Origin of the sequence: Gottfriedia sp. NPDC056225 (assembly GCF_042267765.1) — a bacterium.
Taxonomy (GTDB): Bacteria; Bacillota; Bacilli; order Bacillales; family Bacillaceae_G; genus Gottfriedia.
Window position 1 is genome coordinate 1 of sequence record NZ_JBHJTJ010000004.1, and the last position, 115343, is coordinate 115343.

The window sequence follows — 115343 nt, forward strand, 5'->3', positions numbered from 1 at the left end:
GTTCTTAAATAGTTTTCTTTCAGTAATTTGGCAATTATTATACCTAAAAAAATAATGGTATATGCTTCTTTTATCCATAAATAAAAAGTTCTCATGGTCAATGATCCATTGAATACTGATGGAATCAAATAACAAAACTCATAAGCAACAAGAAGCCATATTATTTTATTAAATTCTATTTTTGTACGTCTAAAATTAATCAAATAATACAGTATAGCCAACACTTTAAATACTTCAAATAAAAAATTAAGTAATGACCGATATTCAAAGTTAACAAATTGTGTTGTACAAAAAGGGAAAAGTAAGAAAAAGTATTTAATGTCTTGCTTGTTTAACAAAAATCTATCACTTCGTTCTAATTTTCTCATATATTTTGACCATTAAGCATATTGATGTATTTGATAATTTCTTGTTCATTTCCACTTGTACCTTTAGACAATTCATTAACAAACTTTCTTTGCAAATCAATTTTTTGATTCAACTCGATTATTCCTTTTGAAATCCCTTCTGGAGTAATTTCAACTATCATACCGTTTTTCCCATCTGTAACTTGATCCTTTACTGTCGTATAATTGGTAACAACGATAGGTTTGTATAATATTTTTGCCTCATCTAATACGATGGATTTACCTTCATATCTTGATGTTTGGACAAATATATCGCAGTTCTTTATATACGGATATGGATTCTCTCGTAGTCCCAACAATTCTACTCTTTTTTCTAATCCATTACGATGGATTTGGGATATTAACTCTGCTTTTTCTCCACCGTCTCCAATGATATACCACGTAAACTCCAATCCGGAATCCTGTAAGATTTTTGCGGCATCTATAGCAATATCAAAACCTTTCTGTGAATTAAGACGACCTATCGAGAGAAGTTTTATAATGTTAGATTTGTATTCTATTGGAAAATACTCATCTGCCATTTTATTAATTAGAGTCGGTGATGAAATATTTTCTATTTTGTATACACTTTCGGACAATTTAGGAAATTTATTTATAAAACTTTGAACACACATTTCTGAAATTGTTGCTACTATATCTGCTTTTGAATAATATTCATTATCAAATTCAGAATTATAGGTTAGTTTTTCATATTCATTATGCACCCATAAAATCTTTTTCTTTGCTTTAACCTTATCTATTACAAAATAATTTGAATAACCATCAATGTATGACATTGCAACATCATACTCAACATCTATTTCACGAATAAACCTTTTCCATTGGAGCCATAGTATCTGATGATTATTTAATTTATTGTATTTCCTATTCATAAATGGCAAAGTAATATATCTAAATATCTTACCCGTAATCCCTCTAAAACAAAGTGATTCCCTAAACAACTTACTTGTCGGGGAGTTATTCATACATGCAATGTCATAAGGTACCTCCAAAATATTATAAACTGAAGGTATTTGATTTAAAAACATACCTTGCTTTGAACAGACAAGTAAATCAACTTCTATTTTTGAATCATACTTTTCTAGAACTTGTAAAAAAGAGACTAAACTTTTTTGGGCACCACCGCTGCATAAATCACTTATTACAATTAGAACTTTCATTATCTCACCCATACTATATTCTTATTATTGTTTAAACACTATCAATCATTTCATAATAATTGTTAACTACTTTTTGATTGCCATATTCGTGTTTTTCAAGGTAATACTTAATTGAGTTTCCTAATTCTTCATCTTCTATTAGTCTATAAATTCCATCAGATATATCTTTCGGGGTCATTTCTACAATTATCCCTTCACTACCGTCCTTAATTTGATCATATACAGTCGGATAGTTGGTACACAATATTGGCTTCTCAAGAATCTTAGCCTCATCAATAACAACTGATTTCCCTTCAAATCTAGAAGTCTGTGCAAATATATCGCAATTCAATATATAAGGATACGGGTTATCTCTCATTCCTAAAAGAACGAAGTCTTCTTGCATATTTTTTTCATTAATACTCTTTTTTAGCAGACTCTCCAATTCACCATTTCCTATTACATACCACCTAAACTTTATTCCTTGTTTCTTCATTATATAAGCTGCTTCTAAAGCTAAATCGAAACCTTTTTGCTCATTTAATCGTCCAATTGACAAAATATTAATATATTGATAGTCAAACTCAGATGGTATGAACTCATGAGCCCGTTTCTTTAAAACAATAGATGAAGTAAGATTAGGGAGACATAAAAATTTATCTTTATACTGAGGAAATTCTTCTTTTAAAATGTCAACACATAAATCGGAAATTGAAATAATCTTATCCATTTTCCCAAAATATATTTCATCATATCTTTTAGGATGCTGTGCAGACCGGTAATCATTATGTACCCAAGTAATTTTTTTCTCAGCTTGTATCTTTTCTGCAGTATAAAACATGATGTCTCCAGAACAATATGCAATAGCTACATCATAATTTCCTTCTAATTTGGGTACGAATCTCTTATAAAATTTATGCCACCTAAAAGCCTTAAATGCAGTTAGTGGATGAGCAGCTATTTTAGATATTAAAGAAGCAGTTAATTTAAATAAATATAAACCAATCCCTTTTATATCCAAGATGGAACTAATACTTTTTTTTCCATAAAGCTTTTCAAGAATAACGGGTGTTTCAAGTATGTTTACATGAGAGGGAACCTGATTTAAAAACATCCCACTCCTATCGAATAGCATTAAATCAACTTGATATTTTTGGGGATCAATCTCGTTTAAAAAATTAACCAGACTTCTTTCTGCCCCTCCATTATATAAGTTATAGATTGATAAAATTATTTTTTTCATATTTTCCCCTATATTAATAATTACTTTTAATTTCTATATTTCAAACGAACTTTTATCATACAGTAAATCTTCAAAAGCATTTTTTAAAATAGGCTGTGCTATTTCGAAATCAAGCTCTGGACTATCATTTATACAAACCATTTTATATTTCTGATTTTTTATTACATTTTCAACATTCCTTGTATATTCAAAAGTAGATAATGACATACTATCATAGTCTAATAATTTCGCTGTTTTGATTGATCGTGGATGAAATGTCCCTTTAGCTAAATTCCAATATCTGACTAACCACTGATTAACATCCGTGTCATTTCTAAATTTGTTTAAACATGTCTTCTCCAATATTTCACCTTCTTCATTCCACACTTCTTTAAATAATCTTTTGGTGTAAGAATAAGGAATATGAAAGTCATAAAATCCTGCAAATCTATTCCAAGGTAATGATAAAATATTTCTATAATTGTATACACCATATTTTGGAGAAAGCCACTTTAAAGGTTGTTTACCAAAAACTTGAAACAACTTGAAATGTTTATTAATATATGCATCATTAACAAAGGGTACTACAAATTTGCTTTTATGGTTAAGCGTTCTATTATTTAATATTGCTGAATCGCACGGCAATCCTTTTCTGAAAAAATCTTCTTTCTTCATTAAATTAATAATAAACATATCGTCATTAAAATATACAAATTGTTCGGATAAGTTTTTAATTCTATGGATATTAAGTTCAATCGTATGCGAACTAAATGTTGGGAGATATTCAGAAGGTATATAATCTTTATGATTAACAACTACAAGTTTTGGGTTATTAGTATTTAGCCACTCAGGTAAATGTCCCCAAGAGATAAAATAAATTTTATTAACCCAAGGAGTAAATTTTTCTACTCCCCTAAACCAATAACGAAGTAAATCCCAATCTCTAAAACGTGCAGAATTAAAATCTTGAGGATTATCTGAATAATTATTTCTTTCTTTTTGCCATAATATATCATTTCCATCAACCCAAGGAATTACAAAATCTATTTTTTGTTCCATTACTTTTCCCTCACAAAAATAAACTATTACATTACAGTCTATTGTAAATTATTTTTAATAGATTTAAATGTCTTTCTAATGAATAATCACTCTTTACGATTTCATAACTATTTAATCCATATGTTTGTAATTTTTCAGGATTTATTAATAGTTCGATTATAGCCTTTGCAAACCCAACAGTATCTCCCGGTTCCAATGTATAGCCGTTCTTTTCAAATTGAACTAACTTAGGAATCCCCCCAACATTAGTACTGACGATTGGCATACCATAACCCATCGCATCGAGAATAGACATAGGCATTCCTTCATTGTAGGAAGGTAAGAAAAAAATATCACTCTGTTTCAGTAACCTATCTTTATCTTCACCACGAACCCACCCAGGGAATAAAACATTCTTCTCAACTCCATACTTCTGCAATAACTCATTAATCAGTTCAACATCACCGGTACCGCCAAGTATAAATTTAACATCGGGTATTTGTTTTACAACCTTTTCAATCACAGCTGGAATATCATAGCAACCTTTACGTTTACCAATCTCCCCCAAAAATAATACTTGTTTATTTGGTTCTATATTAATTTTAGCCTCAATAGTTTCATCGTAGATGACGCTATAATTCTCTACAACACTAATAACTTCCTCTGAAACAATAAGTTTCAGCCTTTCTTTCCACTCATCCGATAATGCAATCAGTATCGAACACTTATTGTAAACCTTTTTAATTAGCTCTTTTTTCTTATCAGAAGCATTAAGATAAAACGGCTCGAACTCTGCACCGTGAATGTGATTAATAATCGGTTTCCTAGCCCAATATGCCATATAAATAAAAGGCATTTTCCGATAAAAACTAGCTCCAAAAGAAGAATGAATATGAATAAAATCAGGTTTGTTCAATAATAAGACCTTTATAAAATGAAGATATCCACATATTCCTTTAAAAAACTTCGTTAACTTCCCACCATCTTTGTAGGATTCTACGTACATCAAATTAAATTCTTTCTCTATTAATGAGCCATGATAACCATTAACTACAGCAGCTATTCCACCCTTAACCATCGAATTTGGAACAACCATACATATCTTTTTTTTATTTGAAGTCATCATTTCCCCCTAACCATCACATGCCAAATGAATTTTGTGTTTGTATACATGTATCTTTTTAAGAGTCTTTTTGGCTCTTGAATTAGTCTGTAAAACCACTCCAAGTTATTCTTCTGCATCCAATTTGGTGCCCGATTTATATTCCCAGCGAAATAATCAAAACCAGCTCCTACACCAATCATTAACCCATCAAGTTTACCTAAATGATCCGCCATCCATCTTTCTTGTTTAGGGGCACCAAGACCTATCCAAATAAAGTCTGGTTTAGTCTCGTTTATTTGTTTAATAATTAACATATCTTCATCATCCGTTAACGGTCTAAAAGGCGGGCTATACATTCCAGCAATTTGAATATCATGATTTTTCTTTAAAAGCTCTGTGTATACTTTCTTAAGAGTCTCTTCTGTGGAGCCATAAAAAAAATGGCGAAAACCCGCCTCTTCAGATCGTTCAAACAATTCTTCCATTAAATTAGGACCAGTCGTTCTAGACATATCCTTGTAGCCACGTTTTTTTCCAACTGTAGATAATGGACCACCATCAGGAATTGCCATTAACCCACCATTCTGAATATTACAATATTCTGCATCCTCAAAAGAACTAATAGTTGTATGAACATTAGAAACACAGATATAATCACCAGCTAAAAGGTTGCCAGATTCACTTTTTACATTTGTCTTCAGATACCTTAAAAGCCATTCCATATTGATTGCTGCTATATTTACACCTAATATATTACAAGAAGGGATTTTACTCTTATCTACTTTCCTAACAAATACTTCTTGAACCTTTACTTCACTCATGCTCATCCGTGTTTCTTCCACCTTTGACTAAAAAAATTTAAAATATTTTTTACTTCCACATATTTAGAAAGACTCGAAATAAATATGAAAAAAGAAACTTTCGTACCTTTTTCTTCATTTTAGAATCCATATATTCAATAAGTTCTGGAGTGTCCTAATACAGACTAAAGATTTCCTAATAACTTGCTAATAATCGTCCAACTATCTTTTTTCTATTTAATCAAACATCTTCTTTATACGATCTTCATTTTCAACTTTTTTCATATCATTAGTAACCATAATCTCTACTAGCTGCTCAAAAGAAGTTTTAGTCGGGTTCCACCCTAATAACGTTCTAGCTTTTGTAGGATCTCCTAATAATTGGTCAACTTCTGCTGGACGGAAAAATTTCGGATCAACTTCAACAATTACGTCGCCAGTTGCTTTATTGATACCTATTTCGTTAATTCCCGCCCCTTGCCACTCAACCTCGATTCCCGCATTTTTAAATGCTAATGTCGCAAATTCACGAACCGAATGCATTTCACCCGTAGCGATAACAAAATCTTCCGGTTTATCATGTTGAAGAATTAACCACATACATTCTACATAGTCCTTTGCGTAACCCCAATCACGTAAAGAATCTAAGTTACCTAACATTAACTTATCTTGTTTTCCTTGAGCAATACGTGCTGCTGCAAGCGAAATTTTCCGTGTTACGAATGTTTCACCACGACGCTCTGATTCGTGGTTAAATAAAATCCCATTAACGGCGAACATATTGTATGATTCACGGTAGTTTTTTGTAATCCAGAAACCATAGATTTTCGCTACTCCATAAGGTGAACGTGGATAAAAGGGTGTTGTTTCTTTTTGTGGTACCTCTTGTACTTTTCCATATAATTCAGAAGTAGAAGCTTGATATATTCTAGTAGATTCTGTTAAACCTAACATTCTAACTGCCTCTAAAATACGAAGTGTTCCAACCGCATCAACGTCTGCAGTGTACTCAGGTACATCAAATGAAACACGCACGTGTGATTGTGCAGCTAAGTTATAGATTTCATCTGGACGAATTTCGCTAATTAAACGAATTACATTTGATGTATCAGTTACGTCACCATAATGTAAGTTAAAGTTTTCATCAGTCATAAATGCATACTTTTCATCATTAAATAACTCTTCTAAACGCTCTTGGTTATAAGAGGAACTGCGACGGATAATTCCGTGTACTTCATACCCTTTTTCTAATAAAAATTCTGCTAAATAAGAACCATCTTGTCCAGTTACACCAGTTACTAAAGCTTTTTTCTTCATTGACATTTTTTCTATTCTCCTCGTTCACTTACTTCGTTAATTGAAATTGTGCTAAAAATGCTTCATATGCCTTAACTAATCCTTCATCTAATGAGGTTTTTGCCGTCCACCCTAAAGAATTAATTTTTGTTATATCGACTAATTTACGTGGTGTGCCGTCTGGTTTTGTTGTATCAAATACAATTTCCCCTTTAAAGTCCACTACCTTTTTAATTTTCGACGCCAGTTCACCAATTGAAATATCTTTTCCTACTCCAACGTTTACAATTTCATTTCCTTCATAATTATTCATTAGGAAAATACAAGCATCAGCTAAATCATCTGAATATAAGAATTCACGCAAAGGCGTACCTGTTCCCCATACTGTTACAGTTGGATCATTGCTTTCTTTTGCTTCATGAAATTTACGTAATAACGCTGGTAATACATGTGATGTATGCAGATCAAAATTATCATTCGGTCCGTACATATTTGTAGGCATCGCTGAAATATACTTTGTACCATATTGACGATTATATGATTCACACATTTTAATCCCTGCAATTTTTGCAACCGCATAGGCATCATTTGTTGGCTCTAATTCACCAGTTAATAGATACTCTTCCTTTAATGGCTGAGGTGCCATTTTCGGATATATACAAGTACTACCTAAGAATAATAGTTTTTTAACATCATTTTTATATGCCGCATCAATAACACTAGTTTGAATTAAAATATTGTCACGAATAAAATCTGCTGGGTATTCATTATTTGCAACAATTCCTCCAACTTTAGCAGCAGCTAGGAAAACATATTCAATTTTTTCTTCAGCGAAAAAATCTTCAACAGCTTTAAAATCACGTAAATCTAGCTCTTTACTTGTTCGATAAACTAGATTCGTATAGCCTTCTTCTTGTAATTTACGCAAAATAGCCGAACCTACTAACCCACGATGTCCTGCTATATATATTTTCGAATCTTTTTTCACTTTTCTCTCCCCTTATTAAAACGCGTTCTTAGAACCTAACAATACTCCAACTGTTTTTATAATGATCTGAATATCATAAATAATTGAACGATTAATTATATAGGTTAAATCCAATTGGACCATTTCATCAAAGCCAACACTATTTCGAGCACTAACCTGCCAAAGACCTGTACATCCCGGCGTAACTAGTAATCTCTGTTTATCGTAATCTGTGTATTCCGCTACTTCCCTTGGAAGTGGTGGTCTTGGCCCAACAAGTGACATGTCACCTAATAATACATTAAAGAACTGCGGTAGCTCGTCAATCGATGTTTTTCGAATAAACTTTCCAATCCACGTAATCCTTGGATCATCCTTCATTTTAAACATCGCCCCTGAAACTTCGTTATGTTGTAAAAGTTCTTTTAATCGCTCTTCTGCATCAGTTACCATTGAACGGAATTTGTACATCTTAAACTCTTTTCCATTTTTACCGACTCTAGCTTGATAAAAGAAAACCGGACCTTTTGGATCTTCTAATTTAATAATAATTGCTACTACAATAAAGACTGGTAATAATACTAAAAGACCCAAAAAAGCGCCTAATAAATCTATTAAGCGCTTAGTAAATAAATAAATCCTATTTTTTTCAACAGTTTCCTTCGATAAGAGTGGTCGCGAAGCATATTCTGATTGTTCAAATCTCATTGCTTTCAATCTGATCATCCATCCTTATTTAATATTTACTGTTAACATGTCATGTAAATACTCCAATAAATCATCTCTTAAATCTTCATGTTTTAAAGCAAACTCAATCGTCGTTTTAATAAACCCTAACTTTTCCCCAACGTCATGACGTTTTCCTTCGAAATCATATGCAAACACACGTTGAATTGAATTTAATTTTTGAATCGCATCCGTTAATTGAATTTCTCCACCTGCACCAATATTTTGTTCTTCTAAAAACTTAAAAATTTCAGGTGTAAAAACATAACGACCCATAATTGCTAAATTAGATGGAGCTGTACCAAGTGCTGGTTTTTCAACAAAGTTCTTTACTTCGTATCTTCTACCTTCTTGCATAATCGGTTCAACAATACCATATCGGTTTGTTTCTTCTTCCGGTACAGTTTGTACACCAATTACTGAAGAATATGTATTATCGTATTGATCAATTAACTGCTTTAAGCCCGGTGTTTCAGCTTCAACTATGTCATCACCAAGTAGTACCGCAAATGGTTCGTTACCGATAAAATTACGTGCGCACCATACTGCATGTCCTAATCCTTTTGGTTCTTTTTGTCGTATGTAATGAATGTCAATATTAGAAGGAGCTTTTACTTGTTCTAAAAGTGCAAATTTTTCTTTTTCTAATAAATTGTGTTCAAGCTCAAATGAAAAATCAAAATGATCTTCAATTGCACGTTTACCTTTACCTGTTACAATAATGATGTCTTCAATCCCTGATGCAATTGCTTCTTCAACGATATATTGGATTGTTGGCTTGTCTACGATTGGTAGCATTTCTTTCGGCATTGCCTTTGTTGCAGGTAAAAAACGTGTTCCTAATCCCGCAGCTGGTATAATTGCTTTTCTTACTTTCTTCATTTACTTAGTCCCTCCATCGCTTTCTTTCCCCAAAATAATAAAGTTTCTACTTCTATATTCATGTGAATAAATACACAAAAAGAAACTCTATTTTCCTTTATAAAAATATAATTTAGGGCATCCAACCCCACCTCACACTATACCTCTGACGACTGGCGTCTAAGCAGATAATTTTTTAAACTCTTATTTCCCTTGCTCTAATGCGTTTAGCCTGTTAAGTTTGAGTTCTTTCAAGAGGTCTATTTACATTTAGATTTACGGAAATCTAAGCCATTTTCATCTACCACAATATAGTCGAGTACCTCCATTAGTAACGGTAAGGAGATATCACCAATCGTTTATTAAATCCCTAGTAAACGACTAAAAATATTATGTTTTAATTTGAGAGGTTGTTCTGGATAAAGAATACTTCCATTTACAATTGCTTGAGCATTTTCTCTAAATAGGAATTCAGATTCTACTCCATATTTTTCTCGAATGATCTCATAAGCATCTATTAACTCAAAATTCCGAATTTTTGTATTGTGAGCATCTGATGCAATAGTATGTACCCAATTCGCCTCGATACATTTAAAGGTAAACTTCTGAATTTTTTTACCGAACTTACCTGTTATTGATGAAGCCGTTATTTGAGTTAATATACCTTTTTGGACATAGTCATAAAGGATATCAGGTTCGTTAATAAGAACTTTATTTCTTTCAGGATGTACAAGAATTGGTGTAATCCGATTTGCTTGCATTTCGTAAAATAACCTATTTGTGAAGTGCGGAATATGAGATGACGGAAGCTCGCATAGTAAATAGCGTCTTCCATCATTAATTGAAACAATTTGATTCAATTCAAAGTCTTGAATTAATTCCCCATATAGCCTTACTTCTTGTCCGGGTAAAATCGTTAAAGGTAGATCATGTTGTTTTAACACATGATTTAGCTCTTCTACTTTTTCTAATATCTTTTTTCTGTCTGTATTGTAACGTCCATTCTGATGATGAGGTGATGCAACTATTGTATGAATACCATTGTCCACGGCAGCTCGAGCCATATTAATACTGTCTTCCATAGTAATCGGACCGTCATCTAGGCCAGGTAAAATATGACAGTGAAGATCAATCATTTTTCGTTACCATAATAATCGTAATAACCGTCTTTATCCTGTTCCGCTCGATTTAATACCACACCTAGAATATTTGTGTTCACAAGTGTTAATAATTCTTTTGCTTTTTTAATTTTTTCTTTTGCCGTGTACCCTCTACGTACAACTAAAATAGTCCCATCACAAACTTGCGAAATGATTTGAGCATCAGTAACCGCTAATAAAGGAGGCGCATCAAAAAGAATTACGTCATATTGCTCATTCATTTGTGCAATCAAATTCTTCATTTTCTCTGAAGATAATAATTCCGATGGATTTGGTGGAATCGGTCCAGAAGTTAAAATTGATAGATTCTCAATTTGAGATTTTTGTATAAAATCTTTTAATGGCTTATCTTGTGCAATAGCAGTTGTTAATCCTTTAAAATTCTCCAACCTAAAATCAGAATGCAATTGCGGTTTACGTAAGTCCGCATCAATTAAAAGAACCTTTTTCCCTTGCTGAGCATAAGTCACAGCTAAATTAGCAATTGTCGTTGTTTTACCTTCAGATGGTTCAGATGATGTTACTAAGATTGACCTTATTTTTTTATCAATTGACGAAAATTGAATATTTGTACGAACCGTTCGATATTGTTCTGCAAATGGAGATTTAGGGTTTGTTAATGTAATAAGAAATCTTTTTAATGTTTCTTTAGCAGTCTTTTTAGACATGTTACGCACCCTTTCTCAGTTTAAATTTTTTAAGTTTAGGTGTAACATTTCCCTTTGAAACTTCAGAAATCACACCTAAAATCGGTAATTCTAATAACTCTTCAAGTTGTTTTTCTGTTTTTACTGTGTTATCTAAAAACTCAAGTAAGAACGCAATACCAACAGAAAGTATCAATCCAACGACAAAGCCAATCGCAACATTTAATTTCTTGTTAGGTTTAATTGGACTCGGATTGTCGCCTAACTCTGCTTTAGCTAAAACAGTTACATTGTTTACGCTCATAATTTTTTTAATTTTATCTTGGAACACACTTGCAATCGTATTCGTAATCGCTTGCGCTTGAGCTGGATCAGTATCTTGTACAGAAACAGTGAAGACTTGTGAGTTCGTTTCACTTGCAACAGTAATTTTATTAGTCAATTCTGCGGCCGAATAATTTAAGTTTAGTTGTTTAATAACTTCATCTAAAATGGCCTGACTCTTAATAATGACGTTGTATGTATTAATCAATTGAACATTTGTTTGCACCTGATTATTTTGATAAATCGAAGAATCCTTTGTTTCCTTTTGATTGACTAACAGTTGAGTTGATGATTGATAAATAGGTGTTAAAAATAAATAACTAACGACCCCCGCAACTAATGCCGCTAAAACTGTAATACTGATAATCATCGTAAGACGTTTTTTAATAACGCCGAATAATTCCTGTAAACTAATTGTTTCCTCCATCTTTTTACCTCCATTGAAAATGCTTTTACATTAATATTACTTTTCTATTATTACAATAATTTTTCATTCACAAAATTCAACCATGTCAGAAATTATATCACTACTAACCTATTTTTATAATAAAAACATTTATTTTTTATACATCTTTTAGATAAATCACAACCAGAAACCTACAGCTTATTAGTACAAAATACCTATTAATTCTACATTTATCTTTTAATTTTTTTAAAATTCGACAAAATAAAACCAAGAGGTATAACTGATTTTTTTATTAAATCACTTAATAATTATGTAATAAAATGAATTTATTTCTTAATTTATCCATATTAACTAATAATTGAATTAAATTAACATTTGTAACATTATTGTAACAAAAAGACCATAAATTCCCCTGTTCATCACGAAAAATGGAGAGATCCATTGAAATTTATATTTATTAGCCAGGTTTCTTTTACTCCCTCAGCAATACACAACAAAAATGTTACACATATTTTTTATTAAACCATATAAGTTACAAAGTCACTACTTACAATTTAATGATTATTTTCTGACAAACTTGTAAGTATTTACCTGTATCAGTTTCTTCTTCAATATCTTTTGCTGATGAATACACCGTCTGGATCATACTTCTGCGCAACAAAAACACTAATTTCACATGACAAAAGCACATTCTTAAACAAACTTACAAAAAAGTATAGCACATTTTATAAATTCTGTTATATAATAACTAATAACATAATACACTGTATTAATACAGAATCCAAAAAAAATATTTTAAAGGAGTGTTTGTTGATGAGTAGAGAAGAAAGAAAAAACATGATTCATTTTTTAGAATTAATGAAAGGTCTTTCTAAGGCTGAGCTTGTTTTTATGACGGATGCTGATCTTGAGCATATTTATAATTCCACTTACACATATTTGATACATCATTCCGAATAAATTGGCATTATACAATTAATCTCGATATCAAGAGACCTAAAAAGACTTAAATTTACTATAATCTAATTTAGGTCTTTTGATTATTGGGAAAATTCATTTCTTTTTATGGAAATCATTTACTAAGTATTCATAAAATCGTATTATTATTCGAATACTCTCCTGCTTTATTCGTATTTACCTGCTATTCCTATCTATAAGAGCCTGCTTTAACCCAAATTTAATGTTAAATTTTACTAAATTTCATATATTTTTATAGTATTTGGTTTAGGTTGGGAAAATTTTTTTAGCTAGTCAAAACACTCTAAACCCTTACTACATAAGGATTTTTTTAATGTTTTGATTAATACAAAATAAATAACACAACTTTTTTAAGTATATTTTCACTTAAAAAAATTGATATATTCATTTATTCGCCTGAATCTGTCAATATTTGTAATCTTTACTAGTAAAAAAAGAGGTAATTTTAGTCTAATTACCTGTAATTTATCATCAGATCTGTAATAGTTCTTTTTTAGATTTTAGTCTTATTTGAGGCGATTTAACCGTTTCTGTACTACTCTCTGTATCATTCAGAAAGAAGCACAATTCTTCACAATTAAGCCTCTCAACACAAAATCCCATGCATGCGCATGGGACTTTTTAATGTCATCCAAAACTAAGCGTTTCAAAACGGTAACCTTTTCCCTTAATCGTTTTAATATATTTAGGATAATTAGGGAATTCTTCAATCTTATTTCGTAAACTATGAATATAAATATCGATCAATCTTCTGTTTTTATAGACGCAAATTACGTCCATTAGCTCCTCTCTTGTTACGATGAAGTCAGCTTTTTTTACTAAAAATAGTAAAATTGCGTATTCTCTACCGTTTAATTCGATCCTCATTTTGTTTTTATAAACCTCTTCTCTATTTAAATAGAGAGAAATATCTCCAAAATGTAAAACTGTTTCTCGAATATCTTCCTTTTTTTCACTACAAATTCTGCGCATAACAGCTTTTATTCTTGCTGATAAGTCTCTTGGATGAATCGGATATTTTACATAATGATCCGCTCCAGCTTCAATACAGATTGCTGCTTCGTATGAATCGTAAGTTTCAACTAATAAGATAATCGGTATTTCTGTTATTCGTCTTATTCTCATTATTATTGGAATGAACTCGTCCAATACATTGCTTTTCATTAGAACTATGCACCCTTTTAAGAAGCCAAGGTGAATTTCTTCATTAAACTCTTCATATGGAAATGTGCTTATTTTCACCAAACCGAATTGATTACTTTGTTGAAGCACATTTTCAATCTCATTTTGATCTTGGATGATGACAATTTGCTCCACCGTATATCTCTCCCATTTTTACTGTGTATACGGTCATTTTAATAGGTTATTAACAAAAAAGGGGGACTTTCACTATACCTTTACAAATTCTTTACGTGGGGTTAAAAGCAGGTTAATCTTTGTGGGATATTGTAATACATATAATAGAAGAAACTAGTCAAAAACCTCAGATTCAACTGAGAACTTTAGCAACTATTTGAGTTGTAAATCATACTGAATTAGGTACATCTACTAACGTTTCTCCCCCAAATTTATATAAAAAAGAAGCTACGATTCATGTTTGAATCGTAGCTTCTTTTAATTAAATCTCAACTATCGTCTTCCTATTAACAATCCGATCCTTCAACTCTTCACAAAGCTCAATAACTCTCGGAGTTTTCTCATCATACTTCATATTCAACACATGATACAGCGTAATATCACGACATTTTAAGAAAGCAGGAATACGGCTATACCATACTTCGTCTAAAATATATTCTGTTTCGTACCCTTTTCTGAAAATCTCTAGCTGTCTTTTTGCAAAGCTAGATTTTTCCTCGAATGATGCTTTGCTTCCCCAAGCTGTGTAGTACAAGACGATTGCGATATCTGAAATAAAGTAATTATATTGTAGGTCATCGAAATCAAAGACTGTTATTTCACCTTTATCATTTACGAAGAAATTATGAAGATGTAGATCACTATGAATTAGTCCATAAGAATCCTTTTTTCTTTCATAGCTTTGAATTTCTTCGATTAGTTCTTTCGTATATACGCCAAGCTCTTCGTCTGCTACCATTTCATTTAAATAAGCTTCTTCATCCCAATGCTCTCGATTGGTGACAGGGTAATCAACTGTTAACGCGTGTAGCTTGCCGATTGTTTTACCCCATGTATACATTAGATCGTCATTCCATACAGCTGGGTTTGTTCGATCAACTAATTGACCGTCTGCCCACTCAAACATTGAAGCGAAGAAGCTTGTGCCATCGCTTGCATTTTGAACTTCTACCAGATTACCGTTTAGTGAAGTTAAAGAACCTGCTGCATTAGCACCGTTTTCTCTAGCATATTTTAAAAATTTCAGCTCTGCTTCAATTTCTTCTTTTGAGCGATGAGATGAGTGCGTTAATCGTAATATGCGATCCGTACCATCTGCTAGTTTGCCTTTAAAAAGATAATTCTCGAATTCTCCAACTGGTTTTGCTTCTACTGTTATGCCAAATTGTGACGCGGCATTTTTTAAAATTTCTTTCGTAAAAACTCTTTCAACAGCTTGTTCCATCTTTTAATCCCCCGAAACATAAAATGAATAACTAATTACTTATTTCTCATTTATCCAGGAATTTCCTGCAACTATTTTACTAAATATTTTTATTCATTCAAGTTTCGGAATTCATTTGGAGTCATGCCGACGATTTTTTTAAACACTTTTCGAAAGTATTTATCGTCTTGATAACCGATTTTACCTGCTATTTCATAGATTTTTAAATTCGGAAATTTTAGTAATTCTTTCGCTTTTTCGATTCGAATTGAAACAATATAATCCGAGATGTTTACACCATATATTTGTTTAAATTTACGAGATATATATTCACGGCTTAAGTAAAATTTCTCTGAAAACTCTTGAAGTGAAATCTCCTCAGCATAGTTTTGTTGGATATAATTTGCGATTGCTTCTATGCTATTAAGCTCTTGATTAGTCTGGTTTTTCTCTTGAATAATTGATTGTACTCTTTCCCTTTGTGTAGCTACATATTCACCTACTTCAAAATGTCCTTTCGCATTCCAAAATAATTCGATATTCACTCCCTCGATCGTTTGAAGTGAAAGCTTATTAATCCAGTGGTTAAAGAATATTAAAAACTCTTGATGCAATGAAAGTAATTGAGCAAACGGAAGATACTTTTGCTGGGTAATTCGTTTACTAAAAAGTTGAATGACTTCGTCGTAAATATAAATATCCTGCTTCTCTACCATTTGTTCAAATAAGTTAACAATTTCAACTAGATTAATCGGATTATATTCTTTTACATCTGTATAAGAATATACCGGTAAATCTCTCTTTTCTAAAATATTCATATGCTGTAGAACATTCACTACCTCTTCGTATCCAAATGGAATTGATTCGACTTCGAGCTTTCTACTAATTGCAAAGTGAAACGGGAACGGCACTACTGTTGATAAAATTTTAGCGATATGCTGAATATTGTCAGTTACTTCATCTCCCCAATAAAGTAAGCAGATTTCCTTTGATCCTTGTAAGTTTTGAAATGCAATTCCATCATTATGTTTTTGAAGTACTTCATTCACAATATTTAAAAGGGCAAAGTAACATAAATCTTCAGGCCAAATATCCCGGAAAGTTTCTAAATTTCGTAGTTTTAGTAAAGAAACATGCAAAGTTTTACCTTCTTCATATCCTAGTTGTATTAAGAAGTTTCGATTAAATTCTTTCCCTAAAATTGCATTCGTCAATTCCTTATCTCTGTAAACAGGTAAGACTTCCTGAAGCATACGAAAATCATTTAATGCTTCAATTCTTTCCTTTTCTTGTTCATTCCAATCTGATACTACTTTTAATAATGTTTCATTTAAGATATCTGGATCGATTGGTTTTAGTAAATAATCCGACGCACCAAACTGGATCGCTTCTCTCATATAATGATAGTCATCATATCCTGTTACTACAATTACTTTGCTTTTAATATTTTCTGTGTGAAGCCATTTTAGTAAACCTCGACCGTCTAACTCTGGCATCATTAAGTCGGTAAAAATAATGGTAGGTTGCTCTTTTTTAATTATTTCTTGAGCGATTGCTCCGTTTTCTGCTTCTAATATTTCTGTAACGCCAATTACATCCCAATTTGCAAGAAGTTTTACTCCTTCTCTTACGTGCTTTTCATCATCTATTAGTAGAACCTTCATGATTAATTTCCCCTTTAGCCATTTCAATCGGTATGATGATTGTTACAACAAAGTTTTCATACTTCACACTTTCTATTTTTAATTGTGCCTTTTTACCGTAATAAAATTGAATACGATCAGAAATATTTTTTAAACCGATACTTTCAGTAGTGTGTAAGCCATCGTCTGATAGCGACGCAGTGATTTTTTCTACTTCCTCTTTTGTTGCTCCTTCACCATTATCAGCTATTATAATTTTCAAGCTAAAATCTGGTTGTTTATGAACTGAAATATTTAATACACCAAGTATTTGCTTTTTTTCAAAGCCATGTTTAAAGAAATTTTCCACAATCGGCTGTAAAATCATTTTTGGCATTTTTACTTTGTTTAACCCTTCGTCCACTTCCAGGTTATAGACAAACTTGCCGTCATAGCGCTCATTTTGCAGCGATAAATAATCTTTTATATGATTTAATTCATCTTTAAGCGTTACAAAATCTTCATTATTCTTCATGCTATATCTCATGATTTTTGAAAGTGACATAATTAATCGATACACTTTAATCCCGTCATTTTTTAATGATAGTGTTCCGATTGATTGCAGGGCATTGTATAAAAAGTGCGGATTCACTTGCGACTGAAGTACTTTTAATTGATTCGTTTTGTTCTCGATTTGAAGCTTATACTCTTTTATATACAGATCGTTTAACGTATCGACCATTGAAGTAAAATGCTTCCCTAGTTGACCGAACTCATCATTCCCTAAACTATCGAATGAAACAGCTAGTTCACCTTTCTCAATTCGCTGCATATCTCGAATTAAGATGCGGATTGGTCTTGTAAATCTGAAGGAAACGATGATTGTTAAAATGATGACTAATAACACGGAAATGGCCCCTAAAGTAACTGTAATTTTCAGCAATTGAGTTGAATTATAATAAAGATTTTTATAAGGAATGCTTTTAATGACTGTCCATCGTTGATGATTGCTCATCATTTTGTCATACACATATACCCCACTAAAATCTTTATCCCTCCATTCAAAACTAGTTTCATCTGATTTTTCTGAGCTAATTTTCTTATACCATTTCGTGTCTAGCTTTTTCCCAATTAACTTCTTCTCAGATGAGTAAAGAACAACATTCCCATCACCTACAACGTAAAGATGTTCCTCTCCCTTTTTATAAATACGATCAAAAATTTCTTTAATTCTACTTAGCTCAATATCAATTGAAAGAAAACCTAACCATTGGTCAGAAGTAACATTGTTTAAAAAATAATGAAGTGAAACAACTTGCTTAGGTGGCGCGATTCGAAAATCAGATAAATTATTATAGTTTTGTGTCGGATGAGTAGGTTGAATATAGTATGAACCTCTCGTAAAACTTAAATTTCGATACGCGGGCATTTGATTGAAATTATTCATTTTCCCCCGACTACTCACTTTTGCATTGTATACAGTGTAATCATCCTTACCCTTTGTAAAATACAAATTCAGTTGCACGATTTCTCTTCTCGAAAAATATAGACCTAATAAACTACGTTGAATTTCAGTTGAATTTTGTTCAATATAAGTAGTAGCCCCGTTTTCTAAAACAGACAAAAAAGGTCTGTTACTGTAAATCGACAATGGAATACCGTAAATCTCATTGAAATAATTCAATAAATCATTCCCACTACGCTTCAGCAAATCATGATTTGTATCTACAAATTCCTTCGTAACCGTGTTTTTCGTATAAAAATAATTCGCTATAATCGATAATCCAAACGGAATGATCGTAGCGATTAATAATAATATAATAAGCTTACTTCTAATACTATTTTTCATGATAACATCCTTTGCGGAAACGTTTGCACTCTTTACTATTTAGTTTATCAGAAAGTTAAAAAATTAAATATAAAAACAGGAATAAAAACAGCGATAGTCAGACGACCACCGCTGTTTTTTGTTAAATAGAGTCATTCCACAAAACTCTTCTAAACTTTTCATCTATATGTTTAATCTGTTCTTCCATTTTTTGCTGATTTACTAAGTTGTGATACGCCGGATCAATAACTGCTACTATGCGTAATTTTAAATAATCTCTTATTGCAGTACCAGGATTTAACCCATTTATATATAGAAATTTCGGAATTACTAAAACAGATAACATCGTTTGATCTTGAATCGTCAGCAATTGTGCATTCATTCCTTTATGAAACACGCCTATTTTCATTCCCGAATGATAAAAATTCCGTATGACTGCATCTCTTTCATTCATCAAATTAGAAAAGTTTTGGTAAAGATCAGGATAGCTTGCTCTTAAATCATTTAAAAATACTTCAGAAGCAGATCCAGCTAAGATGATGTTTTGAAAGAAAATCGATACAAACTCATCTACGAATTCTGCATTTTCAACTGGATTTCCAATATCCGTTACGTTCTCTATGTAAGTGATGTAACGAGAAACTACTGCCTCAATCACTTCATCTTTGTTTGAAAAGTACTGATATAATTTCCCTCGGCTAATGCCCATCACCTTAGCAATTCCGTCCATTGTAAGTGATTTAAAGCCATTTTTTACAACTTCATCATTAATTTTACTAACCATCTGTGCTCGGCGTTCATTCTCTGATAACATTCATTTTCACCTCGTTTAACGATAGGTTAAGTATATCACAATGAACATACAGAGCAAAATGAACACTTTTAATTGATTTTGTTCATTTTGTATAATACAATACATTTGAATAGTAACATTATTGGAGGTATCTTTTATGACGAAAACTGTTTTAGTAACAGGCGGTACAGGTTTTGTAGGTGGATGGGCTATTCTTAAACTTTTAAAACAAGGATATAAAGTAAGAACAACAATAAGAAGCAAAGACAAAGAACAAGTCGTTATAAATACAATTTCAAACTATATCAAGGATACTGACCAATTATCCTTTTGCATAGCAGATTTGACAAATGACGAAGGCTGGAATGAAGCTGTTGAAGGCGTCGATTATGTATTCCATATCGCATCTCCATTAAGCATTGGCAATACTGACGACTTGGATTCCTATGTAGTTCCAGCCAGAGATGGAACGCTCCGTGTCCTTCGTGCATCTGTAAAATCTGGCGTTAAACGAGTCATCATGACCTCTTCACTAGCTGCAGCTACACCAGATATATCTAACCAAGATCAACAAGTTAATGAAACACTTTGGACAGATCCAAACGATAAAAATATAAATGCATATCGCGTCTCAAAAGTAATCGCTGAAAAAGCCGCTTGGGATTTCATGCGTGAACAAAACAGTGCAACCGAATTAACAACTATTCTTCCTGGGGCAATATTTGGTCCAATTCTTTCAGCTAATGTGCCAAGTTCAATTGAAGTGATTCAAAGAATAATCAAAGGAAATGGACCTGGTAACCCGAAAATTGGATTTGAGATTGTCGATGTACGTGATTTAGTTGACCTGCATATCCTAGCGATGACCGAGCCTAGTGCTGCTGGGGAAAGATATATTGCTAGTAGTGGCTATTTGTTGATGAACAATATTGCTAAGTTATTGAAGCATGAATTAGGTGAGGTTGGAAAAAACATCTCGACTAGAAGTATTCCAGATTTCGTGTTAAAAAGTGCTGCGAAGGTAAATCCTGCTTTTCGTGCATTGGTTCCTATGCTGGGCAGGAAGTTTCGCTATACTTCAGAGAAAGCTCGTGTTCAACTTGGGTGGAAGCCGCTGCCGGTTGAGGAGACTGTTTTGGATAGTGCTCGGAAGTTGATGGAGTTTAGGGTATTGTGATTTTGTGGTTGGAGCAGGCATGTGAGTTGGTGCATGTCTGTTTATTTGTGTTTGTGGAGTGAGAGAAGGGTTCGGGTGATTTGTGCATAAAGTTGGTAGTTTTCGTTCATATTGTTGGGAGTTCTGTGCATAAGTGCGGAGAATTGTTCATAAAGCGTTGAGTTTTGTGCATAAGCTGTATGCTCCTACATTGAGAGGCCATTACGCGTTGGAATACTACCCCGTTTGAGCCAAAAAATACGAACACAATATGTACTTTGTTGATAAAGTTGTGAACTTCGTTGATATAATGCCTATTTTTGTTGATATATTGCTCGTTTTTGTTGATAAATGCCCTATTTTTATTGATATATCGCTACGCTCCACTTTTCATACACCATTTTTGCTTAATGATCGCCAAAATCACGACTCAATCATTGCAAAGCTGGCTCTCCCCACCCGTTCATCCCCCAAAAATATAAAAAACCCACAAGGAAATTCCTTGTGGGCTATCGAGGTATTTTAGGGAAGCCTCAATTTATTATTTTTTTAATTTCATCCAAGAATCTTCAAGAGATTTTAACATTTCTTGAGAAGATTTTTGTTTTCCAACGTAAGCTTGCATTGCTGCACCAAACTCGTTAGTAGCTCCGTCTGGATATTTGAACCAGTTCCAAGATAATGTTTTGCCTTCGTTTGAGTATTTTAATAGATCGTCAGCGATAGGTCCTAAGTTTTTACCTTGAATTGTTTTTAAAGCTGGGATGAATTTGAATTTCTCAACAATGTATTTTTTACCAGTGTCAGAAGTAACCATCCATTCTAGGAATTTTTTAGCTGCTTCTTTGTTTTTAGAGTTTTTGTTAACTACCCAGTTATTTGGTACACCCATTGGTAATTTGTCCATTGCTTCTTTGTCATCGTTGATTGGAATTGGTAATACGCCTAAGTTCATGTTCGGAGTAATTCCATCAAGCATACCTTGGATCCAGTTACCTTGTTGGATCATAGCAGCTTTACCTTGAGCAAAGTTTGTAACTTGAGTGTTGTAATCAGTTGTTAAAGGATTTTTGTTACCGTATTTAACTGTTAGATCAAATAGTTTCATAAACTCTTTGAATTTTTCGTTGTCTTGAATTTTTACTTTACCTGAATTCACATCCGCCATGAATTTATCTGGATCTTGTTGTTGAGCAAAAGGAATATTTAATAAATGAATTCCTAGAATCCACCACTCACCGTAACCGATTGAGAAAGGAGTGATGCCTGCTTTTTTAAGCTTTTCAGCTGCTGCAGTTAATTCGCTTAAAGTTTTTGGTGGCTCAGTAATACCAGCTTTTGCGAATAAGTCTTTATTGTAAATAAAGCCATAACCTTCAGTATTCATAGGCATACCATAAAGTTTGCCATCGATTGTCATTGGTTTTTCAGTACCTGGATATAAATCTTTTACCCATGATTGGTCAGAAAGATCTTCTAATTTATCTTTCCATGTAACTGCTTCTTGGAATCCACCATTGTTGAAGATATCAGGCTCGTTACCTGAAGCAAATTGTGCTTTTAATGCAGCACCGTAGTCAGCACCGCCACCAACAGTTTGAATTTTAACTGTTACGTTTGGATTTTCTTTATGATAATCCTTCGCCATTTGTTCTAAATCTTTTGCAATCTCAGCTTTAAACTGGAATACGTTTAATGTTACTTTTTTATCCTTTGAATCATTTGAACCTTTGTCTGAAGATCCTCCAGAACATGCAGAGAATAACATCACTGAAGTTGTTAATGCTGCTGCAACCTTTAGCATCTTTTTCATCCTAAAAACCCCCGTCTCAATATTCTTTATTTTGAATACGCTTTCATTATACATTTAAAAATTCTTAACTAAGGATAGCCTATATTGACATGATGGGTGGAATATATTGATAGCTTCCACCCAATCACGTTATTTAATTGAACCGCTCGTAATTCCTTTAATGATATGTTTCTGTGCTGCAAAGTAGAAAAGTAGTAATGGAGTGATCCCTAAAACAAGTCCAGATAATGCTAAGTTCCATTGTTTTGTATATGCTCCAAAGAAATAGAATGTAGCAAGCGGAATCGTTCTTAACTCCATATCTCGTAAAACAAGTGATGGTAATAAGAAGTCATTCCAAATCCATAACGTATTTAAAATCACAATTGTAACCGTAATTGGTTTTAATAGAGGAAACACAACTCTCCAGAAAACCATCGCCGGTGAACATCCATCAATAATTGCCGCTTCTTCTAACTCAATCGGAATCGTTTTAATAAATCCATGATAAAGGAAGATTGATAAAGCTGAACCAAAGCCTAAATACATGATTATTAATCCCCAGTGACTATTCATTAAATGAAGAGTACTTCCAACCTTCACTAATGGAATCATAATTGATTGGAACGGAATAACCATTGTTGCTACAAAGATAAAGAAAATGACATTTGAAATCTTACTTTTCGAACGAACTAATTTATAAGCTGCCATCGAACAGAAAAAGACGATTACAACATTACTAATAACTGTCACGATTAAAGAATTCATCAGCGCTTTCCAAAAATCCATTACTTCAATTGCTTGTTTATAGTTTGTAAAATCTAAGCTTTTTGGAAGCGAAGATGTATTTTGCAAAATATCAGCAAATGATTTAAACGAGTTTCCTAATACATAATAGAAAGGAACTAAGAAGATGAGAGCAAGTATGATTGCCGCTACTTCTAATATAAAAGTTAGGCTAGTATATCGTTCTTTTAGCATTATGCCTCAACCTCCTTCTTCTTCGTAAGGTAAACTTGAATCACCGAAATTAACGCAACGACTACGAAGAATACAATCGCTTTCGCTTCACCTAATCCATAACGGTTATTAACAAAAGCCTCAGTGTAAATATTTAATGCCAACATTTCCGTAGACTTAAACGGTCCACCATTTGTTAACGAAAGGTTTGTATCAAACACTTTAAACGACCATGAAATAGTTAAAAATAAACAAACTGTTACAGCTGGTGCTACCATTGGAATAACAATTTTACGTAACACCTGGAATTTATTCGCACCATCAATTTGAGCTGCTTCAATTAATTCCTGTGGCACACCTTGCAGTGCCGCTACATAAATAACCATTATGTAACCTGCACCTTGCCAAACCGCCACGATTACAATCGCCCAAAACGCACCCTTTTCTTCTCCTAAAAGTGCTCTTTGTAAAAAGTCTGAATGTAATAACTGTCCAACCGAAATTAAACCTTTATTAAAAATGAACTGCCAAATGAATCCTAATAATAAACCACCAATCAAGTTTGGTAGGAAAAATATCGTTCTTAAAATATTTCTTGTTTTCAAGGCTTGAGTTACAATCAACGCTAAACTAAAACCAATGACATTGGTCAAAATCACCGCGAAGAATGTATATTTACCAGTTAAAAGAAATGAATGAATAAAATCTTTGTCCTGTGTAAAAATGTATTTATAATTTTCAAGTCCGACCCACTTCGCAGAATCCGCTACCCCATCCCACTCAGTAAACGAATAGAAAAACCCTATTAAAAATGGCGTTAACACGATCGCTGCAAATACAATACCTACTGGTCCTACAAACGTAAGATAATTTGAAAAATCTCTTAATTTTTTAGATGACTTCTTTGTCTTGGCATCTGATAAATTTGAATCAATCACTTTTTTCGTTTCAATCATCTGTAACACCTCCACTATCATCATAAAATACCTCTCCACTTGTGAAAACGTATTCATTTGAACAGTAGGGTGGAATATATTGACTAGATTGTTCTGATGAATGGTATTTGGTGAAAATCATGATTAATTATCGGCTTCTTCGTATGACAATATTGGACAAAAGGAGGTTATCCAAATGAACCTTATTAAATTTTTCTTTATAAATTTAATGCTATACAGCGTTATATTCCGAACTGCTACTTACTCAAACAGATATATCAGCAAACCATATACTCTTATAGATTTAGTAACGCTAATCATTAGTTTAGTAATATATTATATAGTTTTTACTTCCTTCAATAAGGTAAAAAAAGCTATAAAAACTAGTCGCTATGAAGTTTTAATTAATCTTTATATTAGTTATTCTTACTGCTGCAATTACTACAGGTGCTTTAACTGGGGACATGAAGTTTTAATCTTTCAAACAAGGAGTCGATAACCATCGGCTCCTTGTTTTTAATTAAAGGTTTATTAAAAAAACTGTGGAATTAAATTATTAGCGCTGATAAATTTTGGAGGAATTTATGATTTCGAAAAAGAGCATTTATGTATATTTGCTATACTCATTTTCATTTGCAATATCGTATTTTTTAATTAGAGTCTTCCTATTTCATGCCGAAACTAACTCAGCATTAGCCGGTTCTATTGGTGGCGGTTTTGTAGGGTTTTTAGTGTCTATTATACTGGCTAAACCGATTGAAAAATGATTTTCTGGCTAATCCGGAGATTGAGTTTGAGCGTAAAACATTCAAAAAAAGGGAGAAAATATGAAAGGTTTATTCAACAAAAAATGGCTACTAATTAGTTTCATCGGATTGGTGCTCCTCGCAAGCATCATCTGGTATGCGGTCGTCCCAATTCGTTTCGAACAGGTGTTACCAACTAACAAAACCATCGAGGAAATAGATTTTATGGAGTACATTGATGGAATGAACATGAGTTCTTACAACAACAAGTTCAAACAAAAAAATGAGATTAAATCGATCATCGACGTATTAAAAAAAACAAACTATCGAAGAGTGATTTGGCATAAAAAAACCGATCTCACCGATAAGTATCTTGATTTTGCTCTATTATACAAAAAAGAGTATCACATATTCGGCTTAAGCGAAAAAGGGTACCTCACCGTTGATGAAAAGACGTACAAAGTAACTAAACAGCCTCAAGAACTCTTTCACGAACTACTAAAAATCATGGCAATAAAAAAAGAATAAACAAATATCAGAGTACGAAAATATAAAATTTATAAAAAGAATTTACGGTTATACACTGGAGTGATTAAGGAATATGTACATTTTAAAAATTGCGATTCTACTAGGCATAGCTTCTATAGGTATATTTTCCGAGTGGCTTTTGAGAAGAAAACTTGACGTTAATGGAAAGATGTTTACATATTCAACTGTAAATAACTTTCATAAAATGGTAAATCGTCTCCTTTTACTTTTCAGCTTTATAATCTCTCTCTTAGTCGATTTTAAAGAGATTAAATTCATATCTTTCATTAATGTATGGTTCTTTTATTTAATTATCCAAACTTTTTTTCAAACATACATGCAATGGAAATATCAAAAGGGAAAGAAGGAATACATAATAAGCTTAGCGTTTTTTCCATGCATTTTAATAACTTTTATATCACTAAAACTGTTATTAAACTAATTCGTTCCATTCGTTCCATATCCAATTGGGAGCTACTTTCTGGTATTTTGATGGTATAAGAATGACCAATGGAAGAAGACTATAAAATCGAAAGCATTATTTTTCGATTTGCTCTAGTCGATCAATATGGAAAGGATGATTAAAAAATGGACATAGATGTTCCTAATGATGATGACATTGAAATGCAAGAAAAAGTGGAACTAAGCGGTAGTCTTGATAAAGTAACGGAACATCAAGTTTGGGGCGCACAAGGCTTCATGGATATTCCAACTCCAGGTAAGGATTATAGAAGAAGATATTTGGGTAATCGATATCAATGATTTGATGTATGCTTTATTTCATCTGGGCTACTTCGGTGGTCCTTTTTTTATTGAATTAAGTGGTCGGTGCTATTTAAAATTAACAGAGACTAAAAAAGAATCCCCCATAGAGATTCAGAATCACTAAATTCTCTTACTGATAAGATTATTGTAGATTTTGAAAAAGAAAGTTAAACCTCATTAAAGGGTTTCCATAATTAGACGACAAAAAACCGCCTTTTTCAAGACGGTTCATCTCCACTCTATAAGTATCCCTTACTCTTTCGGATTTCCACCAAATCGATTCTCTCCCTCTTCACTATCCAAACAGAAGAAAACCAAAAGAATTATCGTACCAATAAACGGAATCAAACAAAGTAACAGCCACCAACCGCTCTTACCAGAATCATGTAATCTACGTGCTCCTACCGCTAAGTTTGGTAACAGAGTTAAAAGACCATAAATTCCAGTTAAAACATTATCTATACCGGCAATGCTCTGTAAAATTGAAAGTATAATAGTGATAATGGCACTAAACAGGATGAACATCCAATATTCGGTTCTTCTAGCTCTTCCATTGAATACTGCGTAATTCTTTAATACTTTTAAATACCATTCCAAGAAAGATCCCTCCTAAGAAGTAAATATGGTACATTTAAGTCTATTCCTGGCATGCCTTTAACATTATTAATTTTTAATAATTGGACAATCTATTTTGAATTAACACAAAAAACCACCTAAATATTAGGCGGTAAGTAGTAGCTTTAGATTAACTCGGAGCTTGTGTTAAATGGCTTTAGGAACACTTTATACAAATAATGCAAAATTTGTTGAGGAATTCTAAAAAATATTACTGTATAATTACCTCGTAACTAAGCATTTTTGGAGAGATTTATTTTGAAGCCAATTTTCATTAAATTTTTACTGTTAATATTTTCACTTATGTTTATTTTTAGGTTTACTTTTTTTCCAGTCGCTTCTTTAGGAATAGGTGTTTCTAAAGGTGGATTAAATTTAATTCCATTAATCAACCTGTTTAATGCGTTTGGTTTTAAACAATTTATCGTTAATGTTTTTGGAAATATCCTGTTATTTGTGCCATTTGGGTTTATTTTAACGACCATCAAGCGCTCAAAAAAAGTGATAATAGTTGGCTTATTTTTATCGGTAAGTATAGAAGTTGTCCAATATCTTATGTCCTTTAGATGGTCAGATATAGATGATGTTATATTAAATTCTTTAGGAACATACATCGGGTATAAGATTGCGATGATCCTTGGAACAGAAATCAAGAAACAACGTTCGAATACATAATTGAAAGAACCTGCATCCTTTATTTGATACAGGTTTTTTTGTTATTCTTTGTACTCAAAACTTCTTGTTGGAACTGGTCCAAATCGATTTTCATGGTCTTCACTTTTAAAACAAGCCATTATTAATAAAATGATTTGTCCGATAATCGGAATTAAACTAATTAAATACCACCAACCACTTCTACCTATATCGTGTAATCTGCGAACCCCGACTGCTATTAATGGTATTAAAGTTAGCAAACCGTATATTCCTGCAAACATTTCATTAGTATTTGCAAAGTCGTCTACTAACGTAAATAAAAAAGTAATAATTGCATTAATCAACATGAACATCCAGTATTCAGTTCGGCTCGCTCGACCATGAAACCCTATGTAGTTCTTTAACACTTTTATATACCAATGCACAACTTATCTCTCCTAAGAACAAAAGTAGTGTATATTTCTTTTTATTATTCCCTGAAAAAAATCAAATCACGTATTTTATTTAAAAAATATGTAGTTTATTAATGAAAATTGAAAAATACCAACAAGTTTAAGCGATTTATCAACGTGATCTGGAATATATCAACGAGCTTGAGCAATATATCAACGAACTTTAGCGATTTATCAACGGAGTTCACAGGTTTATCAATATTGTTCACTTAGTGTTCGCCTTTCAGCTACTTTCTGCATAAAAACCAAAAAAAGGAGAAGTCCAAAACCTCGGACTCCCCCCATAAAACTTATTTATTCACATGTGTCAACGTAGCACCATAAGGAGTTACATCGAAAAAGTCTCCGTAACCAACAACAGTTCCACTTCCGTTAGCAATGACTGATTTTCTAGATTTCCATGTATCTCTCCATTGTTGGTTTACGTCTGCAGCGCGGCGGTTGACGATAATGTTCATTTTTTTCGTTTCAATTTGTTCTTTTGTTAGATTTTTTGTATCTATTTTTTTAAAGTCATCAAGGATTAGGTTTTTCGTTTTATCTGATATTGCACCACTTTGTACGAAGATATCAAACATTAGTGCGTATCCTCTTTTTGTCCATAATCCGAATGTTTGGTAATACTTTTCAGCTTGGTCAAAATACCATTTTGAAGCGTTAATTTGTTCATCGATACATTCTTTACTTGTTCCAAGGTTTTTAAAATATGTCTTCCAAGGCTCTACAACTTGGTATTTATCTTTAGGATCCGTAATTGAATCTCCCCAAGCTACTTGTTCTTTTGTCGTTTTATTCATGATGACATCTTTAAACGTATTATAAGAATCCGTATCTCCATTAAACGCTTTTAAAACGACGTCATTATGATTGTTAAACATATTTTTCATAATTGGTTGTATAGTGTTTGTTCCGAAATTTTCTTGAAGTGCACCAAATGATAAACCTTGTCCATCAAAATTACCGCTCGTTGTACCAAAAGCATCGGCTTCAGATGATGATGTTTCATACCAAGAAGTGATTCCTAGTGCCATCTTTTTAACCGATTCGCTTGCTGGAAGCTTTACTGGGCTAATCGTTTGAGTAGCTGGCTTCTTTGGAGCAACTTTCGCTTTTACTGGAATATATAATTTTTGACCAATTCTAATTGAATTTGATTTTAATTTATTTTGTTTTTTAAGTTCCGTAACGGTTGTTTTATATGATTTTGAAATTTTATAAAGCGTGTCCCCTTTTTTTACTTTATAAGTAACAGAAGCAGCATTCGCTGGCCCGACTACAGTTCCTAAAGAAAACACGATCGCAGTTGATAAAATTACATTTTTAATTGATTTTTTCATGTTAGATTACTCTCCCTTACTATTAATCTATTTATCTAGGTTAAACTCAGGATTTCATTTATTTGATTTATGCAGCTCGACAATTACTATATCAAAATAATTGTATATATTCATCGTACAAATTCTTCCATTCCAAAATCAACCAAAAAATAAAGACAAATCTTATTCGGAAATTATTCCAAAATAAGATTTGTCTTTGATTTATTATTTCTTTAACTTATCCCAACTATCCTGAATCGATTGCAGTAATTGTTTTGCATTTTTTTGTCCGCCAACATAAGCTTGCATAGAAGCACCAAATTCATTTGTTGCTCCGTCTGGATACTTAAACCAGTTCCATGAAAGTACTTTTCCATCTGATGAGTACTTTTGAATATCATCAGCTATTGGTCCTAAGCCTTTTCCTTGAATTGATTTAATTGCAGGGATGAATTTAAACTTTTCAACGATATATTTTTTCCCTGTATCAGAAGTAACCATCCAGTTTAAAAACTTCTTAGCTTCTTCTTTGTTTTTTGAATTTTTATTAACTACCCAGTTATTTGGTACGCCGACTGGGATTTTGTCCATTGCGTCTTGATCATCATTAATTGGCATTGGTAAAAGTCCAAGTTTCATATTAGGAGTAATGCCATCAATCATCCCTTGTGTCCAGTTACCTTGTTGCATCATTGCTATTTTTCCAGAAGCAAAGTTTGTCACTTGTGTATTATAATCTGTTGTTAATGGATTTTTATTTCCATATTTAATCGTTAAATCAAATAATTTGATAAACTCCTTAAACTTATCATTATCAGGAATTTTTGCTTTGCCCGAATTTAAGTCAGCGATAAATTTATCTGGATCAGGCTGCTGTGCAAATGGAATATTTAATAAATGTATACCTAAAATCCACCACTCACCATAACCAACAGAAAATGGTGTGATTCCAGCGTCTTTTAGCTTTTTAGCTGTCGCTTCTAACTCAGTTAACGTTTTCGGTAATTGGGTAATTCCTGCTTTATCAAATAAATCTTTGTTATAAATGAAGCCATATCCTTCAGTATTCATCGGCATACCTAATAATTTTCCGTCAACAGTCATCGGTTTTTCTGTTTCTGGATATAAATCTGGCACCCAAGATTGATCAGATAAATCCTCGAGTTTGTCCTTCCAAGTAATGGCTTCTTGGTAACCACCGTTATTGAAAATATCCGGTTCGTTTCCTGATGCAAATTGAGCTTTTAACGCTGCTCCATAATCGGCACCTCCACCTACTGTTTGAACTTTTACAGTTACATTTTTATTTTCTTTCTGATACTCATTCGCTAAAGCTTCAAGATCTTTAGCAATCTCAGCTTTAAACTGAAATATATTTAATGTTACTTTTTCGCCTGCTCCTGACTTTTTCTCTTCTTTTTTATTACTATTACATCCTGAAAATAACAACATACTCGTTGATAAAACAGCAATTGATTTAAATAATTTATTTTTCATTTTATCCTCCTACTTTATTGAACCACTAGTGATTCCTCTAATAATTTGTTTTTGTGCCGCAAAGAAGAAGATCAATAATGGCAAAATACCTAAAACTAGTCCAGCAAGTGCTAAATTCCATTGTTTCGTATATGCGCCAAAGAAATAAAATGTAGCGAGTGGTATCGTGCGTAGCTCTTCATCTCGCAACACAAGTGATGGTAGCAAGAAATCATTCCATATCCATAAAGTATTTAAAATAACAATTGTGACGGTAATTGGTTTTAGTAAAGGGAATACAACCTTCCAAAAAACCATAAACGGAGTACAGCCATCAATAATTGCCGCTTCTTCTAGTTCAATTGGAATACCTTTTATAAAACCGTGATAAAGGAAAATAGAAAGTGCAGATCCAAATGCTAAATACATAACAACAAGTCCATAATGACTATTCATTAAATGAAATATAGACCCAACTTTTACAAGTGGAATCATGATTGATTGGAATGGAATGACCATTGTTGCTACAAAAATGAAGAAAATAATCGTAGAAATTTTATGTCTTGTACGAACGAGTTTATAAGCTGCCATCGAACAAAATAAAACAATCACGACATTACTAGCAACCGTAACAATTAATGAATTTAAAAGTGCTCTCCAAAAGTCCATAACGACAATGGCTTGAGAGTAATTCGTGAAATCCAAAGATTTTGGGAGTGAAGATGTGTTTTGTAAAATATCTGCAAATGATTTAAACGAATTTCCTAATACATAGTAAAAAGGAATTAGAAAAAGAATCGCTAAAATAATTCCAAATAACTCAAGCAAAAATGATAATCCAGTATATCGCTCGTTTTCCACTAAGCTTCAACCTCCCTCTTCTTAGTGATATACACTTGGAGAATTGAAATAGCTGCAACAACAATGAAGAAAATAATTGCCTTTGCTTCTCCTAATCCGTAACGATTATTTACAAATGCTTCTGTGTAAATATTTAGCGCTAGCATTTCTGTTGATTTAAATGGTCCACCACCAGTAAGTGATAAATTTTGATCAAATACTTTAAATGACCATGAAATAGTTAAAAATAAACAAACCGTTACAGCCGGTGCTACCATCGGAATAATGATTTTTCTTAATGTTGTAAAACGATCCGCACCGTCCACTTGAGCCGCTTCAATCAATTCCTGAGGTACGCCTTGGAGCGCTGCCACATAGATAATCATGATATAGCCCGCACCTTGCCAAATTGCTACGATAATAATTGCCCAAAAAGCCCCATTTGCAGTGCCTAACATTGATTGCATCAAAGAATCCATGCCTAACGCTGCCCCTAATGAAGTTAGACCTTTATTAAAAATAAATTGCCATATAAAACCGAGTAGCAACCCACCGATTAAATTAGGTAAGAAAAAAATCGTTCGAAGTATATTTCTTGTTTTAAGCCCCTTTGTAACTAACAGCGCTAAGCCAAAACCAATCAAATTTGTTAAAATAACGGTGAAAAGCGTATACTTTGCAGTAATAATAAAAGACTGCTTAAAATCCGAATCTTGCGTAAATATGTACTTATAATTATCAAAACCAACATAATGAATATTTCCAACTACTCCATTCCAATTCGTAAAAGAATAATACAAGCCCATCAAAAATGGAGTTAGTACTAACGCTGCAAAAACAAGAAAAGCTGGCCCAACAAACACGATAAAACTTCCAGTATTTCGCCGTTTTTTCCGATTGGAAACCTTAAAATCAGTAGCATCATCTACTACCGATTCAATTTCATTGTTCATTGTCTTATCAAACTTTGACAACTATGTACCTCCCTTCAACTAAAAAAAAGCAACTCCACTTTATTATTTAAAAGTGGAGTTGCTTTTATTCAAGAAGCACTCTTCATATGAGAACTGCGTTGTTCCTTTTGATAATTAACAATAATAATCCCTGAAGTGACCATCATTAACCCAATAAATACAAGATACGATAAAACTTCATTAAGCATGATTGATGATAAAATCACCCCAAAAACAGGCACTAAAAATAAATACATCGATACTTTCCCAACTTGATTATATTTCATGACATTATTCCAAAGTATAAATCCTACAGCTGATAACAACGATAAATAAACTAACATACCAAACGTTCTTAAATCAAATTGGAACGGGAAAAAACCTGCCGTAAATCCCCCGATTAATAACAAACCAACAGAACCAATCATCATCTGATACGCTGTTAAATAAGCAACATCCACTTTCTTTGCAGCTTCCTTAGCAAGCACATTGCCATACCCACCAAAAGCCATCGCAAACAATAACAAAATCTCGCCAATCCCTAAATGTAAAGAAAGAGTCCCTTTCGTTAAATTAACAATAATAACCCCAATGAACCCAACCGCTACACCAACAATCTTACGCAAATTTAACCGATCATTCTTATACATAAAATGCGCAGCCAAAAGCTGAAAAAACGAAGTAGTCCCAGCAATAATCGAACCCTGAACCCCCGTCGAAAAACTCAACCCTATATAAAACAGCACATACTGTAAAAAAGTCTGAAACATCCCTACTTTTCCCACAACAAAAAAAGTATCTCGCCTAAAAGCTAACTTTCTTCCTATTAAAGTAAAAATGACCAAAATCAACAAAGAAGCCAAAAAGAAACGATAACCAGCAAAAATCATCTGCTTCCAAATCTCATTCTTCCCAATATGCAAATGCGCATAACTCAACTTAATAAACGGAAATGCACTCCCCCACAAAAAAGTCGTAACAACCGCCGACCCAATCACTCCCAAAGGATGCGTAAAAAATCTCTTAGCTGACATTGCTTCCCTCCATATGCCTTTTCTCTCTATAAATACAGTCTATTCTATCATTTATTTGGGGATTCTATCTATTTGTTTTTTAGTTTTGAGGGTGTGGATAGGGTGGATTGGGGTTTTGTTAATGGAATTGGGCATTCTTTCGACGAATAAAGGTGTATATCAACGGAGGAAAGCACTATATCAACAAAAAAGGCAATATATCAACAAAAAAAAGCGTATATCAACAAAAAACTGTACTTTATCACCAAAGTTCACAGCTTTATCAATAAAAGACACAATCTGTTCGCATTTTACAATTTAATCATCAAATTGAAATAGGTATTTTGAGCTTTTATTAAGTCCAATTCTGGCCAAATTAAGCGACTTTAACAAATACGATGCACTCGATCCTGAGGACAGCTGCAAAAAATCTCTACATTCACAATTCGTAATAAAATGGCTAATTAGATAGCCGTAATCATAGATAGCTTGAATGTGCGCATCTTTTGATTGATGGGAACACTTACAATGCCAACTACCATGTCCTCGCTTCATAATATTAACGGTACAATTCGGGCAAAACACGCCTTTAATAATCTCATTTTTATTAATATTATATTTTTCTAACACATCAAAATTTAATGTAGTATGGTTTTTTAATATAGTCTTTGTAATTCTTCTTAATTGATTTGGTGAAATTATATGATTAGTTTTGATTTCATTAAGCTTTTGAATTTTTAAAGGTAGTTGTTCTTTGTGAAATACATTTTCAAGGACTTGAGAGTTGCGAAGAGTGGTTTTTATTACAGATGAAGAATTGCTGATGATGATAAATGAGTAGATAGGAGGGATTGCTTGTTTATGTTTATCAAAGAATGCCCTCAGTTGCACCTGGTGACGATCAACTTGTAAAATCGGATTAGGAAAACTTTCTTCATTCTCCCCAATAACTCTAATAAATTGATTAAAGTCTCTCTCAAACATAAGATTTCCCAACATGTTTTTAACCTCTAATATAAGTAGATATTTGCTTGTAATTATTAAAGTATCAATCTGAAAGAAATGATTGTCCTCATTTTTCACTCTAATATTATGGAGGATATTATATTCCTTTTTTGGAAGTAAGTCTAAATAATAATCAATCTTCTTCTCCCCGTTATATCCTGCTTTGAACTTCATAAAATCACTTTCAATTATTGGACGCATTGAATGCTCTTTTGGCAATCTCCGCAAAAGCGCCTCCAATTTTAATAACATCGTAGGGATTTTTCTTTCTTTAACTATCAAAAATGGCCACTCCTTTTCTTATTACTATTAATACTACCTATTATCTAACGAAATGAAGCATATAACTGTCTGGATATGTGACCATTTTATGTATATCAACAAAACTCTGACTATATCAATAAAAATCAGTACTATATCAACAAAACCCCCCCATATATCAACAAAAATCACAGCTTTATCAATAAAAGACACAATCTGTTCGCCCCGCCACCTCACACCCCAAATCAAAAACATTAAAATTTTTTTAATCCAATAAGCAAATTTTTTCATCACAATTAAACTAATGTGTTAATATATAGTTAATAAGAATAATTTTAAATAAGTAAATAAACAACTTAGAGATTAAATAAATAGTAAGTCTTATAAAATGTACGCTGCTGTCCTAGGACGGCAGCTTTCGTCGTTTTATAAGGGTAGTGAATTTGATTATTTTTCTCAATTGATAATATGAAAGGGGTATTTATTATGGAGGCAAGTCCAAAAGTTTCAACGATTCATACTACATATGAGGCCGAGCATGTAGAGTCTTCAACGTTTCTTTCAAAGCATGGTGAGTTAATTGCTGCTTTAGTTTCTGGTGCTTTAATTCTAGTTGCTTCATTCGGAACAAAAGAACATTCGATGATGTCGATTATATTATATGTTTTAGCTTTTTGTATTGGTGGGTACGCGAAAGCTAAGGAAGGTATTGAGGATACGATTGCTGAAAAGGAATTAAACGTAGAAATGTTAATGATCATTGCTGCTGTTGGTTCGGCTGCAATTGGTTATTGGACTGAGGGTGCCGTTCTGATTTTCATTTTTGCTTTAAGTGGCGCGCTTGAGACTTATACGTTAAATAAGACAAATAAAGAGATTTCTTCTTTGTTGTCGCTTCAGCCGCAAACGGCGATTCGTTTAGTTGGTGATGTTGAAGAAGTTGTTAGCATTAAAAGTTTAAGTATTGGTGATTCGATTTTAATTAAAGCCGGGGAGCGTATTCCTGCTGATGGTCAGATTATTAAAGGTGAAACTTTAGTTGATGAATCAGCTCTTACTGGTGAATCGATTCCGGTCGTTAAAAATTTAAAGGATGAAGTTTTTGCAGGAACAATTAATATTAAGGGTACGCTTGTGGTTGAGATTACTAAGCATAGTGATGAGACTCTTTTCCAAAAAATCATTAATCTTGTTCAAACAGCTCAAAGTGAACAAACACCTTCTCAACAATTTATTGAGAGATTCGAAGGGGTTTATGTTAAAGGTGTATTAATTGTCGTACTGTTTATGATGTTTTTACCGCATTTTGCATTGGATTGGTCATGGACGACAACTTTTTATCGAGCGATGATTTTACTAGTTGTTGCTTCTCCTTGTGCACTTGTAGCATCTATTACACCGGCTGTATTATCGGCAATTTCAAATGGAGCAAAATCTGGAATTCTCGTTAAGGGTGGTATTCATTTAGAGCGTTTAGCTGTTTTAAAAGCAATTGCGTTCGATAAGACTGGTACTTTAACTATTGGTAAACCTGAAGTGACAGGGTTTGAAAAAGTAGAAAATTTAGATCGAACTGAGTTATTATCAATCGTTGCTTCTATTGAAAGATTTTCAACTCATCCATTAGCTGCTGCTATTGTTGATTATGTGACGAAAGAAGGAATCACTGTTTCATCATCTTTCGAACAAATTGATGACCATCCTGGTTTCGGCGTTTCTGCGATTTTAAATGGTACGGAATACAAAGTTGGTAAAAAAGAATTCGTTACGATGACACAAAATCCATTACTACATTTTGAACAACAGTGGGAACAAGAAGGAAAAACAATTGTTTATGTTGGTACTGAGGATCAAGTCGTTGCGATTTTCTCATTAAAAGATTTAGTTCGTAATGAGTCAAAACAAGCTTTATCTACTTTAAATAAACTAGGTGTTCAAACAGTCATGATTACAGGTGACTCTGAACAAACGGCAAAAGCGATTGCTGCAGAAAGTGAAATTAATGAATACTTCGCATCTTGTCTACCGGATGAAAAAGTATCGATTGTTAAAAAGCTAAAAGACAACTATGGCCAGGTAGCAATGGTTGGTGACGGAATAAATGATGCGCCTGCTCTTGCGACTGCTAATGTTGGTATTGCAATGGGTGGCGGAACTGGGGTAGCTTTAGAAACTGCTGATGTAGTTTTAATGAAAAACGACTTAACAAAAATTTCAAAAGCGATCACTTTATCAAAACGTATGAACAAAATTGTAAAGCAAAATATTATCTTTTCGCTTACAGTAATCGCATTTCTAATTTGCTCGAATTTCCTACAAATCATTGATCTACCTTATGGAGTAATCGGTCATGAAGGTAGTACAATTTTAGTTATCCTTAACTCATTAAGATTATTAAGAGATTAAAAAAAACGCATCGTACTCATACTGTACGATGCGTTTTTTTGACTGAATTGACGGTAATGAGCAATGCAAGCAGGCAAAGTCCGCATTTTTCTTCAGTCTAAATATTAATGATAATCATTATGTCCGTTTGCAGATCCACTTGTTTTGTTCTTTGGATGAGAGCTACTTTTTTGCTTCTTATTAGATTTATCATTATGATTTTTCTTATTGTTACTCATACTTATTTCCCTCCCTCTATTGAAGTCCTTTTTAGTTTACCTGTTTAAAAAAAGACTACTCATGGAAGAAAACGCCATTATTATAGAAGAAACTATTTCGGATCTTGCTGTTTAGGGTCAATTAATTTAGGTTTAGGTTTGAGCTTGCCATATTGTCGCTCTTTGATTAAAGCATTTAATTCACCGCCAATTATGACAACCATCGCCGATATGAAAAACCAAATCATTAAAACGATAATTCCACCTAAACTTCCATAATGACTTGTGAAATTGCCGAAATTGTCTACATAAAAGGCAAAGCCAAACGAAGAAATAATCCATCCTAAAGTTGCAAAAAGTGATCCAAAGAAAACTTTTTTAATGTGGACAACCTTACTCGGTCCAATTGAATATAAAACAGTAAATACAATTAACAAGATCACAAAACTTAGTGTCCAACGAATGATGCTCCAAGTATAAAGGAAATCATTTGATATACCTAAAAATTCAAATACAAATTTAGCAATAACTTTTCCAAATACCGGTATCAATAACGCAAACACGATTACAAAAATCATAATAATTGTTAAAATAATCGAAACCCCTCTTGTAACAAAGTAATTTCGTTTATCTTCTACATTATAAGCATCATTTAGTGCTCGAATGATTGCATTAATACCATTAGACGACGCCCAAAGTGTTGCGATTACCCCTACTGATAAAACGCCACCATGTGATTGGCCAATTATTAGTTGTAAATTACTTTTGATAATTGCCATTGCATCTGGTGGAGCGTATTGACTTAAGAAAGACATAATTTCATCAGTAGTGAGTGGTAAAAAGGTAATAACCTGTGTTAGAACAATTAGAAATGGAAAAAGAGATAGCATTAAATAATATGCTAGCTCTGCTGAACGAGATGTTATTTCGTCTTCCATACACTTTTTCGTTAAGTCCCAACCAAATGCTACAATAGAATTTTTTTTGTTAATCAAATTGACACCTTCAATTGTTATTCTTTAGATGTATTACCTGCCAATAAAATTGATTCAACTTTTTCTTGTACTTCATCTGCATTTTCTTCAGTAATATCTTCAATACCTTCAAGAGAAGCTTCTAACTGCTCATCTGTTTCAGAAGATTCGTTCTCGTGAGTTACCTCATGAGAAGTCGCTGAAATTTGCGATTTACCTTCTTCTAGATCGATTGAATCTTCAATTTTTGCTTCAACAGCCTCAACAGCCTTCTCAGAAACCTTTGAAGATCCTTTGTCGAACTTATTTAATGTAGAATCTTTAATTTCGATCCATTTATCTTTTACAAGCTGAACATTGCCTTCTAATTTTTCAACTGAGCTTTGAACAACCCTCAATTGATTTCTTACAGCACCTTTTACGATTTCTGGATCTTCTTTAATTTGATTTAATTTGTTTGTAACGCTTCTTCCCTTACGTGAGATTTTCTCACGATTTTCCTTGTTAAGTAGGGAAACTCCTGCACCAATTGCGACTCCGACTAGAATATTGCGTAAAGCTTTGTTACGTTTTGACATTCTACATCCTCCTCTAAACTGTTAATTGGTGTTGCTTTAAAATATGTTGAAGTAAATGTGAACATCCTTCAGTTACGATGTCAAATACTTCATTAAAATTACCCGTATAATATGGATCAGGCACTTCCTTCCACATTGATGCTGGAACATAATCTGAAAGTAGTGAAATCTCTCCTATACAATTATTTCTTGCTAAATTCATTAAATCCTCTTTATTCTGTGCATCCATAGCAACAATATAACTAAAATATTTAAAGTCATTATCTGTCACTTTTCGAGCTTTCATACCCTCGCAATTTATACCCTTTTCGCTTAATAATCCCTGTGTTCCCTTATGAGGAGGGTGACCTAAATGCCAATCCCCAGTACCCGCTGAGTCTATCATAAATTGTTTTTCTAACCCTTTTTCTGTCACTAAATGACGAAAAACAGCCTCAGCCATTGGCGAACGACAAATGTTACCTAAACAGACAAATAATACTTGTATCATCTCGATGTCTCCTTCAAATTATTTACACTTCTACCAAAAATTAGCTGTTTGTTCCGTATTCATTCTACCACGGTATATTTTAAAATGAAAAGCAAGCTATTATGAATAATTTATGGACAGTATAAATAAGATAAAAGTTATAATGCTTATTTTTTACATATTAGCTATGTTTACACTTACTTTTTAAAAATAATTTTAATTACAGCGTAAAAAATTTAATTTTTACAGATAAATTAATTGTATTTTTAAACCACCTTGACTATATTTAGTAGAGACAACTAAATGTACGCTGATCCACAAGGGGAGCCAATTGGCTGAGAGTGAATAGAATAGCTATTCTTACCCTTCGAACCTGTTAGTTAATACTAACGTAGGGATGTGGCACGATGAAAAGCAACACTGGGATCATCATGCTACCCGTGTTGCTTTTTTATGTACTTCAACTCGAAATCCCAAACTGTGGAAACGACTCTCATTAAAAAAGTGTTTCACTACATAAGTTGTCCACGAATAAAGGGGGAAATATAAATGAAGACATCAAAGATTCAATTAATGGCAGAAATAGCGATGTGTGCAGCACTTGCAATCGTATTCGACTTCTTACCACTATTTACAGCACCTCAAGGAGGATCCGTATCACTAACAATGATTCCAGTTTTCCTAATCGCTTTCCGTTGGGGATTAAAACAAGGCTTAATTACTGGACTATTACTAGCAATTCTACAACTAATCACAAAACCTTATTACGTACATCCAATACAAATATTCTTAGACTATATCGCAGCATTTACAAGCATAGGCCTAGCAGGTATCGTATTTAAACAAATAAAAAACAACCTAGCAAACGGCAATAAAACAAGCGCAGCAGTTTACATTATTATAGGAACATTTATAGGCTCACTAGCTCGATTCATCTGCCACTTTATTGCAGGAGTTGTATTTTACGGCTCATACGCACCAAAAGGCACTCCGGTTCCACTTTATTCATTAGTATATAACGCTTGGTATATGGTTCCTTCATTTATAATAAGTGCTGCTTTATTAATTATCTTGCTTTCCTCAGCACCAATTCTTGTTAACGTTAAGAAGAATCGAAATCAGGCAGCTTAAGACATTTATATAGGAAGAAAAAAATACATTCAAATTGAAAATCACAAGTTTAGCTTGTGGTTTTTTGTTTGTTTTTGGTTAGTAAACTCACGAACAGGGCCAGTTTTTTAGCAATATATCAATAAAATGCGCACTTAATTAACGGCCGATGACATATATCAACAGGAATGAGCATTTTATCAACGGGAATCTGCACTTTATCAACGGAAATCTGCACTTTATCAACGGGAATGAGCATTTTATCAACGAAGTTCACAACTTTATCAATATAGTTCATCAAGTGTTCGTATTTTTTAAAATACACCTGCTGTATTCCAACGCACAGCAGCTCCCCTTAGTGCCCCGAACCCCTTTTATGCACAAAAACCTCTACTTTATGAACAAATCATAACCATTTACGCACAAAAATCAACGCTTTATAAACTAAGTTCAAAGCTTTATGCACAAAGTACATATTTTGTGCGATTTCCTTCCCCTCTCCTTCACCCAGATGCCCCAAGCCCAAATCAAAATATTCCTCTAAAATTTGAACACTTTGTGAATTTTAGTTATCTGTCCTTTTCTTCAATCATATATATAAAATACAGAAAATTTTCGAAGGGGGTATTTACAATGGCTTATGATGTGCTCATCTTTTTCTTTTACGTGATTATTCTTTTAGGTATGATTGGTTCATTTTTCTTAGTATTAAAAAATGCGTTTAATGAGGATGATGTAGTTAGAATTGATCCTAAGCTATCCCTTCCCGAAGAAATGGCACATTCATAGAAATTTGACCCCATCAAAGCAGATGGGGTTTTCTATTTTAATATAATGCTACCTACCAATTTAACGTTAAATTTACTAATTGTTGTCTTAGCTATCAAATATTACCATGACTATTATCGGTCATTATCAGTTAAGATTGTGTATATGGTTTTTTAATCTTTTACATCATTTAGAGGAGGTATTTTAATGGAAACATCATCCATCTCAAAAACGACTGTTGATGTGCTAAACAAGCAAATAGCAGACTGGAATATTCTATTTGTAAAGTTGCATAACTATCACTGGTATGTAAAAGGTCCAAATTTTTTCACTCTACATACTAAATTTGAAGAATTTTACAACGAGGCGAATTTACATATTGATGAGCTAGCGGAGCGAGTGTTAATAATTGGTGGAAAACCACTTGGCACAGTGAGAGAATATCTTGATACTTCATGTATAAAAGAAGCAAATACAAGTGTTACTGCTGATGAAATGGTACAGGACATTGTTAAGGACTTTAAATACTTAATTGAAGAATTAAAAGATGGTATGGAAATTGCAGAGTTTGAATCTGATTCTGTAACACATGATTTATTATTAACAATTCGTGAAAAGCTTGCTAAGCATGTTTGGATGTTAACGGCTTATTTAAATTAAAACTTTAAGGCTAAATTAAGAAAAACAGAGTAAAGTAAGTTGGAGAGTTGATCCATTTTACTTTACTCTGTTTTTTCTTTTCTTATATTTTTACTAAAATTATAGTTTAGTAGACCCCCATTTTTTAACTAAATTCTTATTTTCCTATATGAAAACAGGTATAAAGTACTAGGAATATCAAACTACAAATTTACCCTCCATATTATATTTTCCACAAAATTCTTACAATTTACGACAAACTTCTTCTTTTTTCTATCTTTTTTTCAAACACATCTTATTGACTATTTCACCTACATAAATGTAAACGTTTTCATAATTAACAAATCCTACTGCCTCTTATTTTAATTAGTATATCAACCTTTTTATCGTGTCCTCATTACAAATTTTACCTATTTATTGACTAGTTGAACAGGTTTAAATTCAAAATCTAGTTAAAAAGGACTATTTATTACAGGCTTTGATACCGTATTGAAACATTCGCGTAATAATATTATACTTATAAAAATTCTAAATAAACCAACAATTTGCTCATGATATCGCGAAAGGAGATACGATATGTCAAAACCTCTTTTGGAAATCGAACATTTAACGACATCGTTTCGTATAAACAACCAATATTATCCTGCTGTAGATGATGTGTCATTGACTGTCCATGAAAATGAGATTCTCGCAATTGTAGGTGAATCTGGCTGTGGTAAAAGTGCACTAGCCCTCTCAATTCTTGGACTACATTCAAATAATCGTACAAAAATGAATGGATCAATCTCTTACAAGGGTACGAATTTACTAACACTAAATGATAGTAAATTAAATAAGATTCGAGGTAAGGAAATCGGAATGATTTTCCAGGAACCTCTAACCGCTTTAAATCCGCTAATGACGATTGGTAAACAAATTGAAGAGAACTTAGATTACCATACTGATTTATCAAAATCGCAGAAAAAAGAGCGTGCGCTAGAGTTACTTAATCAAGTTGGTATTCCGAAACCAGAAGTTACTTACAAACAGTACCCACATGAATTATCTGGTGGGATGAGACAGCGTGCAATGATTTCGATTGCAATTGCTTGTAATCCGTCATTCATTATCGCTGACGAGCCTACTACCGCTTTAGATGTAACGATACAAGCTCAAATTTTAGATTTACTAAAAGAAATTCAAAAGACAACGAAACTTGGAATCATTTTAATCACTCATGATTTAAGCGTAGTTGCTGAAGTAGCAGACCGAGTTGCTGTTATGTATGCTGGACAAATTATTGAGACTGGTTCAGTAGAAGAAATACTAAATAATCCATTACACCCATACACAAGATCACTATTAAACTCTATTCCTACTACTCATTCAAAAAATCAAAGACTTCATATTATTGAAGGCACAGTGCCACCATTAGACAAACTACCAAGAACCGGCTGTCGATTCAGCCACCGTATTCCTTGGATTCAATCTTATGCTCATGAAAATCAACCTAACTTGCACGAAGTCACACCAAATCATTATGTACGTTGTTCTTGTTATAAGCATTTCCATTTCAAGAACGAGAAAGGAGCACCGATCGTAAATGTCTCTATTAAAGGTTGATAACTTAAAAGTACATTACCCAATTCGCGGTGGTATCTTTCGAACAGTTGTAGATCACGTTAGAGCTGTTGATGGAATTTCATTTGAACTTAGCGAAGGCGAAACATATGGCCTAATTGGAGAATCTGGTAGTGGAAAATCTACTGCAGGTAAAGCGATTTTACAATTAACAAAGGCTACACATGGAAGTATTGAGTTTTTAGACAATGACTTAATAGCGTTAAGTAAAAAACAATTGCGAGCATTTCGTCAAGAAATTCAAATGATCTTTCAAGACCCATACTCTTCTCTAAATCCTAAAAAGCGAATTATTGATCTAGTTGCAGAACCTTTAAGAAACTTTCAAAGTTTAACACCTGAAGAAGAGCGTGAAAGAGTTCTTTATTATCTAGATAAAGTAGGTCTATCACCAGAGTCTCTGTACAAATATCCACATGAATTTTCTGGTGGTCAACGTCAACGTATTGGGATTGCTAGAGCTTTAACTTTGCAACCAAAGTTAATCGTTGCAGATGAGCCAGTTTCAGCATTGGACGTTTCTGTACAAGCACAAGTACTTAACTTCCTACAAGATTTACAGGAAGAATTCAAATTAACTTATTTATTTATCGGTCATGACTTAGGTGTTATCCGCCATTTATGTGATCGAATTGGTGTTATGTATCGCGGTAGACTTGTTGAAGAAGGCACTACTGACGATATATTAAATAACCCGCAACATATCTATACTAAACGCTTAATCGCAGCAATACCTGACATTCGTCCAGAAGTTAGAGAAGAAAAAATTAGAGAAAGACAAGCAGTTAGAGAAGAATACCAACAAAACTTTTCTTCTTACTTTGATGAAAATGGTCGACCATTTGATTTAAAGGCAATATCAGATACTCATCGAGTAGCATTACCATAGAAAGGAGTAACGAATATGTTGAAATTTATCATCCGACGTATACTCATCATGATTCCTCAGCTTTTAATCTTGAGTATACTAATCTTTGCACTCGCTAAAGCCATGCCAGGTGATGCTCTAACTGGTCGATCAATTAACCCAAAAGCTAATCCACAGGAAATTGAAAAGATTCGTGAAGAAATGGGTTTAAATGATCCAGCTTATATCCAGTATTATCATTGGATTAAAAATGTAGCAAAAGGAGATTTTGGTGTTTCTTATACACACAAAATCAAAGTGGTTGACGTAATTGGCGACCGTATTGGAAATACTGTATTACTTGCACTTTTTGTGTTTATATTTACGTATTTACTGGCTATTCCTCTTGGCATTATTAGTGGACGCTGGAACGACACATGGGCTGATAACCTGATAACCGGATATAACTATTTAGGTTTTGCTACACCCCTATTTATTTTTGGATTAGTTATGTTGTTCATTTTTGGATTTTATTTTGATATTTTTCCAACGGGCGGTAGCGTCGATCCACAGATTGCTGATGGAACTTTTGCCTATTACGTAAGTAAATTAGATCATCTTATCTTACCATCTTTATCAGGTGCACTAATTTCAACTGTTGGTATTTCCCAATATTTACGCAGCGAAATTATTGACACAAAAGTAAAAGATTTTGTAAGAACAGCTAGATCAAAAGGTGTACCTGAAGGAAAGGTATATTCTAGACATATTTTACGAAATTCATTCTTACCAATCGCTGCATTTTTAGGTTATGAGATTACCGGTTTAATAGCTGGTTCAGTATTTTTAGAGTCAATTTTTGGATATCCAGGAATTGGACAGCTGTTTGTTAAATCCGTTATGTTACGTGACTTTACTGTAGTAAATGCACTTGTTTTAATGACATGTCTTGCAACACTATTTGGAACATTAATCTCGGATATTATTCTAAGCATCGTGGATCCACGTATACGGATTGATTAAGGTAGGTGAAATTTATGGAATTAAAAATCGAAAATCAAAATCATATAGTTGAGAAGCGCAAAAGTGCATCTGGATTTAGTGTTATTTGGGCAGAATTTAGACGAGATAAGTTAGCTTTAGGTTCTCTTATCCTACTTGGCTTAATAATATTATTGGTGTATGGCACTTCGCTTGTACTAAATCAAGATCAAATTGTTAAAGTTGACTTTCTATCAATCTATCAGCCCCCTTCCTCTGCTCATATACTTGGTACTGATTACGGAGGACGTGATGTTTTCGGGCAACTAATAATTGGAACTAGAAATTCTTTTACAATCGGTTTTTTCATCACAATTATTACGAATTTACTAGGCTTAACACTTGGGTTAATAGCTGGTTACTTTGGTGGCTGGGTTGATGGTACTGTCATGCGTATTATTGACTTTTTCCTATCTTTACCAACAATCATGTTAATTATCGTATTCGTTACAGTTGTACCGACATTCTCAATCGTAAATTTCATCTTAATAATGAGTCTATTTTTATGGACAGGTAAGGCAAGATTAATTCGTTCAAAAGTATTATCAGAAAGCGAATTAGATTATGTTGCCGCTGCTAAAGCGATTGGCACGCCAAGCTGGAAAATCATTATTTCACACGTTTTACCAAATGTAAGTTCATTAATTATTGTTGCATTTACATTAAACCTAGCTGGAAATATCGGTATTGAATCAGGTTTAACGTTCCTTGGATTTGGTTTACCAGAAAGTACTCCAAGTTTAGGAACACTAGTAAGTTATGCAACAAACCCTGATGTTTTACAAAACAAGCTGTGGATTTGGCTACCTGCATCGTGCATGATTTTAGTGCTCATGCTGAGTATAAATTTTATCGGTGAAGCGCTAAAGCGTGCAGCTGATGCAAGACAAAGAAGAGGTTAAGAAACCATTAAAGGAGAGTGGAAATATGAAAAATGCAAAAGGATTTTCTAAGGTTTTAAGCGCAATGGCAGTATCTATGTTAATTCTATCTGCTTGTAAGGGCGGGGACACAAAAACGTCTACAACTGCTAAAGTAGATCAAGCTGCTTTCCCAATTAAAGTATCGAATAACAAAAAATCAATCGCAGGTGGCACTTTAAAATACGGTTTAGTATCTGACACGCCATTTGAAGGTATTTTAAATACAGTTTTCTATGAAGGCGATCCAGATTCTCAAGTTCTTCAATTCTTTGATGAGGCACTTCTTTCAACAGATGAAAACTATATTTACGACCAAGATGGTGCTGCTACATACAAATTAAGCGATGATAAAAAGACAATTACTTTAACAATTCGCGATAATGTAAAATGGCACAATGGTGACCCTGTAACTGCTTCAGATTTAGAGTACGCTTACCTTGTAATTGGTAGCCCGAAATATACTGGTGTACGTTATGACTCACAAATGTCTATGATCGAAGGTATGGAAGATTACCATAACGGTAAAGCAAAATCGATCTCTGGGGTAAAAGTAATTGACGACCACAACATCTCAATTACATTCAAAGAAGCAAACCCATCAGTACTTACTGGTTTATGGACTAACCCACTACCTAAAAAATATTTAGGAAATGTACCAATCGATAAATTAGCATCATCTGACCAAATTCGTAAAGCTCCAATTGGCTTTGGACCATTCAAAATCAAAAAGATCACTCCAGGTGAAGCTGTAGAATTTGAAGCGAACAAAGATTACTGGAATGGTGCTCCAAAACTTGACGGTGTACTTTTAAAAGTTGTTAACCCAACAATTGCTACATCTTCATTACAAAACGGCGACATCGATATCGCGTCTGTTTCAGCTGACCAATACGATCAAGCTAAAAAATTAAAAAATATCCAATTAATCGGTAAAACAGAATTAGCTTACTCTTACATTGGATTTAAATTAGGACATTTCGATGCGAAAAACGGTGTAAACGTAATGGATAATACAAAATTCTCAGATAAACGTTTACGTCAAGCAATGGCTTATGCGATCGACAACAAAGCAGTTGGGGAAAAATTATACAAAGGATTACGAGTGCCTGCAACATCTGTAATTCCACCATCATTCCCTAAATACTTTGATAAAGCATTAAAAGGATACACTCATGATCCAGCAAAAGCTAAAAAATTACTTGATGATGCTGGTTACAAAGATGTAACTGGAGATGGCTTACGTGAAGATCCAAACGGTAAACCATTCAAAATCAACTTCGCTTCTATGAGCGGTGGCGATATTGCTGAACCATTAGCACAATTCTACATCCAATCTTGGAAAGATGTTGGCTTAGATGTTCAATTATTAGATGGACGTTTACATGAGTTCAACTCATTCTACGATATGGTAGAAAAAGATAATCCAAAAATCGATATCTTCGCAGCAGCTTGGGGAACAGGTTCTGACCCAGACCCATCTGGAATTTGGGCTAAAAACGCACCATTTAACTACGTTCGTTGGGTAAATCCAGAAAACGACAAGTTATTAAAAGAAGGTATCTCAGCTCAAGCCTTTGACGAAAAATACCGTCAAAAAGTATACGACCAATGGCAAGAGCTTGTAAATGACGAAGTACCAGTTATCCCTACTCTATTCCGCTTCGGTTTAGACGGAGTTAACAAACGCGTTAAAGGTTACGACCTAACTGCTGGTCAAGGTTTCCAAGGTCACTTACAAGACATCTCTGTTACAAGTGCAGAGTCTGAAAAAAATAAATAAGCTTTAAAAATGGGACCGTCTCTTTTGAGATGGTTCTTTTTTTTGAGTGTGGATAAGTTGCTGCTCCCCTATGTTTTGGGATGGTTTCTTGGAAGAAATGCGAACATATTGTGTACTTTGTTGATAAAGCTGTGAACTTTGTTGATATAGTAGGCATTTTTATTGATAAACTACTGATTTTTGTTGATATATCGATGATTTTTGTTGATAAAATTTTGGGGATTTTTTTGAGCGGCTGCTGTGCGTTGAAATATAGTGTATTTAAATTCAAAAAGCACGAGAACTCCGTAGACATTGTTAATAAAGTAGCTAATCCACCACTAAATCCAGTCAATGCACCCTAAAAACCGATCCCAAATCAAATTTAATCAAAAACAATCACAACTCAATTAAAAAACAAAAAAACCCGCCAGGAAGCCTAACCTCCTCGCGGGCTCTATCTAATTAAAAGTCAAACTCATAAACCGAAATATTAACTTACCTTCCTACCCGCTTCTTGCTCATGCTTTTCAATCTTATGCCTAGCGGAGAAATGGTAATAAATTAAACATAGAATCATAAATGGAACACCACAGTACAATGCAATGCGTTGGTCTGGGATAAATGCAAGGCTAATCATTACAGCCACATTTAACACTAATGCAACAATTGGTACGATTGGGTAAAGAGGAGTTTTGTATTTTAAGTCCTCTAATTTCCCACCTTCTTGAATGTATTTCTTTCTGCCTAAAAGATTTGATAGTGCAATGCTTGCCCAAACGAATAGACAGCCAAATCCTGCAATTGATAGTAACCATAGATAAACCGTGTCTTCTGCGTAAATACCACTTAATAGAGATAAACATCCAAAAAACATACTAAAAGTTAAAGCGTTTAAAGGTACACCTTTTTTAGTAAGTTTTCCTAATTTCGAACTAACCATTCCTTTTTGAGCCATTGAATACATCATACGTGATGTTGCGTATAGACCTGAGTTTGCAACTGAAAGAACTGCTGTAATAATAACAAAGTTCATAATATCTGCTGCATATGGAATACCGATGTTATCAAATACTACTACGAATGGACTATCTACTAAGCCAGCTTTCTCCCAAGGGAATAAGCCTGCTAAAACAAATATTGATAAAATAAAGAATACTAGAATTCGCCATACAGTGTTATTAATTGCTTTAGGTACAGCTGTTGCTGGATCTTCACTTTCACCAGCTGCAATCCCTACTAATTCACTTCCCTGGAATGAGAAGTTAACTGCAACCATTGTGACCATAATCGCTAAAAAGCCATTCGGGAAAAGTCCGCCGTGGTCTGTAAAGTTAGAAAGCATTGGAGCCTTTGACCCTTCCACTGGTACAATGCCAAACATTACTGCTCCACCTAAAATTATAAATAGAACAATTGTCACTACTTTAATACTTGCAAACCAAAATTCAACTTCAGCAAAACTTCTAGTTGAAAGTGCATTTATTGCGAATAATATTACCCCGAATACTACACACCAAATCCAAGTCGGTACATCTGGAAACCATCTTTTCATTAACATACTAACTGTTATTAACTCTAAACCGATTGTTACCGACCAGTTTAACCATGCCATCCATCCAACTACATAACCTGACGCTGGTGAGATATATTTAGTTGCATAAGTTTGATAAGAACCAGCATCTGGTAAATTAACTGCTAACTCTCCTAAACATAGCATTGTTAAGTACATTACGATTCCACCTACTAAGTAGGCTAATATTGCTCCACCTGGGCCAGCTTCACTAATTGTATAGCCTGATCCCATAAACAAACCTGTCCCAATTACCCCCCCAAGAGCAATCATAAACAAGTGTCTACTTTTAAGTTCTTTCTTTAACCCCTGTTCTTGTTGTTTCATGAAAGTCCCTCCTCTAGATGCAAATTGTGCGCATAAGTTAAAATATTCTGATATAGCAGAATGCAGACTCCCCCGAATCCCATAACGAACACTAAAACGCTTTAAATTAACATATTTCAAGACTAAATTTTCAGATATTAATTGAAAACGCATACAAAATATTGTATTAAAATAATACTTAATTATAAAAATAGACTGTCAATACAATATAAGTGCTCCAGATGGAAAACCACCTGGAGCGAACCTATTAATCTATTAAACCCATCCACGGAAACGAGATGCTTCTGCCATTTTACGAATACCAACCATGTATGCAGCTAATCTCATATTTACTTGACGATTAACTGAAGTTTGATAAACACTGTCAAATGAACGAACCATTTTTTCACGTAGCTTTTTAGCCACTTCTTCATCAGACCAGTAATAACCTTGGTTATTTTGAACCCACTCAAAATACGAAACAGAAACTCCGCCAGCACTTGCTAATACGTCTGGAACTAATAAAATTCCGCGTTCTGTTAATATTTTAGTAGCTTCTAGAGTAGTAGGACCATTTGCAGCTTCAACTACGATTGTTGCTTTAATATTGTGAGCATTTTCAATTGTAATTTGGTTTGAAATTGCAGCCGGAACTAAAATATCACAAGGCATTTCAAGTAATTCTTTATTAGAAATTACATCAGTAAACTGGTTAGTTACTGTACCGAAGCTATCTCTTTTTTCTAATAAACTTTCGATATCTAAACCATTTTGATCATATAATGCGCCAAGTGCGTCCGAAATACCAACTACTTTTGCACCTGCTTCAATCATGAACTTAGCTAAGAAGCTACCCGCATTACCAAATCCTTGAACAATGACACTAGCACCCTTTAAATCGATTCCTTTACGCTTCGCAGCTTCTTCGATACAGATTGTTACACCTTGAGCCGTAGCTGTTTCACGTCCTGCTGAACCACCTAGTACAAGTGGTTTACCAGTAATAAATCCTGGAGAATCAAACTCTTGAATTCTACTATACTCATCCATCATCCAAGCCATAATTTGAGGATTTGTGTATACGTCTGGTGCAGGGATATCTTTCGTCGGACCAACGATTTGGCTGATTGCACGAACATATCCTCTACTTAAGCGCTCTAACTCAAATATTGACATCTTTCTTGGATCACAGATGATACCGCCTTTTCCCCCACCGTATGGTAAATCAACGATACCGCATTTTAAGCTCATCCACATTGATAAAGCTTTTACTTCATCTTCATTTACCTCAGGATGGAAACGAATTCCGCCCTTTGTTGGACCTACAGAATCATTATGTTGTGAACGATAGCCAGTGAAGATTTTCACTGAGCCATCATCCATTCTTACCGGAATTTGTACTGTTAAAAATCGTAAAGGTTCTTTTAATAACTCATAAAGTTCTTTTGAATAACCAAGTTTATGAAGTGCTTCAGAGATTACTTCTTGAGTTGACTCAATTAATTCTCTGCCTTCTTCTTTGATTTTGTTTTGTACTTCATTTTGTGGGATTGTAGTTGTCATTTTTATCGCTCCATTTATACAGTTGCTTTATATTGGCTAAATACTTCGTTAATTTGTTGAATTGACCAGTCTAAATCTTCTTTAGAAATAATTAATGGTGGTGCAAAACGAATTACTGTATCATGTGTTTCTTTACATAATAAACCTTGTTTTTTCAATGCTTCACAGTAAACACGTGCAGGAACATGTAGTTCAACACCAATAAATAATCCACGTCCTCTAACTTCTTTAATATGAGGATGCTCGATTTCTCTTAGTTTTTCCATAAAGTAATTTCCAAGCTCATTTGAACGCTCAGCTAATTTCTCTTCTTCAAGTACATCTAATGCTGCTACAGAAACAGCACAAGCTAATGGGTTTCCACCAAATGTAGATCCGTGAGAACCTGGCTCAAACACTCCTAGAATTGAACGATTTGCAGCAACACATGAAATTGGGAATACGCCGCCTCCAAGTGCTTTACCTAAAATGTACATATCAGGAGTTACTCCATCCCAATCACATGCAAAAGTTTTACCAGTTCTGCATAGACCAGTTTGAATTTCATCTGCAATAAATAATACATTTTCATTTTTACAAACTTCAGCTACTTCGCGTAAGAATCCTTCTCTAGGAATATTAATTCCAGCCTCACCTTGAATTGGCTCGATTAAGAATGCAGCAGTATTAGGAGTAATAGCTGCTTTTAATGCTTCCATATCGCCATAAGGAATTAACTTAATTCCTGGTAAGAATGGTCCAAATCCACGTTGATAGTCTTTTTCTGATGATAAAGATACTGCAGCCATCGTACGTCCATGGAAATTACCAACACAAGCAATAATTTCAGCTTGGTTATCTTCAACACCTTTTACATCATAAGCCCATCTTCTAGCAGCTTTAATTGCTGTCTCAACAGCTTCAGCACCTGTGTTCATTGGTAAAATCATGTCTTTGTTAGTAACTTTTGCTACTTTTTCAAACCACTCACCCATGTTTTCACTATAGAAAGCACGAGAAGTTAATGTAACTTTGTCCGCTTGATCCTTTAAAGCTTGAATAATTTTCGGATGACGATGACCTTGGTTTACAGAAGAATAAGCACTAAGCATATCTAAATATCTGTTCCCCTCTGGATCTGTCACCCAAATACCTTCAGCTTTAGCAATTACTACTGGTAGTGGATGATAGTTATTTGCACCATACTGATTTGTTTGGTCAATGATTTTTTGAGAATTAGTTGCCATTTGAGTTCCCCCAATATTGATTAATTTTTAGTTTCTTACTAAAAGAATAAGCAATTTCCGTGCCAAACATGTTAAATACAGAAAAATTCACAGAATGTACTTATTCCGAATGTTATCCATCAATAAAGATGATACCGTTTACAATTTACCGCAAATTTTTTTTGCATTTAAGCGCAAAATTAATTAAAATATGCATAGAATATTTGCAGCAAAAAAAAGGATTAACAAAAAAAATTAGCACATTTGGAAAAACTGCCTTTTTATCTTACCAAAAATAGTTAGAAGTGCAAATTTTTTCTACAGTGATAATGAAAAGAGAGAATTTTATGAAAAATGACAAACAAAATTTTTTAGCTGTTGATGAATTATTACAATTAATATTAGAAGAAATTGACATCGGTATACATGTAGTTGACCAAGATGCAAATACGATGGTATATAACCGAAAAATGATGGAAATTGAAATGATGAATGAAGAGGATGTATTACATAAAAATCTTCTGGATGTATTCACGTTTCAAAAAAACCAATCAAGTACACTTCTCGAAGCCCTCCAAAAAGGGAAAGTTCGTAAAAATATTAAACAGTCCTATTTTAATAATAAGGGAAAAGAAGTTACAACAATCAACGATACTTATCCGATCATGAAGGATCATAAAATTATCGGAGCCATCGAAATGGTTCGCGATGTCACTGAATTAAAACAATCCGTACAAGACGGAATTCTTCAAAACAGAAATACACGCTACACATTCGAACAATTAATTGGAACTTCCGCGTCATTTAAGAGCATTATTGAGGACGCTAAGCGATCAGCTAAAACTTCTTCCTCCGTATTAATCGTTGGTGAAACCGGAACAGGTAAAGAACTCTTTGCACAAAGTATTCACAACGCAAGCCAAAGAGCTACAAAGCCATTTATTTCTCAAAATTGTGCCGCTCTTCCTGAAACCTTAATCGAGAGTATTCTTTTCGGTACAAAAAAAGGAGCATTTACCGGGGCAATTGATAAGCCGGGATTATTTGAAGAGGCCAATGGTGGAACATTATTACTAGATGAAATCAACTCACTTAGCCCGAACCTGCAAGCCAAACTTTTACGTGTCATTCAAGAACGCAAAGTTAGAAGAATTGGTGATACGAGTGAAAAAGAATTAGATGTACGAATTATTGCTACTATAAATGAAGATCCGATTGAAGCAATTGCGAATAACCATTTACGTAAGGACTTATATTACCGTTTAAGTGTAGTCTCATTATTTCTTCCACCATTACGTGAACGATTTGAAGATATTCTATTATTAGCAAACTTCTTTATTCAAAAATATAATCGCCTATTTGGCCATCAAGTAACTAAATTGGATGAGGATGTATCAAATTTCTTCCTTAGCCATAACTGGCCGGGTAATATACGTGAGCTTGAACATATGATTGAAGGTGCAATGAACTTAGTTGAAAATGAAACAACTATTTCTTCCACACACTTACCGTCTAGATTTTTTAATGAAAAGAGAAATGTTATTTCCGCATCTACAATCAGTCAAAATAAAGAGGTCAAATCAGTGGATATTACTGAAGATCAATCAAACTTAAAAAACACTTTATTAAATAAAGAAAAACAGTACATTATGAATGTTTTAAACGAACATAACGGCAATATTACAAAAGCTGCAAAACAATTAGGCATCAGTAGACAAAACTTACAATATCGTATTCGTAAGTTAAATTTATTTAACGATTAAGAGCATTAAAGAAATATAAGTTTCCAATCCAGTTTTAACCGCGAACGCCCAAACCTTCCGCATTTGTCCAGCATATTTTAAATATGTAAGACTCATACGTAAAGGAGGTTTGTTATACATGTCGAATGAACTTGAGTATCGTCCGGGGTTTGGCGGTGGCTTCCATGGTGGAGGCGGATTTCATGGTGGAATGGGTGGATTTGGTAGACCAGGTTTTGGGTTCGGTAGACCAGGCTTCGGGTTTGGTAGACCTGGATTCGGATTTGGGCGTCCATTTTTCCGTCCATTCTTCCCATTTTTTCCATTTTACGGGTATGGTTATGGATATGGGGATCCTTACTACTATTGCCCACCAGGATACTACTGTCCTCCCACTTACTACTATTAATGTAAAATTAAAAAATATAAAAGAGAAGGAACCTAATCCTTCTCTTTTTTTATAGCGATATTGTAGAGTAACTCCCTACAACATCTACCGAAAAGCCTAATGCTTCTAATTCTTGCTTAACTCCAGGTAATAATACTTCATCATAGCCCATCTCAACATCAATAATGAAAAAGTAATTTCCCAACCCCGTTTTCGTCGGGCGAGACTCAATCTTTGAAAGGTCAATCTTTCTCCAGGCAAATGCAGATAGCACTTGGTGAAGCGCACCGGCATGGTTCTCCGGCATATTAATGACTAAAGTTGCCTTAGTCTGTTTAGAATCAAAATAATTTGTTTCCACTTTCGCATCTTGTCTTTGTAAAACAACAAATCTTGTATGATTATAAGAATTCGAATGAATGTCTGAAGCAACAATTTCTAAGCCATATTTTTTAGCAGCAAATTCATTTGCTATCGCTGCAATGCACTCATTCGATTGATCACTCACAATTTTAGCGGCAGCGCTTGTAGAAGTTACCGGCTCTAGCTTTGTGTATTTATATTGATTGTGTAAAAACGTATGACACTGAGCTAATGCATGGGAATGAGAATAAATTACATCTATATCCTTCACCCGATGTGCCTGACCTTTTGCCATCAATAAATGTTGTCTAATCGGTATAATAATTTCACCAACCATTTTTAATGGCTGCTCATGTACAAGATAATCAATTGTTGTAGTCACAGAACCCTCAACAGAATTCTCTATTGGAACTACTACTAAATCAACCTCTCCCTCAGCTACACTATCCATACATACAGGTATACTAGAATAAGCAATATGTTCTTCGTTTTTAAATACAGATCGAACTGCGACATGTGTAAAAGTCGCCTCAGGACCTAAATACCCAATCTTCACGTTCCCACTCCTTTTAATTTTTAATTATACTAAAAAGAGTAAAGATTAAAAGCAAAATGTTTCATTTTTAGCAATTATCTTACAAATTTCGCAAATTACGATTTAAAGGGATTCTTTAAAGACTACTTTGACGTATTTTTAAAGTCGTTGGAACAATCACCTTTTTAGCTATTTTCCTACCTAAAAGCCTTTCCATTAATAAATCTACGGCGGATTCTCCCATTAATTCGGTATATACTTTCAAAGTACTTAAACTAGGAAACAAATACTTTGTAAACACAAAATCATTCATTCCAATTAGATTCACGCGCTCAGGAACCGATATTTTTGCCTCATGAAGTGCCTTTAAACATCCAACTGCCATCGTATCACATCCGACTAAAAAAGCTGTTGGTAATTCTCCACCTTGCTCTTTGATTGCCTTGTTCATTAAATTAAATCCTTCTTCTGCTGTAAAACTACTTAAATACAGATTTTCTTTATGAAAAAGTCCCTTTTCTTCTAAATACTTTTTATATGTTTTCACGCGAGAATTATGATTTTGATTTCGATCATACTCACGTCCACCAATGTATCCAATTTTTTGATGACCATGCGATATAAAATGGTCTAAAACTTTTACAATAGCATTCTCATAATCCGTTATGACAGAATCGTATTTTTCTTCATCTGGTGAAAAATTAACAAACACAATGTTTTTCGAAACTTTTTTCAATGAAATGATTTGTTGACTATCGAACTTACCTAAAGCAATAACACCAAGGATTTGCTCATCATACATTCCCTTTTCACTTCCATGAAAAAAAGTAGAAATATGTAAAGAATGTTGCTCACACTTATTTTCAATTCCGAATCGGATTAGCATATAAAACAATTCATTTAACTCTTCTTTGTCGTGCTCGCCTTTAACAAGTGCGATTTTAGCAATATTCTTTTTTACTTTAGACTTTTTCCTATAAGATAGTTTTTCGGCTGTCTCGAAAATTCTTTGTTTTGTATCATCACTTACCGATAGTGCAGGGTCATAATTCAGAACTCTTGAAACAGTAGCAATTGATACCCCTGCTTTTTCCGCAATATCTTTAATAGTAGTCATTCAACTCTCCTCGTAATCTTTCCAACTTAATTGAACTTATTAAGTTAATTTTAACAGTTGAAGGTTGTACGATTATTCATTAAATATGGAGAATTTTTTACATATTTTAATTACTTTAAATCCGAATCGCATATTTAAGTTTTATTTATGTGTTTTTGAAATATTATAATTTACAGGAGGAAATTTTATCTTTGATGGAGTTTACTAGGTTGCTTTTTTAATTGTTGGTTGATGTGGTTTCTAATTTTTATTCATATAAAGTTTTTATCATCGTACTTGTTAAAGCTTCAATTGTCCTACTTGAAGATAAGCCAATTTCATTTGGAAGATTACTGTAAATCAGTATATCCATCCCCCTATTAATACGATATCCCGCTTGCTTTAAATAACTTATTACTTTCTTTAAATAGCTAGTCCAGTCATGTTTTATTTGATCCTCTACATCATTTAAAGTCACTTCAATGATACCTAAGTCTTCAAAATTTAATGATACTAGTTTAATTAACTGTGCTTCTGTTCTAGATAAAATGACATAAATACCAAATTGACGAGATCCATTTTCTTCATTCCCAGTTATTTCTTCGATCTGACCATTATGTCCTGATAAGAAAAATATACGTAAGCTCGAATGATTGTAATACTGGTTGTACACCGATACTAAATCTTTAACATTCATTTCTTAATCACTCCTATTAAATTATTTCAATGAAGCTCATTAGATCTAATTCAACTTTCTAACTCTCCCCTCGCCAAAGTCATAACTAGATATAAATTTTACTAGGAATAACCTCTAAACTACTAAAAAATGGGTTCTATAAAAAGTATCCTACTCTCATGGATATTATTGGTCAATAATTAAATCAATAAAAATTTACTAAAATAGCAGAAACTTTTACTTAGTTTTTTATTCTGTCACAATTAAAGTTTTCAGAAATAAACTAACGATAACATAAGGAATTCAAAAGCTTTTTTGATATTAGTTCTATTAGATTACTAAAAGTAATTATTTTACAATTTTACTTTCCGCCTTACGAAATAACTATTTTTAAATAACAAAGTAAATAAAATTAACTAAAATTTTTTAGCCTCTATTTCTTTGGTGCGATTTGGAAATAAGTTTATATTGATTTATTTTCAGAAAATTTAATAAACTATTAATATAGCCTTACAATAAAGGGGGTAATAATTGGTGTTATCGTTTAATAGTGGTTTAGATGCATTTAAAATTCTTGCTTTCATTTTTCCAATTATCTTCGTATTCGTTTTTGCAGGTATCTTTTTCGCTTTATTAAAAGGATTAAAACAATGGAATTTTAATAATAAACAGCCTAAATTAACAGTTCCTGCAAAAATAGCTACAAAAAGAATTGAATATATTCAGCGTAATAAAAACCAGCTCGGTCAATCCTACACACATTATTATGTTACACTTGAGGTTGAATCTGGGGACAGAATTGAATTTCAAGTTGATGGATTTATTTATGGTCAATTAGTAGAAAAAGATTCAGGAAAACTAACATTTCAAGGAACTAGATTCATAAAATTCGAGCGATAACAAATTTTTTCGAGGTGGAATAATGAAGGTTTTCATAAGCGGTGCCACTGGTTTTTTAGGGAAACACACTACTAAAAGATTAAGCGAGATGGGGTATTCTGTAATAGCCTATGGAAGGAACGAAGAAGCGGCTAAATTTTTCGTAAATATGAGTAATGTTACGTTTATTAAAGGTGATTTAAACAACTCCGTCTTGTTAAACGAGAATATAAATAATGTAGATTATGTAATTCATTGCGCAGCTCTTGCGGCACCTTTTGGAGATTATTCTGAATTCGAAAAAACGAATGTTGAAGGAACAAAGAATATTGTGAATGCTGCACTTTTGGCAAACTTAAAAAAGTTTGTTAATATTTCTACTCCAAGTGTTTATTTCACAAATGAAAGTCGTAAAAACGTTAAAGAAAGCGATCCACTCCCGACGAAGCACTCTAATTATTACGCTAAAACGAAACATTTAGCTGATTTAATTATTGAAGATGCAATTGAAAAAGGACTACCAGCTATTTCACTAAGACCTAGACAAATTTTTGGTCCTTTTGACCATACAATATTTGGAAGATTTATACAGATAAATGAAGATGGTGGAATTCCTTTAGTTCATAGTGGACAAGTTCTAATGGATTTCACGTATATTGATAATGTAGTCGATATGATTATTGCTTGTATGAAAGCTGATCATGCTCTTAATGGCGAATACTACAATATCACAAATGATCAACCTATTTACTTAATAGATGTACTAAAGCAACTATTCTTAGCTTTAAATAAAGAATTAAATACAAAAAATATCTCTCCAAAACTACTCTCATTCATTGCAACAAGCTCTGAACTGGTAGCAAAGTTTACTAAAAAACCACCAAAAGTTTCAAATCATATTGCGAATTTCTTAACCTATGACTATACACTTAATATTGAAAAAATCAAAAGCGACTTAAATTACGAACCAAAAGTTTCAATAAATGAGGGTATTAAACGATATGCTGATTGGTACTTAACTTCAAACGAGTTAAAATAAATGAAAACAAGTTAAAATCACTGGATTTAGTGGTTTCAACTTGTTTTTTAATTTACGATTCTATTTAATGACCGTATGTAATTCCTTAATATTTAAAGACCATAACCCACTATTTAAGATGATTTTCACGTCTTTTATATTTAGGCGTTCTTTAAAAAGTGGTCCGTCAATGACGAATGTATGGTACTCTCCTCCCTCACCCATTGGACAGATTTCTTTACTAGTAAAAATTTCTTTTAAGTCTACATTTAAAGTCCTACCTACTATAGACGAATCAAAAATTCTCTCACTTGCTCTACAAACAATTGCATTATATCCAGTCATTAGCCATTTATTTAGTAAATTAATAGACTCATTTTTAGTAATCCACACAGGGAAAAGTGCTTGAAGTCCAGCTTGGGATGCAACTAGCTCATTCCATTGTCGATCTTCACTTACATATAATGTACCAAATGCAATACTAGAAAGATTGAATTGTTCTTTTATCGCTTTAAGCCCGTTAATCATTGACTCCTCATATTGACCTGCCGAATCTATCATAACAAGGGGAATACCAATTGCATCTGCTTGCATTTGCAAAAAATTAAGTTGTGTCCCATGTGCATGGTTTCTATCATCTTTTTTCGAAACCATCGATACTAAACATGCCACTTCATATCCATCTTTAATCAGTTGATCTAGAGCTAAACAACAATCCTTCCCACCGCTCCAGGAAACTGCTACTTTACGATTATTCACCTAAATCATTCTCCCTTAAATTAAAACTCTATATTTCCTTTTAATAACGAAAATGCGATTCGTTCAAACATCATTTTATTAAACTTTTTACATAAGCCATGCCTTTCAATGAAAAATTAAACCACTGTTGATTATCTCCGTAAGGAATTTCAACCCATTCTCTCATTGGTTTTCCACCCATCGGATCAAAGTTTTTTGCATCTGTTAATTTTAAGGCAGCTTCAACGTCCGCTGGATTTAGTTTTACGACTATATTGGGCTCATTATAAAACATAAAAACCTTTCCTTGCACCTTTAATCCTTTGTGTCCAAAAATACTCCCCTTTGTAGCATCATAATCATTAATTAATTCCGTTCGTAAACTTTCAAATAGTTCAATTGTACCTTCCATATTCATCATTCCTTTTTCAACTTTAAGCTTAAAAATACCCTTTTATAAGAGGATCTTATTAATACTTATAACTTATTGATATTATTCATTGTAAAATTGTCGTCTATACTATTCTTATAGATAATTTGAAATAATTCAAAGGGGAGGTATTTACATGACAATTGACTTCCATGATGCACAAAATAAAATGACTTATACATCTCGAGAGGCTGACCCTTCATGGCTCGAGCTAATGAAGGATAATATTGACTTAAATGGAAAAAACGTGGTCGATCTAGGCTGCGGCGGCGGTATTTATTCAATTGCCCTGGCTAAGTTAAATGTTAACCAAGTTACAGCCGTAGATTTTTCAGAGGAAATGCTTAAAGGAGCTGTTGAAAATTGTAAAGACTATAATAACATAATGTTTAGTAAAGGTGACGCATATGATACTAAACTCCCATCCTCTAGTTATGATGTAATTTTAGAAAGAGCTCTAGTACATCACTTAGATTCTTTAACTAAATGTTTTAGTGAAGCAAATCGTTTACTAAAAAAGAATGGCATCCTCATCGTACAAGACCGAACGCCAGAGGATTGTTTATTACCAGGAGGCGAGAACCATTTACGAGGCTATTTTTTCGACCAATATCCTAAACTAAAAACAAAAGAAATTGTTAGAAGATATGATTCCAAAGAAATGCAATCGGCATTAGGGTCTGCTGGTTTTCATCTAAAAAAAGAAATGAAACTTTGGGAAACTAGACGTATTTATAATGATCTAGATTCACTTAAAACGGATTTATTACTTAGAACAGGCCGTTCAATTCTACATGAACTTACTGATGATGAACTAACTAATTTAGTAAAATTTATAGAAAAAAAACTTAAACATCAAGAACCAATCATTGAGAAAGACCGTTGGACGATTTGGATTGCTAAAAAAGTAATAGAATGAAGTAACACTTAGTATAATACTGTGCGTTTTTTATTCTCTTCAGTATTTCTACTTTTGAATAGAATTATCTAGCTATTAATCATTCACTTTATTTTCAACTTTTGGTAGCTTAATTGTTACTTTCGTGCCCTCATCAACGCTACTCTCGAATGAGATTGTTCCATGCATTGCTTCAATGATACGGACAGAAACCGTTGTTCCTACTCCAGTTCCCTTTTCTTTCGTTGAATAGAAGAGTGTACCAATGCGTGAAAGTTGTTCTTTTGTCATACCTTTTCCATTATCTCTGATCGTGATGACAGTTTTATCTTTTTCTTCGCATAGTTTTGTATGTACATATCCACCGGAGCTAGTTGCCTCAATCGCGTTTTTGATTAAGTTTATTAAAGCTTGTTTAAATTGATTTTTATCTGTATTGATGAATGTTTCTGCCTCGATATCGCCCTTTAACTTAACATTTTGCTTTAATGCTAAAGGTACTAATAAGGTGACTACATCTGTAACACATTGTTTTAAATTGAACGTTTCTACTTTATCAAATTGCGGCTTGGCAAAGTTTAAATAATCATTAATAATCCCTTCCGCTCTACCTAATTCGCTCAATACTAAAGGTAAATATTCCATCGACTGGTTATCTTTACTCTCTTGCATTAATTGCAGAAAACCTTTAACAACCGTAAGTGGATTTCGTACTTCATGTGCAATAGAAGCTGCCATTTCACTTAAAGTATTAAGCTTTTCTGCCCTTTGGATTTCTTTGTGTAATATTTTATTCTCAATTAACGTCTCAATTAGTTTTGCTCCTAAAGTAATGGCGATTAACTCGATCACAATAAAAATGAGAACTAAACCGAAAAGTCTGTAATCGCTTTTAAAACTAATATTATTTACAATTAAATAAGTAAATAATATCCCTAGTTGAACTACAGCAGGCCATAAACTAATTAAAGCTGTTGCAATTATTCTTTGTTTAGGCTTAAATCTCCAAAACCATTTAAATAAAATCAATGCCCCTAGTGAGGATAGGGTAATACTAATCACACCAAATATGATTGCGTCTCCGCCTAAAATAAATCTACCTAATAAAATCGCTAAAAAAGTTACAATACCCCAGCGATAACCGCAATAAAGAAAAGCAAGCGTTAAAGGGATATATCTTAAGTCCCAAAATAATCCATATGCTGGATACGGAAAGGCCATACAAAAAAAGCCTGCTACAGCTTGGAACATGCCAAATAGATAAATTTTATCCTTATAGCCATGTCTTTCATAAATAATACTGTAGATTAATATCGGACTTAATATGATTAAAACATGCAGTAAAAGTTTTTCGATTAACACGTTTTCATCCTCACTAAATTCAAATTTACAAAAATGAGTTTAACATTAAAATAATACGACAAAACTTCCAAAAATCCTTTATTTTGTCCTACCAATTCCCATCTTTTTTCAATTTCTGTCGATTAATATTTTCACATTAAATTCACGTTATAATCGATCGAAATAGATGCGTTTATAAGTTTAAACATTTATACTAGAAGTACTTCACTAATACATGAAAGGGATTATTATGAATAAAAGAATCTTATTAAATATTACTTTCGTTTTGATTTTCTTTTTAATAATTAATTTTTTCATAGGCATTAACGGATGGATCTATATCAATACTTTATTTAGTAAATGGACGAATCCAACGATAAAATTAATTTATTGGATTGTATTTGGGATATTTACTTTTGCTTATATCCTATCAAGAGTTCTTAAAAGAAAAATCCCTAATTCATTCTTTAAACCGTTACATAAAATTGGCGCGTATTGGTTAGCCATTTTTTATTATTTAATCTTTTTGATTATCGCAGCAGATTTAGTTGGCGTAATTTTAAGAGCCCTAACTCCTTTAAAAACGAATGTGATAACTTTAATCCTTGGAACGATTGTAGTTATAAGTATCATTTTTTTGATTACTATCGGAAGAAGAAACGCTGTCAACACAGAAATTGTTCATTATGATATAAATGTTGATAAATCTAATGATAAATATAAACAGTTATCAATTGTATTAGTCTCAGATTTACATTTAAGTACACTTGTCACGAATAAAAGACTAGAGTTTCTTGTTGATAAAATTAATAAAATTTCACCTGATTTAGTTTTAATTGCTGGAGACATTATCGATGAGGATATAACTCCTTTTGTTGAAGAAAACATGATCGAAACTTTAAAAAAATTAAAACCGAGAATTGGAACATATGCTGTACCTGGAAATCATGATTATTATGGCGGGCATTTAGATTTACTAGTTGAGCATTTAAAGGATGCTGGCATTCATATTTTATTGGATGAGAAAGAGCTTGTTGAAAATAACTTTTATATCGTCGGTCGTAAAGACCTCGCAAGTAAAAAGCGTTTAGAATTAAACGAATTACTCGAAGGAATTGATCATACTAAGCCAATCATTTTACTTGATCACCAGCCCTATCACCTAGAAGCCCCAACTCAATTGGGTGTCGATTTACAAGTTTCAGGTCACACACATCGCGGCCAGTTTAAGCCAAATCACTTAATTACGCGCAGACTTTATGAAGTGGATTGGGGATATTTACAAAAAGAACAATCACACTTTGTCGTTTCTTCTGGATTTGGAACTTGGGGGCCACCAATAAGAACAGGTAACCCTTCAGAAATTGTTACGATTACTGTTTCTTTTACTAATTAATTTAACAAAATGATTTAGAGACCACAGGGTTTTTACGATGGTCTCTTTTTTTATCACAATTTATGTATAAATAATTTTCAGAAAAGTGTAAAATATTATTGTAAGTTTCTTTTTTTAGAATGGAGATTGAAACATGAAAAATACGGAGTACTACAATAATAGAAGCCGACGAATTTATATTTATTTCATGGCTTCACTTACTTCTTTATTACTAGTAGGTATTACACTTTCTCCTTTAACTTTTAAGGACCATCCAATCGAACTTCTTACCCAAGTATTCTTAATGTTCGTAGTCATTTTTGCACTATTTTATTTCGTTAAAAAAGATAACACATTTTCCAAAGTATTATTTACGACTATTGCTTCACTATATGTTTATATTAAATTTTGGACATACCCAGACACATCAACAATGTATAGTTTTGTAGCCATTATCCCTATCTTTACAATCTTTTTATATAACCGAATAGCATTTTACATAGGTTGGATCTTAAACATATTAGTTGGACCTACTTTTGTATTATTAATCTCATTTACTGAACTCAAAGAACAATATTCATATATAGCATTAGACCCTGTTGGTAATATACTAGAATTCCTTTCCATTCAATTAATACTCTTATTTGTATTTTTACAAACAGAAACAAAAGTCATCGCCTTAGAAGCAAACTATAAAGAAATACAGCAAGCAAAACAATTAAATTCAATCGGCCAACTAGCTGCAACAATTGCACACGAAATTCGCAACCCAATTACCGTCGTAAAAGGATTTGCACAACTTTTTCAAAAATCAAAAACAATCCTACCAGACGAAAAATACTATGTCGATACAATGTTGAAAGAATTAGAGTACGCCCAAATAATAATTAACGATTATTTATCACTAGCAAAACCCCAAACAGACACAATTCTAGTCACTGAAGTAAACAAAGAAATTCTAAACGTAACTGACTTATTAGCCTCAATGGCAAATAGTCAAAGCATTGGCTTTCAATTAAATTTAAACGAAATGCTTTACACAAAAATTAATCCAATTGAATTTAAACAAGTTCTCGTTAACATGATGAAAAACGCAATCGAATCAATGCATTGTGCCGGTTATATTACGATCAACCTTTTGCAAGAAAATGAATTTGCTCTTATTGAAATCATAGATACAGGAATTGGTATGTCTCAAGAAACAATCGAAAAACTTGGCACCCCTTTCTATTCACTAAAAGAAAGAGGTACAGGCATCGGCTTAACCGTCTGCTTTAATATAATTGAAAAATTCAAAGGCAAAATTAAAATAAGCAGTAAAGAAAATGTAGGAACAACATTTCGGATTTATTTACCGATATGGAAGAAGGAAGATGAATAAAAAACCACAAATTTGTGGTTTTTTTATTTTTGAATACGCTATAAATGCTGTTCAACGCAAAGAAGTGAGCTTTTTAGAGCCGCCAAAATCACTCTTATGCACAAAAGTCAGTACCCTATGAACAAATCCCGTCAATTTACGCACAAAAAACACTGCTTTATGCACATATCTTGGCAATTTACGCACAAAGTTCACAACTTTAATTAGTGTTCATTTTTCTTGTATTACCACAAAAAAACTCACATCAAAGTGAGTTTTCTGTTGAGAATATTTTAAAAATCCTTCGCAGCTTCCTTAGCTTTTTGGATTGCTTGTTCTTTAATTTCTTGAGCACGATCTGCGAACTGATTTTGACCTTCTACAAAGATACCATTAAAATCTTGTACACCTAAGAAGCTCATGATTGTGCCAATATAGCGATGTCCCATTTCAAGACCTGCTGCTGGCCCCTCCGAATAAACACCGCCGCGCGCCTGAATATGTAAAGCTTTTTTATCACCTAATAATCCTTGTGGTCCATTTGCAGTATACTTAAACGTTTTACCAGCAACACAAATCGCATCAATATAGTTTTTCATAATTGGAGGAAATAAAAAGTTCCATAACGGTGTTACGAAAACATATTTATCAGCTTCAGCAAATTGAGTTACAAGCTCATTTAATCTACCAACTTTTGATTGCTCACCTGAAGATAGTGTGTCAAATGCCCCTCCAGTTTGAAGTTTCCCCCACCCTGAAAAAACTTCAGCATCAATATGAGGAATCGTTTCCTTATAAAGGTCAATATGTACAACCTGGTCATTAGGATGCGCCTCTTTATAGCTCTCAATAAACGCATCACCGACTGCCATACTATATGAAGTAGACTTATCGTGAGGATGCGCTGTGATATACAATAGTGTTGTCAAACGTATTTCCACCTTTCATTTCAATTTAAAAGCCTTCAATTATCATCTGTCATTTCTAACCAAACAATACAAATATTTATAAAAAAACCTTTTATTTATGTGGAAAGATAGGAACGCTTAGTGAAGTTTGTTGATATAGTCGTGAAGTTTGTTGATAAAATAGTGTTTTTTGTTGATATCGGGGTGAAGTTTGTTGATAAAACGGTAAAGTTTGTTGATAAAATGTTTTTTATTGCACAGGTGATGGGTCACACTTCTTCATCTGAACACATTAACAACAAAAAAAACCTTTACTCTAATAGTAAAGGTTCACATTATAATCATTATTTTGCTTTAAAAATACCAAATGGTTTCCCTACTGGTAAAAATTCTCTTCCAAAGTGACTATTTAAAACAGCTGCAGCTGATCCGTAAAATGACATAATTGCAATTCCTAATTCACTATATGCTGCAAATGTATGTGTAGCTTCTTCCATAAATCCAAGAGTGCTAAGTGATAAACCGATAAATAGACAATCAATTAATACAAAAATAATAAATAAAACTTTATGTGTTTCCATTGCTCCGATTGTCATAAAGATTGAAAAGATTAAATATCCTACAAAAGCAAAACCAAGTTGTTTTACATCTGCTGCTTTCATTAATGCTTCCCCAAACACACCTAATTGAATTAACCAAGTAGTACCAACAGCTAACCAGAAGAAAGCATAACCGGCAAATGCAGTTGCACCAAAAACATTATTATGTTTGAAATCCTGGATACTCGCAAATAATTGAGCAATTGCACCTAAAAATATAGCCCAAGGTAAAATTAATGAAACACCGTCAGTAATTCCTAACTTTTGTGTTGAGGCAACAAGCGTTACCATCGCTAAGCCGAATAAACCAATTGCAGATGGATCCGCAGTAGTAATTTTAATTTGTTGTACGTCTTTCATTGATGTAAATCCTCCTAAACTTTTAAACAGACTAAACTATACTACTATATAATTTTGAGGATTCATATAGCTTTTTTTCGCTTTAAAAAAAGAAAGCACTTTCTTTTAAAAAGAAAGCGCTTTTTACCAAAAATTACTTTTTATGTCGTTTTGCATACCCACATCTTTTGCATAATTCTTCCACTGCACATCGTCTTGAGAATCCATCATAAATCGCTCTAGCACGTTCAGAATTTAAAATATCTTCTAATGATGTCTCATATAAGTTCCCTAAAGGAATTTTACCTTCACTATCTAAACAACACGGTACAACAGTACCATCAACTAGTACTCCGATTTGATCCCTTAAACCATAGCAGAATACTTCCTCATCGATAATGTCATTTCCCATGTCTGGCCATTGAAACTTTTCTGCCATATTTAAATAAATTTTATCGCGCAGTTTAATATTATGCGTTTCTTGCAGCCTTTCACTTAAAGAAAAATCTAAATTTAGTTTTTCCTCAAGTAATCTTAATATATCAATATTTAACGAGTTACTTGCTTGTAACTCTGCACTATCCATATTCCAAAGCCTAATCGCACAAATCATATCGCTTTTTTCATTCGCTTCATTTATGAAATTCGTAATATTTTCAACGTAATCATGCAAATCCTTCGTTAAATCATTCGCTTCAAAACTGTGAAGTGAAAAATTGATTTGTCTTAAACCTTTAGATTCAATTAACAAATCCTTTACTTTATTTATTAACGTACCATTCGTTGTAATATTAACCTTCAAACCATTCTCATGACTAATGTCCAAAAATCTACCAAGCTTTGTATTTAAAAATGGCTCACCCATCAAATGAAAATAAATATGATCCGTATAAGGTTTTACCGAATTTACAACATGAGCAAATGCCTTCTCATCCAAAAACTTCAACGGCCTCTCTAGCGTTGGGCTCGGACAAAAATTACACTTCAAATTACAAATATTTGTAATTTCTATATAAACTTTCTTAAATTTTCTCATTCTACTCTCCTACTTTAAATGATCTATATTCACATATTTCGCTCTAAAAACTCGAATAAATCTATCATACAATAATTTTCAAGATATTAATATTTCTACACTCTGTTCAATTTTTACCAACCGAACAAAATTGTAATCATTCTAAAACTTCATGAAATTGTTTTAATGTAATGACTAAAACCGCAGTTTACATATAATTATTTTATAATAATTTAATTAGGCAATTGAATAGCATAGGGGAATGGTTTTATCTTCTTTTCTACAATTTTTTTGTAGAAATGAGGTGATGCCATTGGAAACACTCGAAATACTTACACTGATCTTCATCGCAATGACATTTGTCGTTGTATTGATTCAATTAGTAGTTAGTATAATTAACTCAACAAAAAAGAAATAGCCCCTATGCTTTCCACCGCATGGACTACTTCTTTAGTAAAATTCTCTGATAAAACCATTTCGGCTTATTTAGTTGCCTAGAACGAGTGTTGTCGCACTCGTTCTTTTCTTAATATATATTTATTATAGCATATGATTCATTTGATATACTTTGATAGCTTGAATTTTTTGTTAAATTATTCTTATCGCAATGACCTTTGTCGTTGCATTGATCGAATTAATTGTTTGTATAATTAGTGCAACAAAAAAGAAATAGCCCCTATGCTTTTGGCTCACATGGGCTACTTCTTTGAAATACTTAGATAAAACCATCTTGGCTAATTCATTTGCCAAGAACGAGTGTTACAGAACTCGTTCTTTTTGTAGTTTTGCTCAGCATGGGCTACTTCTTTGAAAAACTACATAAAACCAACTCGACTGCCTAGAACGAGCGTTGTTCTTCTCATTCTTACTTTTAATTTATCATATTTTTTAATCCAAATTTATGAAGTATATGTTGTTTCTTTGAATTGATAATATTTTACAATTCCAATCAGTTTTATCGACATTTTTCCATATTTCCCGAGAAATTTCCTACCTGAATTTTGACAAAATCTATGTTTTTTCAAATAAAATTTGTTGACAGTTGTTTGTAATCTGTAATATTATTTGTTCATCGCAAAACAAACTAGTTTGATTTTAAAAAAATGCAGTTTCAAATATAATTAATAATTTAATTTAAAAGCCATGATGAGAAATAGTAAAAATATTAAGTTCTTAAACAGAGAGTTCCCGGTTGGTGCGAGGGGCGTAAGACAATATTTTGAACACATCTCTGAGCTGAGCACCGAACCCTTTTTGGTAGTAGACTGTTTCCGGATTCCCTGCACCCGTTATCGTGCTAGAGTATAGCTTAATTGCTGCACTTGAAGAGGTTGGTATCGTGAGGTATCAATAAATAGAGGTGGAACCACGTGAGTATTACTCCCGTCCTCTAGCTATTCTATATAGCTAGAGGTCGGGAGTTTTTTGTTTTTCAAGAATATTTTTAAGGGAGAGAGTAAAAATGAATAAAAAATTAATGTCAGCAATTATCATGTGTATGATTTCAATATTAGTTGTAACGGGTTGTGGAAAAGAGAAACGAAATGCGAACGAAGTAGTTGTTGGTTTAGACGATACTTTTGTTCCAATGGGTTTTAAAGATGATAAAGGAAAGGTCGTTGGTTTTGATATCGATTTAGCAAATGAAGTGTTTAAACGTGAAAAGATGACAGTAACTTTCCAACCAATTGATTGGTCAATGAAAGAGACTGAATTAAAGTCTGGTAATATCGACGCAATTTGGAATGGTTATTCAATTACACCGGAGCGTGAGAAAAAAGTTGATTTCTCAAGTCCTTATTTAAAAAATAGACAAGTTATTATCACACTTGCAAATTCAAAAATAAAAACAAAAGCAGATTTAAAAGGTAAAAATGTTGGTATTCAAGAAGGATCAAGTTCTTTAGATGCAGTTAATAAAGATGAAAAATTAGTAAAATCTTTCAATGGTAGCAAACCAGTATTATACGAAAATAACAACCAGGCTTTAATGGACTTAGAATCTAAACGTGTTGATGTAGTTGTCGCAGATGAAACATTAGCTCGTTACTATATGAATAAAAGAGGCCAAGACAAATACAAAATTTTAAACGATAACTTTGGTGAAGAAGAATATGGAATAGGCGTTAGAAAAGACGATGATGCTTTACTTAAAAAAATTAACAAAGAAATTGATGCTATGAAAAAAGATGGCACTTACGACAAAATTTATAAAAAATGGTTCGGTACATTGAAATAAAAAGGAGATTATAATCATGGAACAAATTACATCTTTATTACCTTCCATGCTTGATGGATTAACAGTAACGCTAGAGGTTTTCTTAATTACTCTGGCGTTATCAATCCCACTTGGAATCGTTATAGCACTTGGAAGACTTTCTAATATAACAGCAATTAAATCAATAGTAAGTTCTTATATACTTTTAATGCGTGGCACACCTCTACTTTTACAAATAATCTTTATTTTTTTTGGTTTACCATTAATAGGAATTGTATTTGACCGCTTTACAACAGTTATTATCGCATTTACATTAAATTACGCCGCATATTTTGGTGAAATTTTCAGAGCCGGCATTCAATCGGTTGATAAAGGGCAATATGAAGCAGCTGAGGTTCTAGGCTTAAGTCGCAGTCAAACATTTAAACGAATTATTCTACCTCAAATGACAAAAAAAGTACTACCTCCTGTTTCGAACGAGGTAATTACGCTAATTAAAGATTCGGCTCTTGTATATGTAGTTGGACTTGACGATATGCTTCGAGTAGCAAAAATCGCTTCTAATACTAGTGCGTCGCTACTCCCTCTTGTTTTCGTTGGTATCATCTATCTACTATTAACAGCAGTATTAACTACATTATTTAAAAGTTTAGAAAATCGATATTCATATTATAAATAAGGAGAGACTTATATGTTAAAAGTAAATAACTTAACAAAACAGTTTAATAAACAAACAGTATTAAATGAAGTCTCTTTTGTAGTCAATAAAGGAGAAATTGTTACCCTTTTAGGACAATCTGGAGCCGGAAAAACAACTATTCTACGTTGCATTAATGGCTTGGAAAGTTTCGATGGTGGATCAATTGAAATAGATGGTCAGATCATTAAATCTAAAAAGGATCTTTTAAAAGTACGAAAAAACATCGGTCTCGTTTTTCAAAACTATAATTTATTCCCTCACAAAACAGTAATTGAAAACATTATTGAAGCGCCAATGCTTGCATTAGGATTGAATAAAGAAGAAGCTTCAAAAAGTGCTATGAATTTATTAGAACAAGTTGGTTTAAGCGAAAAAGCAAATTCGTACCCTAACGAGCTATCAGGTGGTCAACAACAACGTGTAGCCATTGCTAGAGCATGTGCACTGCAACCAAAAATTCTTTGCTTCGATGAACCTACTTCAGCTTTAGATCCTGAACTAACGAACGGCATTGCTGAAATTATGAAAAATTTAGCAAAAAACGGAATGAGTATACTAGTCATTACTCATGATATGGAATTTGCAAAGAATGTCTCGACTCGCACTCTTCTTGTAAAGGAAGGTAAGGTTTTAGAAAGTGCCTAATTAAGGTGGCTACTAGATGATACTTTGAATGTTTTTACTTAGATTTACACTATTTTCTTATATTCAATGTACTAAAATTGTAAATCTAGGTAAAATCGACTTCATTTTAGGTGAATTTAGCTTCTTATTTGCGGATTCACCTTTTTTATTTGCAGTTCTACTTCTTTATTTGCGCCACCATAAAAAAAGAGGCCACAATATTGCTAGCCTCCCCACAAATCAATGAAAAAACTTACTAATAAAGGATAACCCCATTATTAAAGCGACGATAAAGCATAAAATAACTAAACGTTTTTCATGTTTATTTGAAGAGTGCATGTCATCTCCTCCGCTCTATTTTTTACCTTGAATATATTCGGCATCAAATAAAAATAATTTAAATAAGAATAGCAATGATGGTACTAGTAGGAGTAAGCCTAATAAAAATACGGTTACTAGCATTGTTCCGGACGTTTGATTTGTGTAGCCATTATAGATTGTTATATATGGGTCTAAAATATATGGCAAGTGAGCTGCTCCATAACCGAAAAATGCGAAGAAGAATTGGAGCATAACAAAGATAAAAGCTGTTCCGTAGTTTCGTTTTATTAAAATTAAAGTTGATGCAATCAGAAAGCAAATTAGTGATAGTAAAAACATCCACCAATAATGGTTAATGATATTTTGATAAAATCTAGGATTGTTATCTCGTAATCCTACAAATACAAGGAAGCTTGATAGGATTGTTGGAACGGTCCAAAATAGGGCGTATTGTCGTAAAATTGCTAGGGCACTGTCATCCTTTGCTTTACTAGCGTAATATGTCAAAAATGTTGCGCTAATATATAAAACTGAAATGATTGCAATGATTACAACACTCCATGAATAGATACTTGTTAATAAATTTTTAGCTAAAAATTGAACGACCCCGTTTTTTTCAAAAATATATCCTCCACCAGAGATTGTTAGAACTGTACAAAGTGATGCAGGTATTAACAAGCCAGTCGCTCCGTATAGGAATAAATATACTTTATTTTGCTTTGAACCGTAGTTTGAAAATGCGTAGAATGATCCTCTAATTGCTAACAGTACTAGTGATATACTACCTGGGATTAATAAAGCTGTACCATAGTAGAATGCAACACTTGGAAAGAATCCAATAATCCCTACAAAGAAAAATACAAAAAATACGTTGGTAATTTCCCATACTGGTGATAAATATCTACTAATTAAATTATTTATTAAATGATCCTTCTTCGTAACCTTTCCGTAATAAGCAAAGAATCCCGCACCGAAGTCAATTGATGCAATGATGATATATCCATATAGGAATGTCCATAAAACGATTATTCCTAATAACTCAATATTCAAAGAAGCTCACCCTCCTATTCATCAGCTCTGTTCACTCTTAATAAACAAAGCCTATTTTTTTAAACGATATTGAAGTTCATCTTCGGGTGGATTATGAATGAACATTTTTCGAATTACGATTGTACAAAACACTCCTAAAAATACATACAATACAAAAAATAACCAAAACATTCCGCCTAGTCCTTTGGCTGTTGTGGCCCCTTCTGAAACCTTCATATATCCTCTTAATATCCATGGCTGACGGCCAACTTCAGCAATCATCCATCCTAGTTCGATATTAATCATCGCTACTGGTCCGGTCATTGCTAGTCCACGTAATAGCCATTTATTGTGCATCCAATTTTTCTTTTTAATTGAAAATACAACAAAAATAAAGGTCATCGATATAATTAAGCCAACAAAGGTCATCTTAATATCAAATAAATAATGTATGTATAAAGGTGGGGTCTCATCTTTTGGAAATTCATTTAAACCGATTACTGGCGCATTGAAATCTGAAAAAGATAAAAAGCTTAATAATTTAGGAATGCGAATTTCATATTTTACTTCATGGGTCTGATCGTCTAGTGTTCCGAATAAGACAAAGTCAGCCCCTTTCTGTGTTTCAAAGTGCCATTCGATTGCGGCTAACTTTTCCGGTTGGTATTTAGCAAGAAATTTTGCTGAGACATCCCCTGTTATTCCAGTTAAAATGGCGAATATTAATCCTAATGTAGCCGCTAATCGTAGACCTTTTCGTGTATATTCTGTATTCATTCCTCTTAATAATTGAATTGCAGCAATCGAAGTCAATATGAGAGCAGATGCAACATATGCAGTAACGATTACATGCAATGTTTTTGATGGTGCCGCTGGATTAAACATCGCGGCAATTGGATCGACCGTTTTAATGGCTCCATTTTCCAAGGTAAAACCTTGTGGCGTATTCATAAATGCATTTACGGTAGTGATAAAAAATGCTGACAAGGTCGATCCTAATATTACTGGTAAAATAATTAACCAATGATAAATAGGCTTTTTAAAACGATCCCATGTATATAAATATATTCCAAGAAAGATTGCTTCAAAAAAGAAAGCAAATGTTTCCATAAATAACGGAAAACTAATAGCCTGACCTGCAATTCTCATAAAGCTCGGCCATAATAAAGATAGTTGTAGACCGATACACGTTCCGGTAACTACTCCAACTGCAACAGTAATGGTGTAGCCTCTAGCCCATCTCCTTGCCATCAACGAATAATGTGGGTCTTTTTTTACTATCCCTAAACCCTCAGCAATCGCAATCATTAATGGGATCCCAACACCAATCGTTGCAAAAATAATGTGAAATACTAGTGTCATACTTGTTAGTAATCTACTGAGTGTGACATTATCCAACTCCATCTGCTATCCCCCCTACACTGTAATATCTTATTGTCCATTGGAATTAATTATTCTAAACAAATTTTTACTAATGTTACTATTTTGTGAAATTTATCACTCTATATACTTTTCACGTTCGCATCTATAAAAGTATGTTCCTCTAGCAATAAAGGTATACGTTAAGTTACGGATTAAGAAAGGTGGAAATAAAGAAAGAAAAATTGGCGAAGATAGGGCATAGTTTCACTTATGCCTGAATTAGAAACTACGTCGATTTCTCTTTCTAAACGGGAAAAAAACCACAAGAAAATATCTCGTGGTTTACTCCTTAATAGTGCTTACAGTTAGCCCTTTATATTAATTTATTAATCGGACAATGCGTTTCTTTTTCCAAGAAAATTTGTAGTAAAAATAGTTTAGACAAAGGCCAACTATAAAGGCTGCCGGATATCCTACCCAAATTCCTTTCATTCCGAGATATGTGTAATGAGACAATAGATAAGCTACTGGTACTTCAATGCACCATATTACGAAAATACTAATGAGAGTTGGCCAGAGAACTGCGCCGCTTGCTCGCATTGTTGACGTCAAAATAAATGAATGGCCAAGGATTAAATATCCCCATAATGTGATCATTAATAAACTATTCGCAATTTGAACTGTACTTGCATTTGTTAAGAATAAATTTAAAATCGGTTCCGAGAAAAGATAGGTTAATAAAATGACTATGCCCCCTAGCACATAGTTAAGTAGTAATCCAATTTTAATAACTTGGTTTAATCGTTCAAACTGATTCGAACCAATTGACTGGGCAGCAAAAATTGATACTGCAATACCAATACAGATTGACGGCATCTGAACATAGCTTAATAATTGATTTACTACCCCATATGAAGCTGTAGCATTTGATCCATAATGATTAACAAACGTAATAACGGCGATTTCTGAAATAGAAAGAAAAACCATATTTATACTAGTCGGTATACCAATTTTTAAAATTAATTTTAATAGTTCCAAATCCATTCGTAAATATTTTCTAATTGATGAATCAATCCTAAGAGGATGCTTCGTTTTATATAAGTAAATAATTAGAATGATACATGTTAAAATCGTTGAAACAACTGATGCATACGCCGCTCCGTAAATTCCTAACCTCGGAATACCAATCCATCCAAATACTAAAGGCGGTAAAAGGGCAACATTTAAAACCGTACTCAATACCAGAAAGTAAAATGGAGTTTTCGAATCTCCTATACCTCTCATGAGAGTCGTATAAACCATATAGATAAATAAAACTGGTATTGACCAAAATAAAATCGACGCATAATGACTACTTACATTAAGAATATTTTCAGGTGTCCCTATTAATTTAAGTAAATCTTTAATAAAAAGATTACCAATAATAGCTAAAGCGACAGCAAGAATTAAAGTAAAAGTAAGAGTTGTTCCAACAATGGCTTTTAACCTCTCATCAAACTTTGCTCCATATGCCTGACCGATTAAAATTGAACTACCAGATCCAATTCCAATAATAAAAGAAACCAAAAAGAAAAATATTGGAAAGAACGCAGAAATTGCAGCTAGAGCATTTTCTCCTAGCCAATTCCCCACTATAATCATGCTAAAAACTTGGCCAATTGACTGCAGAATATTACTTAAAAGCAATGGAATTAAAAACAGAATCATAGGACGTAATAAAGTAAATTTTGTTACCTTTTGCCTATCGGGATTTATCTCTGATGTAATCAAGCTTGATCACCCTTGCCATTAAATGAGTTATAACCTCGTTCACCGAACGGTTGCAGTTTTTCCAGCCATTTTTCCTCAAGCTTCTTTAAATCGCCCTTTATACCTAATGGACTAATATCTTCTTCTTTCAAAACTTCTAATTCCTCAAAAACAAATGATTCTTTACCATATTCATTCCATTCTTGTTGAAGAGCTTGATTTGTACAAGACCCTGCCTCTAATTCAAATTTCTTTCCATTTATTGTTTTTAAATTTTTAGTACTTACAATAAATATTTTTTCATTTTTAACATTCCTAATTTGGTATATTCCTGCTTGCACTTTCGTTTCTTTATACTGCATTTTTAATTCTTTTTTCCTACTCATTTCATAACAATCCTTTCTTTTACTAAACTTTTAGCCAATAACTACTTCCATCTGCCTTACGATCAATAAATCCATACTCAATTAAATATCTTCTTAAAATGACATAGTCATGGTAAATAGCTGTTAGTACTGCATTTATCTCTTTTTCTGTATATGACTGATTTGGTGAAAATCTTTTAGCGATTTCTCTCAAAACTACGAGTTTTTGTTTTTCCTTTAATGGAAATTTTGTTAATGGGCCATCCACGCCTTCAGGAAAATATTTCTTTAAACTTTTTTCCTTCTCGTCTTCTGTAATGTTATAACGATCATCAACCATTTTCGCCGTTTTATGAAGTGGCAAAAAGTTTGGAGCATGCTGATCCTTTTCCTTTAAAAGCTCCATCAATACGAGGAATAATTTCGCTTGTCGCTCTTTTTCTTTTAAAACAAAGCGATGATTCCTAATTGTTGAAGCACTGCCAATTCCGGTTTCTTTTTGAATATCTGCATCACTCTTACCTTGGTAAAAAAGACTTAGAAGATGGTTTTGATGTTCAGTTAATCCTGTCAACTTTTTATCAAGTTTAATTAAATAGTCGAAAACAGAATTATGATTACGTTCTATATGAATTTTCATAAACTTTTCAGCTTCATATAAAACACCAGAATCTTGGTAAACAATTCCTTTCTCAATTTTTTCACTACAAAGGAGGCATGAATAATGATCCTTCTCTTCGCTATACCCTTGTTTTAATTCTTTATTTCCAGCATTCCAAAAAGCATCTAAATTTTCCATTTGGCAAACACAACCTTTTATCGTCTATTAATATACAAACAAATAATAAAAATGTTTATTAATTAGTAAACATAATATGTCATTGTTTATAAATTGTCAATTTCATTAAAATTTAATTCCAAAATTCATATATTGATCAAAAAATCTTTGTAATATTCACTGCAAATGAAATTCATTCAATTATTTTCAAAAATAATAATTAAATGGCATTTATTTTTAACATTTCCAGTTATTACCTGAAAAAACTTACAAAATAGTACTTTGTTCCCTTTACAAACATATTCACTTAAGACACCAGAACCAATTTAAAATCAACAATTGACAATTCTTTACAGTACTTTACAATTAAATTGTAAAGATAATTTAATATTTGTCATATTTCAGCATGTTAAAAAGAACTATTTTACTTATTATTTTCTTAATAGACTAATATTTTTTAAGAAAAAACAGTAAAATTAAATATATAAACAAATCAGGCTTTGACTATATATCGTTCACGTGTAATCGGAAGTGATTTCTATAAAAGTTAGGGGGAAGTTATGTCAATTTACCAAGAAAAACTTATTGAGCTTTTATCCGTCGAACAAAAATTCGATAGATCGTATTTGCATATTAAACTATTATTTAATCAAGAAATTGAGCTTCATTGGGAAATTGACAACAAAACGGCTAATCTTTTGAAATCAAAAATTAATTTTGATGAGAATGTGAAGTATAATCTTTCGTTAAATAGTTCTTGGTATGAGGAAAAAGGTGAGTTTACTAGTTTTGTAACTAAAACTAGTAATCATAAAAGCGAGAAAATCTACTTTTCATGTTCAGAGGAATACCATCTCCAACTCCATTCCATAAAAAATATGAAAGATCTTAGAATACTAATCGATTTGCCTTATTTATCAATTACTCGATCAAGTTCAAAAAACGAAAAGAATAACTCGAAACGGTATAAGCTTTATGGGTGGATTACTGTTGCGACTATAAGTCTTCTTTCTATTATTTTAATAGGTTATAAGAGTCACACTTGTGTCTCAAAATCCTTTTTTTGTGGAAAAAAACCAGCAAAAGCTGAAAGTGTTGCCAAGGCACAAAACATAAAAGTTAATGAAAAACAAAACAAGATAGAGCAGCAAAAACAAGATTCAAAGAAGACTTCAATTAAAAATGTCTCTCAACCGAATTCTCAAATAAATGAACCAGACGTTAGATATGCAAAACAAGAACCCGTAAAGAAGCCCGTCCTATCAATCTACCCAACTACAGAGTTAAAAAACGTAGTAAGTTATAGCATCCCAGAAGGCAGCGTAGCACTTACATTTGATGATGGTCCATCGAAATATTCAAAGGAATTTGTTAATATATTAAAAAAATACAAGGTCGGGGGAACGTTTTTCTATATTGGGGAAAATGTTCAAAGATTCCCTGAAAATGTTCTATATGCATATTCAAACGGCTACTCAGTCGGAAGCCACTCTATGCACCATTATGACTTCGTAAAACTATCTTATAAACAACAAGAAAATGATTTAATTCAAACGAACAATCTAATCAAAAATATTACGAAGCAAGACACAGTTCTCTTTAGACCTCCATACGGAGCAAAAAACGAAGCAACTATTCAATTAATGCAAAAACATCAATTTAAAATGGTTTTATGGAATAAAGATACTGAAGACTGGAAAAACCGCAACACAAATACAATTATTCATTATGTAAAAAGCTACACCGAGTCTGGTAGCATCATTTTACTTCATGAATCCAAACCTTCTTTAGATGCTTTACCTCAAATTATTGAATATCTTAAATCAAAAAATTTAAAAATAGTTAGTTTAAATTAAAAAAGTAGTCACGCTATAGTGACTACTTTTTTATTCATTTCTTCCCTGCATCAGTGTAAAACTTCTCCCTTGTTAGTTCAAAAATGTACGAAAATTTATTTTCCTCATTTGTTGACTCTCTCTCGATTTTACCTTTATTACTAAATTTATTTCTCTCTAGTAATTGGATAGATTTTTGATTTCCCGACTGAACATCGCCTTCTATTGTTTGTAGATTTAATACTTTGAATCCGTAATCTAGCACTGTTTCAATTGCTTCCTGCATGATTCCTTTTCCTTGAAGCTCCGGTGAAAGTTCGTATCCGACTTCCCCCTTTGATTGTTCGATTGCAAAATTCCACAAACAAATTGTCCCAATCAATTGATCACTTTCTTTAAGTGTAATTGCCCAAAGAACCCATTCATTACGTTCTATTCCTTCATTAATCATATTAATGTATTGCAGTGCTTCATCTATCTCTTTTACGAGCGGTCGGCTAATATACTTGGACATTTCTTTATTTGATCGCAATGCAAATATTTCATTTTTATCCTCTTGGTTCATTTGTCTTAAAATTAATCGTTCCGTGATTAATTTTGGAAATGGTTTGAAATTAAGGCTCTCCATTCTAATTTATCCTCCAATTGAAATACTTAAATCAGTACAACTTGTTTCAATTCTATTATCTCTAATCTAATTATGTAATGAAATACTTCTAATAGAAAAAGCACTACTTTATGTAATGCTTCTTTTACGTATTTATTTAGTTTTTATCATGAAATATAAGAACCAATTTCCATGAATGCCGTCTTCAATAGCCGCTCGATTAAAGACATTTTTAACAGTTTGATTCGTTGTACTGTCGGCAATTTTTAGATAAAAGCGACTATCGTATTGTTCTCCAATAAATAAGGCCTCAATTCCTTGTTTAAAGGTTTTCCCACATACTTGTGTAATTTTGGCTTCAATTGTTCTTCCAGTTAATATTCGATAAACTTGTTGAAACGCTTCATAATGTCTAACATCATCTTCACGAATCTCATTAATCACTACTTTTGTAGCATCATTTGGTGCTTGTTGTCCTAATTGTGCAAGGCAATTGATTGCATTATATTTTAAGTTAATCGCTTTTTCAATGTCTCTTTCTAGTTCAGCGTTTAACTGTCTATAGTAATCGTAATAACTATTTGGATTTTGATAAGAATACATATGTCCCCTCCTCTTTACCACATATTACTTTATGGGTAAACGAAGTATTGGGTGCGTGTCTAGATAATGGTATGGATTTAGGAAAACGAATGGTTTAAAAAAGATTAAAGGAATAATCAATTACAAGGAATAGGGTAGAATAAGGAGCAGAGTAAAGAATTTAAGATTGAATTAATATTAATACCTAAGTGCAAGGGATTGGATCCTTGCTTTTTTATTTTTTTGAACAAACTTTTCTTTTTCTTCCCCATTTCTCTACACTTCATTGTTCCTAATTTTCATAGTACATTTTTACGAAAATACGCGTTTTCGGTATGATTTATTTTTAGTAAAAATTTAACTTATATTTTTTTTATTTTTTATAAAACTTTTTCGAATAGGTATACGTCTTTTATATGTGTACCTTCTTAGATACGTATCTCAAAAAAGGAGCTCTTTACATGAAGGGGAAGTTAAACTTAGAAAAGGAACTTGTTGATTTTATTATTAATAATAAAGACGATTTTTATCGTTTAGCATATAGCTACGTTAAAAACTCAGAAGATGCGGTGGATATATTACAAGATTCTATTCAAAAAGCCATTTCCTCAAAAGATAAATTGAAAAATGAACAATCTTTAAAAAGTTGGTTTTATAGAATTGTAGTAAATACAGCATTAGATTTTTTAAGAAAACAGAAAAAAATAATGGTAGTGGATGAAGAAACGATTGAGTTATATTCTCCAGGCCAAGATGATAATTACACCAATATTGATTTAGAACGGTCATTAGAATCTTTACCAACTAAATACCGTGCTGTAATTGTCCTAAGGTATTTCGAAGACCTTAAAATCGAAGAAGTTGCAGAAATTTTACAGGAAAGTCCAAATACAATAAAGACTCGTTTATATAAAGCTTTAGAAATACTCCGGATTAAAATGAAATGAATTTATTTTTTAGGAGGCCAATTAGTTGGATAAGAAATTAGAAAAATTAAGATCGGACTACAAGAATGTCCCCATTCCTGATAACTTGGACATAATCGTTAAAAAAGCAATTAAACGCTCCATGCAAAAAAGATATCCTCTAAAATCGATTACTGGATTTGTTGCCGCAGCACTATTTGTTTTATCAATTAACACTAGTTCATCATTCGCAAAGACTTTATCAAATGTTCCAATACTTGGAAATGTTATTAATGTACTAACTTTTACTGAATTTACTGTAAATGAACCAACCTATAAAGCGAATTTAAAGGTTCCTGCTGTTACTAATTTAAAAAATAAAGATTTAGAGCAAAGCTTGAACAAAAAATACTTAGATGAAAACCGTAAGCTTTATGAACAATTCAAGAAAGAAACAGAATCAGTCAAAAAGGATTCTGGTGCGCACTTAGGAATTGACAGTGGTTATGAAGTCAAAACAGACAATGAGGATATATTGTCTATTGAACGATATGTTGTCAATACTGCTGCTTCTTCGTCAACAACTATGAAGTTTGACACGATTGATAAGAAAAAAGAAATCTTATTGTCATTACCAATCCTTTTTAAAGATCAATCATATGTAAAAATAATTAGTGAAAATATTAAAGAACAGATGAAAGAGCAGATGAAAAAGGACGAAAGTAAGGTATACTGGATACCTGAGGCAAATCTTGATTATTCAATTGATGCTTTTACAAGTATTAAAGAGAATCAAAATTTCTATATAAATAATGATCATAAATTAGTTATCTCATTTGATAAATATGAAGTAGCTCCTGGCTATATGGGTATAGTAGAATTCATTATTCCAACTAACATTCTTTCCAAAGATTTAGTCGGTAATCATTATATAAGATAGCAGGGTTTCCTTAAATTATCCTTAATAAAGCAACAATATAAACAAATGAATTTAAAAGGGCCTCTCTCATTTTGAGAATTGGCTCTCTTTTAAGCGAAATGAAATAGATAAAATAATAAGCCAAATATATAAAGATAGGGCTAATATTAGTAGTTATATTAGGGGAAGGGGTCGTTTATAATGAACTTTTTGGTTCGGAAAGTTAGAAAATTAGATTTTCCAAGCGTTCAACATTCTTTTGAGAGAGAAATCGTTTATGAGGTGTTTAAACGAAGAGGCAACGCTTATGTCTAATACAAACAAACAATATCGTTACATGGGCGGATTAGATGGGCTTAGAGCTTTAGCGGTTTTGTCAGTAATTGCATATCACTTAAATTTCTCCTGGGCATCTGGAGGGTTCTTAGGAGTATCGGTCTTCTTCGTACTTTCAGGTTATTTAATTACTGATCTATTAATTGCAGAATGGAGTATTAATAATAGAATCGACTTAAAAGGTTTTTGGTTCCGTCGCGCCAAAAGACTTTTACCTGGGATGTTTACGTTATTACTTATTGTCATAGCATTCGTTTCATTGTTTAAATCATCTATGATCGAAAATTTAAAACAAGATTCGGTAGCTGCAATCTTTTACTACAGTAATTGGTGGTATATTTTTCATCATCTTTCGTATTTTGATTCATATGCAAACCCATCATTATTAAATCATTTTTGGTCGTTAGCAGTTGAAGAACAATTTTATATCATTTGGCCAATCCTTACTCTATTAGGTTTAAAATATATTAAAAATAAGGATCGACTGTTCTTATTTACATTAATCGGCGCTCTTGTTTCAGCAATATTAATGGCTATATTATTCCATCCAGGGAGTGATCCGAGTCGAGTATATTACGGTACTGATACGAGAGCCTTTTCATTACTAATAGGTGCAGCTTTAGCACTAGTATGGCCGAGTCGAAAGCTTACAAATCACGTTACAAAGTCTGGAAAAATTTTAATTGATGTAGTTGGAATTACAGGTTTATTTATTTTTCTACTTATGGTGGGGAAAACAAATCAATATGATAGTTTCCTATATCGTGGGGGAATGTTCCTATTATCAATTTCTGCTGCTATGCTAATTGCGGCGCTTGCACACCCTACAAGTAAGATTGGTAGATTCTTATCAATGAGACCATTGAAATGGATTGGATTACGTTCATACGGTATATATTTATGGCAATACCCCGTAATTATATTATTTACCCCTAAAGTAAATGCAGGTGATGTTTCAATCTTTAGAGCACTTATTCAAATTACTTTAATATTTGTTCTTGCAGCACTTTCATATCGCTACATTGAAGATCCGATTCGAAAAGGCAAACTAAGATTACTTTTAAAGAACTTCCTCTCAGGAAATATTAATATAAAAGAATTTTTCTACAAACATATCGTCATGATTAGCACGTTTGTTTTATTAGCTGGAATTGCTAGCTTTGGGCTATCAGTACTTCCAGACGCTCAAGGAGTAAAAGCAAGCTCAGAGGTAGAGTCAGTTCAATCCGTATCAAAGCAATCAGCTGAAACGGTACAAAACGATGTTAAAAATCCTCCTTCAACTAACGTAGTTGATCATGATAAAGTAGCAACTAAGCCAGTTCAGCATAACGAAAGCAATAACCTATCAAAAACCGACGAAAATCCATCAAAAACTGATGAAAAGCCCGTTGCAAATAATATAACCAATCAAAATGAACCAGATCAGAATGTACAAAAGAATGCCGATAAAAATGAGAATAAGAATGAAGATCAGAATTCGAATGTAAATACTAGCCAAACTCCAACTAACACTAATAAACCTGATGTTACGGATAATCAAAAAAACATCTTTATTATTGGAGACTCGATTGTGATTAATTCGATTCCTCAGCTCAAAAAGACCTATCCTTCTTTATCAGTAAACGCTAAAATTGGTAGACAATTTACTGAAGCAACTAGCATTATTCAACAAGCTAAAAACACAAATTCGCTTGGTAATATTGTTGTCATAGAACTAGGTACAAATGGTCCATTCACTGGAAAACAAATGTCTTCTCTAATTGATTTAATTGGAAAAGATCGAAAAATTTTATTTGTAAACACGCGAGTACCTAGACCTTGGGAATCTTTCGTTAATAAAACTTTAAGAGAAGTTTCAAATAGATATCCTAATACTAGAGTTCTAGACTGGCATAGTGCTAGCGCAAATCATAGCTCATACTTTTCACCAGACGGCGTTCATTTAAAACCAAATGGTGCAACAGTATTTGCCTCATTAGTAACAAATGCAATTGAATCGTGGAAGTAAGATGAGTAAAACCACAAGGGCATCATGTTCCTTGTGGTTTACTTTTTGTTTTTTTATCGAATCACAGTCACTCTTTGGTGCAGAATGGCCCTTATGACCGAAATTTAGTGGTTTATGCACAAAACTCACTCATTTATGAACAAAACTAACGCATTTACGCACAAAAAAGCTGCTTTATGAATAAAGTTAACAACTTAATCAACACAGGACATATTATGTTCGCTTCCAACAACTTACTCATTATCAAATTTTTTGGTTTTAGATATTAAAACAAGTCCAATAATCAAAATAATGATATATGAAAATAAAGCATACTGTTCTAATCCAAAAGGTAAGATAAAATTAAAATTGCCACTGCTAAACCAAGGCACAATGCCTCTTATCAAACCTTGTATGCTTATAATAAATAAGGCAATACCTAATACTCGCAAAAGCGTATTAATAACCGTTCACTCCTTATTACATTAACATTTTTTAATTAACAAGTTTATCTTAACATAGCTAGTAGAACTTTCTAAACGTAATAAAACCACAAGGTACACCCCTTGTGGTCAAATTAATCTTTTAACTAATTAAAGCTCTTCTTCAATTCTTCTAACGATAATTTACTTGTTTTTTCAACTGGTTTAATTGAAGTAGGGAAATATGGATTTGTTGTCATAAAGTTCTTTTCAACATAATTGAAGTCTACTAGATCAACTACTCCATCTTTATTTAAATCTTCCTTCAAGTTATCGCCTGTTGCCTTCGCTTTATTTGCAATTATTTTTGCATCGTAAATGTCGATTACATTATCTCCATTTAGATCTCCCGCAGCAGCGGTGTCAGTGTAAGCGATGTAGTCTATTCCTTGGACTGTTCCGTCTATTAATTTACTTAATTTAAGTTTTTTACTATATTGATAGTGTCCTGGAATGTTGACTACTAATGTGTAATCATCTGCAGTAGCTGGAATATCAAAAATAGTCATATATCCATTTTCTGAAATATCCGCTTTATATTGTTTTCCATTTTTGCCCACAACATATGCTTTTACACCTAATTTTGAATAATCTAAGTCATAGTTATAAAAGTTAACTGCCTCACCGTGGAAATAGCCTTCTAAAACTGAGTGTTGAGCTATGAATTTAAAGTGATTAGCGTATGTTGGTAATGTAACTTGATTCCCTTCATTGGTCTGATAAGTTGATTCCTGATAATAAAATCCGCTTTCTCTCATATAGTTAAGATCGCTCACGACTTTTAGATTAATATCTAACAAATCAATATTGCCATTAATTTTCACCGGTAATTTTGTCTTTTTGTCCTTAATATCAATTGAAATTGTCGTCATATTTGACCAAGTGTCTTCTGCTACTTGTGGTTTACCAATACGAACACTCCAATTATTTTTCTTTATTAACTCATCTAATTGCTTCGATTGCTTTACACTCGTGACTTTATAATAGTTAGGAATATTGATTGTTGCATTTGCACTTGTTAAATCCTTTGCATTATGGACAGTAAACGTACTCGTAAACTCTGAACCAAGCGTTACTTCTTTCGCCGCTGTATTAATCGTTGAATATCGATCACCTTTATTAATAATTGTAAAATCAGGGAAAATTGGGTTACCTGCAGTTGCATAGTCATAAGTATAAACTGCTATATTTGTAGGGTAATTAACATACTCTTCTGGTAGTACTCCAAATTTAAAATCTCCATTTGCTGTAGGGAAAAATTGTGCTGTTGGCCAAGATGAATCCTGGTAAGCATAAACCATATTCGCTTCTTGTGTCAGATTATGTCCTTTGCTATTTAAATAGTCAATCGTATCATCATACACATTGCCGTGGACCCAATAAGCTTTGTAGTCTTTACCATCTATTGGGTTTGTTTCAGTTGTTAAATCATCACTAGTAATTTCATTTATGCCTGTCTTTTTATCAAATATTACTTTTGGAGGAGTATTATCAATTACCATATCATTGTCTACTTTATAGGTTTTCCCATCTGCATCTGTACCAATATAAGAAATGATATACTTACCTTCATCTAATGATTCATATTCTAGTGATAGTGGTTTATTTGGGTTGCCTGTAAATAATTTTACATCACCTGAAAATCCGTACATCACTAAGTAGTCTGTATCAACATTTGCTCCATCTAAATCGAAAGTACCGTATAGACCAATTGGTTTTCCAGATAAATCACTAACAACAACATCTATTTTTTTCATTTCACTGTTTAATCTGATTGTAACTGGAGTAAAAGGTAATATATCTGGGTGGTAATTACTTAGATCACTCGTAATTGCATTCTTAAAGAATTCAACCTTTGCGAAGCCACTTGTTGTATAACGAACATGGAATGGAATTTGATATTCCTGTGTCTTTGATTCATTTTCTACGTAAATATACCCTTCATAAATACCAACCTCAGCAGAATTTGGTATAGATATTTTCGCATCTACATTAACGCTCTCGTTTCCATTAACTGTTACAGTTGAAGGTAATACTAGTTTTACTCCGTTTTTACTAGCATCCTTTGAAACACTATCGATCGTTAAAAATTCTACTCTCGTATGATATGTTTCATTTTGATCACTTAAGTTTTTAATATTAATTGATGTTGTTCGATTTTGTTCCTCACTTGTTTGCGTAATACTTCCAAATGGTAACGAACCTGAAACATCATCAATCTGTTTTTTTAATCCGTCCTCATCTAATGTATATGTTTTATTCTGAACTTCGACTAAAGTCGTATTATGAACGGCTTCATATGCATCTACTCGTCCAGCTCCAACTTCGTTTACATTATAAGTTCTTCCTTTTAACGGATCTGCTGTATTCATAAGAGCAGCTTTTACATCTGCAACAGTATAATCTGGATGGGATTGAAGAAGTAATGCAGCTACTCCCGCAACATGCGGTGTAGCCATTGAAGTTCCATCCATACTAGCGTAACTAGTTGAATAATCCGTACCCTCCTGGGGATTGTTTATATATTCTGGAACCGTTGAAAAAGTGGATACTCCAGGTGCAACTACATCTGGTTTAATATCAAAATTATTACTAACAGGACCACGGGAACTAAAGTCTGCTAATACATCGCCCGAAGTCATATTTGACTGTAAATCTGTCATTTTTAATTTAGCATCTGGATTCTTTTTAAGTTCATCTACAATGCTTTGCCCCTCATCTTGACTCATTTTAAAGGTAGGTACATACCCAAAGTTTTCGCCTAGGAAAAATGGAATCTCATCCTCTATATTGTTATAAATTAACACTGCCACCGCCCCTTTTTCATGAGCACGACGAATTTTTTCGTCAAAAGATAATGTACCGCGTGAGATCAGCGCCACTTTCCCGGTAACATCTTTATTTGCATAATCTTCTTCTGCACCGATACCTACGTCAACAACATTCAATTTTTTATCAATAACACTTAAATAATCTTTGCCTAAGCCATGAGCCATTAACTCATTACTAACTACAGCCTTACCTATACTCGTTTTTACTGTCGGTATATCTGTAGGGACATCACTTGCCCCAACAGTAATTGCTAGTGGTGATGAACCAGGTGACCCTAAGGATCCTGGTGTCGGACCCGCATTTCCTCCAGCTACAACAGGAACTACCCCTTGCAGCGCTGCATTATTAATCGCTACAGCTGTTGCATCCAAAGAATAATTATTGCTGTTTCCTAAAGATAGATTAATAACATCCATACCATCTTCTACAGCTTTCTCAATACCAGCTATAATCCAAGAATCATATCCTGAACCATAGTGACCAAGTACTCGATATGCGTATAAATCAACGTTCGGAGCAACACCGGTCATTGCATATTCAACATTATTACGTGGGTTTGAAGCAATTGTTCCTGCTACATGTGTTCCATGTTCGGTAACAAATGGTCGACCATCGACTTCGGCAGGCTCACCAGAAGCGATAAGATCAGCAGGCGTTGACTCCATCGGATCTGAGTCATTATCTACAAAATCATAACCACCTTTATAAGCATCCTTCAAATCCGGGTGATTATAATCTATACCTGTATCAAGAACACCAACCTTAATTCCTTGACCTTTTATATCCTCGTTATGTAAACGATCGACACCTAAAAGTGGTAATGCTGGAGGGACTACTTTATTTTCTTTCGAATCTTGAGTAGTTAGCTCATTAATTGGTACACTAACTTTGTTATCCTTCCAAATTCGTTTGACAACACCAGTTTCAAGAAGTGAATTGATTCGATCTGTAGGAATTGTCATAGCCACTCCATTAAATACATTTTCAAATGATTGCTTAATATGAAACTGGCTAGTTGCCTCCTTCGCTTCTTGATTTATTTCTGCTTTTTGGTTTTTCTTATTCCATATTTCCGATAATCGCTTTTTAAAAAATTCTTGTTCGCCTCTAATTTTTTCTCTTTTAATTTTTGACACTTCTTTTATTTTTCCATTTTGATCCTTCTCGATTGGTGAAGTTTTAAGCTCAACAATAATGTTTGCGTTTTTGTCCTTTGATGTTAATAAACTTGGATCTACCACAAAACCTTCTTGTGGAGTTAATCGTTTAATTGATTGTCTCTGCTCATCCGTAAGTCCCTTTAAGAGTGTTTCTACAGAATTAGAAGTTGCATAAGACTTTTTTGGTGGCATTAAATAAGATGTAAAAAAGCTTGTAGTCAATACACTAGTTACCATCACGTTTAACATTTTATTCTTTCTAATCTTCATTTCCATGCTCTCCTTCTCTTAAGCCTTCGTTAGATTAACTAAGTGAAAATCGAATCTTAATAGGACACAAATCAAAAATGATTAAGTATCTAAATATATTTCATTCCTCCTATTAAAAAAATGATGTAAAATTAGATTAAGAATAATTAAATAACTCTAATAATTCGATTGTAATTTAACAATTTTTCATGGTAAATAGGGGTTATTTCAGACAAAGTTTTCATTTAAATTCTTATTTCATGACAAAAAAATCGTTTCTAGATTGTCTTTTTAGGATGAAAGTCTCATATTTTACTAAATTTATTGATTGATAGATTGTATTTTGGAAGAAAGTCATCTAAATTCAATAGAAATTTTTATTATAAACTTGGGGGAATTGTTGGTTTTCTACTACTCAAACTTTTAATAAAAGGTTTTCTAAGGGGAGAAATATATTATGTATGAGGGGAAAATCATAAAATATTATCGAGAAAAATCTCAAATGACACAAGAGCAATTAGGAAAAGGTATTTGTTCTAGTACACATATTAGTAAAATTGAAAGATCTCAAACTGAATATGCACATGAAATCATTACACTACTATCAGATCGACTTGGAATAAAAATTGAACAAGAGATTTTAAAATTACAAAATATCAAAAAGCAGATCGATAACTGGCAGCAAGCAATTGCTATGCAATTATTTGATGAAGTAGAAAAAATCAACATAGAGCTTGAACAAGAAGAGCTAATTCAAATATCAAATTATATAAATCAATACAAATTACTCCGCATTCGATACTTTCTAATACAAAATTTACTTGATAAAGCATTAGAGCTCATTGATGAAATCAAAAAAATAAAGCATAAATTAACGCCTTACGAACTAAATCTTTTTAGACATGTGTTAGGAATTTACCACTTAACAATCCACGAACCTTTACATGCCATTCAAGTTTTAAAAGAAATAAATAATGGGGAATATGCTAATGAAGAATATTTTTATCATTTAGCATCAGCCTATCACTCAAACGAGTTGTCTGTAATGGCCTACTTCTATGCTGATAAAGCTCGTCAATATTTCAAAAGTATTAATTCCTATCTACGTGTAATTGATTCCGAGATGCTTATGCTCATACAAGTTAAAGATAATGAAGACTTTACAGAAATCATTAAAAGGTTTGAAAACTTAATCCAAAGCTGTGAAATTTGCAAATCGAACGAACGAAAAGCTAGAGTATTTCATAATTTAGCATTTGAATACTATCGAAGAAACGATTACAAATTAGCAAAAAAATATTATTTTGAGTCGATGAAATTGAAGGATCATAAATCGATCCCATACATACTATCACTCGAAGGATATATACGAAGTTCCTATTATGGAGAACTTTTACCCAAAGGAGAATTACTACAACTTATTAATGAAGGCTACCAGTTAGCTTCCGAGAAAAGCGATAAATTGTTTATCTGTTTATTTACTTTATTAGATCTATTAATTTTAGAAAAAGAACAAGATTATCATCGATATTTATCGGATTACTCATTACCATATTTTAAAAAATTAGGCTTTGCATATTTGATCAATCAGTCGGAAAAAGAATTGTTTAACTATTATTTTAAATGCAAACAAACACGTAAAGCACTTGGAATTGCTAATACATTAATAAATCAATAAAATGGCATGTCCTCATTGAAGGACATGCTATTTATTGTGTTGAAAATATGTGGTTGATGTCATCTTTTTGTTTATTTACTTACTCATGAACCTCTTATGAGTTAATTTTTTTCGTAACTCATCTCTTTTTTAACTCATGAACCCTTATAAGTATCTTCAATGTATTTTTCAATATTGAACAGATTATTTAATTTCAGCACACTAAAAAGGCATGTCCTATTATAGAACATGCCTTTTCACCCGCTCTTCCTATCTTAGCTTTTCTTAGCTGGCATTGCTTCTTCCAGTGCAAGATGTTTTGTATATAGATAAGTAGCGTATTCTTTTCCGACGTAACGAATATGCCATGGCTCATAGTGATAATGTGTTAAGTCTACTTTATCTTCAGGATAACGAATGATAAATCCGTATTCATGTGCATGTTCTGCTAACCATTTTCCTTCAGGCGTTTGTGCAAACTCGACTTCTAAAGCATTACCAAATGATGGCGAAGAAACATCCATAGCTAGTCCAGTCTGATGTTCGCTTGTTCCTGGATATGCACTGTATGCTTTAGTCCATTCTTCGCCATGTACAGATAGATAATTATTGTATAACGAAACTTGTCGATCGTATGAACGATATCCAGAAATTGCAGTTAATGTATATCCATCCGATTTTGCACCAGCAAATAATTTTTCTAATGCATGAGCAGCTTCACTTCTCATTCTTGTTTTTTCTTTTACTGCTCCATTTAATGGAATAGATGGATAGATAAGATCGCTCGGTTCATATCCATCTGGTAGTTTTCGATCTTTATTAACTAAAACTAAATTTGAATCGATGTTTAACACTTCTAATAAACCGGACTCGTCTTCTTTTGTTGTTTTATAATAATCTGGGAAGTTTAGTACATTATTATTTTTAACAATATCTGTTTTGACTTGGTCGTTTTTCTTAATCACAATTGTTTTAGGTTCTTTATTATGATTCTGATAGTTTATAGTACCTACAACTCCTGCTGCTATAACTAAAGATGAAATGGCTATACCTATAATTGGTTTTTTTCTACTAGACACTGACTTTTCTCCTCCTATATTTTCTATATTTTTTATCATTTTTCATGTCACAAAAAATCAACTTTAGCTTTTAAAAAAAGCCGAAATTTTACTTTATATTTTCTCTACTAACAATAGACGAATTTAATTATACAAAAAGTTTTATAATCTGACATTTTTTTTAATTATATGTTATGGTAATAAATAGTATTTTTAACAATTCTAAAATTGTGTTAATATAATTTTATCAATAGATAAATATAACTAATTTTTTTAGAATTTTTAGGAAATAGATTTCACTACAAAACTAATACATCTAAGATTCTATATACAGGAGAGAAAAATATGAAATGGTTAATTTGTTTTGGCCCCTTATTGGAACTAGCTATAACTGCTACTATTGCTAAATTTTGGGCTGAAGACTTTAGAGAAATAGCACCGATTATCATACTTCAGTTTTTACTTTATACATTTTTAATTACACCAATACTACTTTGGGGATTTTTACGTTAACTATTTCCCAGGATAAAAACCTTCTTTTCGAAGGTTTTTATTCTATATTTAAATAACAATCAACCGAAGAATACTACGTATTTTTAAGTCAAAAGAACTATATGAACTAATTTGCATGTCGAATGTATGTCGAGCGATTCACTATTTAATATCCTAACGTAAATATGTTTCAAACGTGTAACATACTAGTTAAAATTTATTTTTTAAGTATTTTATAAACTTAAATGTTAAATAACCAACTCAGCAGTTTTGGAATTCCTTTTCGTTAATTTAATATTGTTATCGGTATTATTTTATTTTTTTATACAATGAGCATTGCTATTTTTAAGTTTAAAAAACGAACTTCTGGATTTTGAATAAGTTTTTTATTTAATCAGTAATATTTTTCAATGTAAAGGAGGCAATATGAGGTTGATTTCCACTACAGGATTCTCGCTTTCCATGGGGCAAGACCTGAGCCTCCTCGGCAAGCCTGCGGGGTCTTTAGCCTTCCCGCATTTCCAATAGGAGTCGAGTATCCTTCCGTTCCAATCACCTTCTTCAACTTAAAAAAGCATACAATAAAGAACCTTTTTAATCCCCCTTACTTAGTGAAAAATAGAAATTAAATACGCAGTTATTTTGCTAATATCGATAAATCGTCTACTTATAAACAAATAATAGAATTTCTTCTTCAAACAATTAACATCTCAATATTTTATATTCTGAAATAAATCCATTACTAAAGTTTGATGGTATACCCCAAACAAATTATCTATTAAAACTAATTAATAACATCCACCTGACCCAACAAGCTTTAAATAAATGTCTATTCTTTAAACACATTTCAAACTAACAATTAATTCTTCACTTCTTAATCTAATTAATAATTAAAGCTAAAGTGATTTGTTTTTAACGGATTTTAAAGAACACCAAATTGAATTTGAATGCATTTAGAATATACTTCCTGAAGATCAACTACTTGAAAAAATAAATCAATACATTCATTTTTTCAGTTATTCTTGAAAGATTGAACATAGGGAACAGTACATTTAACACCTACAGCAAAGGCAGATTTTTCACGTAAAAACACATTTTTTATTGAAAGGTTATTTTGACATAAAAAAAGAGCGTAGAAAATTCTCTACACTCTGGGGATACAAAATATCATCCTCATTTCACTAAAATCAACCGTGCAAGTTCCCTAGCATCCAAGGTCTATTTCCATAATATCCGATTGGAATTTGTATTAGACTTGTTTTTTCTGTTTCTTCTAATTCATATATTTCGTCACACAATTTTACATCATATCCTAATAGTGGGTGGCCACCCATTTCTAGGGCTGATGCGGCGATCAGTAATCGCTGCACCATCATACCGGCTTCCATTTGTTGAATTCGGTAGCCACGATAGCTATGTGTCGACTTGATGTGTTCTTTGTTTCCGACTACATGTATGCAAATTGGGATTTGGCATAAGTTTACAGTTGAAGCATTCATTCCATATTGAAGCTGGATTCGATGATCACCTAATTTGATTTTTATTAATGAATGAGTAAGATCATCATAGCAATATGCGCCATCGGTAATCCCCTCGACGTTGTGTAAACACATATATAGTTTGGGACGATTTTTATTTTTTTTGAAGGGTTCGTCTAAATCGTTCAAATACGAAAAGGTAGCTGTTGTCTCTCGAAGTAGGGTCGCTAGATTTTTTTGACTGACGGGACGTATTGTAAAGTCTAATTCGGGTGAAAAGCGTTTCTTACATATAGCTGCTAGATCATATGATAACATGCTGACTTTAGGCAAAGTTATTCGTTGCTGACCTTCTAAAACTTCATCACTTTTGTCTACTTTTTTAAATGATTGCGTCGAATCCATCATTGATAGTTTATTTATTTTAATTAGCATTGGGAATTCTCTTATATTTTTCGATTTTAATATATACTTGTGCGAAACTATTGGTAATTCTTTACTTAAATCTGTTGAATTGAAACTCATGCTTTTACTATTTTCACTAGAAAATAAAGACGATTCTTCAATAGAGATCGGAATTGCAGCGTATATACTTTCCTCCCGTTCGTGCACACCAATTAGATGGTTGATTGCTTGATCTAAAAACTGATAGTATACCCCTGCTTTAAACCCAAAGCGTTTTGATACTTCTAAAATCTGTCCAATTAATACACCAGCATCCAAACTTTGGAGACGATAAGAAAAATTATTATATTTAAAGAAGTTTTTCCAAAACATTGTTGAAATAAAAATAGTACCAAAACACTTAGAAATCTCACATCTATTTCCTAGAGCACTTGATACATAAGAATCAAAGTTTCCTTCTCTTAATAAAACTAAGCAATGTCTAGCTACATCATAATGATAAATCCCGGAAGAGACTTTATCGCTTTTTAAATATAAGTATACTTCATTAGGGTAAAGCCCCCCACCAGAAGGTACAAATCTTCGGTTTGAAGACATCATAGTAACGGTCTCATTTGAACCAGAAGGAATAGCCGTTTGGGCAATTTGAGTTAATCCATATACATACCATAGAAAATACCCTATTTCGTTTAAGCTCGGATTTACTTCGTTTTTTTCCTCTGTTAATGATAGTGGAATGTCCAGTGAAAGAGGAATTATAGGTAAATCTTTGTATAATTTATAAGTTAAAGGCGCATCCTCCCAGTCTACTTCCCAGTTTGATTGATTTGCCTTTTCAATATCAAAATGAAGGTTGTGTAGAAATGTTTGTAAACTCATCTAATGAACCTCCTAAAACACCCCCTATGGAAACGGATGTGGATATGGATTTAATTGTTCCGGCTTTAGTGGCTTTTTCGCATAGCCTAATTTAACTGGCACCTTTAGCACTCGATCAAGCCCATTTAATCGTTTTAAATGATTTCCGAATGTCATCGGTAGCATACCAGGGATTAATACTTTTACACAAAATAATCCATTTCGTTTAAGCTCAGGTGTAGTTTGATCAACTACAATCACATCAAGATTTAATTGTTTAAATACTTGCAGAATATCCTTTAGATCTTTCGTCAAATCTGCATGGTTTGTATTCCATTTAAATTGTTGCTCAAACGTACTTAATGGGCGGTTATCATCTAATAGAAACTTCAAACGCTCTTCTGCTTGTCGCAATCCATACAGCATTCCATGATCATCCATTTGTTTAACGAGCGTGTTATCTAGAAGCATTTTCATAGTATTGGCGTAATTTTCTTCAAACTTCTTATCCAAAGTCAACATCATTCCAGCTAGCTCATACACTGCGCTCTTAACCGCCCTAACCGGGTCAAGATGAGCACCGGCAGCGCAAATGAGATTTAAGCCACTTTCTTTTATATTTTTGGCAATTGCTACGATACTTGGAACTCCATTTTCCATCGTCGAGTTAAACAAATGAAGTTCATAGCCACCAACCAAGCGCATACGTTCAATCATTAAATCCAGCTCTTGATCATTCGCCGATTTAGGATCAAGTCGAGGAAGTTGTAGCTTGGCATACCAAGTCATTAAGAATGAATCCCGTTCAACAATTTCCAAAATACCATAAAATATAGCTTCTTCTAGACTACCTCCAAGTGCACAACCATTTGAAGTTTCATACACAAAGCCATGTCCACAGCCCAAGCTGTAATACGCAAGTAACTCAGGTACAAGAATCGGCTCCTCTTTCATAAAGGAATAGCCCCATACCCAATCCATTTTACGCTTAGGATTAAACGACCTGAATGGGAAGTGTGGTAAAGCATATTGCTCTTTTGAATGAGTACCAACTATTTCCGGATTAATTGCCCGGTCTTTTAAATTTTGATAACTATCGTGAACTACTGTTCGCTTCCCCCTAGGAGTAAGACCACAATATCTTTCTAGCCCCTCTAAAATAGCAGTTAATTCACTAGACTCATATGAGAGAGTCCGTCCTGCCGTTCCTTCGTCCCCTTGAAGTAGTGGTAAATTTACAACTACATCTGCAAATGGGGTAGTTAGATCATATGCCTTTCCGTTTAAAAAACCTGTTCGTTGACCTAAATAATCACTAACCAACACCTTTTTCAATTCGTCCATTGAACGACTACGGTAGCTTGTAGGAGAAATTTTCATACTAGGTTCAAGTGAAATAATCGCAGAATCAGAAGTATCATCATCTAACTGCCCACAATTTGGACATAATGGGTTTGGTAAAAAAAAGTGATTTGAACTTTTAAATGTCTTTAAATTTAAGATAAAGATTCTTTCGTCTATACGCGTTTCTTTCCCGTTCATAAACTTTTCTACTTCAGCTGCAATGAGATAAGCCATTTGTAGTAATCCTGTTCTAGTTCCCCATACATCGCTTGATTGCCCATCACCTTCTAATAACCGATCATCTATTTTTAGCATTTCTCTTCGTTCTCTGCCGGCCATTATACGTCGATAATCGGCGCATTTAATGCAACCAACTTTTCCCGGACGCACTAAAGGTCCAATTACACCTTCTCCAAATGAAACACAGGCACGTAACCATGGCACATTAGCTATTCTTAACTTTTCGTCGGCTTTTTCAAGAACTTTTGGATTCCATGCGTCGTCCAAAATTAATATTAAATTAGTGTCTTCTTGGATCGGTTCGTCTATCTCCTTCTGCTGGACTATTTGATAGTTATTTAAAAGAATCTCAGACACATATTTCGTTAATAGTCCATCTCCCAAAATGGTAACGACTGATTTCAAGATTGGTTCACCTCTCTTAACAAGACGCCATAAACTCCCGCTAGCTCCTCTACATTAAACGATTCTAGCATTAATTCTAGCGATAAAATCTGCTTTTTATTCTGCTTTAAGATGTTTATAGCCGAAAGTAAAAGATCAGTATGTTCAGTACCTTTAGATTCAGGAATTATGATGTCGAGTTTTTGCTTTTCTTCAAGTAAAATTGCTGAAGTCTCAATAGCCTTTGAATCATATAATGAAGACTTGTTTTGTGCCTCCTTAAGTGCCAGTTTTAATGCTTCTTGAAAGGCAATTGTTATATTTAAACCAACACTTCTATACCAACCTTGTTTTGTACCAATCCATATTACAGGAAATCCGAAAATTTCCTTTCCTAGTGCTATCTTCGGTAAATCTTGTATCGTATTAAATGCTTGTAGATAAAATCTGGCCCGTTCATCTTCTATTTTTATTTCATTTACATTCCGTATATCGTTTTTTTGTCCATTCGTTTGCTGATCAAGCTCTTCAGACAAATATTTTTGTAAACCTCTACAAATACTCTCTGAAAAAGTTTGACCGGTAGCGATGGCAATATATTCATGTGGTTCAATACTCTCCACAACTTCAGTTTCTGAATTCATAATAATTTGCTCCGCTATTTGTGATACATACATTTCAATCCCTGTAAGCCCTGCTTCCCTTCGTGCTTCCTCGTGAGTTAGTTCAGTACATACTTTATTTGATAATAGTTTAACTGGACCCTCAGTGAGTGGATCTACTACTTGTATATGGCATTGCGCCAAAGGAAGTTGATTTAATTCTCCTTCATCCCAAACGTGAAATAGTCCAGTTTCTTGGGAGTTAAATTGACCTAAGTATGTTAATAGCTTGCTTTGGTCACTTCTATTAATATTTTGCCCTAGCATTTCTTTAAAATTATGAACTAGTTTGGCCCTTGCCTTCCCACTGACTAATGGATGAGGCGAAAATGAATGCCAATTACCTTCAAGAGTTTCTTGATTAATAATAAAAATTTGATTATATTTTTCCTTCTCACGTGAATTTGTAATATCTTTAAATAACTCAAATACTATGATATTCGTTAACATTGCTGCCGTCATTGAAGACAAAGGTTGCAGTGTCCCCCCGTCATTCAGTATTTCTTGATGAATACTTCTCCAAGCTGACTCAAAGCAAGCCACAGAATTTGGCGTCACTAGCGGGCCGGCCATACTAATCTTATGAGAAGAAATTGCAGGGATAAATCTCTTGTTCTCCCTTTTACATATATCATTCAGCATCTTAAGTTCATATAAATTATCATCCTCTGAAACATATAAAATCGAATCAAAATTAGAAACAATTTCTCGTAAAGAAAGCTTCTCTCTCTTTATTAATACAACTTCTGCCTCAGTATCTGTTTTCTTGGCATGATCAACAATCTCTTTTATTCGTTTTTCGTCGGTATTTTCCGGGCTCGTTATTAGAAGGTTAAATTTCGGCAACCCTGACTCAAGTAATGCCGAAACTAGCGAATTGACAATTGATCCAGATCCAATTGCTAATACTTTTGATTGTCGAAACGTCTGAAAACGATAGGAACCAGACTCTCCAAAACAATTTAGAAATTCTATTTGACTTGCATATTTAGTTAAAACCTCTTCTGACAATTGATGAGGATGATCCTTACTTACATCCCGCGCAAAGCCATTATTATATAGTATTTCTCCAATTTCATATACTCGATCTCGGTATTGGCTAGGAAGTCCATTTGTTAAACTTTCCAATGAATGGTCACCATTAAACATAGGAAATAACTTTTCAATCCACTGGTAAACAGAGGCACCTTCCATACGAAATGAACTTAAATTATTCCTGAAATAAACACCTCCATTCGAATCAGGTATAAAAAAAGTATCTCGATTAACTTTTAGCCGTGTAGATGAATTCAATTTGGACATACTTTTCAACCCCTTCAATGCAGTGAGTTGTATATTGAACTGCACAAATACTTTCTTCATAATCCTATGTTTTTTTAGTATTCCTTATGTCATAACCTAACTAGTTAACCCCTACTTTATATAAGTAGGGGTTAATGACCTTAATGGACAAATAGTTTTTATAAAACGTTACAAATTAACGATGACAGCGACCGCAGTGACCGCAGCCTCCGCAACGGAAACAGCCTCCGCAACCTCCACATCCTCCACAGCCAAAGCAACTAAAGAAAGGGAAAAAACATGCAAAAACTCGAGAATCATAAGGTTGATATTGATAATAATCCCATGGGACTACTTGACTAGACTGTAACTGCCCAACATTTAATTGTTGAAGTTCTCTTTGAAAATCATACATTCTTATAACCTCCGAAATGAAAATTCTAAAGCTCTCAAATATACAACTTACTGACCCAAAATAAAAACAGTTCACTCAATTGAATCTACTATCATGCAGACTCTCAAATCCAAAATATGATGAGTACTTGGGCATTGTTACTGTTTCAAACGCCCAATTTGGGTCATCCTATAAAAATAAAAAACCCCACTTTAATAAAGTGAGGTTTTTCAATCGTAATTTATCGGTCTTCATCCTTCAATTAAAACAACAAATGTCGCTACAGTTTATTCTTCATTAAGAGTAATATTTTTTAGTTGGGAATAATTAAAAATACTCTTTCTTCTCCTTGACCTAATCCCTTTGATTTCTTTTCTAAATACCATTTTTATAATATGTAAGTTATTTATTTTACCTTCTTTAAATAGTAAGAAATACGGCAACAAAAGGAAATCGAAAATAAAAAGTAAATCTCTTACCATAAAAAACGAGAAGAGTGTCATTGAGAACTCTTCAGTTTGATACAAACTTGAATATGAAAAAACCGCATACCTTTCATAAACGGTGCAAATTAATAATATAGCTCCTACTACTAAAGATGTGAAACTATATCCAATATGTAGTTCTCTTTTATTGAAATCTAAAAAGGTCGGAAGTAAATACAGCAAAATAACAATAAAAATACTAAATAAAAATCCTACTAAAGTAATTCCACTGTATACAATAGACTGGACTAACAAAAGTTTTCCTAGAATAAAAAGCATGATCATACTCTTCATCATTTCCCTCCTCCAATTATCAATTTTAGATCACCAAACTTTAATGATTATCTACATCTACGAATTAAAATGGCTTCTCTTCTGTCAATCAAATTATATCTTTGCCTATTAAAGTTTCCTATGCTATTTTTTACCGTTTCAATAGGTAAAAACGGCTAATATATAAAATGGCTTTTAGCAATTTACAAAACTATTTGTGACATTCCTAATTTAATTATTACCGTTTTTAACGGTAAAAATAGTCATACCTTTGTCGTCCATCTAGGATTAAAATAATTTTAGGAATATAACATTTTTTGTGATTCATACCACAAAGTTTTGAATTACATTTAGTTAGTCAAAAAATTTACTTATTGATAAAAGTAGGAGATGGGATGGATAAGGCTAGTTTACGCAGATTACAATTAATTGATGTTTTAAGCAGTCAAGAAAAATGGTTTAGAACGGAGGAGCTTGCTAAAAAGTTAAACTGTACGGAAAAGACAATTCGAACTGATATACAAATAATAAACGCAACATTCCCAGAAGGTTGGCATATTGAAACAATTAAAGGAAAGGGTATTTATATAAATAACCCTAATAATTCTACACTAGAACAAGTCCGTTCATTATTTGTTAAAAATTCTCTGTCACTACAAGTCATCATGTTTATCCTTATAAAGGATGTTGAATACATTAGTGATTTAGGCAAGGTTTTATATACGCATCATAATACTGTTTATAAGATCCTTGAACGGGTAGACACTTTATTAAAATCGTATAACCTAACTTTAAAGCGTGCTCCCCTTGAAATAATCGGAAATGAGTTTCAAAAAAGAATCTTATGCTGTGATGTACTATACGGACTTTATTCTCATACAAATACATGGCCATATGATTCACTATCGTTTTCAACGATTGAAGAAATTGTTTCTATATCAGCTGAAAATAATAATTTATTATTATCTCCATCGACAACATTCAAATATATTTACTACGTTGGCACGATGCTCCAAAGAATCGACAGAGATTTGCACTTGGATATAAATCCCTCAAACAATATAAAAGACTCAAAGTTTTATTCAGTTGCAATTGAGATTTGTGCGCAGCTAGAAAAAGCATATAAAATATTAATTCCATCGAATGAAATAACTGCCCTTTCTCTAATGATTTCTACATTTCCTTATTTTTGTAGTGAAGACGAACATCAGGACGAAGTAATTAAACTCTACCATAATAAATCAGGGAAATTTTACTTGGAATTACACGCTCTTGTTACGATGCTCGAAAATAAACTTGATTTAAATTTACATGGTAATAACGATTTTATTCTCACTTTACAAAAACAATTTAGAGCCCTTTCCTTAGTTCTATTTATTAACACTAGAATAAATAGATCCTGTCCAATTTCAGATTACGTTAAAAAGCGTTATCCTGAATTATTTAATCATGTAAAAAATGTATTTCGTCATTGGTGCAAACATTTCTCTTATCCAGAAGTAAATAATGAGGTAGTTGCTAAAATTACATTAAATATTCAAGCAATCATTATTAATTTATCTTTTATAAAAAATAGAGTTCTACTAATAACTAGTGAAGGTTATGGTGTCCAACATTATATAACAGCAAAATTAACAAAAGAATTTAGTAATAAAATCCGATTTGTCGAGCTTCAAAATGGTGAATTAACAAATGAAAGAATTAGCGAACTACGAGTAGATTTTATTATCGCTGATTTTAATATTGATATAAAAAATATACCTGTTGCGGTAATTAGTCCACCTCTGTCACAGCGTGATCTTAACCATATCGCTCATTTTTTAAAATAAACTTTTACTAATTAAGTATTAAGGTGATTTTATGATAAAAAAAAGACCAAACTTAGTCACAAATGAATTAATCGATCTTTTAAACAAACTTGATTATGAAACATTTATGCATGGGATGCGTGTCGGAGAAATGCTTTATCGATTCAGTAGTCATCTAAATCTCACTTTACCTCAATCGAATCAATTGCATTTTATAGGATATGTTCATGATATAGGAAAGCTTCAAATTCCAAATGAAATCGTACAAAAACAAGGCCCTCTTACAGACAACGAATGGGATTTAATGAGGAACCACACAACGTATGGTTATGACATTTTAAAGAATCTTTTAGATCATCATAAAGTCTTAAACGCTGTTCGTTATCATCATGAAAATATTAACGGGACTGGCTATGAGGGCTTATGCGGTGACGAAATTGATTTTAATTCTAGAGTAGTGAGAATTATTGATAGTTTTGACGCATTAACACATGACCGTCCATATAAAAAAAGTTGTTCAATTGAATCGTCGTTAAAAAAAATTCAAAGACTAAATGGCACTGTTTATGACCGAGATTTAGTAAATGAATTTACAAAGTTTATTTGCAGTTAATGTTGTAATGTTAATAATTTACACATGTTAATTGCTAGACCTGAAACTATTAACATGTTATAGTTTCATTAAAATTATAAAATTCACTCGTATAATCGTGAGGATATGGCTCACAAGTTTCTACCGGTTAACCGTAAATATACCGACTATGAGTGGTAACACATCTATTATTTTAAGAGCGAATCTAAAACTCAAAATGTGTTACTTCACTCATTTTTTATACAGTGAAGTACATGTTTTGAGTTTTTTTGTCTAGATAAGGGGGAGCATTATGGAATTATTACTAAAGAAAATTGAACAAGAAGGAATTGTTTTAGCAAATGATGTACTAAAGGTGGATGCCTTCTTAAATCATCAAATGGACCCTGTTTTAATGAAAGAAATTGGTGAAGAATTTGCTCAGCTTTTTGCTGAAGAAAAAATAACAAAAGTAGTTACGATCGAATCATCTGGTATCGGACCTGGACTTATGACAGCACTGGCTTTAAATGTACCACTGGTTTTTGCTCGTAAGAAGAAATCAATTACAATGCAACAAGATGTTTATACTGCCAAGGTGTATTCATTTACAAAAAAAGAAGAAAATGAAATTTCAATTTCCCATAAATGGTTAGAAGAAGGCGACAAAGTCTTAATAATAGATGATTTCTTAGCAAATGGGCAAGCTGCTCTAGGTTTACTTTCAATTATCGAACAAGCTAAAGCAGAAACGGTTGGATTTGGAATCGTCATCGAAAAATCATTCCAAGACGGTGGAAAGATTTTACGTGAACGTGGTTATCGTGTAGAATCACTTGCTCGTATTCAGTCATTAAAAGATGGCCAAGTTAAATATATTAACGAAGATTTAACTGTATAAATCGCAGAATTAAACTTTAAGTTACATTCTCTAAAATACCTAATTCAAAAAAGACATTGTCTGAACTGATCATCAGTTCACAATGTCTTTTTTTATTGAAGATCATAATTCATTTATGCTTTTTTTAAGATTAAATAAACGAAATAAGGTCCACCTATTAGTGCTACGATAATTCCCGCTGGTATTCCTTCCGAATTAGTTAAGTTTCGTCCGATTGTGTCGGCAACCAATAATAATAAACCACCGATTAAAATTGCAACTGGAATATATAATTGATTTCGTGGTCCAACCAAACTTTTCGCAATATGCGGTGCCATTAAACCAATAAATGCGATTCCTCCAGTTAATGAAACAGCAGATGCTGCTAATGCAACTGCAGCTAGCATTAAAATAATTCTTTCCTTTTCTAATGAAACCCCTACGCCGATCGCAACAGGTTCATTTAAATTAAGAAGATTTAACGTATTTGCTTTATATAGTGTAAATGGAATTAGGATTATTAACCATGGTAGGAATGCCCAAATAAACGGCCAATCCGTCCCCCATATATTTCCTGCTAACCATTTCGCAATAAAATCTACTTTCTCACGTTCTGCAGATGAAATTAATACAATCATGATTCCTGAAAGGGCCATTGAAAAACCAATGCCGACTAAAACTAGTCTGATCGGTTGAAGACCGGAATTTTTCTTATAAGAAAATAAGTAAATGACGACTGCGGTTACAATTGCGCCACAAAATCCGATTATTGGAATTAAGTAAACAAATGAACCTGCTTCAATCGGGAAGTATAAAAAGAATATTGTTATGGCTACACCGGCACCAGCATTGAAACCTAGTATACCTGGTTCAGCCATATCATTTCTTGTAACCCCTTGTAAAATTGCACCCGATAGTGCAAGCGCCATACCCGCCATTAATGTAATGAGCATTCTAGGTAATCGAATTGAAAAAATGACAAACTGTTCTTTAAATGTACCATCACCTAAGAATGTTGGGAGTAGTCTACTATATGGAATAGCTGAAAATCCCATACCCATTCCAATAAACATTGTTGCACAAATAAGAATAAATAACGTTATTACGATTAATCTTTGTTTTCTAATCATAGCAGGCTGGATCATGAGAATTCTTTGCCTCCTTTATGTACAATCATTAAAAAGAATGGAAGGCCAATCATTGCGACAATCGCTGCAACTGGTGTTTCGTAAGGAATATTGATTGTTCGACCTAGTGTATCTGCCAACAGTAAGAATGTAGCTCCAAAAATAGCAGACATCGGTATAATAGATCGATAGTCAGTACCAACAAATCCACGTACTATATGAGGTACCATTAAACCTAGAAATGCCATATTTCCTACTAGCGCAACTGCTGCTCCAGCAAGTAAAATGATTACGATAAACAAGATTATTTTAATTCTTGTTGTATTTTGACCTAAGCCGATCGCTACCTCTTCGTTTAAGCTAAGTATTGTTAATTGGCGTGCTAGAAAAATTGTCACTATTATACCTACTATAATAAAAGGTGCAATTGATTTTACTTGACCCCAAGAAGTACCTACTAAACCACCCGAAGTCCACATTGAAATATTTTGAGAAATTTTAAAGTAAATTCCAACGCCTTCTGAAATAGCAGTTAAAAAGCCCGTAACGGCTGCCCCTGCTAAAACAATCCGGAAAGGAGAAAATCCACCTTTTTTGACTGAAGCGATTCCAAAAACAATCAGTGAACCAACTGCTGCTCCAATAAAACAAGCTACCATAATCCCAAAATAATTTACGTTTGGTAGGAACGCCATTGTAATTGCTAAAGCTGCGTTTGCTCCAGCTGTTAAGCCTAACAATCCTGGATCTGCAAGTGGATTCCTTGTCATCCCCTGCATAATTGCACCCGCAACTGCTAAAGCTGCTCCTACAAATATTGCTGCTACCTCTCTAGGTAACCGCAACTCTCGAATAATAGAAATCTGTTGATTATTTAAGTTTGTAAAAATCGCATTCCAGACATCGCGCACTGTTGTATCCGCTGCGCCGAAAACGATTGCAATGACAAACATAGCAATAAAAATAATAACGCCTATTAAAAGTTTAAAAAAGAACGGAATTGACCCTTTATTATTCTGCTTCATTAGCCCCTCATCTTCTCTTTATAGAATGAAAGAGTAGGAATTTTATGATTCCTACTCTCTTTTTTGTTAGTTACTTAAAAATTGCTTTTTAAGGAACTCTAATTGCATATCTAAAGTATCTGGATCATTGAAATAGAACTCACTTCCATTAACTTCAAAAACGTGTTTGTTTTTTACTGCAGGTGTATTTTTATAAGTATTTGTTTTTTCTACAGATGTATCAGCTTGATCGAATTTACTAAAGATTACATAGTCTCCCATAAATTCAGGAAGTACTTCTAATGAGATTGCATAATAGCCTGGTTTTAACGCATTTTCTTCAACCTTTTTAGGCATTTTCAACTTCATTTCTTGGTAAATAATTTCTGTGCCACGACCCCAGTTGTTTCCATATACATAAAGTTGTTTATCGAATTTTTCAATGACAGAAACTGTTGCATTTGGACCAATCTTAGCTTTAATCTCTTCTCCGACTTTCGCGGCACGAGTCTTGAAATCATCTACCCAAGCTTTAGCTTCTTTTTCTTTATTTAATAATTTACCTATTTCGATCTGTTGCGTTAAATAATCTACTTTTCCATATGTGTATACAACAGTAGGTGCAATTTTCTTTAACTTATCAAGATTTTTAACGCTATCTAACCCAATAATTAAATCAGGGTTTAATTCAATAATTTTTTCGATATTATCATCTGACACTACTTCAGCATTTTTTAATTTTTCAGTCCAACGAGGATTCGACTTTGACCAAGAATCAACACCAACGATGTTAACCCCTAAAGACATTACATTCCCCGCGAATGATGATAATACGACGACACGTTTAGGATTTGCAGGTACTTTAACTGGTCCATTTTGAGATTGATATGTAATAGTTCCAGACTTTTTTGGTTCATTCTTAGAATCATCCTTGCTTGCTGCTGTATTACTACATGCACTAATAATTAGCACGAATATTAAAAGAAACGGTATTAAGATTTTCTTCATTTTTTTCTTCTCCCTTAAGTAAATTGTAAGTTATGCACATTGGTTTATTTGTTCTTGGATCTCTTCCAATTACTGTATCAATCGAAAAAACTTTTTTAAGAACTTCATGAGTAATGACTTCTTCACAAGAGCCTGCTTTTACGATTTCTCCGTCTTTCATTGCAATGATGTAATCAGCAAAACGTGCTGCTTGATTCAAGTCGTGTAAGACCATTACAATCGTGCAGTCCTGTTCTTGATTTAATTTTTGTAACAGCTCTAAAATTTCAAGCTGATGTGCCATATCCAAATATGTAGTAGGTTCATCAAGGAAAATAATTTCAGTTTCTTGTGCTAACGCCATAGCGATCCAAACTCGTTGACGTTGTCCGCCCGAAAGTGAATCAACTGCTTGATACTTAAAATCCTTTGTACCTGTAACTTCAAGCGCCCAGTCAATTACTTCAATATCTTTTTTTGTGAGTCTACCGAATCCACTTTGATATGGGAATCGACCATAAGATACTAATTCACCTACTGTTAACCCACTCGCACTCTCTGGAGTTTGTGGAAGAATTGCCATCTTTCTAGCTAGTAATTTAGTATTCTCTAAGGAAATGTTTTCCCCATCTAAAATAATTGTTCCGGATTGATGCGAGATAATTCTAGTAATCGCCTTCAAAAGTGTCGATTTTCCACATCCGTTTGAGCCAATAATGGTTGTAATTTGTTTATCCGGAATTTTTATATTAAGGCCTTTTACAATCAAACGATCACCGTAACCAATGGTCAACTCATCAGTATATAACCGTACCATAAACGGACCCCCATTCATTTTATATTTATTTCTCAACCGAAATGATAATGATAATGATAATTATTATCAATCTATGTCACTTCGTAAATATAATTCTATTTACTAATTATGTCAATATTAAATTTTCGTTAAATCATTGAAAAATTCTTAAAAATGGTTTATATTTTATTGAGAATGATAATCAATGACAGAATATTCTGGAGTGAGACGGTAATGAACATAAATGATCTATTTGATGTAACAGTAATCGGAGGAGGTCCCGCTGGACTTTACTCTGCTTTTTATAGCGGTTTAAGAGAAATGAAGACAAAAATTATAGAATTTCAATCTGAATTAGGTGGTAAAGTTCATTGCTATCCTGAAAAGATGATTTGGGATGTTGGTGGGCAACCTCCAATTCCGGGTGAAAAGTTCATCGGTCAAATTGTTCAGCAAGGATTAACATTTGATCCTACTGTTGTATTAAATGAAAAGGTCGATACGATCACTCGAGATGAGAATGGCATTTTTATTTTACAAACAGCTTCAGGTCAATTGAATTATTCTAAAACAATCATAGTTGCAGTTGGAAGCGGTATTTTAAATCCAACTAAACTAAATATAGATGGTGCAGAACGATTCGAAGTTTCAAATTTAAACTATACAGTTAAGTCACTTAAACGATTTAAAGATAAAACAGTTATTGTTTCTGGTGGAGGTAACTCTGCAATAGATTGGGCTAATGAATTAGAGCCAATCGCCAAAAAAGTTTATATAACTTACCGAAAAGATGCACTTAAAGGCCATGAAGCACAAGTCTCTCAATTAATGAATAGTTCAGTTGAGTGTCTATTCAACACTTCTATTACAAAACTGATCGCATGTGAAAATCATGAGTTGATCGAAAAAGTTGAACTGTCAAATAACGAAACGGGTGAAATATCTCACTTAGCCATTGACGAAGTAATCATCAACCATGGCTATGAACAAGATACTTCTTTACTTAATAATAGTGAAATTAAAGTAGAAATGATTCAAGACTTCTACATAAAAGGTAATACAACGAGTGAAACTTCAATTGAAGGAATTTACGCAGCTGGCGATATTTTAATGCATGAAGGAAAACTGCAATTGATTGCTGGCGCATTTCAGGATGCGGCGAATGCCGTTAATAAAGCGAAGCAATATATTCAGCCTGATGCTAGCGGTTCAGCTATGGTTTCATCTCATAATGAAGTATTTAAAAAACGAAATCGTGAGCTAATTAAACAAATGATGAGCTAATATAAAACAAAAAAACGAATTCCATGCGAATTCGTTTTTTTATCGTTCATTTTTCTAAAAAAATTGAAGCCCTGAAGACTTTTTCGCGCTTCACTTCCACACTGTCATATATTTCTTTCTATACTTTAGATCCTCTTCGGTTTCAATCAACTCTAATGCCTTTTGCTTAATTTCTTCATTCTTAACTGCATCATATAGATTTCTCATACATTGAATAATATCGTAACGAATCAACGTATAGTTTTTCTCTTCTTTGCAATTTAAAAATCGATTTACTAGATGTTCAATGACGATTGCTCTTTGTTCCGGACCGGCTAGACCTACTCTCCATATGGACTGCAAAGTATGTCTCGCGGTTACAAACTTTGGATCATATGTAACCTGCCAAATTGCTGGAAAATCATTAAGCATTCTCTTCTCTGGATCACTTATCGCTAAATTCGAAAGAAACTGGGCAGCTCTTGATCTCTGATGATTTCCCTTATTTGTTAGCTCCGATTTTAATCGATCCCATACTTCATACGACCAATCCACCGGCTCTTTTGTTACGGAAATAATATAGTTAAAGGCTTCGTATTGCAAATTCTTATCTTTTGATTCTAAGTTTTCAAAATAACCTATTACTTTTTGATCCATATCATATACCTCTTTGAAAATAGTAAATAACTCGCATATCTAGATGATATCATTCCCTAGCATTTTTCTAGCTATGAAAAAAAATTATCGATAGTTCAAATTTTTTTCGTATTTTTACTAATACTAAGCCTACATGATTTAAGCTTTTAAAAGAATTGGAGGCTAGTATGATTATGTTAAGTAATCTTATTTTGGCTAGATGGCAATTTGCAGTAACAACAATTTATCATTTTTTATTCGTACCTCTAACAATTGGATTAGCCTTTTTAATCGCATTTTTACATACTCTATATTTAATAAAAAAAGATGAACAGTATAAAATCATGACAAAGTTTTGGGGCAAGTTATTTCTACTAAACTTTGCTGTAGGTGTCGTTACCGGCATTATGCAGGAATTTCAATTTGGCATGAATTGGTCAGATTATGCCAGATATGTGGGTGATATTTTCGGTGGGCCTTTAGCTATTGAAGCTTTAGTTGCCTTCTTTTTAGAATCTACATTTTTAGGATTATGGATATTTGGCTGGGATCGACTACCACCTAAAATTCACTTAGCTACAATTTGGCTTGTGGCAATTGGTACGACGATTTCTGCTTTTTGGATTTTAGTAGCAAATTCATTTATGCAAGAACCAGTCGGTTTCACATTACGCAACGGTCGTGCTGAAATGGTAAAATTCAGTGCTCTATTAACTAATCCACAAGTATTAGTAGAATTCCCGCATGTTGTTTTTAGTGCATTAGCTACAGGTTCGATGTTTATGGCTGGTCTTAGTGCATATAAAATGCTACGAAAACAACAAACTGAAATCTTTAAACCTTCTTTTTCAATTGCTATTGTCGTTGCATTAGTTTCTAACTTATTAGTCGCATTTTCAGGACATCATCAGGCTCAACATTTAATGCATAGTCAACCAATGAAAATGGCTGCTGCTGAAGCTTTATGGGACACGACTGGTAATAGTGCTCCATGGGCACTAGTTGCGAATATTGATGTAGATCATCAAAAAAACCCTTTTGAACTTCAGGTACCAGGATTATTAAGTCTTCTTACTTACAATAAATTTACTGGTAAAGTTGTAGGGATTAATGATCTTCAAGCTGAATATTCAAAAAGGTTTGGGCCTGATAACTATGTCCCTCCTGTTAAAACAACATTTTGGAGTTTCCGCGTTATGTTATTTGCTGGTGGATTAATGATTTTACTTGCCCTTTATGGATCATTTGCCGTTTATCGTCATCGAATAGACAATCAGAAACTATTTCTTAATTTAATGATACCTGCAATTTCTCTTCCTTATATCGCAAATTCAGCTGGATGGATTATGACTGAAGTTGGAAGACAACCTTGGTCCGTATTTGGCGTATTGAAGACGAAAAATAGTGTTTCACCAACCGTATCTTCTCCAATGGTATTAACTACTTTTATAGGATTTACCGTAGTCTATGCGATTTTGTTAGTTGTTCTAATCTATTTATTTGTTCACTTTATAAAAGCAGGTCCAGCAACTAAAGATACTAGTAAACATAAGGAATCGTTAGAACCAAAATTATATTAAAGGAGACTATTTATATATGTTAGAGACCACATGGTTTATTTTAATAGCCGTTCTATTTATCGGATTTTTCTTCCTAGAAGGCTTCGATTTTGGCGTTGGAATGCTATTACCGTTTATCGGTAAAAGTGATACAGATCGGAGAATAATCATTAATACGATAGGTCCATTTTGGGATGGGAATGAAGTATGGTTTATTACCGCTGGAGGTGCAATGTTTGCAGCTTTTCCAAATTGGTATGCTACCCTGTTTAGCGGTTTTTATATGGCTCTCTTTTTAATGCTATTAGCTTTGATTGGTCGAGGAGTCGCATTTGAGTTTCGTAGCAAACAAAAAAGCCCAGCTTGGCGTTCAACTTGGGATTGGATTATTTTTTTCGGTAGCTTATTGCCTCCATTCTTATGGGGAGTTGCACTTGCCAATTTAATGCGAGGCGTTCCAATTGATTCTAAAATGAATTATGTTGGTACGTTTTGGGACTTAATCAGTGTTTTTTCAGTGACTGGCGGAATTAGTATTGTACTACTGTTTCTTCTACATGGAGCGTTATTTATCTGTCTTAAAACGGTAGGCGAACTAAGAGAAAAAGCTTTCTCAGTGGCTCTTAAAATTGGTATGTGGACTACTACATTTATGTCTATTTTTATTATACTAGCTTATTTTCAAACAGACTTTTTTACGCGCTACGGTGTCGTTCCAGGAGCGATTCCGATTTTATCCGGGATCACATTATTTTCTGTCCGCTATTTTATTAAAATTAAACGTGAAGGCTGGGCATTTATAATGACCGGTTTAACAATTGTCTTTTCAACTATTACCGTTTTTTTAGATTTATTCCCAAGAGTTATGATCAGTTCGATTGATCCTGCTTATTCTTTAACGATTTATAATGCTTCATCAAGTCCTTATACTTTAAAAATCATGACAATTGTTGCGTTTTCTACAATTCCATTTGTGCTTGCGTATCAAATTTGGACATACTGGGTGTTTCGAAAGAGAGTTACTTCATCTGATTTAGAGTATTGAATTCAATTAAACGTTTGTTTAATTTTGTATAGATGAGCGATTCCGATAACAACGATCGCTCATTTTTAAATTGCTCTTGAAATATACGATTTTTTAAAAAAATGAACGAAATTCGATTCTCATTCGTATAAGAAGTAAGGAGGGAACGTTTATGAAAACAATTTTATTTGAAGAAAATCAATTAGTTATTACATTATCTAGTTTAGAATCTGTACTTGGGCTAAAGCATAAAATTGAAATTCCCTATAATGATATTAAGGAAGTTTCAATAGAAGACATCCAGCAGTATTTATGGAAAGTATATGGTACACATATGGGTCCAAGTAAATATGGTTTTTTTAAAAAGGACGGTTTGAATTATTTTGTGGCGACAAGTACGAACAAAGGCAATTTAGTCTTAACATTGAATAATCATAAGTACGATAAAATTATTTTGGAAATGGATCATGTTGATGATGTTTTACAGCAAATACAAAATAACTTGAGTACTCATATAAAATAACTTAAATAAGACTGTCTTTAATGGACAGTCTTTACTTTTTGATTTAAATTGCCTTATAAATGAATAATTTCAAAACGATGATCAAATTCTCTTAAGTATTCTACTACTAATTTACGATGACAATGGTGTGGTTTTTCTTCGCTACATAAAAAGCATGGAACGCCAATACTTGTAAAATCGTTTATTTTTTTTTCAATTTTACGGTTTTGAATCAAGTTCAAAAAGTCTTTTTCGAAGTCATTCCACTCGATTTCTTTTTTCTTAATTGCTTTAAGTAATTCTTCTGTTGGTGCTAAATCTGTGTCATGTGTGTATTGAATATTTAATAGACGCATTACAAATTGTAAGTCGTCTTTTTTGGCGTATCCTGCTAGTTGTGATGTGTTATGTAGCCGAGTATCAATTAGATGAGTAACTCTATTTTGTTGAAGCATTGTTGAGAAGGTTCTTAAAGATTTTTTTGAGAAACCGATTGTTGTTATGTTCATTTTGGAAAGTTACTCCTTTAAAGATTACTTCTATTTATGTTGATATAAAAAAGGTGATTCGTCTCGTTTTTGATAGACCACACTCACTTTTGCAGTAATCACATCAAACTTTTTAAAATGGTCCTGAAGGGTTATTCGTATTATTAACTTTAGTTGTTTCTCTCCCAATTTCTTCATTCATTGTTTGATTATCACTTTTATTTAGTGCGCCCGTTCCGAATTTCTTTTGCATAAAATAACCAAATGCGATTATTAAAATAACAAATCCCCAAAATAAATATCCCAATTTTGTAATTTACCTCACCTCATTTTCAATTATTAGTTTAGCTGTTCCTCAACTTATTACAGTTTATTATTACATTCGATAATTTACAGTATTTTCCTTTTATATTATTGAAGTAATTTGTCACATATTGAAATAAATGATATTCGACTAATAATCATCCTCTACTTTGGTTCAGCTAAGGCAATGCGATCGTTCAATAAATAAATTCTTTTCCAAATGGAAAGTATGCTTGATATTGCTCCATTTGCACGATAAACTTAATCTATGGAAAGTTAACTTTCCATGAAAAAAGGGGGGACCATGTTGCTCAATCGTTTAGAAGAAATCCGTAAGCAACGCGGAATTAAACAAGAAGAATTAGCAACAGCTCTTGAAGTGTCAAGGCAAACGATCGGTTCACTAGAAAACGGACGTTATAACCCTTCTATCCTTTTAGCGTTCAAAATTGCTCGTTTTTTCGGTATGAGTATTGAAGAAATCTTTATTTATGAGGAGGATTAAAGTATGAAAAAAACTAATTCAATTTATTATCTTACCGCAGTGGCTTTTATACTACTAGCGGGTGGTATTTACTTCATCAAAACAAATCACGATCCACAAGGTTTGCTACGAGTGTTACCTTATATCTGTTTTGGGCTTGGCTGTAGTATTTTTGGTCACGGTATGGGAGAAATACTGCTCCGTTTCGCTGTGAAGAATAATCCTGTTGCAGCAAAAAAGCTAGAAATTGACAAAAAAGATGAGCGTAATTTGGCAATCGCTAATCAAGCAAAAGCGAAAGCATATGACATGATGGTTTTAGTGTTTGGAGCCTTAATCTTAGCATTTGCCTTGATGGATATAGATTTTACCATGTTGTTACTATTAGTTTTTGCATATATGTTTCTCCTTGGATCTAACAGTTTTTACCGTTTAAAGTACTATAAAGAGATGTAATTAATTAATAGTTATGACAAATTATATTGAATTCCAAAATGAAAAATGATCCATTATGTATACAATTTAAAAACAAAACCGGGCAATAATCAACCCGGTCCTTTTTTGTTTACACATTTTAAATTAAGACTTCACTACTTCCACTGAAACTTCTTCAAATGGCCATGATGGAAGCATTTTTCTTAAAACTTTATCCTCTCTATAGCCAAGGTCGTATTCAGCTTGCATAATTGTGTGAATTTCACGAGTACCTTCATAAATTACAGGTGCTTTTGAGTTTCTTAAGTAGCGCTCTACAGGGAATTCGTTTGAGAATCCATATGCTCCATGGATTTGTACTGCATCGTTTGCTGCTTCATTTGCGGCATTACATGAAA

Annotated in this window: 107 protein-coding genes, 2 riboswitches and 1 other annotated feature (1 of these 110 running past the window's edge); of the genes, 41 read left to right on the plus strand and 66 right to left on the minus strand. The window is 33.0% G+C overall.

Features of this window, described 5'->3' with window-relative positions:
- From ACFCYN_RS04605 to ACFCYN_RS04665, 13 genes are all read right to left on the minus strand, one after another.
- Positions 1-338: hypothetical protein (locus ACFCYN_RS04605; RefSeq protein WP_375947845.1), on the minus strand; the 338-nt coding region annotated here is incomplete at its 3' end.
- Between the two features lie 26 nt (positions 339-364).
- On the minus strand, positions 365-1567 hold the full coding sequence (locus ACFCYN_RS04610) for a glycosyltransferase (protein ID WP_375947847.1): 1203 nt from the start codon (positions 1565-1567) through the stop codon (positions 365-367).
- A 31-nt stretch (positions 1568-1598) separates the two neighbouring features.
- Positions 1599-2789: a glycosyltransferase gene (locus tag ACFCYN_RS04615; protein ID WP_375947849.1), complete on the minus strand. Its 1191-nt coding sequence runs from the start codon at positions 2787-2789 to the stop codon at positions 1599-1601.
- A 33-nt stretch (positions 2790-2822) separates the two neighbouring features.
- The gene (locus ACFCYN_RS04620; protein WP_375947851.1) at positions 2823-3827 is read right to left on the minus strand and encodes a Stealth CR1 domain-containing protein; all 1005 of its coding nucleotides are present in this window, start codon (positions 3825-3827) and stop codon (positions 2823-2825) included.
- A 31-nt stretch (positions 3828-3858) separates the two neighbouring features.
- Positions 3859-4929 (minus strand): glycosyltransferase family 4 protein, encoded by a 1071-nt coding sequence (locus ACFCYN_RS04625; RefSeq protein ID WP_375947853.1) that lies wholly within the window; start codon positions 4927-4929, stop codon positions 3859-3861.
- Positions 4929-5738, minus strand: a complete 810-nt coding sequence (locus ACFCYN_RS04630) for a WecB/TagA/CpsF family glycosyltransferase (protein WP_375947855.1) — start codon at positions 5736-5738, stop codon at positions 4929-4931. The genes ACFCYN_RS04625 and ACFCYN_RS04630 overlap by 1 nt, the downstream gene beginning before the upstream one ends.
- 210 nt (positions 5739-5948) lie before the next feature.
- Positions 5949-7028: a GDP-mannose 4,6-dehydratase gene (gene gmd, locus ACFCYN_RS04635; protein WP_375948014.1), complete on the minus strand. Its 1080-nt coding sequence runs from the start codon at positions 7026-7028 to the stop codon at positions 5949-5951.
- A 28-nt stretch (positions 7029-7056) separates the two neighbouring features.
- Complete coding sequence (gene fcl, locus ACFCYN_RS04640) at positions 7057-7995, minus strand: GDP-L-fucose synthase (protein ID WP_375947857.1); 939 nt, start codon at positions 7993-7995, stop codon at positions 7057-7059.
- Positions 7996-8010: 15 nt separating this feature from the next.
- Positions 8011-8682 (minus strand): sugar transferase, encoded by a 672-nt coding sequence (locus tag ACFCYN_RS04645; protein ID WP_375948016.1) that lies wholly within the window; start codon positions 8680-8682, stop codon positions 8011-8013.
- Positions 8683-8706: 24 nt separating this feature from the next.
- Positions 8707-9582, minus strand: coding sequence for a UTP--glucose-1-phosphate uridylyltransferase GalU (gene galU / locus ACFCYN_RS04650; RefSeq protein ID WP_375947859.1), 876 nt, complete (start codon positions 9580-9582; stop codon positions 8707-8709).
- A 341-nt stretch (positions 9583-9923) separates the two neighbouring features.
- Positions 9924-10697, minus strand: a complete 774-nt coding sequence (locus ACFCYN_RS04655) for a tyrosine-protein phosphatase (protein WP_375947861.1) — start codon at positions 10695-10697, stop codon at positions 9924-9926.
- A complete protein-coding gene (locus ACFCYN_RS04660) occupies positions 10694-11389 on the minus strand; it encodes a CpsD/CapB family tyrosine-protein kinase (protein WP_375947863.1) in 696 nt (231 codons plus the stop codon). The genes ACFCYN_RS04655 and ACFCYN_RS04660 overlap by 4 nt, the downstream gene beginning before the upstream one ends.
- Before the next feature lies 1 nt (position 11390).
- Positions 11391-12119 (minus strand): YveK family protein, encoded by a 729-nt coding sequence (locus ACFCYN_RS04665; RefSeq protein WP_375947865.1) that lies wholly within the window; start codon positions 12117-12119, stop codon positions 11391-11393.
- Positions 12120-12911: 792 nt separating this feature from the next.
- On the opposite strand from ACFCYN_RS04665, the gene ACFCYN_RS04670 reads away from it, so the two are divergent.
- Positions 12912-13058, plus strand: a complete 147-nt coding sequence (locus ACFCYN_RS04670; RefSeq protein ID WP_375947867.1) for a BH0509 family protein — start codon at positions 12912-12914, stop codon at positions 13056-13058.
- Between the two features lie 645 nt (positions 13059-13703).
- Here the strand turns inward: ACFCYN_RS04670 and ACFCYN_RS04675 are convergent.
- The 5 genes from ACFCYN_RS04675 to ACFCYN_RS04695 all read right to left on the minus strand — a co-directional run bounded on the left by ACFCYN_RS04675 (position 13704) and on the right by ACFCYN_RS04695 (position 19900).
- Entirely contained in the window at positions 13704-14393 is a 690-nt protein-coding gene (locus ACFCYN_RS04675) for a winged helix-turn-helix domain-containing protein (protein ID WP_375947869.1), read from the minus strand.
- A 301-nt stretch (positions 14394-14694) separates the two neighbouring features.
- Entirely contained in the window at positions 14695-15657 is a 963-nt protein-coding gene (locus tag ACFCYN_RS04680) for a phosphotransferase enzyme family protein (RefSeq protein WP_375947871.1), read from the minus strand.
- Positions 15658-15746: 89 nt separating this feature from the next.
- Positions 15747-17300 (minus strand): response regulator transcription factor, encoded by a 1554-nt coding sequence (locus ACFCYN_RS04685; protein ID WP_375947873.1) that lies wholly within the window; start codon positions 17298-17300, stop codon positions 15747-15749.
- The gene (locus ACFCYN_RS04690; RefSeq protein ID WP_375947875.1) at positions 17278-19107 is read right to left on the minus strand and encodes a sensor histidine kinase; all 1830 of its coding nucleotides are present in this window, start codon (positions 19105-19107) and stop codon (positions 17278-17280) included. Before ACFCYN_RS04690 ends, ACFCYN_RS04685 begins: the two co-directional genes overlap by 23 nt.
- A gap of 121 nt (positions 19108-19228) precedes the next feature.
- Complete coding sequence (locus ACFCYN_RS04695) at positions 19229-19900, minus strand: TetR/AcrR family transcriptional regulator (RefSeq protein ID WP_375947877.1); 672 nt, start codon at positions 19898-19900, stop codon at positions 19229-19231.
- Positions 19901-20036: 136 nt separating this feature from the next.
- Here ACFCYN_RS04695 and ACFCYN_RS04700 point away from each other — a divergent pair, with 136 nt between their 5' ends.
- A complete protein-coding gene (locus tag ACFCYN_RS04700) occupies positions 20037-21056 on the plus strand; it encodes an NAD-dependent epimerase/dehydratase family protein (protein WP_375947879.1) in 1020 nt (339 codons plus the stop codon).
- 520 nt (positions 21057-21576) lie between these two features.
- Here the strand turns inward: ACFCYN_RS04700 and ACFCYN_RS04705 are convergent.
- The 3 genes from ACFCYN_RS04705 to ACFCYN_RS04715 all read right to left on the minus strand — a co-directional run bounded on the left by ACFCYN_RS04705 (position 21577) and on the right by ACFCYN_RS04715 (position 24743).
- Positions 21577-22848, minus strand: coding sequence for an ABC transporter substrate-binding protein (locus ACFCYN_RS04705; protein WP_172446917.1), 1272 nt, complete (start codon positions 22846-22848; stop codon positions 21577-21579).
- A gap of 129 nt (positions 22849-22977) precedes the next feature.
- A complete protein-coding gene (locus ACFCYN_RS04710; protein WP_172446916.1) occupies positions 22978-23808 on the minus strand; it encodes a carbohydrate ABC transporter permease in 831 nt (276 codons plus the stop codon).
- Complete coding sequence (locus ACFCYN_RS04715) at positions 23808-24743, minus strand: carbohydrate ABC transporter permease (RefSeq protein ID WP_375947882.1); 936 nt, start codon at positions 24741-24743, stop codon at positions 23808-23810. Before ACFCYN_RS04715 ends, ACFCYN_RS04710 begins: the two co-directional genes overlap by 1 nt.
- A 563-nt stretch (positions 24744-25306) precedes the next feature.
- Between ACFCYN_RS04715 and ACFCYN_RS04720 the strand changes: the two genes are divergently transcribed.
- From ACFCYN_RS04720 to ACFCYN_RS04735, 4 genes are all read left to right on the plus strand, one after another.
- Positions 25307-25489, plus strand: coding sequence for a hypothetical protein (locus ACFCYN_RS04720; RefSeq protein WP_375947884.1), 183 nt, complete (start codon positions 25307-25309; stop codon positions 25487-25489).
- Positions 25490-25549: 60 nt separating this feature from the next.
- Positions 25550-25996 carry a hypothetical protein gene (locus ACFCYN_RS04725; protein WP_172446913.1) on the plus strand — a complete coding sequence of 149 codons (447 nt, stop codon included), beginning with the start codon at positions 25550-25552 and terminating at the stop codon, positions 25994-25996.
- Positions 25997-26069: 73 nt separating this feature from the next.
- Complete coding sequence (locus ACFCYN_RS04730) at positions 26070-26438, plus strand: DUF4181 domain-containing protein (protein WP_375947886.1); 369 nt, start codon at positions 26070-26072, stop codon at positions 26436-26438.
- Positions 26439-26584: 146 nt separating this feature from the next.
- The gene (locus tag ACFCYN_RS04735) at positions 26585-26758 is read left to right on the plus strand and encodes a hypothetical protein (protein WP_172446911.1); all 174 of its coding nucleotides are present in this window, start codon (positions 26585-26587) and stop codon (positions 26756-26758) included.
- A gap of 255 nt (positions 26759-27013) precedes the next feature.
- Here ACFCYN_RS04735 and ACFCYN_RS04740 read toward each other — a convergent pair whose 3' ends face one another.
- Positions 27014-27358 (minus strand): DUF805 domain-containing protein, encoded by a 345-nt coding sequence (locus ACFCYN_RS04740; RefSeq protein ID WP_375947889.1) that lies wholly within the window; start codon positions 27356-27358, stop codon positions 27014-27016.
- Between the two features lie 276 nt (positions 27359-27634).
- On the opposite strand from ACFCYN_RS04740, the gene ACFCYN_RS04745 reads away from it, so the two are divergent.
- Entirely contained in the window at positions 27635-28051 is a 417-nt protein-coding gene (locus ACFCYN_RS04745) for a VanZ family protein (RefSeq protein ID WP_172446909.1), read from the plus strand.
- 41 nt (positions 28052-28092) lie between these two features.
- On the opposite strand, the gene ACFCYN_RS04750 is transcribed toward ACFCYN_RS04745, so the two are convergent.
- From ACFCYN_RS04750 to ACFCYN_RS04780, 7 genes are all read right to left on the minus strand, one after another.
- Positions 28093-28455, minus strand: a complete 363-nt coding sequence (locus ACFCYN_RS04750; RefSeq protein ID WP_172446908.1) for a DUF805 domain-containing protein — start codon at positions 28453-28455, stop codon at positions 28093-28095.
- Between the two features lie 317 nt (positions 28456-28772).
- Complete coding sequence (locus ACFCYN_RS04755; RefSeq protein WP_375947892.1) at positions 28773-29819, minus strand: LysM peptidoglycan-binding domain-containing protein; 1047 nt, start codon at positions 29817-29819, stop codon at positions 28773-28775.
- Between the two features lie 204 nt (positions 29820-30023).
- Positions 30024-31295: an ABC transporter substrate-binding protein gene (locus tag ACFCYN_RS04760; protein ID WP_375947894.1), complete on the minus strand. Its 1272-nt coding sequence runs from the start codon at positions 31293-31295 to the stop codon at positions 30024-30026.
- Between the two features lie 9 nt (positions 31296-31304).
- A complete protein-coding gene (locus ACFCYN_RS04765; protein ID WP_172446905.1) occupies positions 31305-32135 on the minus strand; it encodes a carbohydrate ABC transporter permease in 831 nt (276 codons plus the stop codon).
- A complete protein-coding gene (locus ACFCYN_RS04770) occupies positions 32135-33067 on the minus strand; it encodes a carbohydrate ABC transporter permease (RefSeq protein ID WP_375948018.1) in 933 nt (310 codons plus the stop codon). The genes ACFCYN_RS04765 and ACFCYN_RS04770 overlap by 1 nt, the downstream gene beginning before the upstream one ends.
- 89 nt (positions 33068-33156) lie before the next feature.
- Positions 33157-34101, minus strand: a complete 945-nt coding sequence (locus ACFCYN_RS04775; protein WP_172446904.1) for a DMT family transporter — start codon at positions 34099-34101, stop codon at positions 33157-33159.
- A gap of 297 nt (positions 34102-34398) precedes the next feature.
- On the minus strand, positions 34399-35367 hold the full coding sequence (locus tag ACFCYN_RS04780; protein ID WP_172446903.1) for a nuclease-related domain-containing protein: 969 nt from the start codon (positions 35365-35367) through the stop codon (positions 34399-34401).
- A 465-nt stretch (positions 35368-35832) separates the two neighbouring features.
- Here ACFCYN_RS04780 and ACFCYN_RS04785 point away from each other — a divergent pair, with 465 nt between their 5' ends.
- Positions 35833-37752 (plus strand): heavy metal translocating P-type ATPase, encoded by a 1920-nt coding sequence (locus ACFCYN_RS04785; RefSeq protein WP_375947897.1) that lies wholly within the window; start codon positions 35833-35835, stop codon positions 37750-37752.
- Positions 37753-38062: 310 nt separating this feature from the next.
- On the opposite strand, the gene ACFCYN_RS04790 is transcribed toward ACFCYN_RS04785, so the two are convergent.
- From ACFCYN_RS04790 to ACFCYN_RS04800, 3 genes are read right to left on the minus strand one after another with little or no spacing between them, the layout of a single operon-like run.
- Entirely contained in the window at positions 38063-38944 is an 882-nt protein-coding gene (locus ACFCYN_RS04790) for a YihY/virulence factor BrkB family protein (protein ID WP_216853978.1), read from the minus strand.
- A gap of 17 nt (positions 38945-38961) precedes the next feature.
- Positions 38962-39501 (minus strand): hypothetical protein, encoded by a 540-nt coding sequence (locus ACFCYN_RS04795; protein ID WP_172446901.1) that lies wholly within the window; start codon positions 39499-39501, stop codon positions 38962-38964.
- Between the two features lie 13 nt (positions 39502-39514).
- Positions 39515-39991: a low molecular weight protein-tyrosine-phosphatase gene (locus tag ACFCYN_RS04800; RefSeq protein WP_375947899.1), complete on the minus strand. Its 477-nt coding sequence runs from the start codon at positions 39989-39991 to the stop codon at positions 39515-39517.
- 289 nt (positions 39992-40280) lie between these two features.
- Positions 40281-40385, plus strand: a riboswitch (TPP riboswitch).
- 134 nt (positions 40386-40519) lie between these two features.
- Between ACFCYN_RS04800 and thiT the strand changes: the two genes are divergently transcribed.
- From thiT to opp4A, 8 genes are all read left to right on the plus strand, one after another.
- Positions 40520-41101, plus strand: a complete 582-nt coding sequence (gene thiT, locus ACFCYN_RS04805; protein ID WP_172446899.1) for an energy-coupled thiamine transporter ThiT — start codon at positions 40520-40522, stop codon at positions 41099-41101.
- Positions 41102-41713: 612 nt separating this feature from the next.
- Positions 41714-41869: a hypothetical protein gene (locus tag ACFCYN_RS04810; RefSeq protein ID WP_375947901.1), complete on the plus strand. Its 156-nt coding sequence runs from the start codon at positions 41714-41716 to the stop codon at positions 41867-41869.
- Between the two features lie 186 nt (positions 41870-42055).
- Positions 42056-42508 carry a Dps family protein gene (locus ACFCYN_RS04815; RefSeq protein ID WP_375947903.1) on the plus strand — a complete coding sequence of 151 codons (453 nt, stop codon included), beginning with the start codon at positions 42056-42058 and terminating at the stop codon, positions 42506-42508.
- Positions 42509-43063: 555 nt separating this feature from the next.
- Positions 43064-44089: an ABC transporter ATP-binding protein gene (locus ACFCYN_RS04820; RefSeq protein WP_172446896.1), complete on the plus strand. Its 1026-nt coding sequence runs from the start codon at positions 43064-43066 to the stop codon at positions 44087-44089.
- On the plus strand, positions 44070-44996 hold the full coding sequence (locus tag ACFCYN_RS04825) for an ABC transporter ATP-binding protein (protein WP_172446895.1): 927 nt from the start codon (positions 44070-44072) through the stop codon (positions 44994-44996). The genes ACFCYN_RS04820 and ACFCYN_RS04825 overlap by 20 nt, the downstream gene beginning before the upstream one ends.
- A 15-nt stretch (positions 44997-45011) precedes the next feature.
- Positions 45012-45977 carry an oligopeptide ABC transporter permease gene (gene opp4B / locus ACFCYN_RS04830; protein ID WP_172446894.1) on the plus strand — a complete coding sequence of 322 codons (966 nt, stop codon included), beginning with the start codon at positions 45012-45014 and terminating at the stop codon, positions 45975-45977.
- A gap of 14 nt (positions 45978-45991) precedes the next feature.
- Positions 45992-46897 (plus strand): ABC transporter permease, encoded by a 906-nt coding sequence (locus ACFCYN_RS04835; protein ID WP_172446893.1) that lies wholly within the window; start codon positions 45992-45994, stop codon positions 46895-46897.
- Between the two features lie 25 nt (positions 46898-46922).
- Positions 46923-48698: an oligopeptide ABC transporter substrate-binding protein gene (gene opp4A / locus ACFCYN_RS04840; RefSeq protein WP_172446892.1), complete on the plus strand. Its 1776-nt coding sequence runs from the start codon at positions 46923-46925 to the stop codon at positions 48696-48698.
- A gap of 472 nt (positions 48699-49170) precedes the next feature.
- Here opp4A and ACFCYN_RS04845 read toward each other — a convergent pair whose 3' ends face one another.
- The 3 genes from ACFCYN_RS04845 to ACFCYN_RS04855 all read right to left on the minus strand — a co-directional run bounded on the left by ACFCYN_RS04845 (position 49171) and on the right by ACFCYN_RS04855 (position 53345).
- Positions 49171-50577 (minus strand): amino acid permease, encoded by a 1407-nt coding sequence (locus ACFCYN_RS04845; protein WP_172446891.1) that lies wholly within the window; start codon positions 50575-50577, stop codon positions 49171-49173.
- A gap of 255 nt (positions 50578-50832) precedes the next feature.
- Positions 50833-52119, minus strand: coding sequence for a Glu/Leu/Phe/Val family dehydrogenase (locus tag ACFCYN_RS04850; protein ID WP_172446890.1), 1287 nt, complete (start codon positions 52117-52119; stop codon positions 50833-50835).
- A 14-nt stretch (positions 52120-52133) separates the two neighbouring features.
- Complete coding sequence (locus tag ACFCYN_RS04855; RefSeq protein ID WP_375947907.1) at positions 52134-53345, minus strand: ornithine--oxo-acid transaminase; 1212 nt, start codon at positions 53343-53345, stop codon at positions 52134-52136.
- A gap of 326 nt (positions 53346-53671) precedes the next feature.
- Between ACFCYN_RS04855 and ACFCYN_RS04860 the strand changes: the two genes are divergently transcribed.
- Together ACFCYN_RS04860 and ACFCYN_RS04865 are read left to right on the plus strand one after the other, a co-directional pair.
- Positions 53672-55087, plus strand: a complete 1416-nt coding sequence (locus tag ACFCYN_RS04860) for a sigma-54 interaction domain-containing protein (protein ID WP_375947909.1) — start codon at positions 53672-53674, stop codon at positions 55085-55087.
- Between the two features lie 118 nt (positions 55088-55205).
- Positions 55206-55475, plus strand: coding sequence for a hypothetical protein (locus tag ACFCYN_RS04865; protein WP_375947911.1), 270 nt, complete (start codon positions 55206-55208; stop codon positions 55473-55475).
- Between the two features lie 49 nt (positions 55476-55524).
- Here ACFCYN_RS04865 and pheA read toward each other — a convergent pair whose 3' ends face one another.
- The 3 genes from pheA to ACFCYN_RS04880 all read right to left on the minus strand — a co-directional run bounded on the left by pheA (position 55525) and on the right by ACFCYN_RS04880 (position 58145).
- Positions 55525-56373 (minus strand): prephenate dehydratase, encoded by an 849-nt coding sequence (gene pheA, locus ACFCYN_RS04870; RefSeq protein ID WP_375947913.1) that lies wholly within the window; start codon positions 56371-56373, stop codon positions 55525-55527.
- A gap of 115 nt (positions 56374-56488) precedes the next feature.
- The gene (locus tag ACFCYN_RS04875) at positions 56489-57469 is read right to left on the minus strand and encodes a LacI family DNA-binding transcriptional regulator (protein WP_172446886.1); all 981 of its coding nucleotides are present in this window, start codon (positions 57467-57469) and stop codon (positions 56489-56491) included.
- A gap of 247 nt (positions 57470-57716) precedes the next feature.
- Positions 57717-58145, minus strand: coding sequence for a GHMP family kinase ATP-binding protein (locus ACFCYN_RS04880; protein WP_172446885.1), 429 nt, complete (start codon positions 58143-58145; stop codon positions 57717-57719).
- A 513-nt stretch (positions 58146-58658) separates the two neighbouring features.
- On the opposite strand from ACFCYN_RS04880, the gene ACFCYN_RS04885 reads away from it, so the two are divergent.
- Together ACFCYN_RS04885 and ACFCYN_RS04890 are read left to right on the plus strand one after the other, a co-directional pair.
- A complete protein-coding gene (locus tag ACFCYN_RS04885; protein ID WP_098170171.1) occupies positions 58659-59024 on the plus strand; it encodes a DUF2500 domain-containing protein in 366 nt (121 codons plus the stop codon).
- A 22-nt stretch (positions 59025-59046) separates the two neighbouring features.
- Positions 59047-60042, plus strand: a complete 996-nt coding sequence (locus tag ACFCYN_RS04890) for an NAD-dependent epimerase/dehydratase family protein (protein ID WP_375947915.1) — start codon at positions 59047-59049, stop codon at positions 60040-60042.
- A gap of 60 nt (positions 60043-60102) precedes the next feature.
- Here ACFCYN_RS04890 and ACFCYN_RS04895 read toward each other — a convergent pair whose 3' ends face one another.
- Together ACFCYN_RS04895 and ACFCYN_RS04900 are read right to left on the minus strand one after the other, a co-directional pair.
- Positions 60103-60780: a Dph6-related ATP pyrophosphatase gene (locus tag ACFCYN_RS04895; protein WP_375947917.1), complete on the minus strand. Its 678-nt coding sequence runs from the start codon at positions 60778-60780 to the stop codon at positions 60103-60105.
- Between the two features lie 70 nt (positions 60781-60850).
- Positions 60851-61180 carry an RNA-binding protein gene (locus ACFCYN_RS04900; RefSeq protein ID WP_172446881.1) on the minus strand — a complete coding sequence of 110 codons (330 nt, stop codon included), beginning with the start codon at positions 61178-61180 and terminating at the stop codon, positions 60851-60853.
- A 145-nt stretch (positions 61181-61325) separates the two neighbouring features.
- Between ACFCYN_RS04900 and ACFCYN_RS04905 the strand changes: the two genes are divergently transcribed.
- A complete protein-coding gene (locus ACFCYN_RS04905; protein ID WP_375947919.1) occupies positions 61326-62108 on the plus strand; it encodes a methyltransferase domain-containing protein in 783 nt (260 codons plus the stop codon).
- Between the two features lie 75 nt (positions 62109-62183).
- Here the strand turns inward: ACFCYN_RS04905 and ACFCYN_RS04910 are convergent, their stop codons facing one another.
- Positions 62184-63449, minus strand: a complete 1266-nt coding sequence (locus ACFCYN_RS04910) for an ATP-binding protein (RefSeq protein WP_375947921.1) — start codon at positions 63447-63449, stop codon at positions 62184-62186.
- Positions 63450-63678: 229 nt separating this feature from the next.
- On the opposite strand from ACFCYN_RS04910, the gene ACFCYN_RS04915 reads away from it, so the two are divergent.
- Both ACFCYN_RS04915 and ACFCYN_RS04920 read left to right on the plus strand, forming a co-directional pair.
- A complete protein-coding gene (locus ACFCYN_RS04915) occupies positions 63679-64824 on the plus strand; it encodes a metallophosphoesterase (RefSeq protein WP_375947923.1) in 1146 nt (381 codons plus the stop codon).
- Positions 64825-64957: 133 nt separating this feature from the next.
- On the plus strand, positions 64958-66184 hold the full coding sequence (locus ACFCYN_RS04920; protein WP_172446877.1) for a sensor histidine kinase: 1227 nt from the start codon (positions 64958-64960) through the stop codon (positions 66182-66184).
- 272 nt (positions 66185-66456) lie between these two features.
- Here ACFCYN_RS04920 and ACFCYN_RS04925 read toward each other — a convergent pair whose 3' ends face one another.
- From ACFCYN_RS04925 to ACFCYN_RS04935, 3 genes are all read right to left on the minus strand, one after another.
- A complete protein-coding gene (locus tag ACFCYN_RS04925) occupies positions 66457-67092 on the minus strand; it encodes an FMN-dependent NADH-azoreductase (RefSeq protein ID WP_172446875.1) in 636 nt (211 codons plus the stop codon).
- Positions 67093-67415: 323 nt separating this feature from the next.
- Positions 67416-68030, minus strand: a complete 615-nt coding sequence (locus ACFCYN_RS04930; RefSeq protein ID WP_098118032.1) for an acetate uptake transporter — start codon at positions 68028-68030, stop codon at positions 67416-67418.
- A 133-nt stretch (positions 68031-68163) separates the two neighbouring features.
- The gene (locus ACFCYN_RS04935; RefSeq protein ID WP_375947926.1) at positions 68164-69045 is read right to left on the minus strand and encodes a radical SAM/SPASM domain-containing protein; all 882 of its coding nucleotides are present in this window, start codon (positions 69043-69045) and stop codon (positions 68164-68166) included.
- 1113 nt (positions 69046-70158) lie between these two features.
- Positions 70159-70418 (plus strand) — a binding site (T-box leader).
- 68 nt (positions 70419-70486) lie between these two features.
- On the opposite strand from ACFCYN_RS04935, the gene ACFCYN_RS04940 reads away from it, so the two are divergent.
- Genes ACFCYN_RS04940 through ACFCYN_RS04950 form a run of 3 tightly spaced genes read left to right on the plus strand, consistent with a single transcriptional unit; the run spans position 70487 to position 72587 of the window.
- The gene (locus tag ACFCYN_RS04940; protein WP_216853976.1) at positions 70487-71263 is read left to right on the plus strand and encodes an amino acid ABC transporter substrate-binding protein; all 777 of its coding nucleotides are present in this window, start codon (positions 70487-70489) and stop codon (positions 71261-71263) included.
- A gap of 16 nt (positions 71264-71279) precedes the next feature.
- Entirely contained in the window at positions 71280-71921 is a 642-nt protein-coding gene (locus tag ACFCYN_RS04945; protein WP_172446874.1) for an amino acid ABC transporter permease, read from the plus strand.
- A gap of 12 nt (positions 71922-71933) precedes the next feature.
- Positions 71934-72587, plus strand: coding sequence for an amino acid ABC transporter ATP-binding protein (locus tag ACFCYN_RS04950; protein ID WP_172446873.1), 654 nt, complete (start codon positions 71934-71936; stop codon positions 72585-72587).
- Positions 72588-72920: 333 nt separating this feature from the next.
- Here ACFCYN_RS04950 and ACFCYN_RS04955 read toward each other — a convergent pair whose 3' ends face one another.
- The 5 genes from ACFCYN_RS04955 to ACFCYN_RS04975 all read right to left on the minus strand — a co-directional run bounded on the left by ACFCYN_RS04955 (position 72921) and on the right by ACFCYN_RS04975 (position 78191).
- Complete coding sequence (locus ACFCYN_RS04955; RefSeq protein WP_375947930.1) at positions 72921-73937, minus strand: cytochrome d ubiquinol oxidase subunit II; 1017 nt, start codon at positions 73935-73937, stop codon at positions 72921-72923.
- A 51-nt stretch (positions 73938-73988) separates the two neighbouring features.
- Entirely contained in the window at positions 73989-75320 is a 1332-nt protein-coding gene (locus ACFCYN_RS04960) for a cytochrome ubiquinol oxidase subunit I (protein ID WP_375947932.1), read from the minus strand.
- Between the two features lie 336 nt (positions 75321-75656).
- Positions 75657-76985: an MATE family efflux transporter gene (locus ACFCYN_RS04965; RefSeq protein ID WP_375948020.1), complete on the minus strand. Its 1329-nt coding sequence runs from the start codon at positions 76983-76985 to the stop codon at positions 75657-75659.
- 59 nt (positions 76986-77044) lie between these two features.
- The gene (locus ACFCYN_RS04970) at positions 77045-77413 is read right to left on the minus strand and encodes a GIY-YIG nuclease family protein (protein WP_098118040.1); all 369 of its coding nucleotides are present in this window, start codon (positions 77411-77413) and stop codon (positions 77045-77047) included.
- Between the two features lie 22 nt (positions 77414-77435).
- Entirely contained in the window at positions 77436-78191 is a 756-nt protein-coding gene (locus ACFCYN_RS04975; RefSeq protein ID WP_172446870.1) for a DUF2087 domain-containing protein, read from the minus strand.
- Positions 78192-78730: 539 nt separating this feature from the next.
- On the opposite strand from ACFCYN_RS04975, the gene ACFCYN_RS04980 reads away from it, so the two are divergent.
- On the plus strand, positions 78731-80026 hold the full coding sequence (locus ACFCYN_RS04980) for a polysaccharide deacetylase family protein (RefSeq protein ID WP_375947934.1): 1296 nt from the start codon (positions 78731-78733) through the stop codon (positions 80024-80026).
- Positions 80027-80060: 34 nt separating this feature from the next.
- Here the strand turns inward: ACFCYN_RS04980 and ACFCYN_RS04985 are convergent, their stop codons facing one another.
- Positions 80061-80633, minus strand: a complete 573-nt coding sequence (locus ACFCYN_RS04985; protein ID WP_375947936.1) for a GNAT family N-acetyltransferase — start codon at positions 80631-80633, stop codon at positions 80061-80063.
- A gap of 132 nt (positions 80634-80765) precedes the next feature.
- Positions 80766-81215, minus strand: a complete 450-nt coding sequence (locus ACFCYN_RS04990; RefSeq protein ID WP_172446867.1) for a ferritin-like domain-containing protein — start codon at positions 81213-81215, stop codon at positions 80766-80768.
- Positions 81216-81655: 440 nt separating this feature from the next.
- Between ACFCYN_RS04990 and ACFCYN_RS04995 the strand changes: the two genes are divergently transcribed.
- From ACFCYN_RS04995 to ACFCYN_RS05005, 3 genes are all read left to right on the plus strand, one after another.
- Complete coding sequence (locus ACFCYN_RS04995; RefSeq protein WP_098118045.1) at positions 81656-82141, plus strand: RNA polymerase sigma factor SigV; 486 nt, start codon at positions 81656-81658, stop codon at positions 82139-82141.
- A gap of 25 nt (positions 82142-82166) precedes the next feature.
- On the plus strand, positions 82167-83039 hold the full coding sequence (gene rsiV / locus ACFCYN_RS05000; RefSeq protein ID WP_375947939.1) for an anti-sigma-V factor RsiV: 873 nt from the start codon (positions 82167-82169) through the stop codon (positions 83037-83039).
- A 286-nt stretch (positions 83040-83325) separates the two neighbouring features.
- On the plus strand, positions 83326-85365 hold the full coding sequence (locus ACFCYN_RS05005) for an acyltransferase family protein (RefSeq protein ID WP_375947941.1): 2040 nt from the start codon (positions 83326-83328) through the stop codon (positions 85363-85365).
- 568 nt (positions 85366-85933) lie between these two features.
- Here the strand turns inward: ACFCYN_RS05005 and ACFCYN_RS05010 are convergent.
- Complete coding sequence (locus ACFCYN_RS05010; protein ID WP_375947943.1) at positions 85934-90088, minus strand: S8 family serine peptidase; 4155 nt, start codon at positions 90086-90088, stop codon at positions 85934-85936.
- A gap of 436 nt (positions 90089-90524) precedes the next feature.
- On the opposite strand from ACFCYN_RS05010, the gene ACFCYN_RS05015 reads away from it, so the two are divergent.
- Positions 90525-91745 (plus strand): helix-turn-helix domain-containing protein, encoded by a 1221-nt coding sequence (locus ACFCYN_RS05015; protein WP_375947945.1) that lies wholly within the window; start codon positions 90525-90527, stop codon positions 91743-91745.
- A gap of 254 nt (positions 91746-91999) precedes the next feature.
- Here ACFCYN_RS05015 and ACFCYN_RS05020 read toward each other — a convergent pair whose 3' ends face one another.
- Positions 92000-92803 (minus strand): M15 family metallopeptidase, encoded by an 804-nt coding sequence (locus ACFCYN_RS05020; RefSeq protein WP_216853974.1) that lies wholly within the window; start codon positions 92801-92803, stop codon positions 92000-92002.
- A 324-nt stretch (positions 92804-93127) separates the two neighbouring features.
- Between ACFCYN_RS05020 and ACFCYN_RS05025 the strand changes: the two genes are divergently transcribed.
- Entirely contained in the window at positions 93128-93295 is a 168-nt protein-coding gene (locus tag ACFCYN_RS05025; RefSeq protein ID WP_172446861.1) for a hypothetical protein, read from the plus strand.
- A gap of 1166 nt (positions 93296-94461) precedes the next feature.
- On the opposite strand, the gene ACFCYN_RS05030 is transcribed toward ACFCYN_RS05025, so the two are convergent.
- From ACFCYN_RS05030 to ACFCYN_RS05050, 5 genes are all read right to left on the minus strand, one after another.
- A complete protein-coding gene (locus tag ACFCYN_RS05030; protein ID WP_375947948.1) occupies positions 94462-96036 on the minus strand; it encodes a SagB/ThcOx family dehydrogenase in 1575 nt (524 codons plus the stop codon).
- 24 nt (positions 96037-96060) lie between these two features.
- A complete protein-coding gene (locus tag ACFCYN_RS05035) occupies positions 96061-98004 on the minus strand; it encodes a TOMM precursor leader peptide-binding protein (protein WP_172446859.1) in 1944 nt (647 codons plus the stop codon).
- Entirely contained in the window at positions 98001-99947 is a 1947-nt protein-coding gene (locus ACFCYN_RS05040) for a putative thiazole-containing bacteriocin maturation protein (protein WP_172446858.1), read from the minus strand. The genes ACFCYN_RS05035 and ACFCYN_RS05040 overlap by 4 nt, the downstream gene beginning before the upstream one ends.
- Before the next feature lie 175 nt (positions 99948-100122).
- A complete protein-coding gene (locus tag ACFCYN_RS05045) occupies positions 100123-100341 on the minus strand; it encodes a heterocycloanthracin/sonorensin family bacteriocin (RefSeq protein WP_172446857.1) in 219 nt (72 codons plus the stop codon).
- Between the two features lie 266 nt (positions 100342-100607).
- Positions 100608-101102, minus strand: a complete 495-nt coding sequence (locus ACFCYN_RS05050; protein ID WP_375947951.1) for a hypothetical protein — start codon at positions 101100-101102, stop codon at positions 100608-100610.
- 371 nt (positions 101103-101473) lie between these two features.
- Here ACFCYN_RS05050 and ACFCYN_RS05055 point away from each other — a divergent pair, with 371 nt between their 5' ends.
- From ACFCYN_RS05055 to ACFCYN_RS05065, 3 genes are all read left to right on the plus strand, one after another.
- Positions 101474-102907 carry a BglG family transcription antiterminator gene (locus ACFCYN_RS05055; RefSeq protein WP_172446855.1) on the plus strand — a complete coding sequence of 478 codons (1434 nt, stop codon included), beginning with the start codon at positions 101474-101476 and terminating at the stop codon, positions 102905-102907.
- A gap of 31 nt (positions 102908-102938) precedes the next feature.
- Positions 102939-103499: an HD-GYP domain-containing protein gene (locus tag ACFCYN_RS05060; protein WP_172446854.1), complete on the plus strand. Its 561-nt coding sequence runs from the start codon at positions 102939-102941 to the stop codon at positions 103497-103499.
- A gap of 67 nt (positions 103500-103566) precedes the next feature.
- Positions 103567-103668, plus strand: a riboswitch (purine riboswitch).
- 102 nt (positions 103669-103770) lie between these two features.
- Entirely contained in the window at positions 103771-104358 is a 588-nt protein-coding gene (locus ACFCYN_RS05065) for a xanthine phosphoribosyltransferase (RefSeq protein ID WP_172446853.1), read from the plus strand.
- 113 nt (positions 104359-104471) lie between these two features.
- Here the strand turns inward: ACFCYN_RS05065 and ACFCYN_RS05070 are convergent, their stop codons facing one another.
- The 4 genes from ACFCYN_RS05070 to ACFCYN_RS05085 all read right to left on the minus strand — a co-directional run bounded on the left by ACFCYN_RS05070 (position 104472) and on the right by ACFCYN_RS05085 (position 108272).
- Positions 104472-105482, minus strand: a complete 1011-nt coding sequence (locus tag ACFCYN_RS05070) for a FecCD family ABC transporter permease (RefSeq protein WP_172446852.1) — start codon at positions 105480-105482, stop codon at positions 104472-104474.
- Complete coding sequence (locus ACFCYN_RS05075; protein WP_172446851.1) at positions 105479-106489, minus strand: FecCD family ABC transporter permease; 1011 nt, start codon at positions 106487-106489, stop codon at positions 105479-105481. Before ACFCYN_RS05075 ends, ACFCYN_RS05070 begins: the two co-directional genes overlap by 4 nt.
- 66 nt (positions 106490-106555) lie before the next feature.
- Positions 106556-107476 carry an iron-hydroxamate ABC transporter substrate-binding protein gene (locus ACFCYN_RS05080; RefSeq protein WP_172446850.1) on the minus strand — a complete coding sequence of 307 codons (921 nt, stop codon included), beginning with the start codon at positions 107474-107476 and terminating at the stop codon, positions 106556-106558.
- Positions 107427-108272, minus strand: a complete 846-nt coding sequence (locus ACFCYN_RS05085) for an ABC transporter ATP-binding protein (RefSeq protein ID WP_375947955.1) — start codon at positions 108270-108272, stop codon at positions 107427-107429. Before ACFCYN_RS05085 ends, ACFCYN_RS05080 begins: the two co-directional genes overlap by 50 nt.
- A 213-nt stretch (positions 108273-108485) precedes the next feature.
- On the opposite strand from ACFCYN_RS05085, the gene ACFCYN_RS05090 reads away from it, so the two are divergent.
- A complete protein-coding gene (locus ACFCYN_RS05090) occupies positions 108486-109535 on the plus strand; it encodes an NAD(P)/FAD-dependent oxidoreductase (RefSeq protein WP_375947957.1) in 1050 nt (349 codons plus the stop codon).
- 90 nt (positions 109536-109625) lie between these two features.
- On the opposite strand, the gene ACFCYN_RS05095 is transcribed toward ACFCYN_RS05090, so the two are convergent.
- Complete coding sequence (locus ACFCYN_RS05095; RefSeq protein ID WP_172446847.1) at positions 109626-110171, minus strand: hypothetical protein; 546 nt, start codon at positions 110169-110171, stop codon at positions 109626-109628.
- A 173-nt stretch (positions 110172-110344) separates the two neighbouring features.
- Between ACFCYN_RS05095 and ACFCYN_RS05100 the strand changes: the two genes are divergently transcribed.
- From ACFCYN_RS05100 to ACFCYN_RS05110, 3 genes are all read left to right on the plus strand, one after another.
- Positions 110345-111730 carry a cytochrome ubiquinol oxidase subunit I gene (locus ACFCYN_RS05100; protein ID WP_172447774.1) on the plus strand — a complete coding sequence of 462 codons (1386 nt, stop codon included), beginning with the start codon at positions 110345-110347 and terminating at the stop codon, positions 111728-111730.
- 16 nt (positions 111731-111746) lie between these two features.
- Positions 111747-112754, plus strand: a complete 1008-nt coding sequence (gene cydB, locus ACFCYN_RS05105; protein WP_172446846.1) for a cytochrome d ubiquinol oxidase subunit II — start codon at positions 111747-111749, stop codon at positions 112752-112754.
- Positions 112755-112905: 151 nt separating this feature from the next.
- On the plus strand, positions 112906-113256 hold the full coding sequence (locus tag ACFCYN_RS05110; RefSeq protein WP_172446845.1) for a PH domain-containing protein: 351 nt from the start codon (positions 112906-112908) through the stop codon (positions 113254-113256).
- A gap of 53 nt (positions 113257-113309) precedes the next feature.
- On the opposite strand, the gene ACFCYN_RS05115 is transcribed toward ACFCYN_RS05110, so the two are convergent.
- Together ACFCYN_RS05115 and ACFCYN_RS05120 are read right to left on the minus strand one after the other, a co-directional pair.
- On the minus strand, positions 113310-113744 hold the full coding sequence (locus ACFCYN_RS05115) for a DUF488 domain-containing protein (RefSeq protein ID WP_172446844.1): 435 nt from the start codon (positions 113742-113744) through the stop codon (positions 113310-113312).
- Between the two features lie 112 nt (positions 113745-113856).
- Positions 113857-114030, minus strand: coding sequence for a hypothetical protein (locus tag ACFCYN_RS05120; RefSeq protein ID WP_375947960.1), 174 nt, complete (start codon positions 114028-114030; stop codon positions 113857-113859).
- A 303-nt stretch (positions 114031-114333) separates the two neighbouring features.
- On the opposite strand from ACFCYN_RS05120, the gene ACFCYN_RS05125 reads away from it, so the two are divergent.
- The gene (locus ACFCYN_RS05125) at positions 114334-114531 is read left to right on the plus strand and encodes a helix-turn-helix transcriptional regulator (RefSeq protein WP_098118069.1); all 198 of its coding nucleotides are present in this window, start codon (positions 114334-114336) and stop codon (positions 114529-114531) included.
- A gap of 3 nt (positions 114532-114534) precedes the next feature.
- Positions 114535-114966, plus strand: coding sequence for a hypothetical protein (locus ACFCYN_RS05130; RefSeq protein ID WP_375947962.1), 432 nt, complete (start codon positions 114535-114537; stop codon positions 114964-114966).
- Positions 114967-115089: 123 nt separating this feature from the next.
- Here ACFCYN_RS05130 and ACFCYN_RS05135 read toward each other — a convergent pair whose 3' ends face one another.
- On the minus strand, positions 115090-115343 hold the 3' end of the coding sequence (locus tag ACFCYN_RS05135) for an acyl-CoA dehydrogenase family protein (protein ID WP_172446841.1). 964 nt of this gene lie beyond the right edge of the window; only the last 254 of its 1218 coding nucleotides appear in the window; its start codon lies off the right edge, out of view — the gene reads right to left on this strand; its stop codon occupies positions 115090-115092.

Excerpts from the sequence above, each read along its gene's own strand:
- ACFCYN_RS04610 (WP_375947847.1), bottom strand. The coding sequence starts at position 1,567 with ATGAAAGTTCTAATTGTAATAAGTGATTTATGCAGCGGTGGTGCCCAA.
- ACFCYN_RS04615 (WP_375947849.1), bottom strand. The coding sequence starts at position 2,789 with ATGAAAAAAATAATTTTATCAATCTATAACTTATATAATGGAGGGGCA.
- ACFCYN_RS04620 (WP_375947851.1), bottom strand. The coding sequence starts at position 3,827 with ATGGAACAAAAAATAGATTTTGTAATTCCTTGGGTTGATGGAAATGAT.
- ACFCYN_RS04625 (WP_375947853.1), bottom strand. The coding sequence starts at position 4,929 with ATGACTTCAAATAAAAAAAAGATATGTATGGTTGTTCCAAATTCGATG.
- ACFCYN_RS04630 (WP_375947855.1), bottom strand. The coding sequence starts at position 5,738 with ATGAGCATGAGTGAAGTAAAGGTTCAAGAAGTATTTGTTAGGAAAGTA.
- gmd (WP_375948014.1), bottom strand. The coding sequence starts at position 7,028 with ATGAAGAAAAAAGCTTTAGTAACTGGTGTAACTGGACAAGATGGTTCT.
- ACFCYN_RS04645 (WP_375948016.1), bottom strand. The coding sequence starts at position 8,682 with ATGAGATTTGAACAATCAGAATATGCTTCGCGACCACTCTTATCGAAG.
- galU (WP_375947859.1), bottom strand. The coding sequence starts at position 9,582 with ATGAAGAAAGTAAGAAAAGCAATTATACCAGCTGCGGGATTAGGAACA.
- ACFCYN_RS04655 (WP_375947861.1), bottom strand. The coding sequence starts at position 10,697 with ATGATTGATCTTCACTGTCATATTTTACCTGGCCTAGATGACGGTCCG.
- ACFCYN_RS04660 (WP_375947863.1), bottom strand. The coding sequence starts at position 11,389 with ATGTCTAAAAAGACTGCTAAAGAAACATTAAAAAGATTTCTTATTACA.
- ACFCYN_RS04665 (WP_375947865.1), bottom strand. The coding sequence starts at position 12,119 with ATGGAGGAAACAATTAGTTTACAGGAATTATTCGGCGTTATTAAAAAA.
- ACFCYN_RS04670 (WP_375947867.1), top strand. The coding sequence starts at position 12,912 with ATGAGTAGAGAAGAAAGAAAAAACATGATTCATTTTTTAGAATTAATG.
- ACFCYN_RS04680 (WP_375947871.1), bottom strand. The coding sequence starts at position 15,657 with ATGGAACAAGCTGTTGAAAGAGTTTTTACGAAAGAAATTTTAAAAAAT.
- ACFCYN_RS04685 (WP_375947873.1), bottom strand. The coding sequence starts at position 17,300 with ATGAAGGTTCTACTAATAGATGATGAAAAGCACGTAAGAGAAGGAGTA.
- ACFCYN_RS04690 (WP_375947875.1), bottom strand. The coding sequence starts at position 19,107 with ATGAAAAATAGTATTAGAAGTAAGCTTATTATATTATTATTAATCGCT.
- ACFCYN_RS04695 (WP_375947877.1), bottom strand. The coding sequence starts at position 19,900 with ATGTTATCAGAGAATGAACGCCGAGCACAGATGGTTAGTAAAATTAAT.
- ACFCYN_RS04700 (WP_375947879.1), top strand. The coding sequence starts at position 20,037 with ATGACGAAAACTGTTTTAGTAACAGGCGGTACAGGTTTTGTAGGTGGA.
- ACFCYN_RS04705 (WP_172446917.1), bottom strand. The coding sequence starts at position 22,848 with ATGAAAAAGATGCTAAAGGTTGCAGCAGCATTAACAACTTCAGTGATG.
- ACFCYN_RS04710 (WP_172446916.1), bottom strand. The coding sequence starts at position 23,808 with ATGCTAAAAGAACGATATACTAGCCTAACTTTTATATTAGAAGTAGCG.
- ACFCYN_RS04715 (WP_375947882.1), bottom strand. The coding sequence starts at position 24,743 with ATGATTGAAACGAAAAAAGTGATTGATTCAAATTTATCAGATGCCAAG.
- ACFCYN_RS04720 (WP_375947884.1), top strand. The coding sequence starts at position 25,307 with ATGATTTCGAAAAAGAGCATTTATGTATATTTGCTATACTCATTTTCA.
- ACFCYN_RS04725 (WP_172446913.1), top strand. The coding sequence starts at position 25,550 with ATGAAAGGTTTATTCAACAAAAAATGGCTACTAATTAGTTTCATCGGA.
- ACFCYN_RS04730 (WP_375947886.1), top strand. The coding sequence starts at position 26,070 with ATGTACATTTTAAAAATTGCGATTCTACTAGGCATAGCTTCTATAGGT.
- ACFCYN_RS04735 (WP_172446911.1), top strand. The coding sequence starts at position 26,585 with ATGGACATAGATGTTCCTAATGATGATGACATTGAAATGCAAGAAAAA.
- ACFCYN_RS04755 (WP_375947892.1), bottom strand. The coding sequence starts at position 29,819 with ATGAAAAAATCAATTAAAAATGTAATTTTATCAACTGCGATCGTGTTT.
- ACFCYN_RS04760 (WP_375947894.1), bottom strand. The coding sequence starts at position 31,295 with ATGAAAAATAAATTATTTAAATCAATTGCTGTTTTATCAACGAGTATG.
- ACFCYN_RS04770 (WP_375948018.1), bottom strand. The coding sequence starts at position 33,067 with ATGAACAATGAAATTGAATCGGTAGTAGATGATGCTACTGATTTTAAG.
- ACFCYN_RS04775 (WP_172446904.1), bottom strand. The coding sequence starts at position 34,101 with ATGTCAGCTAAGAGATTTTTTACGCATCCTTTGGGAGTGATTGGGTCG.
- ACFCYN_RS04785 (WP_375947897.1), top strand. The coding sequence starts at position 35,833 with ATGGAGGCAAGTCCAAAAGTTTCAACGATTCATACTACATATGAGGCC.
- ACFCYN_RS04795 (WP_172446901.1), bottom strand. The coding sequence starts at position 39,501 with ATGTCAAAACGTAACAAAGCTTTACGCAATATTCTAGTCGGAGTCGCA.
- ACFCYN_RS04800 (WP_375947899.1), bottom strand. The coding sequence starts at position 39,991 with ATGATACAAGTATTATTTGTCTGTTTAGGTAACATTTGTCGTTCGCCA.
- thiT (WP_172446899.1), top strand. The coding sequence starts at position 40,520 with ATGAAGACATCAAAGATTCAATTAATGGCAGAAATAGCGATGTGTGCA.
- ACFCYN_RS04810 (WP_375947901.1), top strand. The coding sequence starts at position 41,714 with ATGGCTTATGATGTGCTCATCTTTTTCTTTTACGTGATTATTCTTTTA.
- ACFCYN_RS04815 (WP_375947903.1), top strand. The coding sequence starts at position 42,056 with ATGGAAACATCATCCATCTCAAAAACGACTGTTGATGTGCTAAACAAG.
- ACFCYN_RS04820 (WP_172446896.1), top strand. The coding sequence starts at position 43,064 with ATGTCAAAACCTCTTTTGGAAATCGAACATTTAACGACATCGTTTCGT.
- ACFCYN_RS04825 (WP_172446895.1), top strand. The coding sequence starts at position 44,070 with ATGTCTCTATTAAAGGTTGATAACTTAAAAGTACATTACCCAATTCGC.
- opp4B (WP_172446894.1), top strand. The coding sequence starts at position 45,012 with ATGTTGAAATTTATCATCCGACGTATACTCATCATGATTCCTCAGCTT.
- ACFCYN_RS04835 (WP_172446893.1), top strand. The coding sequence starts at position 45,992 with ATGGAATTAAAAATCGAAAATCAAAATCATATAGTTGAGAAGCGCAAA.
- opp4A (WP_172446892.1), top strand. The coding sequence starts at position 46,923 with ATGAAAAATGCAAAAGGATTTTCTAAGGTTTTAAGCGCAATGGCAGTA.
- ACFCYN_RS04845 (WP_172446891.1), bottom strand. The coding sequence starts at position 50,577 with ATGAAACAACAAGAACAGGGGTTAAAGAAAGAACTTAAAAGTAGACAC.
- ACFCYN_RS04850 (WP_172446890.1), bottom strand. The coding sequence starts at position 52,119 with ATGACAACTACAATCCCACAAAATGAAGTACAAAACAAAATCAAAGAA.
- ACFCYN_RS04855 (WP_375947907.1), bottom strand. The coding sequence starts at position 53,345 with ATGGCAACTAATTCTCAAAAAATCATTGACCAAACAAATCAGTATGGT.
- ACFCYN_RS04860 (WP_375947909.1), top strand. The coding sequence starts at position 53,672 with ATGAAAAATGACAAACAAAATTTTTTAGCTGTTGATGAATTATTACAA.
- ACFCYN_RS04865 (WP_375947911.1), top strand. The coding sequence starts at position 55,206 with ATGTCGAATGAACTTGAGTATCGTCCGGGGTTTGGCGGTGGCTTCCAT.
- ACFCYN_RS04875 (WP_172446886.1), bottom strand. The coding sequence starts at position 57,469 with ATGACTACTATTAAAGATATTGCGGAAAAAGCAGGGGTATCAATTGCT.
- ACFCYN_RS04880 (WP_172446885.1), bottom strand. The coding sequence starts at position 58,145 with ATGAATGTTAAAGATTTAGTATCGGTGTACAACCAGTATTACAATCAT.
- ACFCYN_RS04890 (WP_375947915.1), top strand. The coding sequence starts at position 59,047 with ATGAAGGTTTTCATAAGCGGTGCCACTGGTTTTTTAGGGAAACACACT.
- ACFCYN_RS04900 (WP_172446881.1), bottom strand. The coding sequence starts at position 61,180 with ATGATGAATATGGAAGGTACAATTGAACTATTTGAAAGTTTACGAACG.
- ACFCYN_RS04905 (WP_375947919.1), top strand. The coding sequence starts at position 61,326 with ATGACAATTGACTTCCATGATGCACAAAATAAAATGACTTATACATCT.
- ACFCYN_RS04915 (WP_375947923.1), top strand. The coding sequence starts at position 63,679 with ATGAATAAAAGAATCTTATTAAATATTACTTTCGTTTTGATTTTCTTT.
- ACFCYN_RS04920 (WP_172446877.1), top strand. The coding sequence starts at position 64,958 with ATGAAAAATACGGAGTACTACAATAATAGAAGCCGACGAATTTATATT.
- ACFCYN_RS04930 (WP_098118032.1), bottom strand. The coding sequence starts at position 68,030 with ATGAAAGACGTACAACAAATTAAAATTACTACTGCGGATCCATCTGCA.
- ACFCYN_RS04935 (WP_375947926.1), bottom strand. The coding sequence starts at position 69,045 with ATGAGAAAATTTAAGAAAGTTTATATAGAAATTACAAATATTTGTAAT.
- ACFCYN_RS04940 (WP_216853976.1), top strand. The coding sequence starts at position 70,487 with ATGAATAAAAAATTAATGTCAGCAATTATCATGTGTATGATTTCAATA.
- ACFCYN_RS04945 (WP_172446874.1), top strand. The coding sequence starts at position 71,280 with ATGGAACAAATTACATCTTTATTACCTTCCATGCTTGATGGATTAACA.
- ACFCYN_RS04950 (WP_172446873.1), top strand. The coding sequence starts at position 71,934 with ATGTTAAAAGTAAATAACTTAACAAAACAGTTTAATAAACAAACAGTA.
- ACFCYN_RS04960 (WP_375947932.1), bottom strand. The coding sequence starts at position 75,320 with ATGGAGTTGGATAATGTCACACTCAGTAGATTACTAACAAGTATGACA.
- ACFCYN_RS04965 (WP_375948020.1), bottom strand. The coding sequence starts at position 76,985 with ATGATTCTGTTTTTAATTCCATTGCTTTTAAGTAATATTCTGCAGTCA.
- ACFCYN_RS04970 (WP_098118040.1), bottom strand. The coding sequence starts at position 77,413 with ATGAGTAGGAAAAAAGAATTAAAAATGCAGTATAAAGAAACGAAAGTG.
- ACFCYN_RS04975 (WP_172446870.1), bottom strand. The coding sequence starts at position 78,191 with ATGGAAAATTTAGATGCTTTTTGGAATGCTGGAAATAAAGAATTAAAA.
- ACFCYN_RS04980 (WP_375947934.1), top strand. The coding sequence starts at position 78,731 with ATGTCAATTTACCAAGAAAAACTTATTGAGCTTTTATCCGTCGAACAA.
- ACFCYN_RS04985 (WP_375947936.1), bottom strand. The coding sequence starts at position 80,633 with ATGGAGAGCCTTAATTTCAAACCATTTCCAAAATTAATCACGGAACGA.
- ACFCYN_RS04990 (WP_172446867.1), bottom strand. The coding sequence starts at position 81,215 with ATGTATTCTTATCAAAATCCAAATAGTTATTACGATTACTATAGACAG.
- ACFCYN_RS04995 (WP_098118045.1), top strand. The coding sequence starts at position 81,656 with ATGAAGGGGAAGTTAAACTTAGAAAAGGAACTTGTTGATTTTATTATT.
- ACFCYN_RS05005 (WP_375947941.1), top strand. The coding sequence starts at position 83,326 with ATGTCTAATACAAACAAACAATATCGTTACATGGGCGGATTAGATGGG.
- ACFCYN_RS05010 (WP_375947943.1), bottom strand. The coding sequence starts at position 90,088 with ATGAAGATTAGAAAGAATAAAATGTTAAACGTGATGGTAACTAGTGTA.
- ACFCYN_RS05015 (WP_375947945.1), top strand. The coding sequence starts at position 90,525 with ATGTATGAGGGGAAAATCATAAAATATTATCGAGAAAAATCTCAAATG.
- ACFCYN_RS05025 (WP_172446861.1), top strand. The coding sequence starts at position 93,128 with ATGAAATGGTTAATTTGTTTTGGCCCCTTATTGGAACTAGCTATAACT.
- ACFCYN_RS05030 (WP_375947948.1), bottom strand. The coding sequence starts at position 96,036 with ATGAGTTTACAAACATTTCTACACAACCTTCATTTTGATATTGAAAAG.
- ACFCYN_RS05040 (WP_172446858.1), bottom strand. The coding sequence starts at position 99,947 with ATGTCCAAATTGAATTCATCTACACGGCTAAAAGTTAATCGAGATACT.
- ACFCYN_RS05045 (WP_172446857.1), bottom strand. The coding sequence starts at position 100,341 with ATGTATGATTTTCAAAGAGAACTTCAACAATTAAATGTTGGGCAGTTA.
- ACFCYN_RS05050 (WP_375947951.1), bottom strand. The coding sequence starts at position 101,102 with ATGATGAAGAGTATGATCATGCTTTTTATTCTAGGAAAACTTTTGTTA.
- ACFCYN_RS05055 (WP_172446855.1), top strand. The coding sequence starts at position 101,474 with ATGGATAAGGCTAGTTTACGCAGATTACAATTAATTGATGTTTTAAGC.
- ACFCYN_RS05060 (WP_172446854.1), top strand. The coding sequence starts at position 102,939 with ATGATAAAAAAAAGACCAAACTTAGTCACAAATGAATTAATCGATCTT.
- ACFCYN_RS05065 (WP_172446853.1), top strand. The coding sequence starts at position 103,771 with ATGGAATTATTACTAAAGAAAATTGAACAAGAAGGAATTGTTTTAGCA.
- ACFCYN_RS05070 (WP_172446852.1), bottom strand. The coding sequence starts at position 105,482 with ATGATCCAGCCTGCTATGATTAGAAAACAAAGATTAATCGTAATAACG.
- ACFCYN_RS05075 (WP_172446851.1), bottom strand. The coding sequence starts at position 106,489 with ATGAAGCAGAATAATAAAGGGTCAATTCCGTTCTTTTTTAAACTTTTA.
- ACFCYN_RS05080 (WP_172446850.1), bottom strand. The coding sequence starts at position 107,476 with ATGAAGAAAATCTTAATACCGTTTCTTTTAATATTCGTGCTAATTATT.
- ACFCYN_RS05085 (WP_375947955.1), bottom strand. The coding sequence starts at position 108,272 with ATGGTACGGTTATATACTGATGAGTTGACCATTGGTTACGGTGATCGT.
- ACFCYN_RS05090 (WP_375947957.1), top strand. The coding sequence starts at position 108,486 with ATGAACATAAATGATCTATTTGATGTAACAGTAATCGGAGGAGGTCCC.
- ACFCYN_RS05095 (WP_172446847.1), bottom strand. The coding sequence starts at position 110,171 with ATGGATCAAAAAGTAATAGGTTATTTTGAAAACTTAGAATCAAAAGAT.
- ACFCYN_RS05100 (WP_172447774.1), top strand. The coding sequence starts at position 110,345 with ATGTTAAGTAATCTTATTTTGGCTAGATGGCAATTTGCAGTAACAACA.
- cydB (WP_172446846.1), top strand. The coding sequence starts at position 111,747 with ATGTTAGAGACCACATGGTTTATTTTAATAGCCGTTCTATTTATCGGA.
- ACFCYN_RS05110 (WP_172446845.1), top strand. The coding sequence starts at position 112,906 with ATGAAAACAATTTTATTTGAAGAAAATCAATTAGTTATTACATTATCT.
- ACFCYN_RS05115 (WP_172446844.1), bottom strand. The coding sequence starts at position 113,744 with ATGAACATAACAACAATCGGTTTCTCAAAAAAATCTTTAAGAACCTTC.
- ACFCYN_RS05130 (WP_375947962.1), top strand. The coding sequence starts at position 114,535 with ATGAAAAAAACTAATTCAATTTATTATCTTACCGCAGTGGCTTTTATA.